Consider the following 111,778-nt stretch of genomic DNA (forward strand, 5'->3'; position numbering starts at 1 on the left):
ATCACTCAGTGAGAGAGCTTCCTCAATTGACCGCTGACCGCACGCAACCGATGATCCGAGCAAGCCGGAACTGAACGTCGTTCCCTCCTCTTCGGTGAACGAGACAACGTCGATGGGACGCTCGGGGCTGCGGTCAGCGTCCTGCATGGCACGAACGCTTTCGAGGGCTGCGTACACCCCCAATGGCCCGTCAAAGATTCCACCCTCGGGTACCGAATCGAGATGGCTCCCAGATGCGACAGGAGCACCGCTTGCTCCCTCAGGCACCCATCTTCCGACGATGTTTCCGACGCTATCGATACGAATCGATAACCCAGCGTCGTCTAACCGCTCAAGGAAGTATTCGCGTGCTTTTTGGTTTGCGTCGCTTCCGGTGAGGACGGTTCGTCCGTGACCATCGCCATCAAGTGTGCCAAACGTGGCGGTCGTCTCGATATCCGTCCGAAGCCGGTCAGTAGAAATATCCATGTGTAATGATCCCGAGACGAGCGGTATATTGTGCGCGGATCGCACCACTTCGCTCTTCGGTTACGGTGTGATGACAGCTCTGCCCTCAATCTCGCGGTGTTCGAGTTTCTCTGCGACGGTGTTGATCTCATCGAGCGAGTAGCGCGAAGTGTGGAGTTCGACGTCTCCCTGCTCGACGAGCGCAACGAGTTCCTGCAGTTCGGTGTATTTCCCGACGAGCGTTCCGCGGTAGGCGAATTCTCCGTTGACGAACGCTTGTGAAGGCTCGTGAACATGCCCACCATATCCGACGATGTGATGGTCACCACCGGGGGCAAGGACATCGGGGGCGACGGCTGTCGTTTCATCACTGCCGACGAAATCGAGCACCTGTTCTGCTCCCACGCCATCGGTCAACGATTCGATCTCGGCGGCGAGATCATCTGTTGTGGAGTTGATCGTGTGGTCTGTCCCGAGGCGCTCAGCCAGATCGAGTGCTTCGTCTTTGATGTCGACTGCAACGAGCGTGGCGGCGGACATGGCCGAAAGACATTGCAGCCCAATATGACCGAGTCCACCGATCCCAATGACGATGGCATACGACCCAGGGACGAGTTCGGTTGCTGCCTTCTTTGCGGCGTGATAAGCCGTGATCCCAGCATCGGCGTGCGGTGCGATATCGACCGGATCAACACCGTCTGGAAGGGTGATCACCGCACGCTCGTTGGTGAGCAGATACTCTGCGAAGCCGCCATCGGTGTTCAACCCCGGGAAGGCGACGTTTTCGCAGTACATATCCTCACCCATTCGACAGGCCCTGCACACCCCGCAGGTTCGAACAGGGTGACAGATAACCTGATCTCCCTCAGAGACCATCGTCACGCTGTCGCCGACCTCAGCAACGGTTCCGCTGTTCTCGTGTCCGAGCGTCATCGGTAGGTCTTGGGGCATATACTCCGTCCACATTCCTTCGATGACGTGATTGTCTGTCTGACACCAGCCCGCCCCCTCAATCTCGATTACGACCTCGTCAGGAGCGGTCGCCGCAGGGCGGTCGAGCTCGTCGATACTGAGCGCAGTGCTCATGTCGTCCGTGTACTCGTGGAGACGCGCTGCTTGCATGATAGCATATACCAATTAGAACGAGTAAAAGGTATTGTCTCTCTGAATACTAATGCACTCGCCGAAAGTCATTTGTTATCGCACCACACACTAGTGTGCGTATGTACCGACACGAGGGAGAGGACGTGTTTGTCATCGATTCGCACATACACCTGTGGGACGCGAGCGAAGAGAACATCGTCCACGAGGGAGGCGAACAGTTCATCCAGTGCTTTTACGATTACCACACGGCGTTCACGCCGGAAGAGCACCAGTGGGATCTCGAAACGTACCGAAAGTACGGCTCAGAGAAGATGGTCGAGGATCTGTTCCGTGATGGATACGTTGATATGGGGATTTTCCAGCCCACGTATCTCACAGACTTCTACGAGGACGGATTCAACACGACGGATCAGAACGCTGAACTCGCCACTGAGTATCCAGAGCGGTTCATCCTCAACGGGCAGTTCGATCCTCGTGACGGCGAGGAGGGGCTGGAAGAACTGGAGCGAATGAAAGAGGAATACGGAATTCAGGGAGTGAAACTCTACACGGCAGAGTGGCGTGGCGACTCGAAAGGCTGGCGGCTCGATTCGCCCGAAGCGTTCGAGTATCTGGAAAAGTGCAAGGAGCTCGGGATTACGAACATCCACCCACACAAGGGACCGACGATTCGACCGCTCAATCGTGATGCGTTCGATGTGGCCGATGTGGACGACGCCGCGACGTCATTCCCAGAGCTGAACTTTATCGTCGAGCACGTCGGATTGCCTCGGCTGGACGACTTCTGTTTCATCGCTGCACAAGAACCGAACGTGTACGGTGGGCTTGCGGTTGCTGCGCCGTTCGCGCAGAATCGCCCGCGGAAGTTCGGTGAGATCATGGGTGAGCTGCTGTTCTGGCTCGGCGAGGACCGGGTGCTGTTCGGGTCGGACTACGCGCTCTGGGAACCCGACTGGCTCGTTCCCACCGTGATGAACGCCGAACTCACACAGGAACAGCGTGATGAGTTCGGTGTCGCTCTCACGACCGATGTTAAAAAGAAGATCATGGGTGAGAATGCTGCGCGCCTCTACGACATCGATATCGAAGAGCGAAAAGAAACACTTCAGAACGACGCTATCAGTGAACGGTTCGATCTCGGTGAGGGGGCTGTTGCAGACTGATGTCCCAGAGCGTATCAAGCGGCGAGCGCGCGGTGCTCGACCGACTCGACCGTGTTACGGATCCCGAACTCGATCGATCGATTGTCGAGTTGGACTACATCGACGAGCTTCGCGTCGATTCGTCCGTCTTCGTCCAGTTCAAGCTCCCGACCGCGTGGTGTTCACCGGCGTTCGCGTGGATGATGGCGACCGACATCCGCGAGGAAGTGCAAGAGGTGTCAGATGTCGATCGCGTCACCGTCAAGCTCGTCGATCACATGCATGCAGCGGAGATCACCCGTGGCGTAAACGAAGAACGCCCGTTCGAGGCCGTGTTCGAAGACGCTACTGAGGGCGTCGAAGCAGCGCGCGCGATGCTCGATTCGAAAGCCCGACTCGCCCGCCAGTACCACGCTGTCAACACACTGCTCGATGCGGGTCTCGAACCGACACAAATCGTCGCACTCACCCGGAATGACATCGCGTTCGACGACGCAGCCGAACGAGCAGCGATTTCAGTCGCTGACGGACTCACCATCTACGCCCCTCTCGCGCCGCTCGCAGAGTACGTCGAGAAAGCCCGCGAAACGGGCGTTCTGTCCGCTCCCGACGAGCGTCTGTTCGTCACCGCTGACGGAGAACCGATCGCACCCGAGGCGTTCGATCGGGTCCACCACCGTACCCGAGCAGCCAAGACGAACATGGCGGGACAAGGAGCAGTCTGTGATGCGCTGCACAACGCACGATACGGGGAAAGTGAGTGAAACAGGAGTGCGGAGACGAACAGCTGCACGCCGTAGATATATCAGACCCACAACTGTTAGATAATATTCAGATTTGTGTATCCCCGAACAAGTTCACTTCCACTTGATCGAGCAGCCACGCGCTGGCCGGAACTCCTGTTCGACGGTTTCTCCCGCGAGGACTGTGTCGATAATGGCGCGCATCTCGAATCCCGGTTCGCCCGACGGTTCGTCATCGGGATTCGCCGCGTCATCGAGTCGGCCGTGATAGGCGAGCCGGAAGGCATCATCCTCGTTCGAGAACAAGAACGGATCGGGGGTACACGCCGCATCGTACGCACGAGCAACGTCTTGGCTCTCATCGCGGAGATACGCATCGTACTCGATGACATCGTCTGCGAGTTCGGCCATTCGTTCGAACGAGTCCTCCGGATACGTTGTTGCGTCGTTCGAGTTGATTCCGACGACTGCGACCGCTTCGTAATCAGAGGCAATTCCGTTCAGTGCGTCTATTTTCGCCTTTGCATACGGGCAGTGGTTGCACGTGAATACGACGAGCACCGCGTCGTATTCACGAAAATCCGCGAGCGAATACTGCTCACCGTCGGTCCCAGGAAGGTCGAAATCCGGTGCAACGTCGCCCTGTTCAAGCTCTTGTGTGGATTTTTCGAGTGCCATATCGGGACGATGGATCCAAGCGACATGTATATTCGTATAAAGTAGGTTATAGAATCAGAACGAATTCGATGGTTCGGACGTCTCTAGTACAGACACACGAAAGCGCTGCAGCCTGAACCCCTGAACAGCCACAGCAGGATTTCAGCAGCGACGACTAGTCAGCGACGGCAAACTCTTCGTCCGCAGAGACTGATTCGTCGCGGATTTCAATGTTCTTGAGGCGGAGGCGCTCGCGCATCATTCCGGGAGTGATGCCCACGTATCGAGCTGCCTGTTCAAGCGTCAAGGTTTTCGCCTGGTACAACGATATTGCCGTTGCGACCACGTCCTGGCGCATACTCTTTCATGCATCCTATTGCCCTATAAGCATATCGTGAGATAATATGTCATTATATTCGTGTCGTGCGAGTGTGTTTCATTGTGTAGCAAGGTTTTTTGCTGGCGTCATCGGGTATCTGACATGGACGCACGAGCCGAACTGATCGATCTCCTGCGTGAGAACGCTCGATACTCGGTAGAAGATCTCGCTCGTCTCAGCGGGCTCGAAGAAAGTGCTGTCGAAGAAACCATCGCTGCGCTCGAACGTGACGGTGTTCTGTGCGGATACCAAGCCGTCGTTGACTGGCGTCGAGTCGAGTCAGAGAGCGTCCGGGCGTTCGTCGAGCTCAACGTGGCGCTCGATCGAGAGACGAGCTACGAGGATATTGCGCGACGACTCGCAAAGTTCGACGAGATCCAATCACTCAGGCTCGTAAGTGGAGATTACGACTTCGCACTCGATGTTGAAGCCGACTCGATGGGGGCGGTCTCGCGGTTCGTTAGCGAGCGGGTGGCCCCCGTCCCCGAGGTCACCCAAACGGTCACCCACTACATCATGGAGAGCTACAAGGAACGCGGGATCGAGTTCGACGACGGGTACGACGACGATCGCCTGTCAGTCACGCCATGACGGGCCCCTCGATCGCAGAGCGCGTGCGAGAAGTTCCACCGTCGGGCATTCGTCGGTTCTTCGAACTCGCAGAGGAGATGGATGATGTCATCTCACTCGGCGTCGGTGAACCAGATTTCACCGCTCCGTGGCGAGCCCGTGAGAAGGCGATCGAATCGCTCGAATTAGGTCAAACCTCATACACCGCTAACCGGGGGATGAAAGCGCTCCGTGAAGCCATCGCCTCACACGTCGAAAAGTGGGATCTCACGTATGATCCTGACGACGAGATTCTCGTCACAGCGGGCGCGAGCGAGGCACTCGATCTAACATTCCGTGCGCTCGTCGACCCGGGAGATGTTGTTGCCGTCGTACAGCCCTCCTACGTGTCGTACATTCCAGACGTTATGTTCGCCGGTGGTACAGCGCTTCCCGTACCGACACGAGCAGAGGACGATTTCGTCCTCACACCAGAGGCACTGGCTGATGCGGGAGCCGATCGAGCTGACATGCTCGTGCTGTGTTATCCGAATAATCCGACCGGTGCGACAATGACGCGCGATGAACTCGCTCGCGTGGCCGAGTTCGCGTGCGAACACGACCTTACGGTGATCTCAGACGAGATCTACGCCGATCTCACCTACACTCGGAGCCATACCTCGATTGCGAGCTTCGATGGAATGCGCGATCGTACGATCGTCTACAACGGATTCTCGAAGGCGTACGCAATGACTGGTCTCCGACTCGGGTACGCGCTCGGGCCGAGCAACGTCATCGGGGCAATGAATCGCATCCACCAGTACACGATGTTATCCGCGCCGACGACTCCCCAGTACGCTGCCATCGAAGCGCTCGAATCGTGTGACGAGTCGGTCGAAGAGATGCGCACACAGTACGACCGCCGACGGAAGTTCGTCCTCTCGCGGTTCGAAGATATGGGCATCGATTGTTTCGAGGCGACCGGCGCGTTCTACGTCTTCCCTGAGTGTCCGTGGGAGGACGCGAGTGCGTTCGCCGAAGCACTCCTCGAAGCTGAAAAAGTCGCTATGGTTCCCGGTAGCGCCTTCGGAGAATGCGGAGCGGGCCACCTCCGCGTCTCGTACGCAACGGGGCTGTCTGATCTTCGCACTGCGATGGACCGATTGGAACGATTCCTCGACTGATCGACGCGTCTATCTCCATCAGCTAGGACTTCTATACAGACCAGCAGTGTTTAATGAATATATTCTTCTTTCAGGGAGGTTTTAAATATCAGTGTGGAGCTAAACCATAGCACGATGAACGAAAAAGAAACGTTAGAGGACGTTAGTCATACACCGCCAAACGGAGAATCCGTCGACCGAGTTTGGAAGCGCGGACAGGAAGAGAACCAGTAACCTCCTTTTTGCGGATTCAGGCACGATTGCTCGGCTCATTAGAGAGTGATACGTCTATTCTCTCCTCGCTAGTGTGAATAATATTACAACCCATTAGAACCATATTTACAATCCATTAGAACTACCTAACAATATGAATATAACCCCCGATCGATACGACGCGATCGTTGTTGGTGTCGGCGGCATGGGTAGTGCGACTGTTTACCGACTCGCTGAACGGGGGCTCGATGTGCTTGGGATCGAGCGGTTCGACGTACCGCACACGCACGGGTCGAGCCACGGAAGTACCCGTATCGTTCGTCTTACACAGCCTGAAGATCCCTCGTACGTTCCATTGGCGAGAGCGGCCTACGACAATTGGGCAGAACTCGAACGACAGACTGGCCGCACGCTCATTACGAGGACAGGCTCGATCCACGCTAGTGCTCCTGAAGCCGAATTGTTCACGGACGCCCGTCAGTCGGTCGAAACGCACGGCATCGAACACGAGATACTCACCGGCGCGACGGTGAACGAACGCTTCCCCGGATACGATCTTCCATCAGAGTATCGGGCAGTCTATCAGCCCGACGGTGGTTTCGTCGACTGTGAGCAGGCAGTAATCGCCCACGTCGAGGCGGCACACGAAGCAGGAGCGACCGTCCGGGCGCGAGAACGCGTCCTCGATTGGCGTGAGACTAGAAATGGCGTACGGTTGAAAACAGACAAAGGCGTCTACGAGGCCGACGACGTGGTGTTCACGACGGGGGCATGGACGGGCGACATTCTTCCCGAGATTGCTCACGAACTCACACCCGTGCGGCGGATTATGGCGTGGTTCCAACCAAAAAAGCCGGATTGGTTCCAACCGGAGACGCTCCCTGTGTTCAGCCTCGCTGGCGAACGAGGCAACGGATACGGCTTCCCGGTCCACGACGTTCCGGGATTCAAGTTCGGGCGCGAACCAGCCCTTCCAAACGCCGTAGATCCGGACGAGATGCCACCGGAGCCGACAGCAGCCGAGGAAGAACTTCACCGTGAATTTGCCGATGCGTACTTTCCAGACGGAGGTGGGCCAACACTGCGACTGCGCACCTGTGTGTACACGGCGTCTACGGACGGACACTTCGTCCTCGGCTCGCATCCAAACCGTGACGGTGTCCACGTCGCTGCCGGTTTCACCGGCCACGGCTTCAAGTTCACCGCCGTTATCGGCGATGTGTTGGCCGATTTCGTCGTCAATGGCACCACCGACCACACCATTGAGCTCCATCGGATCGAGCGGTTACTCAACGCGAACGAGTAGTACCGCTTTCAATGAAATATCGGTAGACTATTATAGAGGGAGTAGACAGAGTATTATCCGAGCATTTCGGCTCGTCATTTGAATGTTGGGAATGAGCACCAACCAACACACAAACCCGTCGAAAAAGAGTACGAAGGAGACGAAGCAGATACAGTTGAACGGACAGGCCTGTCAGATCATCGAGATCGGACGAGATAGCACGTCGGTATTCACTCAGGGAGAGAGCTACCAGCTTTATGTGTACCACATTCTCGTTGACTCGGAGGACGATTTTTACTCTGGCTTCGAGAACGGCCACATCAAAATTGATGTTGGCAACGGATATCGGAAATTCCCTGTTGATCGGATCCTCCGCATCGAAGACTACCCATTGATGATGGAAGGACGACGAACGAGCATCACAGAATGGGTTGTCGCCGTTGGTGAGCGCGCGTTGGCATCAAAGGCGGTGTGGGACGACCTGCCGGAAGAAATCGAACACGAATTACAGTACCGCTGTCGGCCGTCGGCGTTCATCGATAACCGGGGTAGATAGTGGTATCGATTTTCCGGCTTGTTTTGTAAGCTATTTGTCCCCGGCCGCTAAATGGACTCGGTATGCAGAGGTGCACGGTCGAACGAATCGAAGACTGGTCCTCCCGTCAGTTCACGGAGGGTGATGTCAAACTGCATGATCTTGCCAGCTCAGGATTCAGCGGCGCTGTACATGCGAACGCATGGATATTAATGTGTAATGGACGCAGCGTCGGTGTTTTCGACGGTTCCGTCGAGGAGATCACCACCGGTGGGACGATTTACGTCAGTCCCGAACCGATCCTTCCGGTGCTCTTATCTATGATGGAACAAGAACCGACACAGAATACGCGCTATGACACCGATACGACGCCAATTGACGAAGCGAGGAGCGCGCTCGAAAACTGGGATCGGGACCGAGACTACATTGGATACCTCGAATTGACCACGGATACCGACGAATACTACGTTGTTTATGGAGATGCCGGGACGACGAGTATCGCGTTTGTTGGTCCGGAGAAACGGATACTGATGGGTGAACAAGCCGACGACATGGGTGATACGATCTCCGGTGAGTACACCGTTTCGGTCGTTCCAATCGATCCCGTCGATGTCACAAATTCAGAATCAACAACACAACAAGTGCCGAGCGGACTTCCTCCGGGCAAGGAGAGCGTTGATGTCCACACCAACAGAGGCACTGACGCAAATGATTCTAAACCGGAATTGATTGCGGACGGGTCGAACGAGAGTGTCGAGCATCTCCGAAGCCGCATCGCCGCACTTGAACGCGAACGCGACGCACTCCAAACGGAGCGGGACGATCTGCTTGCCGAACGAGATCGCCTCGAAGCAAGAATCAGCGAGCTGAAAAAACGAATCAAAGAGCTGGAATCGACAGCAGCTTCGACCTCAACCTCACCGTCAGATTCAGCATCAGCATCAACATCAGATTCGACGTCAGCGTCCGACGACAGTAATGAGATGTCTGTGGATGATGCCCTCTCGGGGACATCGCTGTTCGTTCGCTATCACACGCAAAATCATTCGACGCTTACTGATGCGTATCACGGTGATGCAACTCCTGAGGAAGTGAACGAGAACCTCATTCTGGAACACTACACGACGTTTGACGCCGAAAACACCGTTGTTGATGGTACTCCGTTCGATCAGTTCCTCACAGAATCCTTCGAATATGCAGTTGTCTCGTGGATTGTTCGTGATCTTCTCTATGACATCTACGACGCGGGGTACGAGGACGATCTCGCTGATCTCTATGATTACATCCCCGACATTGACCGGGCTGCTCTTCACGCACATAACACTACTGATGACGGTGTTCCCGTCTCCTTCGATGTGGTGTGCTTCGACCAGCGTGGCGATCCGCTCATCGTGGTCCAAATCGACGATTCACGGGAACCAACGACTGCACGTGAGACTGAAACACTGCTTGATGATGCGAGCGCAGCTGCTGACCAATGGCCACTCACAGCAGCGCTGCTCGTTACGACCAGTTACTTCGAAGCAAGCGCACTCGATACGGCGGCAGATGCCACGACCGGTGGCGGTGGATTGTTCAGTAGCGGCAATCGTTCGAGTTACGTCCGACTATCGAGAAAACACGGATTCCACCTCTGCCTTGTCGAGGCGCGTCAGCGTCAGTTCCACGTCGCTGCGCCGAAACTGTGATTCAGTTTTCTACCTCTGCTACTTCGTCGATTTTCATCGCTTCGAGTTTCGATATAATCTCATCAACCTTCCCGTCGAGATCACTGACGAACTCGTCAGTCTGCTCGGTGGTGATCGCACCCTGACTCGACGGTTCAATCAAATCTTCTTCTTCGAGAACGCGAAGCGAATACCGAACCTTATGGTGAGGATACCCAGTTTCGTTGGACATCTTCACGATACCGATCGGTTCGTTTCCGATAACCATCTTCAGCACCTGTAAGTGCCGTTCTAGCATGTCGACTTCCTTCTCCAGTCGATCTATCATGGCAATTGTTAACTTGTGTTTGGACCTTTTAAATGTTGCTGTCTTCTCGAAAAAGCTAGCTGTCTGTGGATTATCCATGCGACAGCTTAACGCTTGTGGCTGATGGCCGAAGAGTACCAGATACTACCGATAACGACTCTGTGTGGTCGTAGACTGTGATTAATCTCCATTATTCATCAAAAATATTACTGATATACCGTGATTTCATTTGACCAGTCGTCGTTTCTATTACTTCTGTAAAGAGTTCAGTATATGGCCATGGGCTGGTGGTTCACGTGGTCTCAAGAGCAGAGTACGGTGTATCAGGCTGTCCAAGCCGTACTCGTCGTCCGCCGAAGAGACCCGATCGCACGGCGGGCATCTCGTGGCCCTCGTCTGCGACAGTGATGGATCAGTTCGGTTTACGGAGAGATGCTTCTTGATCTGAGCGTCAATCGGTGCACGGTTCGCTTCGAACGGTTTCTACGTTCTTTCCAGAGCGTTCGAGTCGAACACGCCACATCAGACGCAGGTATCGAAATCTGTTTAGCGCGGTGGGAGGAACGTCAGCGTATGACTGTAACCATCGTCGGCTCACAATTAGGCGACGAGGGGAAGGGTGGTATCGTCGATCTGTACGGCGGTTCCGTCGATATTGTTGTTCGCTATCAGGGCGGAGACAACGCGGGCCACACTGTCGTCCACGACGGTGAGACGTACAAACTCTCTCTCGTTCCCAGCGGTGCCGTCCGTGGAAAGGTAGGTGTTCTCGGTAACGGCTGTGTTGTTAACCCGAAAACGCTGTTCGAAGAGATCGACACGCTCCGTGAACGCGGCCTTGAGCCGGACGTTCGTGTCGCAGCGCGTGCACACGTTATTTTCCCGTATCACCGGGTCCTCGACGGGATCGAGGAGGAGGCAAAAGAGGATCTCGCGGCAGGCACGACCGGACGAGGAATCGGACCGACCTACGAGGATAAGGCGGGACGTCGTGGAATCCGCGTCGGTGATCTCCTCGACAGTGAGGTGCTCCGGAAGCGGCTCGAATACGTTGTTCCCCAGAAACGGGCGCTTGCGACGGAGGTGTACGGACTCGATCCCGGCGAAGCGTTCGATATCGACCATCTTTATGACACCTACCATACGTTCGCACAGCGGCTCGCTGCAGAAAATATGGTCGTCAACTGCGGCGAATTTCTCTCCTCACAGCTCGACGCCGATGCGAACATCATGCTGGAAGGCGCACAGGGAACATCTATCGACATCGATCACGGAATCTATCCGTACGTCACCTCTTCGAATACGACAGCCGGTGGTGCAGCAACAGGGACCGGTCTCGGACCATCAGTTGTCGGACGAGGAGAGGTCGTTGGCATCGTAAAAGCGTATCTCTCTCGTGTTGGCACCGGTCCACTTCCGACCGAACTCGGGCGCGTCGAAGGACAGACACCCGCCGATGGTGGTAATCCCGAAGCGGACGACATCGCAACGTACATTCGGGACGCTGGAGGCGAGTACGGCACTGTTACAGGTCGACCACGCCGCGTCGGCTGGCTCGATATGCCCATGCTCCGACACGCGGCACGTGCGAACGGCTTCACTGGCCTTGCTGTGAATCACCTCGATGCACTTGCAGGACTGGACGAGCTCAAGGTCGGTCACGCGTACGAACTCGACGGCGAAGAACTGCTCTCGCTGCCGACGACGACCGAACGGTGGGGTGAGTGTGAAGCGATTGAGCGGACGTTCGACGGCTGGTCTGACACCGATTGGAACGCTGTCGCCGAAGAAGGCTACGACGCACTTCCCGGAGCTGCACAGACGTACCTCAATTACATCAGCGAGGAACTATCGACGCCGATATACGCGATCGGTGTTGGACCGGGACGTGACCAGACGATTGTCCTCGAAGCGCCGTTTTGAACGGCCCACGGGAACCAAAACCACAATTTGAAGCTGCGACCGAGGCCAACCAGACCCGGCACATTTTTGCGTCGATACACCAAGGAGAGATGTATGAAAGAGACACTAATGGACATCCTTTGCTGCCCACTCGATAAACAGGAATTAGAATTGAAAGAAATTAGAGAAGACGATGGGGAAGTTCTAGAAGGACAGCTGACTTGTACCGAATGTGGCACGGAATACCCCATTAATGATGGTATCCCAAATCTTCTCCCACCTGACATGCGCGAGTGAAATTCCTGAACCTGTACTTTTTTGCTCTCCCCTACGCTTAAGTAATCTGTGCAGGAAACACTCACCGTTGACGTCAACCCGGACGGGATGCACACGCTTACCGTTCCCGAGCGCTTTGGGGCCGAAGGAGCGTTCGATGTTGTCCTGAAGAACCACGGTGAGCCGACGCATGTGTATCTCAATCTCGACGACGATCTTTCCGATGCAGCAACGCTTGAGGCAACTAATTACTACGTCGAACAGGGGGAAACACTCCCAATCCCGATCACGACCTCATCAAATACAGAAATCAGTGGTGATCTGACGGTTGCAACCGCCTACGGTAGTGAGAAACGATTTGTCTCAGTGACCATCGAGCCGAGCGAACAAGGCCAACACACCAAAAATATTAGCGCATCGGTAGCATCGAATCGCACAATACGGTCTCCTCAGTCAACGATAAAAGCAACGTCGTCTCCCTCATCTCGGTCAATACCTCCCTCGCCGTCCCGGTCCACGCCAGCATCCATCGACGAGCGTATCATCCATCGTACGCTTCCCGCATTCGTATTCGGCATCGTCGCTATCATTCTCGCGTTCTCGTCCCTGCTCGTCTCTGGTGCGTCCCGAATCCTGCTCGGTGCACTCGCACTGCTCGCTGGGATTATTTTAGTGGTGTATCTCGCCGTTGTCTAACAGACTTATTCATGAGTCAGGATCGGTTGCATCAGTGGTGACACCGCAGAGCTGTCCATTCTCGTCGAATCGTTTTGCTCTGAGATATCGGGCTCGATATCGGTTTGCCCCATCCTTCATGTCGGCTTCACGGATATCATCGGTACGACCGTCCGAGACGGCATCGATGAGGTCCTCTATCTGAGCTTTTTCGCTCGGGGTGAGTTCGAACGTGTATTCGCGTGTTTCCTCGCGTTCGAGACGGGTCCACTTGCGCGCGGCAGCGATTACAAGTGAACACGGCTCGCGGCATGGGAACGCTCCATCGCCTCGAGGGACATCGAGTGGTGAGTCCTCACTCTCATCCCACTGTCGTCGTTTGAGACACTGCGAATCGACACAACACGCCGTTGCGAGCCATTCGACAGCTTCTGGATCAAGTTCGTCGATGATGTCGTAGATGCCAGTCTGTCGCTCTGCAGTCTCGCGCCAGTGTGAGATGTCGAGTTCGTCTTGTCGTTCGAGATACCAATTTTGGACCGTCGCTGGGTAGATGAAGTCGATCGTCTGGAGCACTTCTGTTCCAGTGAGATCGGTGAACTGCCATCCTGTCTGAAGCGTTGGAGCAGTCTTGAGCGGACGATAGTGACCGTCATCGTCGTACTTTGCAATCTGGCGAGCATCGAGTGGGTCGGTGTGCTCGTTGAGCGCTGTGTGTTCCCGATCCGCCACATTACACAACGAGTACTGCCGTTGACCTGTTTCGCTAATGGTCGTCGTGACGCTGATCTCTCCCCACGCGCGCTCGATACCGTTGTCCAGTGCTTCGTACCGGTCACGCACATCGTTCTCCGCCGCTCGTTCGAGCCACCGGAGGAATGCCCACTCATCCTCGGTTAGATCCGACTGTGTCCAGTAGTACCAGTTGGTGACGTAGGCAGCGTTGCTCTTTGCAACTGCCATGAGTTCGTCAGTTTCAAGTGGTCCGTGGGATGCCTCGGGTGTAGTTACGGTGTAGGTCCCAGAGTTATCGTCACGCGTAACGACGAGACCATCGAAGGAAACACCACCCTCATCGCTGGCTGCCTCCCGAAGCGTCACGACCTGCGTGTTGGTCACGATTACATTCACACTCGTGTCCTCACTTCCGTTTTCGTCGCTGTCTTCATGCTCGCTCACACTAACCACCCATCCGTTACCTTCATTCGTCTATTCGGTGAGAAGCGGTGCCGTCTCATGGTTTGTTCTCGTCCTCGATTAGTTTGACATCCATGGTCGATTGTTGGTAAAGGCGTATTCAATCGCTCTGGACCACACAGACACGGGACAGAAACTCACGCGGTCACGACACCGCCGGTCAGTTCCTTAACTCGCTCAATCGCGCTCTCGATGTCGGCACCAGCGTCGTTCGCCCGTTCAAGAATGACGTCAGCAAGCAGTGGTTCCGTGCCGACTGCCCCCGAGTACCAGATGCGTGTTCCATCGACCGTTCCCGGGACAGAATACGTGCCGGTCTCGTCCGTGAGTCCCATATCCGCGGGAATGTCCTCCTGTGTGTGAAAGCCGTCCGCGACGAACAGCGGAACAACGACAACATCGTCACTCTCGAAGTGGTCGGTGACGTCGTCGACCTCCGGGGATTCATCCATGAACAGCGCTTGCACCTCGTCGAACCGACCTTGTTCGCGGATACAGTTGGCGTGGTAATGGATCGCTTTCGCGCTGTTTGCGTTGCGCTCGGTCCCGTGACCAACGACCGCTAGCCCGAAGCCCGATCCGACAGCCGGATCATCGGTCACACTCTGTGCGCGTTGGATGATGACATCAGCCATCGAGTCGTGTGTGCCAACCGGACCACAGTAGTGGACAGTTTTACCCACGTCTCGTGCTTCGAGCGTCGCGTGATCTGCGCTCGTTCCGTCGGAGTCCCAGTCGGCAACGTTCCAGCCTTCGAGACGCAGTTCGCGCGGAATGACCTGTTCGGTGAAATACCCCTCACTGATGAACAGCGGGACGACAAACACCTCCGTGGCCTCGACCGTCCGGAGCACCTCACGAAACGAGGGCTCTTCCTTCCAGAACGCCTCGCGCACTTCATCGAACGCACCCGATTCTCGAATGGTGTCGGCGTGCGCGAACGTCGGCGTGCTCGAATCCGGGTTCAGATGCGAGCCGTGAGCGACGATGACTAACGCCTGAGACATACGCTGGCTATGTTCGGATGGCGGTTATCGTCTTCGTTATTGTCGTGAGAGACAGTTCCACAGCTCCGACGGCTTGAAACGTTCCCCTGTGGTATCGCCACGTAATGACGATTCGTGTGTCGAACACACTGACGGGCGAACGCGAGGAGTTCGAGCCGAACGGAGACAACGTCCTCCTCTATGTCTGTGGTCTCACCACATCGGATCCCGTTCATCTTGGTCACGCGCGGCTTTGGGTACACGCCGACGTGGTCCATCGCTGGCTCGAATACCGAGGCTACGACGTTCGCCACGTAGAGAACTTTACAGACGTAAACGAGAAGATTGTCGCCCGTGTTGGCGAAGGAGGTGATTCAGAAGCAGCAGTTGCTCGCTCGTACATCGAGCGAACTATCGACGATATGCGCTCTCTCAACCTGAAGCGAGCTGAGGTCTATCCTCGCGTGAGCCAACACGTCCCCGAAATCATCGACCTCATCGAGACGCTGATTGAGCGCGGATACGCCTACGAATCGAACGGATCGGTCTACTTCGATACGACACAGTTTGAGGAATACGGAAAGCTCTCGAACCAGTCGATCGAGGATCTCGAAGCACAAGGTCCCGAGGACGAGCAGTCAGAAAAACGCAATTCGACCGATTTCGCGCTCTGGAAGGCTGGCGGTGTCACCCCCGAAGAAGTCGAAACACATCGTCACGAGGGATCGGCCGCGGCTGAAGCGGCGGCGGAGACCAGTCTCACGTGGGACTCACCATGGGAAGAGGGCCGACCGGGGTGGCATATCGAATGCTCGGCCATGTCGATGGCCCATCTCGACGAGACGATTGACATTCATATGGGCGGGCAGGATCTCGTGTTCCCGCACCACGAGAACGAGATCGCCCAGAGCGAGGCGGCGACCGGCGCGCAGTTTGCGCGCTACTGGCTTCACGTCCGACTGCTCGAAATCGGCGATGAGAAGATGAGTTCGAGCCTCGGGAATTTCTCGACAGTCAGTGATGCTGTCGACTCAGTCGGCGCAAACAGTGTCCGAACGTTTCTCATCTCGACATCCTACAACAGTCGGCAAGCATTCTCTGAGGAGGCTCTGTATGAGGCAACCGAGCGCTGGGACCGGTTAGAACGGTCCTACGAGCGTGCAGTCGAGGCACTCGACAGTCCCGACGCATCGACAACCGTTGCGGACGACGATCTCCGGGACGCTGTGATCGACGCCCGAACGGCGTTCGAGAACGCGATGGACGAGGACTTCAACACGCGCGAAGCGATCGCTGCGCTGCTTGACATCGCTGCTGCCGTCAATCGCCACACGGACAGCGAAGAGTACGATTACGTCGGGCTCAAAGAAGCAATCGAAGCGTTCGAATCCCTCGGTGGTGATGCGCTCGGATTCACATTCGAAGAGAGCGGGGATGGAACAGTCACGCTTGCCGAAGAAGCGGTCGAACTCGTCCTCAATCTCCGCGAAGAGGAACGAGAAAAGGGGAACTACGAACAGGCTGATACACTCCGCGACGCACTCTCTGATATCGGTGTCGAAATCGAAGACACTGACGACGGACCCACCTACCGGTTGCCGTAGAGGACACTCAGTCAGCAGTCCGTCACCGAATCGGCGGCCGATATCCGCATCGTTCCGTTAGTTCAGGTTGGTGCGTAGAACACCCATCCCTCAGCAGGCACTGCTATCTGCACCGAGCCGTCGCCTGCGACACTAACATCACCAGCGTTGCCGCTGTGATCGTGCAGCGTCGTGTTAGCCCATGAGGTAGTAACCGATGCGCTTTGCTGGCTGCTGCTGTTGTTCAATCCGACGAGCAAATTGCTGTCTCGTTCGTAGACCACGAGGTTGCTGTCCGTGTACCGCCAGTACGTTTCTCCGCCAGAGAGGTTCTTGCGAACCCAAATCATGTTGTTGATCGTGTCGTTGTCGAGGAGCCAGTCCGGATAGATATTGTACAGGATTGGATAGCCCTCTGAGGTCAGGATGTGTGCGTGTGCGAGTTCGTACTGGCTCGGACCGTCCTGATCGTGGTTGTCGACGAATGGCCACGCGTGAAATGGATCTTGTGCCCTGACGCCCGCCCCCTGAAGCTTGCTCATATCGCCGCCGCTGAAGACGTCCGATATTGTGTAAAACAACGGGTAATCGAACGCGTTCATTCCTGTGTCGATGTACGCTTGTACGTACGAGACACCCCCGTCGTACACCTCCCCGACACGCTCTAAACCGAACTCGTCGGCCCACTGGTTTGCGTAGTCCTGGAAGAACCAGTGGGGCATGTGCTTGGCTGCGTCGTATCGGTAGCCGTCTGCTCCGAAATCCGATATTTTCTTCATGTAGTTGTACAGCTCGCCTCGGACGTAGCTGGATTCCTGTTCGAGATCCGGAAGTCCGAGAAGCTCGCCGTTTTTGACTTCGTGTTCGTCGTTCCAGTCGTCGATCTGGCCACAGCAGTGATGGAAATCAGGATTGCTGAACGCCGGAAAGTCGTATCCCCTCCCGTCTGCCATGTGGTTCATCACGCAATCGAGATAGACCTCGATTCCGTGACTGTGTGCCGTATCGATGAGTGTTTGCAGCTCCGATGCAGTGCCGAACGCACTGTTGAAATCGCGAAAATCAACCGGCTGATATCCTAACGGTGGGTCGTTGCGTCCGCCCTGATCCGCCCACGTCAACCGACTCTTCTGGGGTGCCTGAATCCAGATGATATCGTACCCCCTGTCTGCGACTGTTGGAAGGTTGTTCGTGATCGTGCCCCACGTCTCGTGGAAATACTGGAGTGCAACGGGTTCACCTGGTGCAGCTCGTGCTGAATCTGCTACCGATGGTGTCAAGCCGACAGTCCCGAGGACACCGAGTCCTTTCAGCAATCGCCGACGTGAAAATTCCCCCGTTCGTTTCGGGTCGATACTATTTTGATTTGCGGTATTGCCAGCCACAATTATTGTATGAAGATATTATTCATCATAAATCTTTCTCTCGGAGACACATGTTGTTCTTTGCACGATCGACCACAAACTATTAGCACAACCAGCGGTATGCATGCGGTAACCGAAATGAACAGAGAGGAAGGTTTCTCTCTCGGTGCGTCGGCTGGGTCGATCAAAGCAACACAATATCCCGAAACGCGATAGACAGCCCACTTCCGGCGTCAGAGTACTGCCTTTACACTAGCATCGGACTCCCGGTGCCCCTTGAACTCAGTCACGACTCACGATCATGGATTCTCGATACTCGATCACGATACCGTCCCGAACCACGCTTGCAACGTTACTACTCGTCGCTCTCGTCATGACGACTGGTTGTCTCGGATTCATCACGGGTGATGGTCCACTGTCGGTCGAATCGGAGCCCGTTGCCGTGAGCAATAGCACGGTTTCAGAGGCGAATTACGAAGTAGTTCGTGATAAGACAATCACCGTGGATGCCTCAGTCTCTGTTGCTGATCAGGAACGAACCGTCGAAGCAAAGAGCCACTTTCGCGAATACGGGCGAGATTTCGACATTCTCAGTTCCGATATGACTGCGGCTCGTTTCGTAGCACTCTCGACACCCAAAGCGGAAGTCGCCGGTGAGCCGCTCAATCCAATTGGAGATCGTTCTAACGATCAGCTCGTCAATCGGCTACTACAGTCGTACGATGGCATCAAGTCCGTCGAATTCGTCAAAAATAGATCTGTCACGTCACTCGGCGAAGAGCGCACGGTCGCTACGTACGAAGCGACAGCACAGGTTACACAAGACGTGGAAATCCCCGTTACCTTACACACTGCGACGTTCGCTCACAAAGATGACTACATCACAATCCTTGCCCTGTACCCGAAGCAGCTAGACGAGCAGCCAAATATTGATACGTTCCTCGAAGAACTCGAACATCCGGTATAAGTATCACTACACTGATTTATCTGTTCTTCACGACCGAGAGCGAGAGCAAGAGCAGTATTCAGGTGACCGCGTGTAATCTTCTGTCTCCGATTGTAGCTACCAGGCGCTGCAGTAAACAAGCAGGCTGAATCCGCTGGCTCGCCGTTTCCCTCCGCGACGGTGATACCCCCCGACTGAGAGAAATTCTAGAGGGAATTTCGAATGATTCACCATAAATATTCGAGAACTGATTTAATTGAAGGATAAGTATCGATTTCTTGTGTAAGAGCGCTGCTAAACATGACAGAGGACATCAAAAGTAGCCAGAAATCAGAAAGAAAAGCAGCCGAAACGTCGTTTTTTAGCCGACGGACCGTACTAGCGGAGATAGCCACGGTTGGTGTTGGTGCCGTTGGCGTTGCGAACATCTCGACAGTAGGGTCGGCACGTGCGAAGAGCGATGACTCGGTTATGTGTAGCACCACAGATAGTTCGGGCACAAAAGCGACGAAAGCGACCTACTCCGTCCGGATCGAGAACGTCTCGACTGCGATGACACTCGAAACGACCGCAGTGGATGACGAACTGAAAGAACAACCCGTTCCGCTCTCTCCTGGTGCGTTTGCAGTACACAATGGAAAAGCTCCGATCTTCACGTCGGACGAGCCAGAACGCGATAACGGTCTCGAAGAGATTGCCGAAGACGGTATACCGACACGACTCGCCAAATGGCTGGCCGAACAGAACGGCGTCTCACAGTCTGGTGCGTTCACCACGCCTGTCGGGATGGATGCATCTGCACCTGCACCTGCTCCGCTGACGCCCGGTAGCGCGTACGAGTTTGAATTTGAGGCCAAATCAGGGGACAGGCTCTCGTTTGTGACAATGTTCGTGCCCTCGAACGATCTGTTCTACAGTCCAGACGAGATGGGCATCGATCTGTTCACGAGTGGTGAACCGATCGACGGCGATGTGACAGATCGGATCGGGTTGTGGGACGCTGGAACTGAGATCAACGAAGAGCCTGGCGTCGGGGGGCATCAGCCACAGCGCCAGCGTGGTCCAGGGATCGATCTCGTCGAACGCGAGTCTATCGTCCCGATCAGCGAGGTCAACGGCTACACCTACCCGGACGCCACCGATGTCCTCAATGTGACCGTGTCGCCGCACAATGGGTGAATTCGAACGCGATCCGCTCGCTCGACAGACGATCTCCCGAGCAGATGATTGTGACCACAACCGGACAAATGCAAAAAAACAGCAAAGTAGACTTATACAGTCAGTCACGAATGGGTACATAGTGCAGGGATGGAAAAGGTACTGTGGTATCTCATCGCAGGGACTCGTGGCGGGGAGAATCGCGCTCGCATTATTCGCGCGCTCGCCGGACGGCCGTTCAACGCCAACCAGCTTGCATCCCGACTTGAACTCGAGTACAACACAATTCGCTATCACCTCGATATGCTGATTGACCACGGTATCTTAGAAACGGGAGGCGACGACTACGGTAAGCTCTACTTTTTCACCGATCAGTTCGAGCACCACTACGAGGAGTTCGAACGTGTTGTCGAACGAATGGACTTCGAAACCGATCCCGTGGGATGGGGGGAACCAGAACCCACAGAGCAAGAGGATTGAGATTAATGGCACAGATGAGTACCCTGATGCTGGTCGCCACCATGTTGAGCGTGGTGAACATCGTCCTGTTGGCTGCTCTCACGTTTATTTGGGGGCGAAACTACCGGACGTTCAGAACACCGCTGATACTTGGACTGCTGATCTTCGGTGCGGTGTTGCTCATCGAGAACGTTGCCGCCGTCTATTTCTTCTTCAGCACGAAGATGCTCTACTCCGGTGATCCCGGCATTGACAGCGCAGTAACCATTCTCAGGGCGCTCCAAACCGTTGCGCTCGTGTCGTTGACGTACGTCACGACGCGGTGAGGGATCTCGATACGTTGTAGATTACAAATTACACAACAATATCGTGGAATATTTGAAATAGAAATTGATCGACAACTGGGTCGAGAACAGTGTGATCCACAATTTCAATTTTCTGGCATCCCTGCGAGGTAGAAGACAATCGCAACACCTGTAGCGGCCCCCATAGCGTGCGTTGCTGAGTTGACGGGATTAATCCCCGGTAAAGCAAGACCGGCGAGCGTCCCGACACTGACCCCAACCAACCAGACAAGAAGCGCATACTGGCTCGTTGAGAAGCTCCGTATCCAGTTATCGATACTCTTGTAGGCTGACTTGATCTTCATAGCATCCCTAAGAAATTCTCTCGGAAATAGTAACCCGAAATTTATCACAGTCTGAATTTTTGAATTGTTTTACATAGCCACCATCCTGAAGTTGCACCGGTACGACACTGTACGAGGTAGGGAAGAGTTATCCACTGGCCGGTGCGGAGAAAGCGACAGTTCACATTTCCAAATTGTCATACGTATCCACCAACTATCAGCGGTCCCATCAGCACTCCCATGAGATGCGCGCGTTGTGCGCCGAACCGTGCGGGAACGAGTCCAACGACAGTGCTTGCGGCGAAGACCCCGACACCGAGCAGCCCAGCGAAAAGATACGAGACGACGCACAACAGCGCGAAAACACAGATCGAGAGCTTCGTGTACCCGACGGATCCGATGACACTGAGATACGCATCCCCGATCAGGAGTACGAATGAAAAGCCAGCAACGGCGGCAAATCCGACGGCGACGAGCAAGATCGGTAAATCGAGTGGAACGTTTGCTCGTTCGAGTGCAACCAGCACGCCAGTTCTCGGTGAACCCAGAGCAACCAAAGCGAAGAGAGCGAAAACAGTGTTTGCGGTGTTGACACCGCTGGTGGCGACAATAAATCCACGGCCACCGTACCGACCGGGAACGGCGACCAGTGCGAGCGTCGCTGCAATCGCACTCGACACGCCGGGGATGTATCCGACAACTGCGCCACAGACCGTTCCGATCGTACCAAGTCCACCAACGATCCGACGAGAGAGCGTTATTTCGTCTCCAACCTGTTCGGGAACACCATTTCCCCCCATGGCTTCAAGGAGGACAGGGGCTCCGAACAACCCAGTGAAGAGCGGTGTAAGCATACTACCGACGTCGAGCGGCGCCTGCACCGAGAGATCAAGTGTCAGGAGACCGAGTCCGGTGCTCGACGCGAACGCAACAACACCACCGACCCGCCCACGCTGGGTCGATTCCGTCCAGATCAACAGCAACGCTGCTGAGCCGAGAACGATCGAGAGATGAGCACTGATCGTAGGATATACGGTCACCATCGCCTCTGTGACGGGAATCGAAAGTGGCACGGCAAGGACAATCGCGAGTCCACTTCCAAGCGCGGATAGTCGGAGCGCCTCGCCACCGCGTCCCTCAAGGACGAGGCGATGACCAGGCAGTGCGCTCGCAGCCATCGCCGGATCGGGTACACCGAGTGCGAGTGCGGGAATAATGTCGAGAAATGTATGGACGACACCGGCAGCGAGCATCGCCGAACCAACGAGCGTCGGTGGACCAGGAATCGAGGGAGCAACCGCAGCCAGCACGAACGCCATGTTGTTCGCGTGAATCCCCGGAATGAGACCACTCACAGTACCGAGTACGACACCAGCAAGCACGAACGCGAACACCGCTACCGTCCGATCGGGGGCGAATACGACGTGAGCACTGAATGCCATCACGTACGGGTGGATGCGGTATCTAACCTAAACCTTCGTAGAACTACTATAATTCAATTGATGCTATTTCCCACCATACCAAGTGGTACTGGTGATGTTCAATAAAATCGGAAAATCGTAGTCGTCGCGTTCCAGCTCCGATTAACCGAACAGCTGACCGAGACCCTCACCGTCTGCCTCGTCGTCCTCTTCGTCTTCTTCTTCGGCTTCAGCTTCTTCGGCTTCGTCTTCTTCTTCGACTTCCTCAGTCTCGTCTGCTGGCTCTGCGGCCGCACCGCCTGCCCCTCCCGCGGGAACAGCAGCCGCCTGCTCGACGGCTTCCTCGATGTCAACATCGTCGAGTGCGGCGATGAGTGCCTTCACACGAGATTCTTCGATGTCAGCACCAGCGGTCTCAAGAACGCTGGTAACGTTGTCTTCAGTGATCTCTTCGTCCGTTTCGTTCAGGATGAGTGCTGCGTAAATGTACTCCATGATATTTCGTTTGGTTTAGCTTTGGTTTGTGATTCGATCAATTCCATTATCCGAACATCGCGCCGAGACCCTCGGCGCCATCGTCGTCGTCATCGTCATCGTCGACGTCTTCGGTCTCGGTTTCCTGTTCGTCTACCGAGTCATCGTCATCGTCGGACGATTCGGATTCAGTGGGCGCAGGCGCTACTTCGACGCCGCGCAACTCTTCCGGCAGTGCCTCGTCGTCGTCGATGACCGCTGCAAGCGCGCGCATTTGCGCGTCGGCCTTGCTGACGAGATCGTCTGCGATATCGGGGCTTTCGATTGCTGCGAACAGACCGAGACTGCGAGCCTCGGTGCTCGCCTTCGAGAGCAACCCGTCGGCGGTTTGCGTCGTCGGGTAGACAGCGTTGATCGAGAGATTCCGTCCGGCAGCCGCGGCGGACTGGATGTCCGTCCGGTACTGCTCGATATCGATGGCGAGCTCTTCTGGGTCGAAGAATACGCCTTCGGAATAGACACCACGAAGGTCGAGTCCGACCTCCTTTGGCTCGATTCCGAGTTCGCTCAACACGTTGGCGAGCTGTGCGTCCACTTCCTCGCCAGCATCAAGCACTTGAGAATCTTCGAGAACACGGATCGAGCCGTCCTCGATGCGCGCGTTCGCGCCGACCTGCTGTAGCTCTCCCACGAAAGGACCGGGATCGATTCCCGTATCTCCCTCAGCGATAACGATTTCGTTCGGTGCGACCTCGCCTGGATTGATTGGTGCAGGCGTTTTCGATGCTTCGAGTTCCTTGTACAGACCGAACGGATTGTCATCCGTTCCGATAATGCCGATCTGACCGGTCACGAGGTCAGTTAGCTCATCGAGCCCACCTTCTGCGTTTTCGAGCGAGCGGGCAATGAGCGTATTTCGGCTCACGCGGAGTTCAGCATTGCCGTGTAGATCACGACGCATCTCCTGTAGCTGCTTGCTCGGGATGCCCGCGATATTCACGATACCGACGCTCTCGTACTGCTCTAAAAGCTCTACGAGTGCATCGACCTCCTCGCGTTTCCACTCGGGAATGACCTCAGTCTTGCGTTCGAGATCAGTTCCGGCAGACATCTTAGACGACCTCCATCGTTGGGCCCATCGTTGTCTTTACGTAGATCGAGTCGATGTTGAGCGGCCCCTTTTCCAGATTGGCCTCAAGACGACGGATGATGACATCGATGTTGTCGGCGATATCCTCAGCCGACATCTCGGCCGAGCCGACGCGAGTGTGAAACGTACGCCGTTCGCCGCTTCGAAGCTGCACAGTGTTTTTCATCCTGTTAACAACTTCGACAACATCATCATCGGGCTGTAGGGGTGTCGGCATCTTGCCCCGCGGACCGAGTACGGTCCCGAGGTAACGACCGATGTCCTGCATCATACCCGCTTCTGCGACGAAGAAGTCCGTCTCGCTTGCGAGATCCTTCGCAGCGTTGTTGTCGTCACCGAGGTCCGACAGCGCGTCACTGTCGAGTACCTCGTCGGCAACTTCTTCTGCGCGAAGGGCTGTCTCACCCTCGGCGAATACGACGATACGTGTGTCTTGCCCCGTTCCGCTCGGAAGGACGATGCCTTCATCGACGCGGTTATTAGGGTCATTGAGATCCAAATCGCGCAGGTTGATGGCGATATCGACCGTCTCGGAGAAATTCCGTGGCGGTGCCTCATCAAGTGCGCGAGAGACTATATCCTCTATTTCCTGATTTGCCATTGTTCACCTCCGTAGTACGCCAGTGGCTGCTACGGCGTGAAACAGGCGCTAAACCTGCCTCGTCTCTACTCACTAGCATCACAAACTTAAGCACGTCGAAGTAGCGTCCTCAGTACCACCAATGTCTCTCTGAACCTCAACAATCGGACGCCCCCGATCGTGATCATGATCATGATAATGACCGTGACCAGCAATGATTCTCATCTCGCAGAAGCGCCGACAGTAGGAACGCTAGTCTCGTCCCTCTCTCCGTTTCTCAGCGCTGGAATGCGAACGCTCGACTCGAAATGGGGGCTACGCTGCTGTCTCGAAATAGTCGTCGTAGTCGCCCGCGTCAATGCGCTCTTTGAACGTTCGAGCGTTCTCACCTTCGACAGTGACGCCAAGTGAAACACACGTGCCTGCGACCTCTTTTGCTGCGTTCTTGGTGTCATAAGCGAGAAGATCAGATTGTTTCTGCTCTGCGACCTGTTTTAGTTGGTCGATAGACATATCTGCGACAAACTCTGTATTCGGCCGACCACTTCCGGTCTCGAAACCGAGTTCGTCTTTAATGAGTGCCGCCGTTGGCGGGACACCCACTTCAATCTCGAAGCTTCCGTCGTCCTCATAGGAGATGGTGACGGGGACTTCTGTGCCGTCGAACGCAGCTGTCTGTTCATTGATAGCGTTGACGACCGCCTGCACATCTACCGGTGTCGGGCCGAGTTCAGGCCCAAGCGGCGAACCAGGAGTAGCCTGTCCGCCAGAGACGAGTACCTCAATCGTTCCAGCCATATCCTGAATCACCGCCTTCGTCGGTTTAAGCGTTATCGTATCGACCGTAGCGAGTGTGCTGGTCCCACGATCGACCGACCGGGACGCTGTCAAAGCGTTTGATTGTCTCTGGATGGATTCGACACTGGCGGAGAGTATATTTTATCTGATAATAACTTAGCAACGTGTACGTACAATAAGATAGGCGAGCGGGAAAATCCGATTCACGCAACTGTCACGCCGTGTCGCGTGAGCCAATTGCTCGCCTCTTTGATTTCGACGGGGCTCCCAATAATGCGGGTTTTCGTCTCTTCTTCGACGAACGAGAGCATGAATTCTCGTTTCAGATCCGCTCGGAGACCGGCCAACGCTTCCGTGGGCAAGATGATCTGTGTACTGTCGCGGAATCTATCTATGTTTATCATATTCTCGTCCCACCAACATTTTTTGAATACTACAACACACATCCTCCAAGTATGTATTCATCACGGGGTGTTTTAGTCACCTGTACGATGATTCTGTTGCCTTCAAGGTGAATCTTTCGAAAAATACTCGATCTAATCTAGGTGTGATTCTGTGTGTGTATTTCTCCAACCTTATTAATAGATGACATCACTAGTATGGATTTGTATAGTAAAAATACATCGAAGAAAGTCGGCTGAGACATTCGTGTTCCACTTTTCTGATCGATACTGCTTCGTTCGAGAGGACGTCATCGCATGATTCATCGGTCTTCGTTTTGTCACAGAGTCTGTTCGTCGAGTACGTCAGTAGTACCATCACGACAGCCACAGACAATAATCTGATAGTGAGTGACGCGGGTCGCTTTCAACGGACACTTTTTTCGTCACCCATCTCCGACGAGCATCCAATGGGTCTTGAGGAGGAAATCGATGAGATTGAAGAAGAGATAGCCAGTACTCCGTACAACAAGTCTACTGAGGCCCACATCGGTCGCTTGAAAGCAAAGCTCGCACAGAAAAAAGAAACACTTGAAAACCGTTCATCAGCGGGAGGTGGTCAGGGGTATGCGGTCGAGAAAACTGGGGATGCGACGGTAGCACTCGTCGGATTTCCGAGTGTTGGAAAGTCAACGCTCCTCAATGCACTGACGAATGCAGAGAGCGAGACCGCTGCGTACGAGTTCACAACGCTGGATGTCAATCCTGGAATACTCGAATACAACGGAGCGAACATTCAGTTGCTCGACGTTCCCGGGCTCATCGAGGGGGCAGCGGGTGGGCGTGGCGGTGGCAGAGAAGTGCTCTCGGTTGTTCGAACTGCTGATGTCGTGCTGTTCGTTCTGTCGGTGTTCGAGATCGAACAGTACGAGCGTCTGCGTGAGGAGCTATACCACAACAAGATCCGGCTCGACACGCGGCCACCGAGCATGAACGTCACAAAAAAGCACAAAGGTGGAATTAAAGTGACCACCAACGGTGATGTTGGACTCGAAGATGCGACGATCGCAGAGGTCCTCAGAGAACACGGCTACGTGAACGCGGATGTGACGATCCGCGAGCCCATCAGTGTTGATCAGCTCATCGATGGGCTGATGCACAACCGAATTTATCTTCCATCGATTGTCACTGTCAACAAAGCCGACCTCATCGACCATGACTATCTCGAAACCGTAAACGAACAGCTGCGCGAGCACGACATCGACCCTGAGCAGGCCGTGTTCATCAGTGCTCATGAGGAGAAAGGACTGGAGAGCCTGAAGGAATCGATTCAGAACGCGATCGGACTCATCCGCATTTACATGGACAAGCCCGGCCGGGGCGTCGACTACGAGGAGCCGCTCATTCTCCGAGAGGGTGACACCGTCGAAGACGCCTGCAAGAAACTTGGTGGCGATTTCCGCGAGCGATTCCGCTTTGCACGGGTCACTGGACCGAGTGCGAAACACGACGAACAACAAGTCGGGTTGGATCACGAGCTCGCGGACGAAGACGTGCTCCGGCTCACCGTCCGTCGATGAGCACGACGGCGAAACGACGATTACTGATCGTTTTGCTCCTCGGTCTCATTCCGTGGACAGTCGTGACGGTATCCGGAACCGTGACGCTCGTCCTCCCATTCGGGTTGATTGACGCACAATCGTGGCGTCTCCTCACACTGCCCGAGTATCTCCGTCTTTCTGGTGGGCGGGTCGCGCCGTTTATCGAAGCGTGGCCGCTCAGCGTGTTCCTGTACGCCGGAACGCTCGTGAGCGCCATCGGTGGCGTGTTCGGACGTGAGGATCCCCGGCTGACGGGAGGATTTCTAGCGCTTACCGCCGTCGGACAGCTCCCATTCGTTTTCGGACTCTCGCAACGATTTGGCTACACAGCGATTCCTGTTGGAATCGTTCTGATGCTCGCCGCCGCGTGGTGGTGCTACTGGCCGATGGTGCGAGCATCGTCAGGATAAGTGGACGTATCGCGTTGCGTTTCTTTGGCGTCTAAAAACGTGATCTTCACAGATACTCGAAGCGCTGCGTATTCGCTTCAAAACCCAACCGTTCGTGTGCCCAATCGAACGGATTCTCGTCGCGGTGTTCCATCAGGAACTCCACGATCGAATCCCCGACGTTCTCTCCGTAGAGAGATGGACCATCGGACATGCGTTGACGGATTGAATCGGATTCGTATACATGAGTCAGCAGATCGTACATGGCCTCACCGGACGTCGGTGGTACAAGCAGATTCGTCTGTGCATCGAACACCGTCTCTGGACGATCGGTGTTGTATCGCACGGTGAGACAGAAAGTCTCATCAATGTGGTTTAGCTCCTCTTGCATACTCCCAGAGTCCGTCAACTCAGCGAAGCACTGCCCGGACCGTAGGAACTCATACACGTGAGCGTGCTTTTGCCAAAGCGGTGTGAACAAGAAGTTCTCACGATCGTCGGCAAGACCGACGAGTCGATCACGGAGACCGTAGTTTTCGAGCGCAGCTCGAGTTGCCGTGAGTTCGACGAATGCGACGTTGTATCCAGTTTTCACGAGGCGAACAACACAGTCGATGATGGAACGAAACCGGTCGGGGAGTAAGTTCGCTCGACGGTGAATGTCAACCCGAATCCAGTCGTCCCGAGCCTCCAACACTGGAAAGACATCAAATACCGATTCGGACAGATTCTCATCAGCCTTCATAGCGATCGTATCGACCACGGAATTTCCGACGACCGGTATTCGAGTACGGCCGGCAACCTCAGCAGGATAGCCTTCACGAACGAGATGCTCACGATTCAGTTCAGTTGGTGCAAACTGGTAGAGAGAGGCTGCAGATCCAATGAACGTGTCGTACTGTTCGGGAAACGGTTCGGTCCGATTAAGCGACCACTTACCCTCCCACTGATCGTCGATAAACGCTGCTGGGTCGGCTTCGTTTGTGAACGATGGAGACATTCCACGGAGGCCTGCCTCATTGTGTGCGACAAGCTGGTTTGTTGCGAACATCCATGCCTGGGGAACGATACCCGCAGCAAGCGTATCACCGTGGACGATCGGCATGACCGTTGTGTCTGGGTAAACATCAGATATATGGTTTGAAAACTCCTTGATCAGCGCTATCAATTCGGCTGCCTTCTGAGAGAGATCCCCCCGGATACCGAGATCGACTGCGATGCGTTCATCGAGTCCATACTCGGTTAATCCGTGCCCCAAAAGATCATCGTGATGTTGACCAGTATGAAGAACAAAACACGGAACTCCTCGACGCTGGGCGGCCATGACAATGGGCGCCTGTTTGTAAAAATCCGGCTTGGTGGCAGTTACAACAGCCAAAACGGTGTCTCCAGCTTCCATTTGATGCGCGAGTCTGTTATCATATATCTGAATATTGTCCATATATTGATACCATGATCTGCTGGTTAGTAAATACCGATTTTGGACGCTGATCCGAGAGAACGCCTGTAGTCCATCGCAGCACGGAATTCAAAACAACGCGGCTATTCATCGAGTCGTTCCCTGTGCTGCCGAGCAATCTTTTTACCTTCTCCACTAGTGCCAACTGGTATGAACGCCGTACTCGATCACGTGATGATGCGCGTTGAGGATTTGGAAGCCGCCCTCGATTGGTATCAGACCCACTTCGACTACGAGGAGACGGGTCGGTGGGAGGCTGATACGTTCACCAACGTGTTTCTCGCTCCCGAGGATCGACACGAGGACAGCGCGCAGTTGGAACTGACGTACAACCACGACGGGCGCTCGTACGAGATGGGTGATGCGTGGGGACACATCGCTGTACGCGTCGACGACGTGTACGATGCCTACGAGGAGTTGATGGATGCTGGTGTCGAGGACTACCGCGATCCCGACTCCTGTGGTGGGCGGTACGCCTTCGTGAAAGATCCCGACGGCCACGAGATCGAGATCGTCCAACGCGACCACGGTGCACGCTGGAGTCTCGATCACACGATGGTCCGCGTTGAAGACGCTGACGCTACAATTGGGTGGTACGCCCGCAAGCTGGAGTACGATCTGGTCCGTCGCTCCGAGATGGACGACTTCGCGCTGTACTTCATGAAACCTGATGCGGCCGAGGAAGCGATGTCGATGGAGCTGACATACAACTACGACGGACGTTCATACGAGATAGGCGACGCGTGGGGACACGTCGCGGTCCGCACAGACGACCTCGATGAAGCATGGGACACACTCATGGACCGTCGCGCCGAGGACTACCGTGACCCCGAGAGCTGCGACAACCGCTATGCGTTCACGAAAACGAACGACGGACACGAAATAGAGGTCGTCAAACGCTAATTCAGTCCCGCGAGCCGATCGAGAGCGTACATGATCCGAAGCATCGAGGCGCTTCCGTCGCGGCCAAACACGAGTTCGTCGGTGTTCAAAACGTGCTCTGAAACGACCCGCGAGGCGTGTTCTGGCGCGGCAGCGATCCCACAATCGTTTGCTTCGACCCACTCCATGACCCGGAGATCGCTCTTTGAATCACCCATCACGAGCGCAAATGGATCGTCGATACCGAGCACGTCGAAGGCTGTCTGTACCCCGGCAACTTTATCGAGCTCTAAGCTTCCCATCTCCGCCGCATCGCCTTTGTAGTAGGCGATATCGATGCGCTCGAAGATGGACTCGATCACCGTTGGAATCTCTTCGAGATCAGTCTCAGGCACTCCTCCGTGCCGTTCGAGCACGCCGCAGATCTCAGGGTCGGCGTCAGCGTAGTACGCACGCGCCATGTCGCTGTCAGCACCGTCAATCGCTCCGGCAAGCAGATCGATCAGGTGACACAGCGCGTCGTCGATGATCTCGACAGCGTTGTCGCTCCCGGTCTGGAAATTCGGCTTGAGCGTGATATTGAACTCATTCCCCTGAAGATGACAACCACGCGTGATCGGTTCGGCTGCCTCAGAAAGCACGCGCGATCGAACGTCATCGAAGATAGCCCGTATCTCGCTGTCGAGGTCGTCGTAGAGGAGGGTCTTGGTTGATTCACCGTAGCCGGGAGTGAATACACCGTTGCCGGCCTCGTAGACGATACTCAGCGTCCCCGAATGGACCAGCTCGTTACCCAACCCTTGCGTTATGAACCCCTTGACGTTCTCTAGGGTCTGACCAGTGCAGATAACGATCGGTATCCCTTCCTCGTGTAAGCACGTCAGAAGATACAGCGTTTCACGAGGGATTTCGTTGTCCGTCCGTCCCGCCGAACGAAGCGTTTCATCAACATCGAGAACGAGGACGTTCACCGCCCGACCATATTTGGTGTTGAGATCGAGAGCCGTAAACGCCTCATCACGGGAAGCGTGGGCAGCGATGTCGGCAAACGTCTCCCCAGCCGGAAACGCCCGTCGGATGTCAGCGCGTCGCTGATCAAGTTCGTCACTGGTCTCCTGCCAGAGTTCAAGCGCAACGCGCGAGCCAAGTGCCGGAAAGAGACCGACAACCGTCTGGTACTCACGGAGCGTTTCGGCATCGAACTCGTCGTACAATCTGTAGAGACTGTTGTATCGATTCATGGTAGGTATTCACATCAGTGCGTGGTAAGTCCACCTCACCCCCACATTCACACGTACATTCACGTTCACGTTTACGTTCATACTCACTCACCCGAACGGTGTCGTATCGATGTGGATTTCGTGGGCTTCGATATCTTCGAGTGCGGCGACGCGGCCGCCGACGGTGACCGATCCGGTGTCGGTGTCGATGGTGAGCGTAGCGACCTCACCAGTCGGTTCCACTGCAACGTTTGTGATGCGACCAGTGACGTCCCGGTCGTCACCAGTTTCGACATCACGTCCTTTGACTTTCACGTAAAACTCTCTGTCCAATTCACGGATATCCTTCAGGCAACGACGGATAGACGCGTATCGTCGGGGGAACGGACGGTCGTGGCCGTCCGTTGCGAGTGGGGTGGCTGTCGTCCACAGCACCGTATTGAAGAATCCGGAGACGAGAAAGCCGAGTGCAGAGCGATTGAAGATGACTCCATAATGTTCTGTATCGCTCGTGAGTGCGTCCTGTGTTGCATACACCGACCGTGTCCCGTCTGCGACGGCCATCACTGGCGTCGTGATACCGCGCCGCGCCCGTACGATCGTCGAGATGTTCGTGTAATCGTACTCTTCCGGGGAAGGTGCCGCAGAAGCGGGCGTCACGAGCAACTCAACGGCGGTTCCGGCGTCACACACCGCCGCCAACTGCTCCTCAAAGCGGGAAAGCAGTTCCGGTGTGAGCGAGAGCACGAGTTCGTATTCTGCACTGTCGATGACGGCCTCGAAGTACCGGAGAATACTTGGTCTCGATTTGACAAGGGAGACAGCCTCCGTTTCCCGGGAAGGGGTCGTATACCGATCGGCTAGCCCCGTGATCATCTCATCGAGCGATGATTGAATCTGTGGGAATATCCCCTCGGGATCGAGTGCGACGACTCGCATCGGGCGAGATTCACGAAGCTCAACGACGCCCCGATCGCTCAGTTTCCGCACTGTATCGTAGACGCGCGGTTGTGGAATGGACGTACGGTCTGCGATCTCACTCGCCGTCAGCTCACCGTGATCAAGCACAGCGAGATACGCTTCGATCTCATACTCACCGAAATCGAACCGGTCTCCAACTTGCTCCATCTGACGCCGAAGATCGTCCGTATTCATTATGAAAGGATTTCAGACCAGCAGATAAAATATTTACTGAGTTCCGAAGTAATCTATCAGTTAATCGAGAGTCGATAGCAGAAGCGACGATTCAACCGTCCTACCCACCGATTATACAGCCAACAGCATCACTCTGTCGGTCGCTGATTAACAGAGACAGGTGGGTTTAAACGGCAGCTCACATCCACACGGTGCTCCCACAACAGAACCAGCAAACAAAAATGTTTACTGTGACATGAGTAGTAGAACTGGAACGAAGTGAATCACGAGACCGATGAACGATGAGATAGACGTGCTTACGATCGGGGAGACGATGGTGCTGTTGAACCCACACGAGTCGGGTCCAATGCGCCACGTCGTCGACTTTCGAAAACGGATTGGCGGGGCAGAGAGCAATATGGCGGTCGGTCTCGCACGCTTGGATCACGACGCAGCGTGGATAAGCCGTCTCGGTTCGGATCCACACGGTCAGTACGTACGGGATACGATTCGCGGTGCGGGGGTCGATACACAGTACGTCACGTTCGACGCCGAAGCACCCACAGGACTGATGTTCAAGGAACGCCGCGAACTCGCAGAGAGTCGCGTCTACTACTATCGGGACGACTCCGCAGCGAGTCGAATGGCTCCCGACGATCTCCCCGATGAAGCCCTCGCTAACGCACGCTATCTCCACCTGACGGGGATTACTCCCGCGCTGAGCGAATCCTGTCGAGAGCTGGTCTTTGATGCGACGCGACGAGCACAAGAGCACGGCGTCACCGTCTCGCTCGACCCGAATCTCAGGTTCAAGCTCTGGGACGAGACGATGATGCGCGAGACGCTCCTTTCACTCGTCGAAGAGTGCGACGTCGTTCTCCCTGGTATCGAAGAGGGTGCGGTGCTGCTCGGGACGGACGATCCCGAACGCATCGCAACGGAGTTTCGGGCCCTCGGTGCGGACGAAGTTGTCGTGAAGCTCGGGGCTGACGGTGCGTTCGTCGCGAGTGATGCCGTCGCAGAAACCGTTACTGGCTACGAGGTCGAGCGCGTCGTCGATCCCGTTGGCGCGGGCGATGGGTTCGCTGCCGGATATCTCTCCGGACGGCTTGAGGGACTCGATCCCGTTCGTGCGACCGACCGAGCGAACGCGGTGGGTGCGCTTGCAACGACCGTCACGGGAGATATCGAAGGCCTCCCCACGCGCTCTGAGCTAGCGCAGTTTACAGGTGACCAAGACGAACAAATCCGATAACAACAGATCATTGTCTGTCCGTTTGGCCGTCAAATCGATTCGGCGAACGCAACTCTGACGTCCGTATCTCCGTGAACGACCGCAGCGACCAGCTCGTGATCATCCATACTGGCACAGTCGACGTCTGAGCTGTTGTTTCGGTCCGATGTACACTAACAGAGAATAGATACGGCTGGTATCCACCATTTACGACGTAGTCCTGCCAGCACAACATCTTTAGCCATTAGTTACCTATTGACACGATTGTACAGGCAACCGAACGATACTGCGACAAAGACACCCATGGCAGACAAACCGCACCAAAACCTAGCGATTATCGGTCACGTCGATCACGGGAAAAGTACGCTCGTCGGTCGATTGCTGTTCGAGACGGGGAGCGTCCCCGAGCACGTCATCGAGCAGTATCGTGAAGAAGCAGAAGAGAAGGGCAAAGGCGGCTTCGAGTTCGCCTACGTGATGGATAATCTCGCCGAAGAACGCGAGCGCGGGCTCACGATTGACATCGCCCACCAAGAGTTCGACACGGACGAGTATTATTTCACGATCGTGGACACGCCGGGTCACCGCGACTTCGTGAAGAACATGATCACCGGCGCGAGCCAAGCCGACAACGCTGTGCTCGTCGTCGCGGCTGATGACGGCGTCCAGCCTCAGACACAAGAGCACGTCTTCCTCTCGCGAACCCTCGGCATCGGCGAACTCATCATCGCCGTCAACAAAATGGACCTCGTCGATTACGACGAGGATCGATTCGAAGAAGTGAGAGACGAAGTGGAACAGCTCCTCGGACGGGTTCGGTTCTCTGCTGCAGATACGAGTTTCATTCCGATCTCGGCGTTCGAGGGCGACAACATTTCGGACCGCTCGGACGAGACCTCGTGGTACGATGGACCGACGCTGTTGGATGCACTCAACGACCTGCCGGAGGTCGAGCCACCGACCGACGCGCCGCTGCGCGTCCCCATCCAAGACGTCTACACCATCTCAGGCATCGGCACTGTCCCCGTCGGACGCGTCGAAACTGGTGTCCTCGAAGTCAACACCACGGTTTCATTCCAGCCAAGTGACGCTGCAGGCGAGGTCAAGTCGGTCGAAATGCACCACGAAGAGGTGCCACGGGCTAATCCGGGCGACAACGTTGGATTCAACGTCCGCGGCATCGGCAAGGACGACATCCGTCGCGGTGACGTCTGTGGCCCAGCTGAGGAGCCACCGACGGTCGCCGAAACCTTCCAAGCGCAGGTCGTCGTGATGCAGCACCCGAGCGTCATCACCGCCGGCTACACCCCTGTCTTCCACGCACACACCGCACAGGTCGCGTGTACCATCGAATCGATCGATACCAAACTCGACCCCGCAAGCGGTGATGTCAAAGAAGAAAATCCCGACTTCATCAAAAGCGGCGACGCTGCTGTCGTCACCATCCGTCCGCAGAAACCGCTCTCGATCGAACCATCCTCGGAAATCCCCGAACTCGGGAGCTTCGCCATCCGCGACATGGGCCAGACCATCGCCGCCGGCAAAGTCCTCAGTGTCACAGAAAAATAAGTGTGAATTACCACCCGTAATACGATATGGTTTGGTACAACAGATACTGTCGGTCAGTGGCTATGCCAGCTCTGACGCGATGCGTTTTTGAAGGTCAGTCGTCACTACTTCGTTCAATCATGGGGTTATGATTCTGCATTTGGAAAATAAACGATGAGTAACAGAACTATAGTGTATCCGAACTGACCGAGGGTTTACCGTCTACAAAGGCGTATCTTTGTCTGCGTGATTCGAATGATGTTAACAATCAAACACGACCGTGAAACGCTCACAGGACAGACCACGGGACATCGACAGGGAGGACTGTGAGATGACAGCTGATATCGTAATCGCGCAGATGGGTGGGTCGTTCATCAACGCTCTCTTCGTGTTTGTCGTCAGCCTGCTCATTGGTGCTGTCGGAATCTACGCTGGGGCACGGCTGCTGATCGACCGAGACACTGGTTTCAGACGAGCGATCGTGACAGCGTTCGTCGGAGCGATCATCTGGGCGTTGGTTGCTCTCTTTGTCGGATGGATCCCCATCATCGGACCGCTCCTCACGCTCGTTGTGTGGATTGGCTTCATCAACTGGCAGTATCCCGGCGGTTGGGGGACCGCTGTAGGGATCGGATTCGTCGCGTGGATCGTCACGTTCGCCATCCTCTATGTACTCAGTCTGCTCGGTTTCGTCGGATTGGGTGCTATCGGCGTCCCGTAATCAAATCAGCAAGGGAACAATCGTAGTACGAGAATTCGGTCAACGATCGAGTGGTGTTCGTTGATCGCTCTCCGAGTCGATAGCCATTTTTATTCGGGATCGCGTTCCTGCGGACGTGCGCGTTCTCAACCACCTCGAACTCGAATCTCATCTCGATCGGAGCGGTATCGGAACGTCTGTCAGCCATCAGCGCGCGGCACTCGCTAAGACGGACGTTTCGGTCTGTACGTCCCTGTGGAACGGTGAGACGCCCGTTCGGGCGATCGAAAACGCGCTCGGAGGCAGACTCGATACTAGTCAGCCCAGCCACAGTAATGGTGATCTTTTCGCTTCGATCGACCTCGCACACTGTAACATGATTGGGCCCTCATCGGTTGCTATTGCTCAGTATGCCCATCGTCAAGACATTCCGCTGATTCTCCACGCACACGTCACTCGTGAGGACTTCGCCGAGAGCTTTCGTGGATCGAGCGCCGTCGGGAAGCCCCTCGAACGGTATCTTCGGTGGTTCTACTCGCAAGCAGATCTCGTGCTCTGTCCGAGCCAATACACAAAACAAGTCCTCGAATCCTATCCGATCGATGCACCGATTCGGCCGATCACGAACGGAATCGATATCGACTCACTCTCCGGGTTCGAATCCCTCCGTGAGGAGTACCGGACACGATTCGATCTCGACGGAACGGTTGTATTCGCTGTCGGAAGCGTTTTCGAACGCAAGGGACTGACGACGTTCTGTGAGCTCGCACAAGCAACGGACTACGAATTCGCGTGGTTCGGGACGTACGACACCGGACCACAGGCCTCCTCAACCGTCCGACGGTGGACGAAGCATCCACCAGAGAACGTAACGTTCACCGGTTGGATCGACGATAAACGCGGCGCGTTCGCTGCCGGCGATATCTACTTATTTCCGTCGAAAGTAGAGAATCAGGGACTCGTTGTTCTCGAAGCGATGGCGTGTGGGAAAGCCGTCATCCTTCGAGACATCCCGGTCTTCGAGGAGTACTACACGCATGGCGAGGATTGCCTCATGTGCGCGACGATGGACGAATTCGAGGACGCACTCGCAGAACTCGCATCGAACCCAGAGCTCCGCGAGCGACTGGGCGAGAACGCTCGCGAGACAGCTGCCACCCACAGCCTCGACCGAGTGGCGGACAAGCTGGTAGATGCGTACCAGAAAGTCACAACCGTTTAACCATCCCCACGTTTCAAAACGATCAGATGCGCTCGACGGTCGCTGCGTTCACGGACACATATCTCCCAACGGTTAACGGAGTGACATATACAGTCAAGACGTGGCGGGACCGCTGGGAGTCCCGGGGGGGACGGATGGATATTGTCTATCCCCGGAGTGAGCATACACCTGCAGCGGGTGAATATCCCGTCACGAGTGCTCCATTTCCCTTCTACAACGGATTTCGAATCGGATTCCCGCGAATTCCCGACGCCGTCAGCGATGTCGACATCGTTCACGCACACACTCCATTCGGGCTTGGTGTTGGCGGTCTCCGGTTGGCGAACAAGAAGACAGAAAAACCACTCGTCGTATCCTACCACACACCGACTGAGGAGTATGCTGCATATCTCACCGAACGGTCAATAGCGAGGTATGTCGTCCACGTATCGACGGCCTACGAAAATTGGTATCTCAACCACGCCGATCACATCATCACACCGAGCGAAAACACGCGCGACCGACTCACAGACCGCGTCAATCCACCGATCTCGGTCGTTCCAAACGGAATCGACGTCGAACGATTCACACCGACCGACACCGACGAGTTCCGCGATCGGTTTGACCTTCCCGACGGTCCGCTCGTCGGCTACACTGGCCGTCACGGCTACGAAAAGCGGTTGTGTGACATCCTCGATGCGACGGCAGGACTGGACGTGACGGTCGTCTTCGCGGGTGACGGCCCAGCGCGTTCGAGGCTCGAAGCACGCGCAGAGACGACGAACGTTGACGTTCAGTTCCTCGGATTTCTCGACCGCGAAGATCTTCCAGCCTTTTATTCCGTGCTCGATGTGTTCGCGTTCCCGAGTCCCGTCGAAACGCAAGGTCTCGTCGCGCTCGAAGCGAATGCCTGCGGAACGCCCGTTGTTGGTGTCGAGCAAGGAGCACTGGCCGATACGATCATCGATGGGCAGACCGGGTATCACTTCCCTCCATGTGACATCGACGAATTCCGGACGGCCATTTTGCGCGCCCTCGAAAAGCGCAAATCACTCAGCTCCTCTTGTCTCGACCGTCGTGGGGATATCAGCGTCGAACAGTCGGTCGATCAGCTTGAAGCGGTCTACGAACGCGTCGTGTAAGAAAACGGCGCACTCCAATCATGAGGGCGAGTGTTTTTATTCTCTTCCTCCAAAGGAAGGGCCATGGCCCGGAGTTCATCCGCTCCTGATCGCGTTCTCGGATCCCCGTGCAAAGCGTACGGAAGACGTCGTTGTACTGCGGATCGCTGGTGAGCGCTACGCACTCTCGCTCGACGTTGCTCGTAGCTTACACGTCGATCTTCACGACGCACTGACCGAACGACAGTCGTTTGTCCACACGGCCAGTGTCCGACACGTCGATGGGCGGTACGTAATCGAACGCCGACGAGCCGCCTCAAGCGGTAATCAAATCGCGTTCGATTCTCTCGAAGCTGTGCAGGACTGCTTCGACGATCTGCCAGACACGTTCGGTGCGGCTGACGTCGAGTATGAGGGAATCACTGGCTCTCGACGACACTTGCTCGTTCGTCACTTCGCCGAATCAGCCGAGTTCACGTGCGAACTGATCTGTGAAAATCCGCTACGAGCGAAAAAATAACAACGACAATCCAACAGTAGCGGAGACGAACCAACAATCGTCCGAGCAGTGACCACGGAATCATCACCCGGCGGTGGATATTCACTTGATAGTGGTGTACTCAGATTCCTCGTTGAGTGCGAGATTCGTTGCGATTTCTGCGTTTCGAACGGCATACTGTGCAGTTTGTTGGAGGCTCACGAGCACCTCCCGCATCCGAAGAAGATCGCGGTTGGGCATCTCGTCGATGTCGTTGAGGATTTCCTTTTCGCGGTCTTTGATTTCAGTGAAGAGCCGTCTAACATCGAGAGCCATCTCGTAATCGCGGTTGACGGCACACAGGACACCTTTCTCAGTGATTTCGTTCACCTGATCGGTGTATTCACGGATACGCCGCATCGTCGTAGTATCCACTTCGAGCATGTGACCCTCGGCATCAAGTGCGATTTCGGCGATATCTTCTGCGTTGTCCGCGGTTAGTTCGAGATTTTTCGCGATCGATCGATACCCGATGAGCGCGAAGCCGTCGTCGAGTTCGAGCGCTTGCGTCAGATTCGGATTCTGGTAAGCGGTGAAAATGAGACGGAGCAGAAGGACGAAAATCTTGTTTGCTTGTCGCTCGCGGTTCAGTGCCCGCTGTGCGAGATCGGGATTTCCGTGAGCAAGTGACCTGATGGCTTCGTCGCGCATGGTTCGGCCAGTCGATTCGAGCCGTTCGATCAGGTCGGCAAGGGTGAAGTCCTCTGGATCGACTGAACAACGAATCGTGATACGCTCTGGCGTTTCCTCAATGACGCCAAGCCCCATGAGCTGCGTTTCGGCGTTGTAGACGGCGTTGATCGTCTCACTCTCCAATGTTTCGTTCTCTTCGGTCTCGACTTGGATGATCCGGCGACCAAGAACATACTGTGCAAGAATAGCACGTTCGACAGCGTCTGCAGCGAGATTCTCCGAGTGGATAATAGCCTCCGATTCTTCCTGCTGGACGGATTCGGGCATCACCGCCAGCATTCCTTTTCCACCCATGCGCAGAGAGACTTCATCGCCCTTATTGACGTCGTACTCCTTTGCCCATTCTGCGGGCAACGTCATCGCTAATGTGGACGGTCCCAAGCGCTGGACCTTTCGCGTCTCCATATCGTACATCCTCTCTCCACGACCTTAAGGATGTCTCAATGTCAGAGAATACCTCATAGAGTTTTATACTAAAGGAAGGTACATATTCATATATATTACCGATACTAATTCACACGATTCGAAGAAGTCGGTGTTCGAACCGACCAACACGAACCTTCTGCCAGCCGCGTAGCGAGCTTTCGAGATCAGGGTCGTCGATATCGACGCGAAGCTCGCCAATCTCGTCGAGCTTTGCGTTCGAGGCGACAACGACAAGCTCGGATTGGCGAAGCACCGCAGGGGACAGCTGCTGGTTACCGCGTCCAAAAATAAAGCCTTGACCACCGATCGGCGAAACGACGACGACGTTCCGATCACCCAGCGCGGCGAGAATGTCCGACTCGCTTCCATCCCACACGAGTATCTCACCAGCAGGAGATCCTACTCCCTCATCGGAGTCCGATGTTGGTGACACATCTGAATCAGTGCGCCATACGTCGACTCCCAGCGGTGAGCCTTCGAATCCGAGTTGCTGTTTGATCGCTCCGAGTGTACTGCCCGGACCGAGGACGTACGTCGTCCCCGGTTCCACATCGCTTGCAAACCCTGCAGCGAGGGTCTCGACGCTTCCACCACTGAGCTGTTTGTTCGATTGGACTGCTTCGGCAACAGGGACGTTCACGACTGCTTTGAGTTCAGACTGAACCGATCCCTCGCGGTATGCCGCTTCGTCGATGTCGTTCACCTCGCGTCGTTCGGTGCGTTCGTAGGTCGCGGCGATCCGTCCTGCCGCACGAGGTGTTACCGCAAACACCGACGAATAGATCTTCACACCAGCAGGCACCCCGAGTATCGGGGTGTCGCGCTCTGCTCGGGAGATCGTCTCTGCGACGTCGGCTGCCGTACCGTCGCCACCGACAAACACCACGAGATCGACATCGTGTTCGAGAAACGCCTCGACGGCTCTCTGTGTGTCTTCGGCAGTCGTCTCTGCTGGTGTCTCGTGGACGACGGTCGGAGCTGAATCGAAATCGGCACTGCGGACTTCGTCTTCACCCATGATGCCCCCAACAGTCACAATGTGGACGTCGGATGCGTGTGTCGAGAGCGATTCGAGGGCTGCTCGGGCCCGATGGGGCGCTCGTGGTTCGGCACCCCGCGAGCGAGCTTCTTCGACGCTATCGTCGGTTCCTTTCAATCCGACGCGCCCACCCATACCCGCAATCGGATTCACGACGACACCGATTTTTCTCACACACTCACGTACTATCGGACGAATGAAAAGCGATCCGAACCAGACCGCTTTATGCTCCCGACGACGAACCCCTGAACATGTACGTCCTACTTCAGACAATGGCCCAGCCAGAGCTCGTCAATATTGCAGGCTACATCCTCTTTTTCGGTGGCCTCGCACTGATCGCCGTTTGGGTATCGCACCTTACGCAGTAGCACTAGCCACACACGCAGAGTGACGCAATAGAGGCCCTGCCTCGGTGATGTTCTTGTTGGATGTCGCAGAACACAGTAGTGGCGTGGGCTTTTGAGAGATGTATAACAGAACAGCAATCGGAATAGACTCGAAAAGAACCATACCATATCATACCATACAGAGATGGCACGTCTCGATTCCCACCACCTCGACGCTGTCCGGTTGCTCTACACGACACTCAAGGGAACGTCAGTGAGTTGGGCACTGACTGGAAGCACGAGCCTTGCGTTACAGGACCTGCCACTTGCTCCCAACGACATTGACGTTCAAACAACTGGAGAGGGAGCGTACTCGATCGAAGAACAATTCACGGAATGTATGGTTGAGCCAGTATCGTTCGTATCATCGGAGCAGATTCGGTCTCACTTTGGAAAGCTCGTATTGGAAGACACGCTCGTTGAAATCATGGGAGCTGTCCAGAAGCGCCGTGAGGATGGAACGTGGACATCACCAGTTGCTATCGCCGAACACCGCGACATCATCTCGGTCGAAGGGATGCAAATACCAGTATTATCACTCCAATACGAGGCACAGGCGTATGATCAACTAGGACGAAACGAACGCGCCGATGTCATTAGAAAACACCGTTGACACTCTGCACCGATAGAATAAATGGTTCATTCAGCCAACAACCGCTAGAGCACGTCTGTGGAGTCATCACACGACAGCAGTAGCACCAATTTCCATATAAGCCGGTGAGAGACGTCGTTATTCCTCGTTATGTATTCACGAGAGATTCGATAGCACCTGTTCACTGTCTGCGATCGTGGCGAACTCATCTCGGAGGTGAGCGAGTGCTGCCTGATGATTATCATCCGCAGCGATCGCAGTTCCGTTGGGAGCCACTCGATCGAACGTTGCGGTTGCATCGGAAACGACAATCGCGTGAAAGCCGAGATTTTCCGCCATGCGTGTAGTCGTCGAGACACAGTGATCCGTCGTCAGGCCTGCGATGATGAGCGTCTCGTACTCGTGTTCGTGCAGCCACGATTCGAGTTCCGTGCCGATGAACGCGCTGTTGACCTGCTTTACAAAGACAGCCTCATCATTTTTCGGTGCTAGCTCTGGTTTGAAAGCAAACCCTGGTTGCTCACCCTTGAGCGGAGACGATTCCTCTTGTGAATCGTGGCGGACGTGGACAACCGGGCGTTTTGTTTCTCGCCACGTCTCAAGGAGGTCTCTGGCCCGGTGTTCTGCATACGGGTTGTTGCGCTTTCCCCACGATCGATCATCGAATCCTCGTTGGAAGTCGACGAGGAGAAGCACCGAATTGGTGGGAAGCGTCGATCTCATTGTCCTTGTCCGATGCTGACCGAGCTTTTTGGGTGCTCACGAGTGACTCGAAGTGGACATTTCGGTGGTGCTTGCTCGGAATCTTCCGGAAGCAAGTACTGGTGCCACTCCCGGTCGCCTTCGATCCCCCAATCGCCGAGGTTCGCGTGCGGGCAGACCCCATCATACGCTTCTAACCGGTCTTGGATGACCGTTCGAGCAGTTTGGCCCGCGTCGGTATCGGCGGTCACGCCGTGGAAGACGCCCCGTGGCTGGAAGGTCACTTCGAGACCAACCGAACAGTAGCGGCTCATTCGCTCCTCGTAAAATGGGGCACGCGACGTTGGAAACATGGGCTCACCGCCGAAACAGAACTCCCAGTGTGGGGTATCCGGATCTGTCGGGATGTCGGTGGGCCACGGTTCCGGATCGTGGATGTGAAGAAACTGGAGAATGTGCCAGAGGGCTTCGTGATAGTCGGCTTCAGTAGCTGTCCGCGTCGATGGTTTGAAGAAGACGGTGAGTGGCGCTCGCTCGCTATATTCTTCGTAGATATCGAGATACTCGATGATGGTTTCTCCGAGTGCAAAGAGCGCGTCTTTGTCGGTGAGCGACGCACAGAAGGTGTACAGCGCTGTGCCGTTTCGTTCGGTGTCGATGCCAAAGTAACACGGAAAAGGAGTTCCGTTTCGGTCTCCCAACACAGTCTCACGGAAGTTCTCGTAGTGGGCGATCCCCCACTCGGGCAGTTTCTCGGACGCGACCCGGTGTCGGACGGTTTCTTGATCCATCAAGGCGTGAACGGCGGGTTCGTTCATGCGCTTGGTTGAACACCAGACTAGCTATGTCTTTTTGGGATCGTTCGAAAGATGGACAGATGGCACATTCGGCGCGGTCGTAGACCGTTCACTCAGGCCGTTGTGACGCGTTCTATGAACCACTCTGTTGCTGCTTCCACGACGGATGCGTCCGTTCCGCTGATCTTCACCCGGACGAGTTCACCGGGATAGCTTCCCACAGCCACGTCGAATCGCGCTCTGAGTTCCTCGAATCGATCGAGCAGCGCGCTCTCTGGTTCGTCGACTGCCACTGTCGTGACGTGCTCGATAGTTCCTGAAAATTCGTCTTCGATTCGCTCGAACATCGCTTTCATCTCTGCTGGCACACCGGGAAGAACGTACGTTGAGCTGATGATGCAGCCCGGTGCAACGCCCGCGTCGTTGTGGAGCGGTTGTGCACCGGCAGGAATCTCCGCGGTTCCGTCGGTGAGGTCCTCTCGTGCGTATCCACCGTGTGTTTCGAGCCACGCTAGCGCCTCGTCGTTTTGTTCGAGTGTCCGTCCGAATGCGGCTGCGATGCCCTCCATCGTCAGGTCGTCGTGCGTCGGCCCGAGACCACCGGTGACGACAACCGCATCGTACTCGGCGTGGTATTCGTTGACGACGCGGGCGATGTCAGCAACGCGGTCAGGAACAGTCGTGATTCGCTCGATGTCGACCCCACGGGCCACGAGCTGTTCGGCAAGCCACGTAGCGTTCGTATTGACCGTCTCACCGGCGAGAAGTTCATCACCGACCGTGACGAGGGCGACCTGCATGAGATCCTGTATGACGGGGTCGGCTAAAAGTTCCCCCTTACGGCTGCTCGTCCTGGGTATCGATATCGAATCCGATGTTCTTCCGTATTCGTTCGAGCTTGCGAATCTGCATGAGGTAATAGCCTGCCCCAATGAGTCCACCGACAGCTAGTATTCCAGCGATACCACCGAAAATGAAGAGATCTTGGTTGAGGTAGTAGCGGACCGAGAGGCTGTCCGATTCGACCGACCGCCACGTGACGTGAACACGACCATCGACCGATTCAGTTTTGTAGTTATTGGGCTGGACACTGCCGAGAAGCGGCATGGAAACGTCCATACCCGATGGCAGGATGACCTCGTAGGATGGGCCGTCGAGTTCCCCCGAGTCTAAGAACACCGGCATGGTAATCGACCGACTCTGCTTATCCGCGACGAAAGCGACTTTGCCGTCTGGTTTTGGGACGTGGATCGTCGTACGCTTGGACGATTTATCGATATAGAACGACTTTTTCTCGCTGGGGGTGATCTCAGACTCATTCGGATAGCGATACGTCACAGCGCTCAGATCGAGAGATCGCTCCTGACCAAGTGAGTCGTGAGTGTATACATCGAGCTGTCGCTGATTGACTTTGTACACCGACTGATACTGGTCAGCGTTGAGTGTGAGTGTGGCGTCTGCATCGGTATCCCAGTTGAACTGTACGTTCTTTTTTTCCTTCTCCCCGCCACCGAAATCCATCCCAGTCATGGATGTGCAGCCAGCACTGACGGTCAACAGCACGAGGCAACCGACGATAGCGAGTAGGCGTTTCATGGAATTACACAGAGCAACTCTGACGGGAGATGTTGCCCGATAGCAGAGAGGATTCCAGGCGGATCAGTAGTCTCATGACAAACGATGCTCTGTTCGAGAAGCCCGAGTCGCTCGACAGTGACAATGTCTTGGGCGTGCCCCGCCCGGTTCACTGTGGCACGCACTTCCGCCCGTGTTGCGCTGTTTACGTTCACGCGACCGGTTCCGCGCGTCCATTCGTACAGACGATCGCGCTCTTCGTCAGCCAACCGAGGCTGCTCTCCGTAGACGAATCGGAGCGGGAGGTGCTGAACCAGCCCAAACCGCGTTCTGATCTGTTTTGGCGTTCCTGCTCCCAATCCGAGACGGTCGCTCGGAATGCGAATGTGCTTGTCCGTTCCAGCGTCGAGCGTGAGTCCCTCATCGTCCCACGCTTCGAGCGTTCCGACGTATTCGGTTCCTTCCTCGAACGTGGGCGTGATTGAACCCCACCGCTCGCGGAGAACGTTGCGCGCGACGACCGCGTCGGGGCCGTCGATTGTGACCGAGGGAAACCCATCCTCACGCAGACCGATCGTCCACTCGACATCAATTTCACCGAGATCGTTCTCGATGAGCGAACCCAGCGAGTCGATCGTGCGCTTTTGAGCAGTCCCTTCGACGTAGATTTTGGTTGCGAGAACGACCATTAGGCTTCCACATTTAGTTCAGCACGGAGTTTGTCGATGCGATCGTCCATCGCTTCGACGAGGACATCGTTACTCATCGGTTCTAGTTCGGCACCACATTGGGGGCATTCGAAGCCAAATTCGATTGCTTCCTCGAATTCGAACCGAATCGATTCCTCGGGGCAAAGGTAGAACTCGTGGTCAGTTTCGTACTCTCGGCGGTCTTCGAGCGCGTCAAGGAGACGGTACATCTCCTCTTCGAGCTGCTCAGGAACGTTCTCGTAATGGAACGTCCAGAGATAGGTAAGCCAGCCTGAGTCCTCATCGCGGAGCCGACGGTAGCTCGCGAGATCGTTCTCGTACAAAATAAACAGCGCCCGACGAACGTCATTAAGTTCGAGACCGAGATCCTCCGCGAGTTCTTCATCGGTTACTTCGCCGTCCGGCGGCGCAGCAGCAACCGGCATACCCGTCGGACCGACGAGTTCGTGGAGATACTTCTGAATGACGGGGTCGTTCAATAACTCCTCGAAGGCCATTAGGATGATATGTGCCGCTGATTCGGGTAAATCTTCCGCTCCATCGGTCGGGTCCGAAAACCACAACAACTGTGTAATCAATCGTCAACTCATCCGTTCAATGATGCAATCACGGTGTGTCGATGATCCAGATCACAGACGGAGTTCCCGGAGCACGGAGCAATCAAACGCCCCGAGCCGAGATCATAATGAGAGCAGCTGCCGGGAACGCGTGTGCTTTAGTGGCCATTGAATGGCCACGCCCCGTCCCGTCTCGGCACACGAACGGATATGTCACCAGCACCCGGCACCCAGTGCTTGCAACGAAAGCCACCTGTACGTGCTGCTTGCTCAATCATGTCGTTATTGTTGTGTCAATGAATTATCCGGGTATCCGGCTCGGTTTCGGGCAGTTTCGCGCTCGAGTTGTGTGAGTCGATACTGTTGTAGCTCGTCTTCGAGCGGTCCTAACTGTTGACGACGTTGCTGGTGTTCGTCGAGGAAATCTGCGATTTTTTCTGCGGCGATATCCTTGAGCTCACCGCTCAACAGCGACCCATTCCGGTACTCGCTGGCAAGTTGCTCCATCCGCTCGTTGTTCCCTTCGAAAAAATAATACAGAAGCTGATACGACACGTCAACTGCTGGGTCGCCGCCCTGTTTTCGGTGCGCTTCAACGCTCGATTGCCCACCGGAGTACGCGTGCGTTCTGATTTTTTCGAAGACAGTCTCACGATCGTCAGAGAGGAGGATACTGGGCGCTTCGTCCGAGGAACTCATCTTACCCGGGCCACCAAGACTCGGGAGGAACTTCGAGAGCAGGGCACCGGGCTTGTCCACGTCGTACCGTTGTTTGGCCGCAACGTCCCGACAGACACGAACGTGGGGATCTTGATCGATTCCGATCGGAACGAGCGTCGGATGACGGCCCCGGACAAGCTGTGGCAAGAGCAGATGGGTGGCTTGAACGGCGGGATAGAACGAGAGACCGACGTTCTCCGGGTCGCCGTAAGTCGCATCGACGGTCGATTGGGTTATCTCCCGAGCGAAGGCGACGGCGAGCGGGTAGATTACATCAGCGTCTGCAGTGTCCACAACAATACGGGTGCGATCGGGATCAAACCCGATGGCGAGAAGATCGAGCAGGTTCTCACGGGACCTGTCGCTTATCGTTTCGATCGATACGTCTTTGAGAAATGATTTCTCGTCGTCAGAGAACGGGATATAAACGAGTGCTCCGGTTTGATCTTGGAGATGTTTGGCGAAATATAGCGGGACAACGTGACCGATATGGAGCGGTCCGGAGGGACCACGCCCAGTAACGATGGAGTGGGTGCTGCCCTCGCTCACGGCATCGAGAAACGGCTCGACGTCGCGTTCTGCGTAGAATACGCTTCGCTCTACGAGCGGATGAACCGGGTCCGGGAACGCAGCAATCTGTTCTTCGGTGAGGGCATCGGCTCCGAACCGATCGAGCAGTCGATCGTAGTCAATGTCGCCTTCGACAGCATAGGGCGTTACGGTGAAGTCGTCTTCTTCTGGCATTGTCTGTTGATGAGTGGAGGTGCTGGTGATTGTGGTCGTGATCGTGTGGAGCAGGGACCATTATACGAATCAAATCGAAAAAGCGAGTGAGCACCGCGGTCGGTCCGAGCGAGAGATATTCGTCCAACCCGACCGCGATACTAGTCACTTCCCGTCGTCACTGCCATCGCCAACGCCAGCAATCGATGTCACGGGAAGTGACCATTATGAGCAAATTGGAGACGGCGAGTACTTAGATCCATCGTCGCACGCGACTTTGCTTGGGACGATGGTCATGCGAAGACGACAGGATATTATAGAATCCAGCAGAAGCAGAATCAATGGTTGCCTTGGACTTTTTGGCGGTCGTCCTGATCGCGTCGATCGCCAGTCTGTTCATGGCGTGGACGATCGGCGCTGGATCCAGTGGTTCTACCCCATTTGCTCCGGCAGCCGGGGCGAACGTTATCTCGGTGATGCGGGCGGGCTTTCTCGTCGGACTGCTTGGATTTGCTGGAGCAGTCTTTCAAGGGGCAAACGTCGCTGGAACCGTCGGTACAGGACTGATCTACGGAGTGACCTTGACACCCGGTGCAGTTGCCACAGGACTGTTCATGGCAGCATTACTCGTCTCAATCGGCATTTTTACGGGCTATCCGATCCCGACTGGCTTCACCGCAACGGGGGCTGTTATTGGCGTTGGGATCGCACTCGGCGGCTTACCCGCGTGGGGGACGTATAAGCAAATTGGTGCGATGTGGGTGCTCGTTCCGTTCGTTGGGAGTGGAGTCGCGTACGCAACGGCCCGGTTCCTTCGCCACGAAGACATCCCAGAGCGGATGAGCGTGCCGGCACTCGGTGGCATCGTCGGAGCGATCATCGCCAACATGTCGTTTGTGTTCCTCAGCGGACAGTCTATTGCCGTTGCAGGTGCGAACTGGCTCCCGCTCTCAGATGCTGTCGGCATCATGGTCGCCCAAATCGGGATTACGCTCGTGGTGGCTTTCATCGCAACGCTACTGCTTGCGTGGGATATGGCCAAGGACGAAGACCGGGGACTGAGCCACTTTCTACTCGTCCTCGGTGGGCTTGTCGCGTTCTCTGCAGGGGCAAGTCAGGTCGGTCTTGCGGTCGGTCCGTTGATACCGTTGCTCGATGATCTTCCGATCACGCTGTTGGCGCTACTCGTCGGAGGCGGACTCGGCCTGCTTGCTGGTTCCTGGATGGGTGCCCCCCGGATGATCAAAGCGCTCTCACAAGATTACTCATCGCTCGGTCCCCGACGGTCGATCGCTGCACTCGTTCCTTCTTTCGCACTCGCACAGACAGCGGTGTTCTTTGGGATCCCAGTCTCGTTCAACGAGATCATCCTCAGCGCAATCGTTGGGAGTGGCTACGCGGCTGGTGGGAGTAGCAGCGTAAGCCAAGAGAAGATGCTCAATACGGTGTTTGCGTGGATCATCTCTCTCACGATCGCAACAGTTGGCAGCTACGGTGTCTACGCCGCGATTAGAGCCATACTATAGAGCATCGAGACCGAATCTCTGTCGTCTCCGTCACCGTGTGTCACGTGTGTTGTCTGGGCCTTCGAGGGGGGAACAGCGTCACATCGCCGCCGAACGTGTTGAACAGCACGTCACAGTCCTCACACGCATACTGATACCCCGCTCGCCACGTCTGCTTGATTTGTGTCGACTGCTTACAGACCGGACAGACTGACGTGTGTTGCTCCATGGACAATGAACATCGGCTCGCTCATTGAACACACCGCATGTATACTCAAGGACGGTATATACGATCTATTCGCCGTCCAGCGATCTCGGACAGCACAGTATATCCGTCATTCATACGGCTCAAACTGCTCTCCGACTGAGAGCAGCGCTTCCCGGCTGGAAATCCTCCGACACTGGATCGAACAGCCAACGAGAGGAGAGGACAGATCGAGCGGCTGAAACAGAACGTGATGAAACAGAACGAGTGCGGTCCAGGAATCAAGGGGCGTTGTGGCTGAATTCCTTACCAAGCAATTCGCTCAGAGGTTGTACAGCTCGCTGTACTTTTCTTCGACGTAGTCGAGGAAGTAATCGGCAGTGTAGTCTTCGCCGGTCGCTTCACGCACTAGATCGGGGGTGGTGTAGCGTTGGCCGTGTTGGTGGACGTTCTCGGTGAGCCAATCGTGAAGCGCGTCGAACTCGCCAGATCGTATCTGGTCTTCGATGTCGGGAATGTCCTCGGTTGCCGCTGCGAACAGCTGTGCAGCCAGCACGCTTCCGAGCGAGTAAGTGGGGAAATACCCGAAGCTGGCGTGTGACCAGTGGATGTCCTGAAGACAGCCAGTGCTGTCGGTTTCGGGACGAACACCGAGATACTCCTCCATCTTGTCGTTCCAGACCTGTGGAACCTCCGCTACGTCGAGTTCGCCGTCGATGAGTTGACGTTCGATTTCGAACCGGAGGATGATGTGCATGTGGTAGGTCAGTTCGTCCGCCTCAACCCGGATCAGATTGTCGTCGTAGACCTGATTCGCGGCTTCGTACGCTTCACGAGCGGTCACGTCGCTCGTCTGTGGGAAATGCTCTGTCATCGTTGGAAGGAACTGTTCCCAGAACGGTTGTGAACGGCCGACGTGGTTCTCCCACAGCCGAGATTGAGACTCGTGAACAGAGAGATTGCGAGAGCTACCGAGTGGTGTACCGTAGTGTTCGCGCGGGAGTCCGAGTGTGTACGTTGCGTGACCGAACTCGTGGACCGTCGATGTGAACGCGTCGATCGGATCAGCCTCGTTGAACCGAGTCGTCACCCGAGCGTCGAACTGTGAGCCGAGTGAGAATGGGTGCGGTGCAACGTCGAGTCGGCCGTGTTCCCACGGGTAGCCGAGTCGGTCGAGCACCGCTCGACACAGCTCTTCCTGCGTCTCGGAGTCATACGTCCCAGAGAAGGCGTCGGTCGAGAGAGCCGCTCCGTCTGCCTTGTTTCCAATGTTCTCGATGAGCGGGACGAGACGGTCACGGAGCCGTTCGAGAACGCGCTCTGCGGTTTCTAAATCCAGATACGGCTCGTAATCGGCGAACAACACAGCATACGGATCGGCGTCGGGATCGATGTGCTCTGCATACTCTCGCTTGAGTTCGACGAGATGAGAGAGCGTCGGGGCGAACGTCTCGAAGTCGTCGTTTGCTTTCGCCTCTTTCCAGACAGGGAGCGCTTCGCTCGTCGTCTGTGAAATTTCCTCGACAAGCTCCGCTGGGACCCGATTAGCACGCTCGTACTGTCTCCGGACCTCTCGAACGACTGCCGATTGCTCTTCGCTCAGGTCCATCGTATCGAGTGACGAGAGGTAGTCGTCGGTCTCCTCACCCGTCAGCAGGTCGTGATGGAGCGTCGAGAGCGTCGACATCTGCTGTGAGCGCGCAGGCGTGCCCCCTTCGGGCATCATCACCTGTTGATCCCAACTGAGTATTCCGTTCGCATAATTGATGTTCGAAAGACGGCGCACGTGATCGACGAATTCATCGTAGACAGATTGCTGATCAGTTGCCATACCGGTGGCAGGAACCCGAGGGCTATCAATCCACGCCTACACGCTCTATGACCGATCGATAAATCCGGTAACACCGATCGAGAACGGGCAGGGAGACGCTCTCATTTTCGGTGTGGGCCTCTCCAGGCTCGGCTGCCCCACAGACGACACACGTCGTTCCTTCCTGTGCGAGCCACCCTGCATCAGTCGCGTGGGGTTTCGTAACGAACGCTGGTTCTGATGATTCAGGCTGTGCGTCTGCCGCAGCGTCGAGGACCGACTGTGCGAACGCATCGTCATCGCATGCCATCGGTGGAAGATCTTGGTCGATCTCCCATTCTACAGCCCCATTGGCTGTCGCTGCTTCGATGTCGCACCGTTCGCCGGGAACCGTTCGTTCGTCGATGGTGATTTCACACGACTCGGGAACGACGTTCCACGCGCTTCCGCCTTCGATTCCTGTAACGCAGATGCTCCCGCGGAGTTCGTGGTCGAGCACCGTCGCTTCGGGAGGAACGAGAGCGCGGAGCACATCAAGTGCATCCGCCGCACGGTAGACAGCGTTCTCCCCGCTCTCTGGTTCACTCGCGTGCGCTGCCTGACCACGAGCACGGACGGTACTCGCACGACGGCCTTTGTGCGCGACAGCGACATCGGTCACCCCATCGGCCGAGTAGCCAGTCGATCCTTCACCGATGACCGCATACTCGGGTGCAAATCCATCCTCGATGGCGTTGCGGACACCAACTCCGCCTTGCTCTTCGCCGCGAAAGCTGGCAACGGTGCAGGACGCGTCGGTGTCACGAAACGCATACATGGCGGCCGCAAGGGAACCCTTCATGTCAGCGCTCCCCCGGCCGTACAGCCGACCGTCCCGCTCTTCGAGAACGTACGTCTCGCCGTCTTGCTGTGAGTCGGCGGGCGGGACGACATCGTGGTGACCGACCAACGCAAGTGTATCCCTGTTCCCGGCACTCAATTCATTCCCTCGTCGAGCAATTACCCCAGCCTTGGTGTGCTCGACAGTCGCATCTGTTTCACGACGGAACCACTCGGCGATGAATTCGCCCGCTTTGTCTTCATCTTCGTGACTGGGAATCGAAACGAGCTTGCGCGTGAGTTCGGCGACAGTTGTGGTCACGAGCTGATCACCTCAAACGAACACCTCCAGAGACAAACCGATTGTTCGGACGTGAACCGCGTACAGCAGCCATGGTCCGACCGAAGACGCGCAGCGTGAAATATTGTTTGACGTTGATAGTCAAGAAATCGCAGTTAGCGTGAGAAGCAGAGCAGCGACGGCGGAGTTTCGGTTATGACTCGCTACTCGAATTGAATTCGCTGAAATTGAGAGTCGCAGTCCTTGTCCGAATTTCTTTCCCGTCGAGATGACAAACAGCGTCCAACTGTGAGTCAAAGTCCCCGTTCTCATTCGTATCGTGATACACCTTGACGTGGACTTTATGCGATCCCGATAGCTCCGAGTTTAGCCGGAGTGTGCTTCCGTCGGCGACAACAGCCTCATCCGTGGTGACGTGGTTAACACCGAGAATGGTGTCGTTCTCGTAAGCAACGAAGAAGACACTCATGTTCGCTGGCAGTCCGTATCCGAGCCGAAGTGTGTCTGGAGACCAAGTTTGCGTTCGGTTCGTGTCATTAAGCCTCCAATAGCTCACTGACACATTTTCGCACTCCATCGAATTCCCGACCGATGAAGAGATCGCCTCATTTTTCGATTGATCGACTGGAGCGAATCCCTGACACCCGCTAAAAATGCTCGATAGAACGACAATAGCGAGAAGAAGACGATTCCTCATGAGTGATACGGCGAACGTAGCGAGCGGCGCGGCAAATACTTTGTCCCATCTGGTGATGGCCAAGCGCATCCGTAGAGGAAGAGTACGCATGCGCCCTTCTCGTGCGTGCTGTCACAGCTGATAGAAGATACAGAACAAACAACGGGCTCCATATAGTTATACAATTCGACAATATCGCGGGTAAACACCCTTATAGCCCAGCGCGGTCCTAACGGAGGTATGAATGTCGTTCCGGACACGAGCGTGGTCATTGATGGCCGCGTGTCCGAACGTATCGAGTCGGAGTCTGGAGAACAGCGAGATAGTGTTGGTGACATCGATTTCACCGAAGCCGAAATCTACATACCGGAGACGGTCGTCGGCGAGTTGGAATCACAGGCCAACGTCGGTCGCTCGATCGGGTGGCGCGGGCTTGATGAGTTAAAGCGCCTCGCTGACCTCGACAGGGACGGATCTATCACTGTTAATTACGTCGGTCGGCGAGCGACGGACGAGGAGATTGGGCGTGCTGCTCGTGGTGAGATCGACGCCATCATCCGCGATGTGGCCGAAGAATACGACGCAACGCTCGTGACGAGCGATATCGTTCAGAGCGAGATTGCAGAGGCCAAAGGCATCGATACGCTCTATCTCGAACCATACGAAACCACCGTTGGAGCGCTCGGTATCGAGTCGTACTTCGATGAAACAACACTGAGTGTTCACTTAAAATCGGGCGTCAAGCCGATGGCAAAGCGTGGTGATGTCACGGAGGTAATCTACGAACCAGTCGGAGAAACGCCGCTCGATGACGAGGCACTCCGAGAATACAGTACCGAAATTCGTAACGCCGCACAAACGTCCGACGAAGGATTCACCGAGCTCTCGGAACAGGGAATGACTATCATCCAGTTCCGTAATTACCGCATCGCAATCGCGGAGCCGCCGTTCTCTGATGGGATCGAGATCACCGCTGTTCGGCCGCTCGTCAAGACTGAGATGGAGGATTACGAGTACGCCGACGAGTTGAAAGAGCGCCTCCTCGACCGCCAGCGTGGTGTTCTCATCGCCGGATCACCCGGCGCAGGTAAATCAACTCTCGCACAAGCAGTCGCAGAGTTCCTCTCAGAGAGCGATTACTCCGTGAAGACGATGGAAAAGCCGCGGGATTTGCAGGTCGGCCCAGAGATCACCCAGTACACAGAGCTCGGTGGACAGATGGACAAGACGGCAGACTCGTTGCTCATGGTCCGTCCTGACTACACCATCTACGACGAAGTGAGAAAGACCAGTGATTTCCGCACGTTCGCAGATATGCGTCTCGCTGGTGTCGGTATGGTTGGTGTCGTCCACGCTACTCGGGCCATCGATGCGCTCCAGCGGCTCGTTGGGCGAGTCGAGCTCGGGCTAATACCACAGGTCGTCGACACTGTCGCCTACGTCGACGCGGGTGACGTGGACACAGTCTATGATGTCTCCACCCAAGTCAAAGTGCCCGAGGGACTGATGGAAGAAGATCTCGCTCGACCCGTTATCGTCGTTCGAGATTACGAGACCGAGCGACCCGTCTACGAGATGTACACGTTCAATCGGCAGGTCGTCACCGTTCCAGTCGACGAGAGCGAACGCCGAGAATCAGGCGTCGGTCGAATCGCCAAGCAGGAAATCGAACGCGAGATCCGCTCTGTCGCTCGGGGACACGTGCAGGTCGAACTACAAGGACAAAATCGAGCCGTCGTCTACGTCGAAGACGACGATATCTCGTATGTCATCGGCAAGGGCGGTGGTCGCATCTCACAGATCGAAAACCGGCTCGGCATCGATATCGATGTCCGATCACTTGATGATCAACCGCAGAGCCACGCGAGCGGAGAGACAACCAGCGAGACGACATCACAGAAAGACGTTGTTACCCCCGAAATTACCTCCAGGCATGTCGTCATCCCGCTTGAAGACCACGCTGGCGAGACCGTCGAGGTACAAGCTGACGGCGAATATCTGTTCACAGCCACGGTGAGCCGGGGCGGCGAAGTGCAGGTATCACGCGGCAGCGCCATCGCAGAAGAACTAGAGCGCGCTATTGACGATCGACGCGAAATCACGATCATGTCTGCCTAATCTGTCTGAGTTCGTGTGTGTTGTGTTACATTATCAGAACCTAATGAAGAGAGATTCCGGCTGACACCGACGGCTAAGCACACCGATGGATGTGATCCCCATCGAGCGTAGCGTTCATCAAACAGAAACTACGGGTACCAACCGACAGACCTCAAATCACGGGAGCTGTCCGAACGCTGTCGAGATATTCTCTGGCGTATCAAACAACGCGTTCCAAAGAGCGAAGACGAGGAGACAGAATAGAATGGGATGAAAAAAACGGTTATTCGACAGATGATTCGTACGACGAGTGCGGTTGTCCTGCTTCTTCGACCACGGTGTCTTCAAGTTCGATCGGGCAGTCGACTCGGAGTGCGATGGCGATACCATCACTCGGGCGGGCGTCGAACGTTCTCGTACGTCGTTCACCGTCGCGGTACTGTTCGGCGTTTATTTTCGCGTAGAACGTTCCGCCGGCGAGGTCGTCGATGCGGACGCTATCGATGGCCGCCCCGAACTCCGTAACCATATCCACGAGAAGATCCTGTGTGAGTGGACGATCGAACGACTCGCCGTTGAGTGCCAGCCGTATCGACTGCGCTTGATCGGGGCTGATAAAGATCGGAACGATCTGATCGTTCGCGTCAAGCAGCACGACAGGGACCTCTTGCCCACCTTCAAACATACTCACGCCGATCCCATGGACGGTGGCGGTCTGTACCATACCCTAGTATTCGGCAAGCAGGTATGAAAAACTACCCCGGAAGAGAGAGCGCTATCCACGTTGAATCCTCGAAAATCGGTCAACACTTCGGTTTGTTCGAAAAAGGCCACAACTGTTTTAATGTTTGTTACCAAAGCTCACAGTATGGGGATGTACATGTCGCTCGTCAAGGTGAACGAAGCGCGTATTCAGAACGTTCAGAAGTTAGCGACGATTTGGGGAGACATCCAAAACGAGATTCAGAACCACGACGGTGAACTGTTCGATTCGTACGCGATTCTTGGTGAATATGATTTTCTCGTCTTGTTTGAAGCCCAAGACCGCTACCACGCGTTCCAAATCGCACTGATTATCGAACGTCGCGGACTCGACATGCAGACGATGGAGATCATCCCGTCGGATCAGTTTGGACGACTCGTCGAAGACATTTGATCAATTTTTTTGCTTCTGTATCAGTGACGGTTCAATAGTGCTGTCGGACGATGATCATCGGCTGAGATGTGTCGACACCATCGTTACAAAATCGCTCGCTACAACCGCTCTGTGTTCGTGAAATAAAATCGCCGCGTGAACGCGCTGTTTTTGCCATTGGCTCTCCGAAGAGAGATATGAAACAGCTCGAAGCTCAAAAATCGCGCAAACGAGCGCTCCTTGCGGTGTTGCCGTTTCTGTTCTTGGGGCTTGCCGACGTGTACTTTCTGTTAGAGTGGGGACTCAATCCACTCTGGGGAGTCATGATTCTCCCGCCGATCCTATTTATCTCGGCGCTCGCGTGGATTGCCTTCAAAAGTGGATTTGTTTGATATTTTATAATAGAGATTATGCTCGTTGATTATATCATCCAACTAACGCTAGACTAGGCAGCAGTAAGATATGAAAACGCCGGAGGAGAGATTTGAACTCCCGAGTCCGTGAGGACAGCAGATTTCGAATCTGCCGCCTTGGCCAGGCTAGGCTACTCCGGCACACTACCATCTATTCCGTCCTCCACTTAGTCGGTTTCGGTTCTGGTTGCTGTGTCGGTCAGTTTTGCAGACAATAGCGGTGTTACTCACCTTGCTCAAAATAAAACATCTCCGGCAACCGCGGCTCAAGTTCTTGTTGTGTAAACAGCTGCACTTCCCGCTGCTGCTGTCCCAATTGCACCGATGAGGCAGGGAACGAAGTAATTACTAAAACTGACCGGTGCAGCAACGTTGGCTGTGATCAAAATGAAAGCAACAATAAAGAACAAGAGATGCCCGCCAGCCGTCGAAGCAGCCGCTGTCGCGTACACCTGTGACGGTGGTTCTCCAGAGAGGACAGAGCCGGTCTGGAGTCCCGCGATCACTCCTAAGACAGGACCGAACAGAACGAGTGTGATGATTGCAGGTTCGAAGATGCCCCGGACATCCGGGGAGCCAACCACTGCATAGCCAGCGATACCAACTCCAAAACCAGTGACGAAAAAGAGTGCAAGTACCGACTTGATCTGTCGTACCGTACTCTCTTTTTTGAAAATCTCACCGATCTCATCGTATGACCTGATCTCGTCGTGGTGTCGCTGTGGCTGTACGTCGGGAATCGCGGTTTTTTCCGATTGACTGCCCCTGTTATCTGACTCTCCGTCCAACTCCGAGGAGGCAGATTGTGCGTTCGATCGATTGTTGGTGTCGAATTCGTTAGTGGGCATCCATAGCGAATTCCTCACACATTGGATTCAAACTATCGATATGATTGTAAAGTCACAATCATTGAATAAGAGAAGAAGAAAGCGATTAGCTCAGCAGTGACGTCATTAAAAGACACAAAAAACTGTTGTTTGGAACGACGTGTCGTGTCCTTTCAGGGATACTCAGTGATGGTGAGCGAGTATCCGCCGCTACCGCTGTAGGAATCAGCGAGTATGTGCAGCGGCGTCGAACTGTCGGGATTGTCGATGGTGATCGACTCTTGGCTGTTGCTCGACCACGAGCGGTGGGTGTAGCTCGAAGTGGATGGACAAGTTCCAGTTCCTTCGTTCACGAAGAGGTCGAAGTCAGCACTCGATGGGCCATCGAGTTCGACGACAACCTGACTCGGTGCGCTCGACTCCCACGACCACTCCCAACAATCGCTGTCTGCAGAGCTTGACAGCGAATCAGAGAGAGTCTCTGTATACGGATCACCGCCACCACCACCGCCGTCTCCAGGTTGGGTGGTAACAGCGTTACCAGCATCGACGCGGCCACTGCCCTGCTCATCGCTCGGGAGACCAATATCAGCAGCAGTGTTCTTGAGATGGCTCCGGAGTTCGCTGTTCGTGAGATCCCATTTGGCAAGCGTGAGTCCAGCGACACCGGCCACCACTGGTGTCGCCATCGAGGTTCCCGAAATTGTATTGTAGCCGTCGTCGGTCCACGACGAGAGAACGTCCGTTCCCGGCGCTGCGAGTTCGACCGAGCTACCATACTGGGAATACGATGCAAGTGATCCGTCGGAATCGAGTGCCGAGACCGCCACACACTCGCTGTATGCCGCTGGGTACGAGACACCCTGGGTGCCTGAATTGCCTGCCGCGGCGACCACGAGCGCGCCATTGCTAGTGGCGTAGGAGACCGCATTTTTCATCGTTTGGGTGTAGCCACCGCCACCCAACGAGAGATTGATCACGTCTGCGCCTTGGTCGGCGGCCCACTCGATTCCGTCTGCAATGTCGCTGGTCGACCCACTGCCAGCCTCGCTTAGCACGCGACCAGAGAGAATCGTCGAGTTACCGATCCCTGTCACCCCGGTACCGTTGTCGACACCTGCGGCCGCAATGCCCGCGACGTGCGTCCCGTGATACTCTTCGGACATGCTGTCCGGATACGGATCGCTATCGTCATCAACGAAGTCATAGCCTGGATCACTGGCCATGTTCCCCGAAAGATCCGGGTGATCGTACTTCACGCCTTGATCAATCACAGCGATGGTCACGCCAGCATCACCTAAGGTGTCATCCCACGCGGTGGCGGCATTCACCATCTGATCAGCGTACTGATCGCCGTACTGAGGGTCGTTTGGCTGATACTGTGTGTGATACGTCGCGTTCGGCTCGACGTATTTGACTGGGCCACGACTCTTTACAGCCTGTGCTAGGGACGTTTGTGCCTGTGTGCTAGCCTGATCGGGCAGTTCGACAGCAGCGTATCCCAGATTGTCGTTCTCGTGAACAACGCGTGCCCCGCTCGGAAGATGCGGTGTGACCGCCGTGCGCGTACCACTCGCCGTCGAGCTCACACCAACCAACAACTCGTTTGTCTTCGGTCCCGGTGTGCGCCCGGGTACCGCTGATGCGAACCCAGTGAGCCCTGCAAGCCCCGCGAGTCCGCTCAATTGTAAAAATGTCCGTCGGTCTAAGGTGTCATTTCCTCGCATACCCGAACCAACAGATGGATTAATAACACATAAATCTATTCATATTTAATATAATATATTATTTAAATACATTAGATTGCAAGTATGATTTAGTAGTAGTTGATCCAATTCGAATGATTTTGGTGAACATTGGCATCGATAGTTTTTGATTTGTGATAAAACAGTAGTTAACCGACAACCGCAATACATTATTATTTCTAAAGATATAAAAGAGATAAGCCCATTAGAAGGTTATCGGAGACACCAAAATCATCGTGTTATCACAAAGATCGAAATCGGCCTGTTTTTTACCTCGGTTTACCAACGTGAGCAAGAGGGACCAGCGATAATGTCGGCGCAGTTCAAATTGGAAGTGGGGGAGTTGTGAGCATGCTCGGATTGGACGTACTCGTCGTCCTTATACTTGCACTCGGTGTCATCGCTCAGGTACTATCTAGTCGATTCGAAGTCCCGAGTGTTCTCTTTTTACTCATCACGGGAATCATCGTTGGACCAGAGGGACTAGGACTGGTCGCAGTCGATTCGTTCGGTGAGTCTCGGACGACGATTATCGGACTCAGTGTAGCGATCATCATGTTCGAGGCGGCGTTCCATCTCAAAATAGAGAAGTTTCGAGAGGCCCCAAAGACGACGTTTCGACTCGTTACCACCGGTGCAGTGATTGCCCTTGTCGGGACTGCCATCGCCGTCCGTGTGTTTCTCGATGCGTCGTGGCAGGTGGCGTTTCTCATCGGAGCACTGCTGGTAGCAACGGGACCGACGGTCATCACCCCCATTTTGAACACGGTTCGATTACGCGATCGGGTTGGTGCAGCACTTGAGACAGAAGGAGTAACGAACGATGTTACCGCGTCTATACTCGCAGTCGCGGTGTTTCATTTCATCATCGCACCAGACACCAACATCAACACCATCTTCAGTTCGTTCATCAAACGGCTCGGTACGGGCGTCCTCATCGGACTGGTCGTTGCGGTGCTGGTTTGGTATCTTCTGGAACACGTCGAATTCGCTTCGGGCGACGCATCACAAGAAGCCCGCTTGCTCACGCTGGCCGGTGCTCTCGTCGCGTTTACTACTGCAAACGCAATACCGGAAGCAGAAGAGGCAGGGATCGCAGCAGCCGTGACTGCTGGGATTATTCTGGGTAACGTAAATCTATCCTACGAGGAAGAAATCGAGGCGTTCAAGGGCGATTTATCGCTGATCGTCCTCTCGTTCGTCTTCATCGTCCTGGGAACGCTGATTCAGTTCGATGCGTTGTTCTCGGCCGGATTCGGTGGTCTCGCGGTCGTGGTCGCAGTCGTTGCCGTGATTCGACCGCTCATTGTGCTTTCTGCAACATACGGAACGCAGATAACCAAGCGAGAACGGATCTGGATGTCTGCAGTGGCACCGCGCGGAATCATTCCCGCCAGTGTTGCGACGCTGTTCGCGCTCGAACTACGGGCCCACGGCATGGCCGACGCCGCGACGCTGCTCGCGGGAACCGTGTTCCTCGTTATCCTCATTACTATTGTCTTCCAAGGAGGACTAGCCAGACACCTCGCGGAATACCTGAATGTGATACCTATGCGTGCAATCATCGTGGGCGGCGGCCGGGTTGGCCGCGCGCTTGCAGAACGTTTGGATGATCGAGGCGAGAACGTCGTTATTATCGATAACGATAACGAATCAATTGAAGCTGCCCGTGCGATGGGATTCACCGTACAGCGCGGTGACGCGACGGATTTGGAAGTGTTGCGCGATGCGGGCGCGGAACACGCAAAGATCGTTGCAGCAGCGGCTGGAGACGACGACGTGAATCTGCTCGTTGCACAACTTGCAAGAACGTCCTTTGGAATCGACACCATCATCGCCCGATCGAATAACCGTTCGAACGTCGATGCCTTCGAAGAACTCGGTGTCCGTACCATTTCCACCGGCCTCTCAGTCGCGTGGGCGATGGACAACGCCATCGAACGACCCGCGCTCTCACACTGGATGAACGAACTCGGGCGAAGCGGAGACGTACAAGAAGTAGAAATCACTAGCGACAAGCTGGTCGGAAAACAAATCCAAGATATCGGAGATGAACTTCCGAACGGCTGTATCATCGGTCTCGTGAGCCGAGATGGAGACAACGTCGTCCCGACATCGAATTTCGAACTCGAAAAAGGCGACCATCTCACGATTATCGGCCGAAAAGAAGCAGTCCGAGACGCAATCTCGCTTTGTCATCCAGAACGCGTCCGAGCGTGAGCCTCGAATAAGAACCTAAGTTCAAATTCGAATCCAAGTATTTTCACATTTAATGGTGTGATCACGTTCCGACTGCTTTCTGTATCGGTACGTCTAACTAGCGGGGAAGATGTGTGAATAGAGACACGAGGAAAGCCATGGAGACCAACACAGACACCACGGGAACAGAGGGAGCGGACATCGATATCGACGAAGGCGGTGCAGTGTGTGAACAGATCGTCGATGCAGTCGGTTCAGGCGTTGTTTGCGAGCGAACGTTCGTCGAGCGAGTTTTGCTCGGTATCCTCGCACGTGGACACATTCTGTTAGAGGATGTTCCGGGAACAGGAAAGACGCTCACTGCTCGTTCAATCGCCACTGCGCTTGGGCTATCGTTCTCGCGGATTCAATTCACACCAGATCTCCTTCCGAGCGACGTGACAGGGACGTTCATCTATAACGAAGAGCAACAGGAGTTCGAATTCTCCTCGGGCCCGATCTTTGCTAGTGTCGTCCTTGCAGACGAGATAAATCGTGCACCGCCCAAAACGCAGAGCGCGCTCCTTGAGGCAATGGAAGAACGACAGGTGACGGTCGATGGCGAGACGCATCAGCTGCCAGAGCCGTTTTTCGTTATTGCGACGCAGAATCCGATCGAGATGGAGGGTACCTTCGAGCTACCCGAGGCACAGATCGACCGCTTTACTGTCAAAACGAGCATGGGGTATCCCGATCTCGATGGAGAGATTGAACTCCTCCGTCGGCGGGCGAATCGCACCGAACGTAGCCCGAGCGTAGAACAGGTACTCACGTCCAAAGAGGTAGATACGATCCGCTCTCTTCCAGAAGCAGTCCGTGTAGACGACGATCTCGTCCAGTATATCGCCGCCATCGCACGTGAAACACGGAACGATCACCGCGTTTCTGTCGGTGTCAGCCCACGAGGGACACAGCAATTGTTCGAAACCGCACGAGCACAGGCAGTCATTGAGGGACGAGAATACGTCACACCAGATGATATCAAACAGATCGCCGACTCCGTCCTCTCACATCGTCTCGTCCTAACGACAGACGCACACGTCAACGGTGTACAAAAGGATAGCGTTCTCGCAGACGTATTGGACGAGATACCCGTTCCCACCGTGTGAGAGATCACATCGATTGGTCTCTCAAACAACGTATCAAGCGAGTAGCTCACCAATCAGAGAGTAGCGTTTAATACGACGTGATCCGAGCCAGTGTGGTTGATCTCGATTCCATCGAATCCAGTAAGATGCTCTCGTAAATCGAGTTCGCGGTGATGAACCATCGTGAGCCGTCCGTTGGGAGCGAGAACGGCACGAGCACCAGCAAAGAGTTCAGAGAGGACACCCGTTCCAGCGTGCGTCGGCGGGTTACAAAGGATTCTATCGACGGATCGTGGAATTGCGCTATCCTCAACGCAGTCAGCAGTGACGACGGTTCCCACCACTCCAGACGCCCGAAGGCTGCGTTTTGCACACGCAGTTGCGAGGCAATCGTCATCACTCAGCCAGACATCACAATCCGCAACACTGGCCGCATACACCCCAAATGCCCCGTATCCACAGCAGAGATCCAAAACGCGCTCGTGATCTTTGATCTCGTTTTCGATTGTTTCTAGAAGGAGTCGAGAGCCGCTATCGAGTGCGTTTGCGGCGAACAAGCCCGGAACGGAAAGGAGAGTGAGATCAATTCCGTTCACAGTCGCGTGAATTCGTCGTGGAGTGACGTAGGTCTGCGGATCGGAGACGTGTCCACGAGCTTCGAGAAGCTGATACTCACCTCGTTCAGAAACTAGAGTGACATCGGCCGCAATCTCGCTGAGACACGCCTCGTATCGAGTGAGGCCAGTCTGCTTCGACGCGGCGAGATACAGACAACCGTTCGGTCGAAGCACAGATAGCGCATTGGCGATCCGCTGTTTCCCGATCGAGAGCGGCGTGTACTGCCTGGGCGCATACGCGACTGAATCAAACGCACGCTCGTGTGTCGTGAGATCAGATGATAGTGAAACTGACGCGCCAGCATCGTTTTCCCGGCTGTTGTGCGCACACAGCTGTGCTGCTCGTGCACTCGATTCTGTCATCTCGACCGAATCTGCCTGTTCGGAAAGAACAGTTCCGACGACGCCGTAGTTCGCCTCCAGACAGAGGAAATGGCCGAGCGGAACGTCCCAGAGAGCATCCAGCAATAATAACTCTGCCTCCCGAAACGACTGCTTTGAAACAACACCATCGGCAGTCCGAAATCGATATTCAGAACGGGCACTGGACACCCGCGATGCGAGCGTCAGTTCATAGGGCGCTCGCTTCATCGTCCCCACCGAACCGAATTATTCACCCAGTAGCGACAGTCCAGACAGTAACGACAGTAGCGATGACAGCGACAGTCGTCGTGCCAGCAATGGTTGCGGTGGCTGCGATAGTGACGAGAGTGGTGGTTGTTCGATACGAGAGATTCGAGACGGTTGGTCGGACGTGGTGTAGTATTGCGCATCGACGTGGAATCGGCGGCTCATAGCCTGACGGTCGAAAATCGGAGCCATTCCACACGCTGCGCTCGTACGAATTGTGAGAGAGAACCGATGAAAACGGCCCACGCACTACGCACAGCGTGCAGAGCCAAGTGCCAGAAAGCGAAACGTCCCGACAACCACGGATTCAATCGTGTTGTCGAACCGTACACAGTTGGCGAGCCGGCCGAACCTGTTTCGCTCTGCGTAATGCTCGTGTAGCGACACTACACCAGCACGCAGAATGACGAGGTCGACCTGAAGGTCTTGTTCAACGTATATCCCGTTATACAGGTAAGTGATTTAAATCCACGGTATGATTTGGAATCAATCTCCGAAAGATGAAGCACACGACACCACGTGCGATCCTGCGTCAAACTCGCATACGTTCAATCAGGAAATATTAGTCGACCGATGTTCCCCTTATCGTAAACAGAATCAATGCCACATATTTTCGCTCTAATTCGTCTCGTTCTCGGTACCGACGATATTCTGATGATAGTCGTCAGCTTGAATTGAACTTCGGTAGCTCGCTGTTTGACTGCGAAGACAGCGTGCGTCTCCAGCGATGACTAAAACACTACTGCGCTATGTTGCCGTTGACAATGTCTCCAACTCGTTTTGGATCGAACAGCGTCACGTCTTTGAACACATCAGGGTAGACTTGTTTTGCGGCTCGTCGTGTCAGCACGAGATTCGTGATCGGACCTTGATAGAGGGGACCGCCTCGGTACACCTTGTCGTTCTTGACAGCTTGGAGTTGGCTCGCCACCTGATGTTCTTTCATGAATTTGACGATGGTGTTCTCGAACTCCGTTTTCGTCTGACTTTCGTGTCCACGGAAGAGCAGCACCTCTGGATCGACTTTCAAAAGCGTCTCGTAATCGACGTGTCCGCGCGCAGTGTGGAAATTTTTCACGTTTGACGCCGCGAGCGCATCGCGTACGCCGAGATCCCGCCACTGTTTGAAGCTCGTCCCCTTGTCAATGATGTATGGTGAGAATTCCTTGGGTTCGTTGCCAGAGGCCCAAAAGAGCGCAACACTCGGGCGCTCTTTCTTCGGTGGGAGGTTAGACTTGATCTTCTGCTGAAGTTCCTCGTCGAGTTTCTTAAACGCTGAATAGCGCTGTTCTTCCTGAAACATCTTCGAAAGTTTCTCGAAGGCCTCATACAGCGTGTAGTAGGGGTAGTCGTGCCATTTGTACCCCTGCGAGAAAATACTGTTTCCGAAGAACGGACCGACGTTCTTCGTGATCCCGTCGATGTCATTGCGATCCATACCTTTGAATCGATTGAGAATGAAGTTCGGATCCATCACGTGGACGTCGGCCGCGGTCTTGTAGAACACCTCCTTGCTGATACCGTCGGTATAGAGGTCAATCATGTTGCTCTTATCGACAGAGACACCGGGAATCTCGTCGTAGAGTTGGGTGTGATACCGATCGGTGAGCCATACTCCCTCTGGTGGTTTCTGGCCGAGAGCAATACCCATATCAGCCCAACTACCGTTGTTTGCGAGCCACGTCTCCGGTACGCCATCGAAGGAAACCTCACCCATCGGTTCGATGGACACCGTATACGAACCACTCGACGAACCATCAGTCGACTGAGAGCTACCAGACCCGTCAGTTGTCTTTGATCCGTTTTCCGATCCATCTGAACCATTCATCTGATCTAAACACCCGGCGAGGAACGTGCTGCCGACCGCCGCGGTTACACCAACGCGCAAAAATCCTCGACGAGAGGTATTTGAGTCCGTCATCGCTATTTAGGCTGACCTAAAGGTTCAAAACGGCTTCGATTTTGGCTCGCCAAAACCGAATGTTTGATGAAGCTATTATTTTATGTAGGTATTCAGGTATGGGATGAGCTGCTTCTCACCTGTGTCTGTGGTCAGTAAACCATCGTCTCCCGTACGCTGACGATCAGTGTTGATATTCATCGCAGTAGGGATGTCACACAATTTCTGAAACACGCAATAGCCACAGAAAAAATGAGATAAAACAGTACGGTCAGTCCTCGAACGCCGAACCGGCGTGTCTCGGTTCGTCGCCCGAACGAGCGATGAGATTTTCGCGTCCGACGCTGATTTTGCTGATCAGACCATCCTCTTCCATCCGCGAGAGCAGTCGACTCACCTTCGATTTCGACCATCCGGTTTGCGAGACGATCTCCGATTGATGCAATCGGCCGCCGCTTTCATCGAGCAGTTGCTGGATACGGTCCTCGTCAGTGAGTGGCTCACGATTGACGACTGTTGTTTCAGTGGCTTCGCCGTCGGAGTTCACATTTTTGATTGGCGTCGGATTCGAGACAGTAGGCGGTATCTCGCTTTCGACCTGATGTGTCGATTCCGGAGTGTTGCGACGCTGCCACAAGTATCTCCCACCGATGCCGATAGCGAGAAATGCACCAATAATAGTAACCGCTGTCTCCATCGGATACTCCATCGGGGAGAACAAGAAGAGTTTCTGTCCGTTTGGATCCGTCCCTGCTTTTATTTCGTCGGCGTCATTGACGCCATCCCCGTCTGTATCCACTTTGTCCGGTCTGGTATGGTACTGATTCCGTTCCTCACCATCAGTGAGTCCATCACCATCTGTGTCCGGGACATTCGGATGAGTCGGCCCATTCACCTCGACATCGTCGTTAAGTCCATCGCTATCGGAATCGACGTCGTTGGGGTCTGTTCCCCATATGTTTACTTCTTTTTGATCCGGAATACCATCATCGTCAGAGTGTTTCGTCGTTGGATCTGATCCGTGCTCCTTCAACTCTGCTTTATCGAGTAGCCCATCATTGTCACTGTCTGCTTTGTGTGGCTTAGTCCCGTGGACGTTCACTTCAACTCGATCGTTCAGTCCGTCTTTGTCGGTGTCTATTTCGTTTGGGCTAGAGTCGTATTTGTTGACCTCGATCCCGTCACTCAATCCGTCTCCATCAGTATCCGACTTATTTGGGAGCGCAGTTGGTAATTTCAACTCTTCACCATCACTCAGTCCATCACCGTCTGTGTCATCGTTTCTGGGTTCGATCCCTTCACGAATTTCCACTCGGTTGCTGGCACCATCGCCATCGTAATCACCGTTTTCGCCCAGAATGTTCACTTGCTTGCTCGATGTTGTGATGGGTTCGTCGCTTGCGTTGGTGTCACGGACGACAAGAGAGACGGTTTGCCGACCACTCATGTTCTCTGGCCACTCGGACTTCTCGAAGTTCACAGTCTCCGATTGGCTGGCATTCACACCGACCACCTTGCACTCTATCTCGCGTTCATCGACCGCATCCCCCATCACAAGGCAAGCTTGATATGCGCCCGGGTCTCCCTCGACAGTCGCCTCAACAGAGTATGATTGCCAGCCCGTAACATACGTTATATCTTCTTCTGTTTCGAGGACGCTGTCACCTGTGAGCGTGTATTCATCGACCGACATATCGACTTGTGCTGCGCTCACAATGCCGGCACTCAAAACGAGCATACACGCGAGCATGACCAGGTACACTCTTGACCCGGAAAGCGGGTATCCCGACATTCTGTTACCAATATCGTAACACACACTGCCACCACACATAGACCTTTTCTGTTCTTTGCGCGCTTTTCAGGCAAGGAATACTCGTTCTGAAACTGTATGAAACGGTCCGAAACGGTTGTGAACAGTGTCGTCAAATGGGGTTACGACCCGACTTCGAGCCGACGTCCAGTTCGTTGCGGAAGTTCCGCATTGTCGATAGCGTCTTTAACGCACTCGATATCGTACTCGGTGCGGTGTTCCTCGACCGTCCGGTCGTCAAGTTCGATGACAGCGAATGCCGCACGCGGATCGTTGTCACGGGGTTGTCCGACACTTCCAGGATTGACAACGAGCGTATCGCCGACCATCGCGTGATGCTGGACATGAGTGTGGCCCAGAATCAGCACGTCTTCCGCATTCTCGGTGAGGTATGGCTCGAGCGACGGAAACCGTGCTGGCCAGACGTACTGACCCCGGTCTGACGGATGGCTATGGATCACTCGGACACGCCCCTCAAACAGCGATCTCGATTCGGGGAGCGTTCGAAGCCATTCACGCTGCTCCTCGCTAAGACGATCAGCCGCATAGCGCAGTCCTTCGTAGGCCATCTCGTTCGAGCGATACTGTTCTGGCGCATCGATCGCTCGGTCGTGATTGCCCTGTACACACGGGATCGAATCACGAACCGCTTCGACGCACTCGGAGGGCTGTGGATTGTAGCCGATCACGTCGCCCGCACAAACGAGATACTCGACATTCGGCATCGCATCCATTACGGCATCAAGCGCGACCCGATTCGCGTGGATGTCAGAAATGACACCGAGGCGCATATTGGGTATGAGAGCGGTCACTCCTTCAACGTTTTGCGGTGCTAGCCGGAGCATCCTTACTGCTGGAGTGAAAGTAACCACCGTGTGAACAGAGATCAGATTGCGCCGCTTGCCCTTGCACTTCTCGCTGTGTTGGCGCTCGGAGCAGCCGCTGCAACGCTCAACTCCGTGAACCAAGACAGCAACCGGGGAACGAGCGAAGATATCGGCGCAGGGGGTGATGGATCGACGTTCGATCTCGGGTCACCGTCGCTCAACACGTCCACAACAGCGTCTTCGCCACAGACTGGGGTCCTTCAACTGCTGTTCGCTGTGCTTCTGCTGATTGGGCTCGTTGGGCTCGCGATTATGATCTATCAACGCGATTGGCGATCATTACTCCCGGCTATCGCTATGATAGTGGTTTTGTCGGTGCTCCTCATCGGGCTGTACTACGCTCTCCAGTCGTTCACGACACCGTCGTCACAGAACGGACTCATCGGTAGCGAACGATCCGTTCCAAGCGGTGTGACCGGAGGTGCGGAGAAAGCCGTCGATCCAGTAGTGAGCGAACCGTCGATCCTGCTGTTTGGACTTCTCGCGGTTGCGATCATCGTCGCCCTGACTCTTCTTGTCCGTTCAACGGGTGATAGTCCACTTTCGAATACCCCGTTGACTGCTGGCGATGAGTCTACGTCCGACGACTCGGAAACGGCAGAATCCGCTGCTATTGGGGAAGTTGCAGGGCAAGTAGCGGACAGAATCGAAACCGACGCCTCGCTTTCGAACGCGATCTATCGCGCTTGGCAGGAAATGACAGAGCAACTCGATCTGCAGAGCGAGTCTAGCACCCCCGGCGAATTCGCTTCCGCTGCCGTCGCCGCCGGAATGGCGCGCGATGATGTCGAGGAACTAACGACGCTCTTCGAAGCAACCCGGTATGGAAACGTTGACGTTAGCGAGGAACGCGAACAGCGAGCACTGGCAGCCCTCCGCCGAATCGAACGAGAATATACAGAAAAATAATAACATCACTCATACGGATAATACAGACAGTACCATGAATCGCCTCTTTCTCGCTTCGGGAGTTATCGCTGCTCTCTTCGGTGTCATCGTGATTGCTGATCCGAGTGTGCTGGCCCGCATCGGAATTTCGTTCCCGTCCGTGCTCGTCGTCGTCATCGGAGGGATAGCGATTATAGAATCGGTTCGTGCCGGATACAGCCGTTTCACTCGTTCCATCACCAATCCGAACGTTCCAGATCCAGAATGCAGATCGGTCGCGTCCGTTCTCGGTACCGAGTTAGACACCCAACTCACGGACGTTACGCGCCGTACTCGGGCAGGTGGGGTCCGAGACAGAAAGCGGATACGCGAGCGGCTAACCGAGACTGCGATCGAAATTCTCGTTCGCTACGACGGTGATTCACCCGAGCGTGCGCGTGAACGGCTGCAGGATGGTTCGTGGACAGCGGACCCGGTTGCGGCGGCCTTCTTCGCCTCTGTCGATGCGTTTCACCTGCCGCTCACCGACCGGCTCCGGATGACAGTGATCCGCGAGGCTGCATTCTCACAGCAAGCACGCCGGGCAATCACCGCGCTCGCAGATCGAACTGAACCAGGCAGGACGGTGAGCAATGAGCGGTGAGCGTCGTCGGACTGATCGGTGGCGCGGTGTGAACGCCGTCGCGCTCGTCGTAAGTGGTGCTGGCATTCTCGCCAACCAACCGGGGCTTGTCCTCGCGGGCGTCATCGGCATCGCCTTCGCTGCCGTCTCACGCGCAGGCATGCCTCCGACCATCGACCTCTCTGTTGATCGGCAGCTTTCTGATCGATCACCGGACTCCGGGGAGGTTGTCCGTGTCACCGTACGAGTGGAAAACACGGGGAACTCCCTGCTCTCAGATCTCCGATTCATCGATGGCGTTCCGCCAGCACTCACGGTCGAAAGCGGATCGCCACGGCTTGGAACCGCACTCAAACCGGGAAAAGCCGCGGAGTTCGAGTACGCTGTTCGGGCGTCTCGTGGCGTGCATCAGTTCACTCCGTCGTTAGCCATCGCACGGGACGCAAGCGGCACGGCAGAGCGACGGCTCGAAGTAAGCGACCAGAGCACGATCACCTGCGTCCCCTCGCTTTCGACGATGCAACCAGTATCGCTTCCGCTGTCGGCACAGACAACCGGAAGCGCCGGTCGAGTTGTAACCGACGACGGAGGGAGCGGTGTCGTGTTTCACACCGTTCGAGAGTATCGTCACGGCGATCCGCTGAACCGAATCGACTGGAATCGGGCCGCGCGAACCGGCGAGTTCAGCACCATCGAGTTTCAACGCGAACGATCCGCAACAGTCGTGATTCTCATCGATGCGCGCGAATCGGCATACACCGCCCTCGCTTCCGATGACTCACCCGTGATCGAGCGCTCGATTACGGCCGCAGGCGCACTGTTTGATGGGTTTCTTGCTTCCGACGACCGAGTCGGTGTTGCTGGGCTCTCACCAACCGACTGCTGGCTCGCTCCCGGGAGTGGAAACACCCACAGAGCACGGGCGGAAACCCTCCTTGCAACACACGAAGCACTCTCACCAACCGCTCCTGATGAGCCGTTTTTCAAGATGATGAAGCTGCGTCGCCTCCGCCGTCTACTGCCAACTGATGCACAAGTCGTGTTCTGCACACCACTGTCCGACGCCTACGCCACAATCGTCGCTCGCCGACTGAACGCCCACGGACATCACGTGACGGTTCTCAGTCCCGATCCAACTGCCCAGCGCACAGAACAAGTGGATGAAACTGAAGCGATGGGCCAGACGGACCGAACAGCCGGCCAGACCCTCGGACGAATCGATCGGTCGCTTCGGTGTTCGTCGCTGCGGGACGATGGCATTCGCGTTGTCGATTGGGGCACAGAGCCGCTCCAAACTGCTATCGATGGGGCAGCACAACGGTGGTCGGCGTGACAGCAACGGCGATCGAGACGCGTCCCACGCGGCTCGGCATCGGTCTCACGGGCTTGTTCGCTATCGTGGCTGTGCTCGCAACCGTGATCCCACTCGCACTCATTCCAAATCTGATCGGAACGCTCCTCGTCGTTGCCGGCACCGTTCGTGGGACGAGAGCCATCGTAACGGTCGGCGCGGGGGGACTCGTGATCGGCGTCATCGTCGCTGGGCTCGCGGGAGTTGAACCCGAACCGCTGTTGATTGCGACGGCTGCGGCCGTCCTCGCGTGGGACGCCGGAATGCAGGCAATTGACCTCGGAGAGACGCTCGGTCGGACGGCAGATACCTCGCGTGCGCTCGTCGTCCACGTCGCAGCCAGCACGATAACCGCTGCCGTCATCGCTGGACTCGGATACGCCGTCTATCGCATCGTCGGCAGCGGTCAACCTGTTACGGCACTCGTGTTGTTGCTCTTCGGTGCGATCGTTCTCAGTGCCGCGTTTAGGGGCTGAGAACTCGTGTTCGACGGATTCCAGAAGCTCCCACTTAGCGTGCAATACGCGACAACACTGTTGCTTCGATCTTCTGGAGATGTTCACCAACTGTTGCAACACTAAGCTCCATCGCTTCGGCGATATCGTTGATGACGGCGTTTCGCGGAACTTCGTAGTAGCCCAGTTCGACAGCTGTGCTCAAAATCTCGCGCTGGCGTTCAGTCAACAACGAGCCGAGACGACGATGTTCGGGCCGATATTCGCCCATCTGTTCGAGTTCGATCGACACAATCTCCGATGCTGTGGTGAGAGCCTGACGCAAGGGTTCGTGCGCTCCGATACACGTCATCCGAATGCGGTTGTCGGTCAGAAATTCGATCGGCATATCAATAATGATCTCGGCTTCGTGGAAGATCGGGAGAAAGGACTTCAGAGGCTCTTGCACCACACAATGAATGTACGCGAGTCCATCTCCGTGCTCGGGAACATCGTACTGAAGCACGTTCGGGGCCCTGTCACAGCGTTCCCTTAGGCGATCGAGATCGCCACGGAACTGAGACAGCATGACGATCGTCCCGTCTGAGAGGACATTGAAGTGATACAGACACTCGCGAATCACGCCCGGTTCAGCCACAGAAGGCGCATCCGGAGAGGTGGGTGCCTCTTCTACGTCCACGACGACGGTCATATATCTCATAGATAGGCTCTGGAATGCATGCCAGCACGTACTGACTGGACGGGGGCAGGTATAGTATGTTTCTCGTTCCCGCTATAAAATCCCGAGACGGGCCCACTTGCGATGAGCCGTCTCGGTCAGTATTGCAATTACAAATCCGCTCGCTTGGAAGAGCCTCCCTCCGAATCGTCGTCGAATGCTTTCACCACATTGGCTCTCGTTTCCTCGTTTTTTACTCCCACCTCGGTGGTGAATGGACTTTCCGCGAGCGTTACGAGCGCTCGTTCGGTCTTCTCGTAGATGCGGTCGATCGATTTCTCTACTTCCTCGTGTGAGACGTCACGGGTAGCAGCGATTTCCTCTGTCGATAGTCCGTCTGCGAGCAGCTCTGCAACAACGCGCTCGCCGTGGCTGAGAATAGAGTTGGGATTGGAGTCGCTCATGGGCAATCCACAGTCGGTCAGTCCTTGAGCCTACCGACGAACACGTCGGCGCTCTGTTGTCGGTCCAAACGATCGTTACTCGATTTCGATCTTCCGGACGAACGAGAGCATTCTGATGTTGTTGATGAGATCACCGGGGAGTGTCGCGTCGGTGATGATCGAGAGCGTTGGTTCGTCTGTGAATTCGGGATCCTCACTAACGGTCTGTCGAATCGAGATGTCCTGCTCGGCGATGAGATTCGTCACGGTTGCGACGATACCGGGGGCGTCGGCGTCGATCACGTACACAGTCAGGACAGTGAGATCGAGCACTGGCGCGAGCGCTTTCAACGAGGGCACAGCAGAGATGTTCTGGAAGATTCGCCGCAGATTCTCGTCTTCGAGGATCGCATCGGTCGTCGCGTCGACCACTCGACGGTCGACATCGATCTCGCGGGCAATCCCCGTGTTCGGGATCTCGATGCCGCCCGACACGACGCGGCCCTCATCGTTCACGGAGAAGCCCCGTTCGAGCAACAGTCGAATGACAGCCTGCTGGCTCGGGCTGTTCTCGAACTTTCCCATAATCTCATCGAACATGCTCAAAGCTCTCCCTTCGTGCTCGGCGTGTCCGTCCGCCGCTCGTCGAGTCGCGTCGCATCATCGAGTGAGCGACCGAGGCATTTGAACAGCGACTCGATCTCGTGATGAGCGTTCTCGCCTTCGACACTCGCGTGCAGCGTCAACCCACCGTTCATCGCGAGCGAGCGAGCAAAATGACTAGCCATCTGACTCGTCATCTCCCCAACCTGAGATTGAGAGAACGATCCCTCGAACTGGAACAACGGACGGCCACTCACATCGAGAACGACGCTTGCGACGGCCTCGTCCAATGGAATGCGCCGGTCGGAGAAGCGAACGATTCCCCGCTTATCACCAAGTGCCTCCTCCAGTGCCTCCCCGAGCGTGATGGCAACATCCTCAATAGTGTGATGATCGTCGACATCGAGATCACCATCACAGCGGACAGTGAGGTCAAACAGTCCGTGTTTGGCAAACGATTCGAGCATGTGATCGAAAAATCCAATGCCGGTGTCGATGGTCGTCTCACCGTCGCCATCGATACCGAGCGTCACCTCGACTTCCGTCTCCGCGGTCGCTCGCGTGACGGCGGCGTTCCGGTCGCTCATATCATCTACTTTTTGTGCTCGTACAAGCCGGTTGCGCTCCACCAGTTTGCGTAATCAAACGACAGCGCGATACAGAACAGACCAGTGCGTCTGCACTCGACTGGACTATACTACAAGAGTGAAAGTTGGATTGAAGAAAGGTGAAAGAGAGTGGGGTATGCTGTTGATGGGCCGGCGCAGATTCGAACTGCGGTTACGGCCACCCGAAGGCCGAAGGATACCAAGCTACCCCACCGGCCCGTACCACAGAATGAGAGCAGCGTAGTGTTAACGGTTCCGGGTTCGATCGATCTTCTGAGTATACTCAGTACGCTGTGTAGCCCGCTGTGTCGAGGTAGTTTTGCACAACAGTGATCGCATGATCTGCGTGCAGGCGTTCGGGTCCAAGTCGGACACGAGTTGTGGCGGTGTTCTCCAACAGCTCGGTCTCGGCACTCGTGAAATCATTGTGATCAGAGAGGACGAACACCGGATCGTCCGGTGGTTCTGTCTCTCTGATCGGCTGTCCGTCTTCGTGCAGTTCGATCACGGTACCCTCTTTGGCTGCGTTTGCGAACGTCTCCTCGGTTCCCAGTCGGGAGAGATAGACACCAGGAGAAGTCTCTGTTTCCATATGCCCAATCGCATTCTCACGCTGTTCGAGCGCATTGCGAACGAGAGCGGCCGTGCTCCGTTCGTCAGGATTCAACCGTCGGAGTTCTTGACCCTCAAAACGGATCGTGAACGTATCGGCAAGCACGAGCCGACAGCGCACATCCGTCCGAATCGCGTGTGAGAGGAAGAACGCAGAGTTGACACACCGGCAAAGCACGTCTAATCGCCCTGCTCCACCCGCGATATCGTCGAGCGAGAAAGTCGCAGCCGTCGGGGCATCGTGCCCGAGAACGATGAACTGTCGCATGAGATATCTGATCTGGCACACCAACAGTGATACGTCCGTCGGGACAGCACTACTGTAAGAAACGGGCGAGAGATGTGTCACAACATGAATTCAGATGGACGCAGTGAAGGGGGAAAGTGTGGCTGTATGATACCGGTGGCGGGCATTCGTACTATCGAGTATCAAACGATCCCGATCGGGAAATCTCCTCGAAACCACCGATCGACGAAAGCTACTTTGCAAGCGAACGAATCGCCGATCGATACTGTGAGTACGGCTGTGCTCCGATGATTGTCTTCGACTTTTTCGTCTTTCGATTGTAGATGTAGAACGCGGGCGTCCCACGGATCGACGCCTGATTCGCCGCAGTAGTCTCGTTGCTGACCTGCCGTTCAAATTGTTTGCGGTGGGCATCGATGTTCGATTTGACTTTGTTTACGTCGATGCCGACACGCTCTGTGATATCGAGAAGCTTTGATCGCTCAGCCCACCCGCTTCCTTTCGATCCCTGCTGTTTGAAGACAGCGTGATGCCAATCCCAGTAGTGGTTCGGATTATCACCCGCCACCGTCGTCCAGACTGCTTTCGCTAGCACCGCCGCAGGCCACGAGTTCTTCCCGATGTTTGGTAGCTCGAGAAACGCAAACCGAGCAAGTCCATCCTTGACCTCGTTTTTGGCGAGTTTCGGATGGATTTTGAGAGCAAATCGCTGACAGAACGGACAGAGATAATCGCTCCAATAGAGAACCATAACGGGAGCTTCATCGAATCCCATCACCGGACTCGCCGCAAGATCGACGCCGAACTTTGCAGTTCCCGACACCGAATCGAGAAACGGGAACTGTAATGACGGGGTTGGTGTCGGCGTCGGTGTCGGCGTGGGAGTTGGCGTCGGTGTCGACGTCGGAGTGGGAGTCAGGGTCGACGTATCTGTTGTTGTTGCTGTTCCGGTTGGTGTTGCTGTCGTGGTGGATGTCGACGTCTGGAGAGTTTGTGTTGACGAATTGTTCTCTGTTACTGTTGCGGTTGATGGAGGCATCCGCGGTCGACGTGGTGTCGCGTTTGTCAAGAGAGAACGGTCCGGGGTCGCATTCGACGTGTTCGTCGTATTTGTTTGCGCTGTGGTATTGACAGCATCTGTACTCTTCCCAGTCGAGTTTTCTTGTTCCGGTTGTCCGAGACAACCAGCAACCGTACCGATGAGAGCAAGTGTCGTACTCTGAAGAAGTGAACGTCGCGTTGTGTTTGAGTTACGTATTGGCATAGTCCCTGACAACATCAAACGGTCGTTGAGGCGATCACTTGCCACGAACCGTTGACTGGATGCCTGTCATAACAAGAGTGCCAGTAATAGATGTTATGTCTGACATTGTGACAAATATCAGACAACAATTCATTATACACGAGTTCCGATCTCTGTGTATCAAAAGTACAGTGACAGATCGAGTATGGGAAACGATTCGAGAACACTATCGTGAGGCGGTGAACATTAGCCCTCTGTTTCGCGGAGTCGTGTTCGAATGGTGTCTTCGACCGATTGCGCCGGTCGCCAACCGAGGCCGTCGGCGGCATCCGTGGTGTCAACGGTAAACGTATCGACGAGCGTCTCGGCACTCCGAGGATTTTCGACCACGTCAAGATCGACATCGATCCCCCGTTCTTCGTGGGCGATCGTCTTGACGAGTTCGGCGACTTCCATCACGCTCAGGTCTTCATCTGTTCCGATCTCGTAGCGCTCGACACCGGTAATGCCGTCACTCAGTTGCTGTACGAGGCGCTCTGCGCTCAGTATGTATACTTGGGCTACGTCAGTAACGTGGACGTAGTTTCGCGCTTGCGTCCCGGGGGCATAGACTGTGATCGGATCACGCGCGAGGGCACGATTCAGGAAGAAGTTGATGACCGTTCCTTTCGAGACAGTCGTTCCGTCGATTGTGTGCTCACCGTACACGTTCGAAATCATAAACAGATGAGCGGGAAATGCTCCTTCTGCGAACGTTTCGATAGCGCGTTCTCCGAGTACCTTCGACCGGCCGTACCAGTTCAATGGAGCGCGTGGGAGGTCTGTGGTTATCGGGAACACCGTCGGATCACCGAGAACAGCCATGCTGAACGGGAACGCGAGTGCAGCACCAGACGCTCGACACCACCACGCAACGTTGTTCGTCCCCTGCACGTTCACATCGTGTGCCAAATCGGGGTTCGTATCACAGTCGTCGACACCGCTGACAGCCGCGAGGTGAAGAACGACATCAGCACCATCGAGGGCAGCCGCTAACTCCTCGCGGTGACGAATATCGACGTGTTCGATATCGATATCACCCACGCGACGGACCTGCCCTCGATAGAAGTTATCGAGCGCGGTGACCCGCCACTCCGGATGTGTTTTCTGTAGCTGGTCGACGACACGACTGCCGATGTACCCCGCCGCTCCTGTGACGGCGATGTGTGGTGTGCTGTTACTCATGTGTTCTCGGATGGTTACCGTAATCACTGAACTTCGCTGCGAGATCCCGAACACCCTCGCGGAGCGTCCATTTGGTCTCAAAACCCGTTTCCTCGAGTCGATCGAAATTAACGTGGTAGGACGGGCCGGGATGCTCGTCTCTGAGATACGTCATATCGACGGAGGCGACTTCCTCGCTGACGAGCGTGGCAATCTCACTGATCCGATAGTTTTCTGCTTCGTCTCCAATGTTGTAGATTGGATGATCCCACGATTCGGGCTGGGTTGCGGCATGAGCGTACGCCCGCGCAGCGTCATGGACGTGGATGAACGGTCGCCAGTTCGAGCCATCGCCGTAGACGGTCAGCGGCCGCCCTGTTAGCGCCCGGAAGACGAACTGGTTCACGACGAGATTGAACCGGATTCCCGGTGCTGCGCCGTAGTTCGTCGCCAGACGCAGCGCTGTTCGATCGAATCCGAACCGCTCGCCAGCACTGCGGAGTAAGTGCTCGGCTTCGAGTTTCGACGCTGCGTACGGGTTGATTGGATCGGGGTCGATCGTCTCATCGAGATCTGGGTTCGTTGCTCGTCCGTAGAGATTGCACGAGGATGCGAGCACGACGTTTTCGACAGCGAGCTTGCCCGCTGCAGTGATGACGTTCTCCGTCCCTGTGAGGTTTGTCTCGAACGTCTCCTCGCGGTGATCGTGCGTGCTTGCCGCGCCAGTGATCGCCGCGAGATGAATCACGGTGTCACACCCGCGCATCGCGTTCTCGACGTCGCCGTACTCGCGCACGTCACCGCGGACGAACGCGATCGAGTCAGTAACCGAACCCATCAGTGCTCGTGGCGATCCGCTCGAGAGATCGTCCATAACAACGACGCGCTCGATACGATCGTCCGAATCGAGCAGCGGGACGAGCACGCTCCCGATGTACCCGCACCCACCGGTGACGAAGACGGTGTCGCTCATTACTCCTCCAGAACGTCCGGAAGGAAGCGATCTTCGTGTGCCACGATCGTATCTCTGTGTGCTGTCAGCGTTTCCAAGATGTCACGCATCCCACTCTCGAAGGTCTGGCGCTGTTCGCCGATAAGGTCCATGTACCGGTCATTTTCGATCTCCATCGCGTGCTCTTCGTCCTCTTCGCGGGGATTTTCGACGTGGGTCACGTCTACATCGAGCCCGAACTCCGCCCCGACGTCAGCGATCGTCTCCGCCATCTCGACGATGCTGATGGGTCTCGTGACCTGATTGTACACGGTGTGTTCAGCTGACTGTCCGGAAACGACGAGTTGGGCCAGTCCTTCTACAGCGTCTTCGAGGCTGACGAACGGCTTTCGCTGCTCTCCTTTTCCGTACACGGTGAGAGGATATCCTGCGATCGCCTGCGCGCAAAACCGGTGTGCGACCACACCGAAATAGTAGTCGAAATCGAACCGGGTTCGAAGTCGTTCGTCTGCGCGTGTTTCTTCGGTCTCGGTTCCGTAGGTGATCGCGGTTCGAACGTCACTGATCGGTATCCCGAACTGTCGGTGTGCGAGCCGTAAGTTGGCCGCGTCGTGGGATTTCGTCAGGTGATACCAGCTCCCGGCCATCGCGGGAAACGGGACCGCATCGCGGTGGCCCTCGTGTTCCATGACAGCACCACCCTCCGGGATGGGGAACTCAGGCGCGCCGTAGACCCCCGTCGTAGTGGTCTCGACGAAGTGGGTGTCGGCCATATCGTGCTCGTGCAGCCCCCAGACAAGGTTGCGCGTTGCCTGCATGTTGTTGTGCTGGGTGTAGTTCGCCCGCTCGCCGTTGAGTTGCGAATACGGTGCGGACGGCTGTGCCGCCGTATGAACGATGGCGCGTGGCTCGTGGACGGTGAGCAGCTGGTCGACGAATCCTCGGTCGGTGAGGTCGCCCTCGACGAACGAGAGATTCGAGAGACCGTGGACATTCCGCGCCGCTGTGAGTCGTTCGTCCATTGCCGCGACCGGAGCCGCACTCTTCGATCCGATCGACTCGACCCACTCGCGCCGAGCGAAATTATCGACAAGGATGCACCGTTCGTCCGTTCTACTCGCAATACGAAGCCCAGTGGGCCACCCGATATACCCGTCGCCGCCTGTGATAATGATCGCCATTAGTTACTCACTGAGCGAGTAACTCCCGTCCAGTACTAAGTACTTTTTGCCTCGTTCTTGTTGACTAATGGATCTACCGGCAAAACAATCCGTGTGTTGGCGCCAGAGAGATCGAACCGCATCTACACGGCGTCTTCAGGGAAATGAAAAGAAGAAAAAGAGCGTCAATAGCCTAAAACGTGGTTAATTCCCCGTGGATGATACGATCGGTGATGCCAGTCACATTCGCTAGTTCGTCGTCGATGATAGCGGCGACGTCGTCCTCAATCGTGTCCAACGGAACGTCAGATTCGGTGACGATCGCGGCGTCAGCGACGTGCGGATGGTCGATCGGCTGTCCGATTTGCGAGAGCAGTCGGATACGAATCTGCCGGATACCACTCACTTCACGGACCACGCGCTGTGCGATCTCCGTCGAGAGGAGGTTGTAGATCTTGCCGATGTGATTGACCGGGTTTTTCCCGCTTGTCGCCTCCATACTCATCGATCGGTTGGGAGTGATAAGCCCGTTCGCACGGTTGCCACGGCCGACCGAGCCGTCGTCACCCTGCTCTGCGCTGGTACCGGTCGTCGTGAGATAGATCGCACCTTCGTCGTAGTCGTCGGCGGTGTTGACGTGGACTGTCACCGACCGATCAGTATACTCCATTGCGAGATCGTGGACGTACTCACGGACATCACGAACGGATTGCCGGTAGTCGTCCATGCTGTCGACGTATGAATCGACCATCGCAACGGCGACAGTGACGTCAATATGATCGTCCTCACGCTTTCCCATCACCTTGATGTCGGCACCAATCTCGGGATGGGTGGCTGCGTACTCTCCGTTCAGACGGTGTTCTGTCGATCGCACGATCTGTTCGGTCTCCGTGAGGGGAGCGTGCCCGACGCCGAAACTCGTGTCGTTGGCCATTGGAACCATCCGCCCAGAGTCACCGAACACTTCCTGAAGGTCACCGCTTCCTTCCCCGAATTCCACGTCGATGACGATGTCGGTGCCAAGGCTGAGTTCCGGAATGTGCTCGGTAAGATACTCACGAGCGGCCCGCAGCGCGATGGGCTCGGTCGGGATCTTCGTTCCTTCGTACTCTCTTGTCGCCCGACCAACGATGAGGAGATAGATCGGAGCAGTCACTTCACCCCCACCGAACGCGGGGGCGGCCGACCCGGCGACGAGCTGCGTTTCGTCAGTGTTGTAGTGAAGCACCCGTCCGACACGCTCGATATACTCTCGGGCGAGCGCCTCTGAAACGTGCTCTGCAATCCCATCACAGATAGAATCGGGATGGCCAATCCCTTTCCGTTCGACGATCTCTACGGTCTGATCCTCGACGGCGTGACCGACCATCGGCTCGACCTGAATATTCCGGTTGCTCATTTCCACGCTCTTAGCCTGGATTCGTTCTATAACTTACGGAAAAGTTCACGCCAAAATTGATTACCTTTAGTTATCGTTAATCAGGAGATCGAGATACGAGGTTCTGATCTGTTCGTCGGGATCGAGTCCCAACGCGCGGAGGATCGAAAACGCTCCTTCGCGTGCCGTATCGAAATCAGCGTTCGTGTGATCGGCTTCGACTTCAGTTTCGACTTCGACGAATTCCCCGAGATTGGAGACGGTATCCAGTGTCACAGTGTATCCATCGAGCGCGTACCGTTCCCTGCTTTTTTCGACGACAGCCGCCGGTGAGAATCCAAGATGATCGAGGATTTCTTCCATCGTTTCGCGGCTTTCGACTTCGGTTTCGGACTCCGTGCGGGTTTTCGAGGCATCATCGACGAGCGGACCTTTGTACGTGAGTTGGGTGACAGGATCCGGTGCTGACGATGATTCATTCGATTCGGTCTCCGCTCTAATACGAAGCGCCTCGTCGGTTTCAGCGAAGGTTCGATGAGGTGCGTCGTAGTAGGTATCGACCTGATCGACCGTCGAGAGCTGTGTTGCATCCAGCTCGGCGAGCTTGGACCGAACAGCATCGTGGTCGGTTTTAACTTTTACTTCGAGCTCGTACATGTCATTAGAAGATTCACACGAACCAAAGCGGCTTACATTCTCTTGTTTTTTGAGTATGTACGCGTTCATTTCTATGCATGATAGTTGAGCACACCCCGTCAACGGAAACGTGACGGTTAAGGGCGTATCGAGAGACGTGTTGTGTATGACTGGAGAACCAGAAGAGACCAACACGACGGGTAACGACGCTGATGAAGAGCCAGTGTCGGAAGACGCGGCCGAAGCGGCCGCCGAGCAGGCAGATGAGGGAGAACTGCAAGAAGACGATTTTATTCAGATTGCCTACACTGCTCGCACGGTAGACGAAGACGCGCTGGTCGATACGACCGACGAGGAAGTGGCAGAAGAAGAAGGTGTCGCGGAAGAAGGCACCTTCGAGCCGCGCGTCATCGTTCTCGGCTCCGGGCACATCTTCGAGGAGGTCGAAGAAGACATCATGACGAAAGATGTCGGCGACAGCGGAACGGTTGTTGTCCCTGCTAGCGAGGCGTTCGGAGAGTACAACCAAGAGGAAGTACGCACCGTCAGCGCGGACAAGATTCCCGAAGACGACCGCTATCCCGGTGCGCAGGTCCAAATCGAGAATGAACAGGGCTACCTCGAAACCATCATCGGCGGGCGCGCCCGCGTCGATTTCAATCACCCGCTTGCCGGTGAGGATATCGAATACGAGTACGAGATTGTCGATCACGTCGAAGACAAACTCGAACGCGCGAACGGCCTCATGAACATGTTCTTCGATATTGATCTCGAGATGGAGATCAAAACCGACGAGGTCGAAGAAGAACAGCTCGTCGAAGCCGAAGCCGAAGACGGTGAGGAAGAGGAAGACGAAGAGCCTGAATACGAGACGGTGACCGTCGAAAAGGAGACGCTGTACATCGAATCGACGCCGCAACTCTCGATGAACCAGCAGTGGCTCTTCCAGAAACAACAGGTCGCCCAGCAGATCATTGATCAGGTTGGGATCGACCGTGTCATCGTGCAGGAGATCCTCGACGATCCGATGGGCGGTATGGGAATGCCCGGTATGATGGGCGGCGGCGCCGGTGGAGCCGACATCGAGGACGCGCTCGAAGAGGCAGACATCGATGCTGAAGAAGTTCTCGACGAGATCGACGAGGAAGTCGAAGACGTTGACGAAGAAGTCGATCAGAACGCAGCAGAATAACAGACCAACCCCCGTCGTTGGGGTGGGTTGTTAAACAAATCTCGTGGAACGCTACAACCAGCCGTCGCGTAGTAGCAGCTCTCCATTCAGCACGCTTGCGCCCGCAGCACCGCGGATCGTATTGTGCGCGAGGCAGTTGTACTGAACACCGTTCGACGTCTCACGAAGTCCACCAGCAGTGACGGCCATGCCGTTTCCGTGCAGTCGGTCGAGGCGAGGTTGTGGACGATCGGGTTCCTCGAAGACGTGGATGAGTGGATCGGGCGAACTGTGGAGATCAAGCGATTCGTACGAGCGCATCGCTGCCGCAGCGTCTTCGGTCGTGATCTCATCGCGGGTCTCCACCCAGACGTTTTCGAGGTGTCCGTCGATCGTGGGGATGCGGTTGCACGATGCTGCGACGTCTGCTTCGTGCCAGTTGATCTCCCGGCCGTCGAATGCACCGAGGAGTTTGCACGCTTCTGCCTCCATTTTCTGCTCTTCGCCACCGATGTGTGGGATGGCGTTGTCGATGATTTCCATCGAAGAGACACCGGAGTAGCCCGCGCCCGAGACCGCTTGAAGCGTCGAGACGTGTATTTGTTCGATTCCGAATGAATCGAGCGCTGCGAGCGTCGGAACCATCGTGATCGTTGAGCAGTTCGGATTTTTCACGAGCGCTCCATCCCAGCCGCGTTCCTCGCGTTGGACTTCCAGTACGTCGAGATGCCCAGCGTTCACTTCGGGAATAGTGAGGGGAACGTCGGGCGCGGTCCGATCGTTAGAAGAGTTCGAGGAAACGACGTAGCCCGCCTCACAGAGTTCCGGTTCGACGCGCTTGCCAACGTCGGATGGGAGCGAAGAAAAGAGGAGATCGATGTCGTCCGGGATGTCATCCGGGTCAGTTCGTCGGACGGTCATCTCAGCGATTGTTTCTGGAATCGGAGCGTCGATGCGCCATTTTGCGACATCGCGGTAGGGGTGGCCCGCGCTCGCATCGCTCGCAGTGAGCGTTACCAGTTCGAAATCGGGGTGTGGTTCGAGGAGCTGAATGAGTCGCTGACCGACGGCACCAGTTGCACCGAGAATTCCTGCAGTGACAGTCATTGTCGAAGGTCGGCAACGGGACACAAAAACGGTTGTGGTCCATGCAACCATATCCGCCCATTAATGAACATATACGAACATACATATCCTGCGCACCCGTCGGTGATGGTAGTCGTGCAGTAGCCGTGAGACGTTGTAAACAGTCCATCTCGGTCGTGAGCTATCGATCGCGCTCGAATTCACGTTCGTGGCTATTCGAATGAGTGTCATGATTGCGTTCGCTGTCTTCAGTTTCGAGCAGCGTCTCGACGCGACGTTCGAACGCCTCGTCATCGAGTTCTCCACGTGCATACCGCTCTTTGAGTACAGAGAGTGAGTCCGTCCTGTCAGTCTGTGTGTCGTGCGCAGCGACTGTGGGGAGGAGTTCCTCATCAATGATGAACAGTAACGGCACGAGTAGCAACCACCCCACGATGAACACGCTGGCCCCCACTTTAGCACCCACAAACAGGACAGCTAAGATGCCGAGTGGCAGCGTCACAACCGCGACTATCATTCCGAGCGATTGCAAGCGGTCGTCTGCCACGACTAACTATCGTACTATACGAAACGGTTTCTTATCATGTATTACCATTTTCGTTAGAAATATGGTAGAAATTTACGAGAGGAACGGTCGAGACCACGTCAAACCGAGAGTATTCACGGAATATCTTTTCGGGTGAACCAGAGCTGACTGATGAGGACAAGCACGAGTGTCCCAGCGAGCAACACGCCAGCGCTCGTTACGTCGTATTCGCTGTGAATGAGAACGGCGTTCGGATCGAGATACCGCATCGGCGCAATGTTTCCGAGCCATTCGTAATCGGTGCCAGTAACCAACGATTCGACGAGGAAGAGACCGAACAGCCCGCCGAGCACGCCGCGCTGAGCGATCGAAGCGCGGTTGACGAAGACAGACACGAGGAGTCCAATCGCGCCACAGCACAGGAGATACGGGATCGAAAGCAGATGGATAACCATCAGGTTGACGGCATCGACAGGGTAGCCAACGAGATCGGCACTCACGTAGACCACGACGGGAACGACAGCGTTGATGACGACGAGGGGAACGAACAACGACGCGAACTTCTCCGCGACGAGGCGCGCACGCAAAATCGGGAGCGACAGCAAGAGATCCATCCGTCCACGATCGACATCGTCTGAGAGTAATCCCGCACCGGAGTACGCAAAATAGAGACCGACCAGTAAGATCCACCCGGTCGTGTAGAGTTCGACCGCGAGAAATCCCTCGATAGACGCGAGCGTCTGGAGATTGAACGCCTCGGCCATCGCCGCCGGGTACGAAGCCGTGAGCTGCTCAATCTGTTCGGGGTCTAAGTTTTCGGTGAAAGAGGGATACATCGCGACGAATAGAGCAGCGACGAGCGAAAGGAGGACCGTTAGTCCACTAGTGCTCTTTGCGCGTTTGCGTGCCTCGTAAGCGGTCAGCTCAAACATCGTCTCCTCCGTAGAACCGCATGAAGACGTCATCGAGTGGCGCTTCCTCGATATCAAATTCACGAAGCGTGTGCCGTCCGACAGCATCCACGAGATCGTTAACGTTCCCAGTAAACGTAAACGAAACCTCGGTCTCGCTGCCGCTCTGAACCGAGCGAAACGCGAGTTCGTCTGCGTGTCCGTTGATCTCGTGCTCGCTGTCACTATCACTCATCCCACCTGCGGTGGAGACAGCCCTGATTTCGAGATCGTGAACGCCGTCGAATTCGAACGCAGATTCGTCGACCTCGCCAATGATACGAAGATGGACGACTTTTCCGCTCCGGTGGAGGAGTGCTTCGATCGACTCCGTCGTGACGAGCTGTCCATCGCGCAGGATCGCTACCCGATCACAGAGCCTGCGGACTTCGCTCAGCACGTGTGATGAGAAAAACACGGTTACACCGCGGCGCTGTTCCGCTCGGATGAAATCGTTGAAGCGTTGCTGTACGAGCGGATCCAGACCCGAGGTCGGTTCGTCCATGATGACGAGGGTTGGATCGTGCATGAACGCCTGAACGATAGCGAGCTTCTGGACGTTCCCGGTCGAATACTCGCGCACAGGACGACCAACGGGCGGATCGAATCGTTCTAACAGTTCTTCGCGCCGTTCAGCACCCTTCACGCGAGCGTGGAGATCTAGGATCTCGCTCCCAGTTACGCTCTCATCGAACGCTGGCGTTGCCGGGAGATATCCGATGTCAGCTTTGGCGCTGCGAAGATCACGTTCATTGCGCGTATCGCAGCCGAGAACGGTCGCCGTCCCCGTTGTTGGAGACTGGAAACCAAGGAGCGTCCGTATCGTCGTCGTTTTTCCCGCCCCATTCGGCCCGAGAAAGCCGAAGACCTCGCCCTCTTCAACGGAGAACGTAAGCGAGTCGATCCCAGTCACACTCCCGTATTCCTTCGTCAGGCCGCTCACCTCAATCGCTGCCATGCACCAACTCGATTCTATGACTGTATATCTTTTCTGGTCAGGCACTTATGAACGAGAACTGTTTTGGTTATAAGGTCATGAATGAAAAATGAAGTATGCACGGATTCAGCGACGAGGAGCGAGAACGCATCCGAGAGCAGCTCATCGAGACGGGGCGAGAGTTGCTCCTCACCTACGGGCCGGGCAAGACCACTGTTTCGGACATCACCGAGCCGATCGGGATTGCAAAGAGCACATTCTATCGATTTTTCGACTCTAAGTCTGCTCTGTATCTCCAGATATTCCGGCGAGAGATGGAAGAGTTCGGCGAAACCGTACAGCAAGAGCTGGCGACGGTGGATGATCCACGAGAGGGGCTTGAGCGGCTCTTCAGGTGTTACGCCGAGTTTGCAGAAGAGAATCAGCTCGTACAGCAGACGGTCATTCAGGGCAACTACCAAGAGACCTTTCGTAGTGTCGATCCGGAGAAATTGGAGACAGTACAGCAGGAAGGACCCGTTGAGCTCCTACCACTCATCGAAGATCTCCGAGCACGCAGCAATGGACCACTCGCGGAGGTCGATCCGAGCACAGTGCTCGGTTTAATGGGTGGATCAGTCGGTCTCATGGCCCTCCACAGAGACGAGTTCGACGAGTACGAATCGGGGTACTACAAGCAAGTACAGGACGTGCTCATCACGTCGCTCGCGCGAGGACTCACTGAGTGACGTAGATTAGATCGGATGGAAGGAATGTGGTCCTGCGTGTCGTGACTCGCGTTATGATGCGGTAAGAACAGCGTTATTCAGGCGTGACGCCCTTTTTTCGTGTAATGTACCCAGCGATTCGATTGCGGACTTCCTTCGATTCGATGTTCGTCAACTCTGTGACGAGGTCCTTGTTGCGATCGAAATCATCGTTGAACGCGTCCGAATAGCGCTCCAATAGCACTGTCGCCGTTTTCTTGACGTAGGCGGGTTTGATGGCCATACGGACAAATTCCCGACGACGAGGCTAAAAGGATTCGTTTCGCTCTCTGGCGCAGAGACCGAATGCGATCGATCGATCACTGCCACTCGATGAGCTCTTCGAATCGGGTCCACGCCGTCTGTTCGCGCTCGCTTCCGCAACGATCGACTACGCGTTCGAAGTACGCGATTCGTTCTCGAAGTTGATCAGTGTCGTATTCAGGAACGTCGAGCCGTGAAGCAGCGATTGTCGCCTCGACGACCGCATAGTATCCACGATTGGTGGTCGGAACGACGCGTCGTTCGACGCTCGATTCGATGGGCGAAAGCTCCCACTGCTCCCACTCCGTCTCTCCGTTCGCACCCGCGTCGACCGACTCAACCGAGACGCGGACCCACGCATCAGCCGTATCGAGAATCGGGGTGTCTTCCTCGCGGATCGAGCAGGCTGCCTCGACAAAATCGAGCGGATCGCGGGTGAACTGGAGATACCCCTCGCCGCGTGCGTGGAAGTTCCGCCACGTCCGCGTGCGTCCCCACGTTCGTGCGGTGACACGATGCGCTTTCTGTTCGTGTTCGGAGAACAGTCCGAGGGCAGCGACGTTCCACCGATCGTTTGGTCCGTGTGTCGTGACGATTGACTCGGTGACGCCAGACAGCTCAATCGGCCACGGGTCCTCGTGTGCACTCATACCGACAGCCCCCGTTCGAGCGCGATGAACAGCGCTGCTGCGGTCAGATCGGCCGTTGTTCCGGGATTGATGTCTCGCCGAATGAACTCCTCGGCAAGCGCAGCTGGGTCGATCGCACCTGCGCGAGCTTTGTCTGCTCGCTCGCTCACCTCGGTCGCCGTCGCCTCGTCGTGTTGTTTCACGATGAATGTGTCCGGCTTCGCTGCAAGTAGCCGAATGAAAGCGTCTGCAGCCCGTTCGGAGACGGGTCCGTCGTTCTTCTCGATCCAATCAGCGGCCGCAAACGACCGATCGAAATCCTGTGTCCACTCGCGCGCAACACCGTCGATCTCGGCGCTTTGCTCCATCACGTCGAAGAGTGTGAGTTCGCGCTCGCGGAGCGTCGGTTCCGCACGCGATCCCAGTCTGACATCGAGTGCGTCCATCCCAGAAGGAGGGTCGTTGACAGCGACATCAACGTGCTCGAACGCACGGTAGAAATCACAGGCGTCGTCCACCGTTGTCGAGCGAGCAATCTCGCTCGCGGTCTCGGCGGAGAAATCATCGTGTGCGCTTGCAGCGCGAACGAGCGGGACGAGCAGCAACAACGCACCGAACTGAGTGTTCCCGGCGGACTGTTCGGCCATTCCGACGACACTCCGCTCGAATGCGCGGCCGACGGCCGCCCCGTTCTGTGCGAGAATCAGCCCGGGGATGCTCCCGACAGCTCCAGCCATGAAATGCTCGAATCGAAGGTCGTCGTACTCTCTGTGTCGATCGACGTTTCCCGGCTTCGGCGTCCCGGTTACTTCGAGCAAGAGCGCGAGCTCTGCGTTCTGGGCCGGCGACCTCACGCTGTTCCCTCGCATCCGCACTCGTTTTCATTCTCGCTCTCGCTTTGACTTCCGTTTTGGAACCACTCTGTTGTCGCCTCACGAACGCGTTCGAGAATTCGGGGATCGTCGCTCGGTCGGCCGACGCTCACTGCGTCTGCACCGTACATGAGATACTCACGAACTGTCTCGCGCCCTCGGACGCCGTTGTTGGCGATGATGAACGCATCACTCGTCTCGGCGATCGTTCGAATGATCGACTCCGAATCCATCGCATCCACGTGAATGATGCTCGCTCCCGCCTCGCTCATCCGACGAACGGTTTCCGGGAGATCAACGTTTGCAACCTCCGCGCGAACTTTTACGCTTGTGGTCGCTCCTGTCTCGCTTGCAGCACGGACGGACGCACAGAGCCGATCGGTGTCTGCTAAGAGCGTCTCGCCCGCTCCTGCCGCGCATAGTTCGTCCTGTCGGCAGTGGGCGTTGATCTCGATGATCGCGTCGTGCTCACGACAGACCGCTGCAGCCCTTCGGATCGGCTCGATCGTCGTACTCCGCACGTTGAACCCAGTGGCGAGTGGCGTCTCCTCAAGTGCCGATAGCTCCCGGTCGATGAACGCGATCGGATCGGCCGGAAGAAACTCCTCGCGCTCGCGGGCAACGAGTGCTCGCGCTGCCGCTCGCGTGGGACCGTCGACCGCGATTCCGCCCAGAAACGCACAGCCCGCGTACTCGCTCGCCCGGCGCGCCCACGCGGCGTCCGATGCACCGCTCAGACTCGCTAAGGCGACACGAGGGGTGAAATCAACGCGGGGATGAGACCGAACAGGAACGTGACTATGACCCATCAGGCACCTCCATCAGCCACGGTTTCCAATCGTTCGCTCGCACGGTCAAGCGCCTCGCGGACTGCGCGCGCGACACGCTCTGCGTCCGTTGGAGAGTCCAGTGTCGTGTCCGTTCGCACGACTGGTCGGTCGAGGTCAGTCGGGTCGTCGGTATCGAGAACGAACGCGTCGGCGAACGGATACGCTTTGGCCACACCCGCAGTACTCGCTTCGAATCCCATTGCGCGCATGAGCGTTGCCGCCGGACCCGAGAAGACGCGGTCGCCGATGAACGGAGAGACAGCGACGACGGGCGTCTCGAACAACGCGCGTTCGAAGCGCTCCATCGAAAGCATCGGTCCGATGCTCGTCACTGGATTTGATGGGCCAATAACGACTGGACGATCGAGCGCAGCGAGCACCCTATTGGTCGGCGTCGCCTGTTCTGCACCCCGAAATTCCACGTTTTCAACGGTACATTCGCCGTCACGTGCAACCCAAAACTCCTGAAAGTGCATCGGTCCCTCGGGCGTGTGAATGATTGACGTCACTGGATCGTCGCTCATCGGTAGCAGAGTTCGCTCCAGATCGAAGGCGTCAGCGAGGATTTGTGTCGCTTCGGTCAGCGTGCGACCCTCATCGAGCAGGCTCGTCCGGGTCACGTGGACAGCGCGGTCACGGTCGCCAATGAACATGAACTCCGCGACGCCCGAAAACCGTCGCCAGCTGGCGATCTCACGCCCCGCTGTCTGCTCATCAGGAGGAAGATAACGCGGGCCAGGATCGATACCTGCACTGTCAGCAAGCCGGTGGAGTTCGTCGTGCGTGCTGCTCTCGTCCGAATCGATCCCCCACCACGTCTCCTGGTCGAGGACGCCACCATCCAGAAAGAGGACGGTGTCGAGATCGGGCGAAACGAGCACGCCACCGAGTTCGATGTCGTCGCCGGTATTCCCCACGACGACCGTCTCCGAGGGAGGAAACACCGCGCTGCTCCCGGCGAGGAGTTTCGGCGTGCCCGTCCCGCCGGCAAGGAACGTCGTCATACTCCCATCCGAGAGGTGAATGCGGTTAAGTGCTTGTGCTCATCGCAACAGCGCGAAGCAACGCAGAGCGAAGCAAAGCGGGGCGAAGCGGATCGAACTGCGTCACGGAGGGAATACGAGCACGTTGGACGAGGAGAGTGATGTTCGCCGTCACGGATCTTTTATCGTATCACACCAAATCATCCCTAATGATCACGATCAAGGACAGCGTCCACGACCACATTGAAGTCGAGGGCGTCGCCGCTGCGCTGATCGACACGCCACCGGTCCAGCGTCTGCGTCGGATCGGGCAGCTCGGGACTGTCAACCTCGTGTATCCGTCGGCGAATCACACACGGTTCGAACACAGTCTTGGTGTCTACCACATCGCGAATCAGGCGCTCTCGAAGCTCGGGATCGATGGCCAGAACGCAGACCGAATCCGCGCCGCTGCGCTGCTCCACGACGTCGGCCACGGGCCGTACAGTCACAACACCGAGGATCTCATCCACCGACAGACGGGGAAATATCACGACGAGGTGCACGACATTTTAGAGCGCGAAGCGATGGCGACAGTGCTCGATGACCACGATATTGATCCGTCTGCTGTTGCTGACCTCATCGCCGGTAAGGGACGACTCGGCCAACTCATCTCGGGCGAACTCGATGTCGATCGGATGGATTACCTCGTTCGTGATGCACACCACACCGGCGTTCCGTACGGAACGATCGACCACGAGCGATTCGTTCGGGAGCTTCGGTTCATCGACGGCGAGCTCGTTCTCGCAGCGGGGAATATCCAGACAGCAGAAAGTCTGCTACTCGCACGGGCGCTGATGAATCCAGCTGTCTACAATCATCCCGTCGCCCGAATCGGGAAAGCGATGCTCCGACAGGCAGCCGAGCAACTTCTTCGGTCTGCTGCAACGGACGCCGAAACGCTGCGACGAATGGACGATCACGATCTCATCGCCGCGCTCAGGTCGTGTGAACAGACTGTTGAATACGCGCGCCGTCTCGACGACCGTGATCTCTACAAACGCGCGGTGTGGGTGGAGTTCGAGGACGTCCCAGAGGAGTTGCCCAAGATGAACCACGAACGAATACAGGAGCTGACACGATCGGTGGCTGATACGGCTGATATCGACGAAGATGACGTTATTTTCGACGTTCCGGCTGGACCGTCGATGCCCGAATCAACGAGCCGCGTCGTCGTTAACGATGAAATTCGGCGGCTTGCGAACAGTTCGACGCTGGTCCGTGCGCTGATGACTGCCCAGCGAGACCGGTGGCGATTCGGTGTGTACACCCCGCAAGAATCGATCGACAGTGTCGGGCACGCAACCGAGCGTGTCCTCGGTCTCGATCTCGATGCGCGCGTCAGTGACCGAGTGGGACGACCCGCGACGCTCGATGAGTTCACCGGAGGGAGACAAACGTGACGCAAGAGTTCACCGGCACGATCCTCCGTGGACGAGAGTTCGACCCGATCGAGGGCCGTATCGTCGTCGAGGACGGGACGATAGCGGCGGTCGAGGAAACGAGCGAGGCGGATTCGACAGATCTCATTCTTCCTGCGTTCGTCAACGCACACACGCATCTCGGTGACTCGATTGCAAAAGAAGCAGGCGCGGGACTCACGCTCGATGAACTGGTCGCCCCACCAGATGGTCTCAAACACCGTCTCCTCAGAGTTGCGAGCGATGAAGAGTTGACAGCGGCAATGGAGCGCTCGCTCCGATACATGCAACAAGGCGGTACCGGAGCGTTCATCGAATTCCGTGAAGGAGGCGTTCCGGGCGTTCGGGCGCTTTCGCGGGCGGTAGAGGGACTCGACATCGAGTCCGTCGTTTTCGGACGTGAGTCGATTGCAGCGATGGAAGAAAGCGATGGATTTGGGGCAAGCGGTGCACGCGACAGCGAGTTCGGTCGTGAGCGAGAAGCGACCCGAAAAGCAGGAAAGCTGTTTGCCATTCACGCTGGCGAGCGAGACGCTGCGGACATCGATCCTGCGCTTTCGCTCGCTCCCGACATGCTCGTTCACATGGTGTACGCCGAATCAGATCACCTCGCACGCCTCGAAACGACACAAACGCCGGTCGTGGTCTGTCCCCGATCGAATCTCGTAACCGGTGTTGGACTCCCGCCTGTCCGGAAATTGCTCGATCATACTTCCGTGGCGCTCGGCACGGACAATGTGATGTTGAACAGCCCCTCGATGTTCCGAGAAATGGAGTTCGTCTCTAAACTCACGGAGGTGAGCGCACGCGAAACACTTCGAATGGCGACGATTGCAGGAGCAGACGCTGTTGGGCTGAACTGCGGTCTCATCGAAGAAGGACGCGACGCTCGATTGCTCATTCTCGACGGCGGGAACAACAACCTCGCTGGCGCTCGAAACCCGGTCCGGGCGGTGGTACGCAGGGCAGGTGTGAGCGATGTAAAAGAAGTTATCATGTAACAACCAAACAATTCGCTGCTCGGTTGTGGCTATTGAATAGCCGCGTAACCACGTCCGTTTAAGCCCGTTGGAACGTGTACGTTTGTATGGTCAATTTGTTTCTTCTTGTCGGCCTCGGTGTTGTCGTCTTCGTCGGATTTAACATCGGAGGCTCGAACACGGGCGTTGCATTCGGTCCAGCCGTCGGCTCGAAGTCGGTCTCGAAGAGCGGAGCAGCGGTGATGATGACGGTCTGCTTTTTCGTCGGCGGAGCGACGGTTGGACGGAACGTCGTTGCGACGATGGGTGGAAAGATCGTTCCTTCGAGCTACTTTACGCTCACCGCGAGCATCGTCGTGCTCTTTTTTATTGGATTCGCGCTGTTTCTCGCCAATGTAGTTGGCGTGCCCGCTTCGACATCGATGACCGGCGTCGGCTCAATCGCCGGGCTCGGACTGGCAACGGGTGCGCTCGATTGGGCCGTCATGGGCCGAATCGTCGCTTGGTGGATCGTCTCACCCGTCATCGCCTTTTGGGTGAGCGGCGTCATCGGTCGATATTTCTACCCGCAGTTGGCCCGATGGTTCGCTGTTACCCAGACGGAAGGTCGGTTACTCAAGCTCGATCATTCTGGACCAGTCCCTCGGCCCGCGCTTGGTGAAAACACCACGCAGAGAGAAGCCGTTGGGACGCTCGTGGTGATCGCTGTTGCCTGCTATACGGCGTTCAGTGCGGGCGCATCGAACATGGCGAACGCGATTGCGCCGCTCGTCGGCAGCGAGATGATCTCGATAAACAGTGGCATCTTGATCGCTGGAGCAGCAGTCGGACTGGGTGCGTTCACGATCGCCCGGCGCACGATCGACACGATGGGAAACGACCTCACTGATATGCCGTTGCTCGCAGCACTGGTCGTTGCGGTCGTTAGCTCGACGCTCGTTACGGGACTCTCGTGGCTCGGCGTACCCGTGAGCGTCGTCATCATCTCGACAATGAGTATTGTTGGTCTCGGCTGGGGACGCGCAACCAGAACGGTCACGATCTCCGATACGATTCACGGCGAGTCACCGGAGGTGTCGGTTGGGGCGCTCGCAGCCGACGGACCCGGTCCGACCGTGGGCGACAGCACTTCCGCTCCGGAAGCGACTGATCCAAAACCGATCGGTGATGAGAAAGCGAGAGATCTTCCCTCGGCGGCGGATCTCTTCAAACCGGGAGCAAGCGCACGCGTCATCGCCATGCAGAATCTCGTCCCGGCGCTCGCAACGCTCGCATCATTCCTGCTCTTTCGGTTCGTTCCCTCATTATAAACAAAGAGGAGAGGAGAGGAGTGCCCAGCGCAGTCATTCTCTGTCTCGTCAATCGATCCGTTCGGACGTTTGTTGATGTTGGCGCGCGAGCTCGACGTAATGATCACCAGCGTAGGCCCACGGTGAGTCTTCGACTTCGTCGCGGACTGTTGCTGGTGTACCGACGGCGATCGTTTTGGGTGGGATCTGCGTCTCCTCGGTGACGACGCTGCCAGCAGCGACGATGCTGCGTTCACCGACGTGTGCCCCATCGAGCACTGTTGCGCTCATACCGACCGTCGCGCGCTCACCGACGGTTGCCGCGTGAACGATCGCCGTGTGGCCGATCGTGGCGTACGGGCCGATTTCACAGCCCTCGTGGCAGACGGCGTTGTCCTGTACGTTTGCACCCTCACGGACGACGATAGCGCCCGAGTCACCACGCAGTGTCGTCTGTGGCCAGACGCTCGCATCCTTCTCGATCGTTACGTCCCCGATCACGACTGCGGTCTCGTCAACGTAAGCAGATTCGTGCACGGTCGGCGTCGTCCCGTCAAACGAACGGAGTACCATACCCGTTCGGGGACGAGCACGAGCATAAAACCATCCGCTGACATCTATCACGACAATAGATCACCTCAGCTCGTCACGATTCACTCTCGTACGAGCCGCTACTGATTTCCATTTTCGTAAAGCGACACAACTGACAAGTTCATTCACAGCGCTCTCCTGGTATGGAAGACGTATTTGACACACAGCCGATCATCGGGATGGTTCATCTCGAACCGCTACCGGGGGCACCGCGTTTCGATGGAGATCGGGAGTTCATCCGCGAACGGGCTGTACGGGATGCTCGTGCGCTAATGGCGGGCGGCGTCGATGGTGTGATCGTCGAGAACTTCGGCGACGCCCCCTTTTATTCGGACGACGTTCCGAAACACCTCGTCGCTGAGATGACGCGTCTCGTCAGAGATGTCCGCGAGGCTGTCACAGTCCCAGTCGGGGTGAACGTCCTCCGAAACGACGCACGTGCTGCACTTTCGATCGCTGCTGGCACGGGAGCATCCTTCATTCGTGTGAACGTTCACTCGGGTGCGAGAGTGACCGATCAGGGACTCATCGAAGGACAGGCCCACGAAACGCTCCGACTGCGGGATCGGTTGGACGCAGATGTTCGCATCCTCGCGGACGTCGCAGTCAAACACAGCGAACCGATCGGCAGTGAAAATGTCGAACAAGAAACGCGCGATGCCGTCGAACGAGGGCTTGCAGACGCCGTTGTTGTCTCTGGAGCCGGAACCGGTCGTGCGGTGGACCGAGAGCGACTCGAAACCGTCACGCGTGTCACCGACGATCTCGGCGTGCCAGCGTACATCGGCAGCGGTATGACCCACGAAACCGCGTCCGAATTGCTCTCGATGGCCGACGGTGCGATTGTTGGCTCGGCGCTGAAAGCGGATGGCAAGACGAATAATCCTGTTTCCGAATCGCGCGTCAAATCACTCGTCGAATCGACGAAATAAGGACGATCGTCGATCGAATCCAGCCAGCTTATTACGAACGGTGCGCAATTTTTGCCGAGAAATGACCACACACCGGGAACCGTTGTCGTCGGTCCTCGACACCGTTGGGGAAACGCCGCTCGTCGCCGTGCATGACACACCGGCAGACGTTGCTGTTTATGCTAAGCTGGAATCATTCAACCCCGGTGCGAGCGTCAAAGATCGTATTGGTGCCTACATGGCAGAACAGTTGCTCGAACGGGGCGAGATCGAGCCCGGAGGGACGATCATCGAACCAACGGCTGGCAACACGGGCATCGGGTTCGCAATCGCGGCCCAACAGCTTGGACTCAATTCAATCTTCGTCGTTCCAGAGCGATTCAGCCGTGAGAAACAACAGCTCATGCGCGCGCTCGGCGCAGAAGTCGTGAATACGCCCACGGAAGACGAGATGCAGGGTGCAGTCGAGCACGCACACGAACTCTCTTCGGAAATCGAGAACAGCGTCGTTCCACAGCAGTTCTCGAACCCACTCAATACGGAAACGCATTATGCGACCACAGGACCTGAGATCTACGACGCCCTCGATGGTGAGGTGGGCGCTGTCGTCGCTGGCTGTGGAACCGCGGGAACGCTCATGGGAATCGGCCGCTATGCCCGCGAACGACATTCCGAGACGTACATTGGAGCTGTCGAGCCAGAAGGCTCAGTGTATGGACGCTTTCTCGACCGAGAGCCTGAACACGGCGAGTACAAAACGGAAGGCATCGGAACGAGCGACCCGGCGACGAACGAACTGTTCGAACCGGAACTCGTCGATGACATCATCCAAGTGAGCGACCGAGACGCGCACAACGAATTGAAACGACTCGCCCGCGAGGAGGGCCAGCTCGTCGCATCGAGCGCAGGAGCAGCAAGCGTTGCCGCCCGACAGGTCGCAGACCGGATCAGCGATGGGACGCTTGCGGTTCCGTACTCGACTGTTGTGACCGTGTTCCCCGATTCGAGTGAACGGTACCTCTCGAAAGGAATTTACGAGTCGTTCGAAGAGTGGGACGGGTGAGAGAGGACGTAGTATAGCGTTCGTTTTGAAATGACTGAACTAGTTCACTCCCAGAGTGATGCGATTCGGTCATCAATATTCGCCAGCGTCCGTGTCAACATATCCGCAGAATAGATGTCTTTGACAGGATCATCGACAACATCCGTCCCGTCTGCGTCGGGTGGCCGATGAAAATGAGCGTACGATGCGTGTGGATTGGGATGTCGATCCCATCGGCACTGCCAAACCGTCCCATCGGCGTTCTTTTCCCTGTAGTGAAAGTTGTACTCGTCGTTCTCGTACCACTGGATTTCGAGCGATGCCGATAAAATAATCTGCGGATAGCGATCGTCATCAAGGTCAAGAATGAGCGTCGTCAGCGCGTCATTCTTGCGTACTCCGTTGATTTGGTCGATGAGAGGATGAGTTCGGACCCGTTCATGAAACATTTCAAGGACAGCAGTATCGATTGGGCCGGGGGGTGTCCGTTTGTCCATCACGCGGAAAGTCTGTCGTGCTGACGTCGTTGTGCGATTCGAATCGCATCGTGATAGACACCGGTGTCGCGTCGAATCGATGCCCACTCGTTAACGGTCTCCCATCGTTCATGAACCATCTCGTGTTCGACATCCTCTGGAAATGGTACGGCATCAGGTGTCGACACTTCGTATTTCTCTTGAAACTCGGTATCCGCTGCTTCTAATGACTGCAGTCGGTCGAGTAGCTCCTCATCCGTGTGCTTGGTTGCGAGTTCGTTCGCCCGACGCCAGCGGAAATACTCGTCGTTGCGAGCGTACCGTGTGTGTTGTCCAGTCCACGTTCGTGCGACTCCGAGATCAGCGAGTTCCTTCAGGTGCTTTCGCGCAGCGTTTGGAGAGCACTCGGCCCGCTCTGCAATCTGAGCGACAGGCGTTGGTTCATGGATACCAACGATGACATCCTTGATTCGTTGACGGGTATCGCGTGTTTCGACCCACTGCTCGCGTTGACGCTCGATCGCCTCATCAGATGGCGTTGGACCGAACTCGACCATACGCAATTTTATGCGCTAATAGCTAATATATCTTCGTTCATCAATCGTCGTTCAGAGACATCTGGAAGCCGTACTACATATACAAATACTTTGATGTGAGATATCGTCGGACTGTCCCCCGGATCGGTGATATGTCTGATCGATTTTAATAAATTCAGGGAACTACGTAGTCTTCAAGCCAGAGAGAAACACAGTACGGTGTATTTACAAGTTAGAAAGAAGGAATGATTTCTTCGCTGGTGAGCTAATAGATTTGTTCGCATTTCATGCGTACGGCTGTACTGATCTGGGTCACTGTTTATCCCCGGTATAATTAAGTTCTACACTACTATTGATCACAGATAATGGAAGAAAGACGGCTTTCATATCAGGATCGTGAAAACGGTATTGCAACACTAATTTTGTTCGAAAACGAGGAAATCATTGAACGTTTTCACAGAGATGCTGAGGAATTGCCAGATGGGGCAACAATAGGGGACCAATATCAACCAGAAATCAGGGACGGTGAACTCGTCGCAATGCATTATGACGAAGAGCTTACTGAGAAGAAACGAAAGGAGATCGAAGACACGATTCAGCGGCACCAAGAGGAACGGTTAGAAGAGGACTGAGGGATGTCCGATGAGCCGCTGGCTAATGGACGACGGGAGATTTACACACTGAATGTTGGACAGGCGGATGCACATGCAATTATCACGGAGGACGGTACACTCAATCTGGTTGATGCAGATGAAGCAGCAGTCGGTAACGAACTCGATACTGTCTTAGCCGGACGATCAACGCCAGAGACGGAGACAGGAAAAACCCCAATCGACACGTTCGTCATAACGCATTTTCATGACGACCATACAGGAGGGATCGGAGCATTATACGATCACGGCTATGAGATACAGCACGTCGTTGAGCCTGACGCAAATCGATATGAACTACGTGATCCAGATACCGAAAAACCAGAGAAGGGTGTGAGTCCGTTTGTTCTGGACACATATGAACGTGAATTAGAACAGCATGATCCAAAAACCGTTAGACAGGTCTCGGAAGGCGATTCCCTCTCATCAGACGTGGACAGCCAGATCTTAGCACCACCCGACGAATCAGGCACGATCACATTTACCAGTCCAGAAACAGGGAGGAAAAATACCCTCAAGCCAACCGGTGCGAACGCAAACAGCATCGCACTCAAAGCAAAGGGCAACCAGTCGGTGTTGTTCGTAGGAGATGTTGAGGATACCGGTGGACTCAATGGCGAGAGTCTGGTGGTACACCAGCATGATCGCGGAAAAAGTGACGTTTCTCTTGGTGCCGACACTCTCATCCTGTCTCATCACGGTTCAGATAACGCGACCAGCGAGGAGTTCCTCGATCGAGTCGATCCAGATATAACAGTGATTTCGAGTGGCCTACACAATAAACACACAAGTACGAACGAGCACGACGCCCATCCCCACGATGCGACACTCAAGCGTCTGAATGATCAAGAGATCGATGTCTACTGGACGGCAGGCCATGGAACACTCCGGACCGATCTGGATTCGGAGACTGCCCGACCAGAACCAACGACTGACCTCGAAACAACCAACGCGGCTGATCTGGCCGCGCTGAAGTACTACTGCCGGGAACACGACGTCTCACCGGAACAGATAGTGGCACTCACCCCAGACCACTTGCCTGAAGAAACGCCTGACTGGATAGCTGAGTCCGCACCGATGATGGTCGAGACGACCGAGGAGATCGTGGATGCAGCGATTGCGAACGGCGAAACGGTCGAAGATGTTCGGTACACGCTCACAGCAACGCCGGACGCGCACGCTCACCTCAAGAAGAGCGTACAAGCCGATCGAGACGAACACGTCACGACCAGAAAAGACGTAAAACGGAACCGAGAGGCGTATTTCAGCGCGAAACGGGCAGAAGACGCCTACGAGCGACTCCCACTGCACACGCGACTCCGGGCGAACCTTCCCAACCGATTCGGTGGGATCGACCATCCACTGAAAGGCGTGCCAGCTTCTGAAGAGATCGATGGTGTGCGTGACGTGAGAGAGCTCCCACGGGCTGTCAAAAAGCCGGCGGCAGCCGAACTGCGCGCCCGTGAGGGATTTGCAATGGGGGATATCGTCACCGCTGAAAAAGCCACAGACAACGCTGTTGAGGCGTCAACAACGGCCGATACACTACAAGAGAACCTCCTGGAGACGCCAGGCGCGCACAAGGATTTCCTCTACGCGATCGAGACACCCAATGCCCACACTGCACACGAAATCGATCACGATCTCTCTGAGACACTCGACCATGCGAATGAGCGCGAGCGAACGAACGAGCAAACCCGTCGAGACTCGCAACTGAGCCTATAATTTTCGTCGATATATCGCCACACGTGGACATGAGATTCGAATCCAGCGTCCGAGATGTTTGAGGAATCCATCCGCTTACAAATATTTTCGATAGATAATATCATCGAACGATTTTCCCGCAGCAGTGACGCGTGTTCGATCGATTTCGATGAATCCGTTCGATTCGTAGAATCGATGGGCCGCTTTCTGGAGACTCGTCGTCAGCAAAACCAGTGCTGTGTAACCGCGATTGTGGGCGCGTCGTTGGAGTTCGTCGAGAATCTGCTGACCGTAGCCCGAGCGTTGCTGTTCGGGAACAACGTGTATGCGTTTGAGTTCGACGGTTCCGTCAGCAATGGAGTCGAGATACTCGCTAACGAGTCCTCCGACGGGACGAAATGCCCCGATTGCGACGATCTCGCTGTCCACTTCTCCGACGAGAAACTCCCCACCAGAATCGAGGTACTCCTCCTCGATCGGAGCGGTGGACTCGTGGGGGACCTCCTCGAAATAAGCGCCAGTATCACGGAGCGCTGCTTCCATGACTGCATCTACTCGGGGTCGATCGTCGGAAGCGTACTGTCGAAGTGAGAGACGCTCGGTCATCTACCGAGTTGTACGCTCTGACCCGTAATCTTGCTTTTCGAACAGCCATTGCGCACAGTAGTTTTCTCAGAACTATTCAATGAGATCGACAGTGGCAGATACGGCAGACGGTTGTGAGCATCTCCCCGTTGTCAAAACGAAGCCACAGATGCATCATACCCCCACAGTCGTTTTACTGCAACGAGGAGAGTACTGCTAGCATGAAAATAGCCATTCTATCCGATACGCACATTCCTGACCAAGCACAGCGAATCCCCGATGAGTTCCGCGAGCAGATTCGGGACGCCGACCACGTCATCCACGCTGGTGATTTCGGTTCGAACGAGACGCTCGTCGACGTGCAGGAACTCGCCTCGGATCTAACTGCCGTTCATGGAAACGCAGACCCCAACGACATTGATCTGCCGTCAGTGGCGTCGACCGAGATCGGTGGGGTGACGTTCGTTGTCATTCATGGCGTCGTCAACCCTGTGGAAAGAGCCGTTTGGAGTTCTGAAGGAGTTGTCTTCGACCAGGATGATTGGTTGAACGCTGTCACGGATACCACACGCACGCGAGCTGACGAGCCCATGATCGGGATCGGCGGCCATACACACGAGGTCGAGGACACGGTTTACGACGGTGTTCGAGTCTTGAATCCAGGATCAGCCACTGGAGCTGGCCCGGCCGAAGGATCGACGATGATGACCGTCGAAGTTGTCAATGAGGATCTCAGCGTTACTCTCCACGAGATGTGATGACGGAGGCTGACGAACAGTCCTGAACGCTGTACTCTCGATCACGCATTCGATCGCCGGACGAGAATACCACGAAAAAGAGGAGGCAAACGTGACAGAATCGTTCACTTTGCAGGTCCTGTGCGATCAGGAACGGCAAGAGTCACACGGACCGACCGTGTGATACGGGCATGGACAACGAATCAGAGGAGCGAATCGAGACGCGCGCGATCCACGCGGGACAGCAACCAGACTCCGAGACGGGTGCGGTCATGACACCGATCTACGCGAACTCCACGTACGTACAGGATGGTCCGGGCGATCACCGAGGATACGAGTACTCCCGGACCGGAAATCCGACGCGAACGGATCTCGAAGCGAATCTTGCGAGTCTCGAGAGTGGCGCACACGGACGTGTGTTTTCGAGCGGGATGGCCGCGATCAACACGGTACTCAACTTGTGTGAGGCGGGTGATCACGTCGTCACTAGCAACGACGTGTACGGCGGGACCCACCGCTTGTTCACACAAGTGTTCGAGCAGTACGATCTTTCGTTCGACTTCGTCGATATGACCGACATCGACAGCGTTTCGGATGCCATGCGACCCGAAACGGAACTCGTCTGGGTCGAAACGCCGACGAACCCGCTGATGCGGGTGATCGATATCGCAGCGATGGCAGAGATTGCCCACGAGTACGATGCGCTGTGTGCGGTCGATAATACGTTCGCAACGCCGTATCTCCAGCGACCGCTCGATCACGGCGCTGATATTGTTTGTCATTCGCTGACGAAGTATCTCGGTGGCCATTCGGATGTGGTCGGCGGCGCGCTGATTACCGACGACGCAGCATTAGACGAACGCATCGGATTTTATCAGAACAGTGTCGGTGCAACAGCAGACCCGTTTGGCTGCTTTCTCGTGTTGCGGGGAACGAAAACGCTTCCCGTGCGAATGGATCGTCACTGCGAGAACGCACACATTCTTGCGGCGTGGCTCGACGACCATTCCGCCGTTGAACGCGTCTACTACCCGGGACTCGACTCCCATCCGAGCCACCAGATCGCGGCGGCACAGATGGATGACTTCGGCGGAATGTTCAGCTTCGAACTCGATGCCACGCTCGAAGAGGCAGGGTCAGTCGTCTCGAACACTGACGTCTTCACGCTCGCCGAAAGCCTTGGAGGTGTCGAGAGTCTCATCGAACAACCGGCGGCGATGACACATCAGTCCATCCCGAGAGAAGAACGCATCGCGGCTGGACTGACCGACGGTCTGATTCGCGTGAGTGTCGGAATCGAGCACGTCGAGGATCTTCAGGCAGATCTAAGCAGGGCAATCGATGCTATACTCCAGTGAGAACAGGCAAACGTATCACCGAGAAAGAAGGGGAAGCTGATAACGACAGACCACATACGTCTCTTCAATGAAACGTCGGACGTATATTGTTGGAGCAGCGAGTATTGGATTATCGATACCAATCGTCGGAGAAAGTGGTCGGGAGAGAAAGGACGGTCATATCAGGAATAGGAACAAAAACGAGAATGAGATGCAGGCCATTCGCAACGGTCGGGCCGCGAGTACTGATCCAGAGCCAGCATACACGCTCTTGGATGGAACAAAGTACGAGACGGAGGTGTACGTTATCGACGCACCTGAATCCGGACCGACCGGCGTTGTCATTGGTGGCATGCATGGTGATGAACGATCCGGCTATCACGCGGCAGCAGCAGTCTCGCGCTGGCAGTTCGACGCTGGTCGAGTCGTTGTCCTCCCACAGGCGAATCAACCAGCCATCAAAGCAAAAACGCGCCACGGTGTCGGCGGCGATCTCAATCGGAAGTTTCCACCCGGCGACGAACCGACGACGACGCTTGCACAAGCCATCTGGAACGACGTCGTTTTGCGATCCGAGCCCGACTTCCTCCTCGACCTCCACCGCTCGAAAGGGATCTACAGATTTCACGAGAGTTTCGTTGGGCAAGCGATCTACCCTACTGATGTCGGTGACGCGCCCTCGAACGCCGTCGACACGATAGCGTCCTTGAACGCAGATGTCGTTCCGTGGTACATGCCGTATCACGATTTCAAACGAGGAAACGTCATGCACGGCACCAGTCCGCTACTCGCACACAAGGCCGGTGGTGATTTGCAGGTGCCGGCGTACATCGTCGAAACAACGACATTTCTCACCGATCTCGATACACGTACCCGATGGACGAAGCGAGCCGCCGAAAAACTGCTCTCGCTACACGGGATCAATCGAGCCACCGAAACGGAGCGTAACAAATGACGTTAACACTAACAGATCTTCGACGAATCTTCGCTGGACGGAGCGTTATCGCCGTGTTTGCGATACTCGTTGGCCCGATCGTCGCCGGGGCACTCGATACCGATCTCATGACACCGCTTGCACTCCCGGGATACATCGCACTCTCACTCGGGAGTTCGATCGGGAGCTATCTCTTTCCGAACCTCGCACTCTGGGTGTTCTGGGCACCCTTCCTCTTCGGAAGTTACCTCATCTCGATCGTCACAGCCGGGCTGTACCGGACCGTTCGAAGCTTCTAGCCGGAGCCAATACTCGAAGCCCTGCCGGTGGCGGCGGGTTTTTACGGAAGCCAGTTGTGTTTCCGACACGTCATGAAAAAAGTAGGATTATCCGACGTTCAGAACGTCCCGAACCCATTGCAAGTTCACGACGTCCGAAAGCCGATCTCAATGGTGCTCGGGACAACTGATTTCGCGATGAACTACTTCGAACTCGACACCGGTGATTCGTTTTCCGGCGGCATCCACACCCACCACGATCAGGAGGAGGTGTTTTTCATCATGGAAGGGACGGCAACGTTTGAGGTGGGCCGTGACGGTAACGAGGTTGAGGTGGGCCCTCAGGAGGCGATCCGCTTTGCTCCGGGTGAGTACCAGTGTGGCCACAACCGAAACGAAGAACTCCTCGCTGGACTGGCACTCGGTGCACCCGGGGCGATGCACGATTGGGACGCGCTCGAATCGATCGTCTACTGCCCAGAATGCGAAGAAGAGACTTCCCATGGAGTTGCACTCGAAAGCGGACAGTTCGATCTCACCTGCAACGAGTGCGAGTACGAACACTAATCGCTGAATTGCAGTCCTTATACCAACAAAACGAATTCTAACTCTAACGCTGAATTTGCCAGCTATCTCGATCACAGTACGAGATCACACAGAGCGGGCAACAGCGTCGGTCAGTCGTTTGGATTCAAAAGAGTGCTTCGCTCTCTTCGAGAATCCGGGCCGGTCCGCCGACACTCCAAACACGTGTCGGTGCGTGTTTACCGACGGCATTTTCGACCGTCGTGACGTGTTCTTCTGTCGTGTTGACGTAGACGCTCGCACCCGTATCAGTCGAGAAGAATACAGGGATGCCGTCGTTCCGAAGATCTCGGACTGTCTCGAAGATGGAGAGCGTGGAGGGCTGCCAGTATACCCACCCCGCCGGACCAGTCATCGTCGTCGCGGCAAGCGAGAGTGAATCGTGTTCGGTGCGTTCGAACACGGCATCGAAATCGCCGCGTCGAAGTGCATCGCGCATGGATGCGATCTGACCGTGGATGTGCGCCAACCGAGCCTCGAACATGTGGCTGTCTGCGGCCTCTTTGTGCGCTTCCTCAGTTTCTTTGTACGCTGGAACCTCGCATGCGATGACCCGAAGTTTGTCATCAAGCTCGGTTTCGATCCGTTCTGAGCGACAGTCCTCGTCGTTCAGTCCCGTTCGGAGATGGGAGAATCCACCCGTGACTGCCCGCGCCGCAGACGATGAGCCGCGACGGGCGACGGTCGAAATTTCGGGACGAGTCATATCCAACCCGGCAGCTTCACAGAGTGCCATCGCGGCGGCAGCGAATCCGGACGACGACGAACCGAAGCCGATGTTTGTTGGGAATGAGCTCTCACTCTCGAAACGAACGGGATCCTCACGGTCTGCGAGCGAACGCACGTGATCGATGACGTTTTCGACGCGTTCTGCGGCGCGACCCGACACGTCTTCGCCATCGATAACGATGCGGTCACCGTCGAGCGAGGAGTCGAACTCGGCGGTCGTGGTCGAATTGCTCGGAGCTGTACAAACACTGATGGAATCGTGATACGGGAGCCGCAGCTCCGGATCTCGCATTCCGTGATATTTGATCAGTCCCTGAATCGGATGCGCCCGAGCAGTTGCCTTCATACTCATACCACTCAGGCGTTCCACCGAGGGCTTAACTCGTTCGACTCGAATGGACGACGCTACACAGCAACTCGCGCATAGAGGGTTATAGTAACTCGTGGATAACCGGGAGATATATTCTTCATTGACAGCGACAATAGATCTAGATCTCCAATTGTGATTCAATAAATATCATCAGAGAAACTTTATAGTTCCAGAATCTCACATAGTGGACATGATTGGCCTTACTCGCCGCGAAGTACTTCGCGGTGGTGCTCTTGCGAGCACTGCTGTGCTCGCCGGCTGTAATGATTCTATGAATACTGCGTCGATTACAGATTCATCCGACGCGATGTCGGAGCGTAGAGCGCTCGATTACATTCGACCGTGTTCGGCACAGATTACAGAACAGTTCAATCCCGATGACGACGCTCATATCGACATCGGACCCCTGACGTTCGCCAACGTACTCGATTATCTCCCGACGATCGACGTTGCATCAGGAGGCAAGAGCGTGAAAGCCCGGCTCATCATCGATCCAGGAACCGGCGTAACGCTCACGGTTCCGGAAGCAGAGCGTGAGCACGTTGCGCTGGATTACAACCAGACGAACTGGTACACCAACGGCACTCCTCTCGACACTGCTCAACAGACTGTCCGATTCGAAGCGTGTGAGTCCGATACACCGAGGCAGTACAACGGTGGAATTGTCGTCACCAGCTCCCGGTGCGTGACGCTCGAAGTGGGAATCGATGGAGAGACGTCCCCTCGAAAAGCGGTCCTCCCCGTTGGAACCAAGTGTGAGAGCTGAACCACACGTTCAACGGGCGAGCCCAAAGTGTACTAGATAACGACATACAGAGAGAGTTCACTAATCTCTCAGCTATGTGAATTGAGATGGAATTTATATAGAAATGGAATAGAGGCTTATCCATGACCACGGACACCTTTGTTCCATGGAAAGATTATGTCAATGCTCTTGGGCTCGGCGTGATGTCGATGCTTACTGTCGGGTTGGTATTCGTATACACCCCACTGCCAACGATCTTGCCACAATCGATCATCGAAAACGGACCATTCATCGTTGGAAGCGCGTTTTTTGTCGCCTATGTGATGGCGTACTCGGATCGAAACTTCTGAGTCTCACGCGCTTTGTCGTCCAAGATCGATTAAACATATCACGCGGATTATTGCTGATATATAGTTTTCTGACGTTCGGTTGCACGCTATTCTCACAGAACAAATCAGACTGACTGAAATCGCCGTTTTTGCATGCCATTCGTACCCGAAACCCGTATTGAGACACCACACCCGAACTGCAAACATTGCCGTAACTCTTGGTTATAACTTCATCCAGATATATGAGTCACAAACATGGGAACTGACGAGCGGCGCACGCGCGGATTCGGGACGCGTTGTGTCCACGCCGGGCAAGAGTCGGACCCGGAAACCGGAGCGGCTGCACCGCCTTTGTATCAAACGTCCTCGTACAGCTTCGACGACGCTTCGCACGCGGCTGATCTGTACGCGCTTGAGGCTGAGGGGGACGTTTACTCGCGGATAAGCAATCCGACGAACCGAATGCTCGAACAACGGCTCGCGGATCTCGAAGGCGGTGTCGGTGCGCTCACGACAGGTTCAGGAATGGCTGCACTCGACGCCGCGACGTTTGTGCTCGCAGAAGTGGGTGACAACATCGTCTCTGCGTCGTCCATTTACGGTGGGACGCACGCCTATTTCAGCCACACTGCGAAACGCCGCGGTATCGAGGCACGATTTGTTGACACGCTGAAGTACGAGCAGTACGCCGACGCGATCGATGAGAACACGGCGTACGTTCACCTCGAAACGATCGGGAACCCATCGCTTGTGACGCCCGATATCAGTCGTATCGCAGAGATCGCTCACGAACACGGTGTTCCACTGCTCGTCGACAATACGTTCGCAACGCCTGCGCTCTGTCGGCCAATCGAGCATGGAGCAGACCTCGTCTGGGAATCCACGACAAAATGGATTCACGGCTCGGGGACGACCATCGGTGGCGTGCTCGTCGATGGCGGTCGCTTCCCGTGGGGCGACTATCCGGAGAAATACCCAGAAATCGGCGGTGAGAATCCCGCGTTCCACGGGCTCAACTTCACGGAGCGCTACGGCGAGCGCGCGTTCACGCATGCAGCACGCCAGCGGGCGCTGCGGAGTCTCGGCGACCAGCAGTCGCCGTTCGATGGGTGGGTCACGATGCAAGGTCTGGAGACGCTTGCACTCCGGATGGAACGCCATTGTGAGAACGCACGTACGGTTGCGACGTTCCTCGAAGATCATCCGTCAGTCGCGTGGGTCACCTATCCTGGACTCGCTTCCCACGAGACGCACGACAATGCTCGTCGGTATCTCGACGGCGGCTTCGGCGGAATGATCGCGTTCGGGTTGGAGGGAGGCTACGAAGCCGGAAAGCGTCTGTGCGAGTCTGTTGATCTCGCGCAGTTCTTGGCGAACGTCGGCGACGCGAAGACGCTTGTTATCCACCCAGCGAGCACGACGCACGCACAGCTTTCGCCGGACGAACAGCGCGCTAGCGGCGTGACACCCGATCTGGTCCGCTTATCGGTTGGTATCGAAGATGCAGAGGACATCATCGCAGATCTCGACGGAGCAATATGACCGAGACGGTCGCGCTGGGCGAGTTCCAGTTCGAATGTGGTGAGTCAATCCCGAACCTCGAACTCGCCTACGAAACGTACGGTGAGTTCACTGGTGACAACGCGGTCCTCGTCTGTCACGCACTCACTGGAAGTGCCCACGTCGCCGGTGGGCGGACGACCGAGACCAGTGGACAAGCCCGCGCGTGGTGGGACGACATCGTCGGCTCCGGAAAGGCGATCGACACCACTGACTACTACGTTATCTGCGCGAACGTTCCCGGCTCCTGTTATGGCTCCTCGGGACCCGCCACGAAAGGCCCAGATGGTGAGCCGTACGGCACTGACTTCCCGGCAGTCACGGTCGCCGATTGGACGCGCGCCCAACGGCTGCTGCTCGATGAACTCGGAATTCCACACCTGTACGCTGTCGTCGGTGGGAGTGTCGGTGGGATGAATGCGCTGGACTGGGCGAAACGACACCCCGATCACACAGAGCGTGTCATCGCTATTGCGGCAGCTGCCCGGCTCGATCCACAGTGTCTCGCTCTCAATAGCATCGCCCGTCGGTCGATCACGTCTGATCCAGACTGGCAGGGCGGAGACTACTACGGCACAGACAAGAAGCCAACAAACGGCCTCTCAATTGCGAGACAGATTGGCCACGTGATGTATCTCTCGAAGGAGTCGATGAACGGAAAGTTCGGTCGTCGGGCAGCTGGTCGGGACGCGGTCCGTGATACGTTCCCAGTCGATCCTGCTGCCGGGTTTTTCCCGTATCGTGACGTAGAGTCCTATCTCGACTATCAGGCAGAACGGTTCGTCGAACGGTTCGACGCCAACAGTTACCTGTATCTGACACGGGCGATGGATAACTACGATCTCGCAGCTGGCCACGAATCCGATGCAGACTCCCTCGCGGCGTTCGACGGAGAGACGCTCTGTGTGTCGTTCACAGGCGACTGGCATTTCACCGTCGAGGAATCAGAAACCGTTGCAGAAGCGTTTCGTGCGACGAACACGGATGTTGCCCACCACGTCATTGAATCCGATCACGGGCACGATGCCTTCCTCGTCGAACCGGAGAAAGTCGGACCACCGGTCTCCGATTTCCTTGCAGATGGGGTGCGCGGGACGGCAGTAACGGATACTGCACCCGAAACGGACGACGGTCAGGCGTTTGCACCCGTGCACACGAGCCTGTTTAGCTAGTTAGAACAAAACGCTACTCACGCCACAGCACGAGCGTGCCGATGCCAACGACGATCGCGAGCAGATACGCTGGTCGTTCACTCGCAACCGAGAGCATGAGCGTTGGTTCGAGAGTCGTGCTGGCTGTATCCGATGTGACTGTGTTTTGGAGTACGACGAGAAGATAGCCAGCGGAAACTGCAGCCATTGTGACACCGGCCGTCGGCAGCGGGTTATCGTTGATCCACTGCAGCGCTCTCGTGATCGCACGACGCGGCAGAGAAATCATCCGTGAAAGCATAGCGCCCATTCGACACCCCCAAAAATAAGTGTGCGTCAGACGCTCAGTATGTCGCGCGCAGTGAGTAGCTCTTGGAGTTCCGCCATCGATGAGACGGTTACATCACAAGCAGGTTCGACCGCTGGCTTCGGTTCGTATCCGATCGCACTGGATGCAAATTCGAGCATCGGCAGGTCGTTCGCCCCGTCACCGACCGCGATTGTATCGCCAGTGATGTCCAGTTCGCGGACGAGATCATCCAATGCGTCGTCTTTTGTGCCCTCAATAAGAGGCCCCTCGACGGTTCCCGTGAGTTCACCATTTTCGACCGGCAACCGATTAGCGACAATCGTATCGACGGTGACATTTTCGCGTTCGAGCGCGCGCTCGACACCACGCTCGAAGCCGCCGGTGAGAATTGCGACGTGGACGCCAGCGTCGCGGAGTGCAGTGATGAGGTCCGCGCTTCCCTCCCGCAAATACACCGCATCGAACGCCTGCTGTGCATCCGCCACTGAAAGCCCTTCGAGAAGTGCCGCCCGCTCGCGCAGGCTGGTGGCGTAATCGATCTCGTCGTTCATCGCTCGTTCAGTGATCGCAGCCATCTCGTCGGCGACCGACCGCTGTTCGCCCAACAAGACGGTCATCTCTGAATCGGAGAGTGTCCCATCGAAGTCGAATGCGACGATGCTCATACCGCGAACTCTCGCTACTAAGTAAAAACCAAACCGGAACCGAGTTCGGAATAGCAGTGTCTCAGAACAGTCCGTTATCAACCCGTATCGTTATTCAGAGCGCTTGGACTGCAACCGGTATCTATCCGTCTGAGGGCAATATTCGCCACGCTTACGAATGGAGAAAGCGTTATCCCCGCACCGACGGAGACCGAATCATGAAAGTACTTGTTACGGATCCAATCGCGGATGCGGGGTTGGAGCGGCTCGACGAAGCGGGCTTTATCGTAGAAACGGCATACGATATCGAGGGTGAGGCGCTTCGGAGCGCTATCCAAGACGCCGTTGGGCTCGTCGTCCGTTCGGGAACCGAAGTGACGGCTGACCTCCTCGCGGCCGCACCGGAGCTCGTTATCGTTGGTCGTGCGGGAATCGGTGTCGACAACATCGATATCGATGCCGCGACCGAGCACGGCGTGATCGTCGCTAACGCTCCTGAAGGGAACGTCCGCGCCGCCGCAGAGCATACGGTTGCCATGGCGTTCGCTACTGCGCGCTCCATTCCGCAGGCACACAGCCGCCTGAAATCTGGTGAGTGGGCAAAAGGAGAGTATCTTGGGACTGAACTCAACAATAAGACGCTCGGAATTGTCGGGCTCGGTCGCGTCGGTCAAGAGGTCGCACGGCGTCTCAACTCCCTTGGGATGGACCTCCTCGCGTACGACCCGTACATCGGCGCGGACCGCGCTGCGGCTCTTGGCGCGGAGCTTGCAGAACTCGATACTGTCCTCGAGCGAGCTGACATTGCAACGGTTCACACCCCACTTACTCCCGAAACTGAAGGACTCATCAGTGAGCCAGAGCTTGCGAAACTTGAGGGAGGATATCTCATCAACTGTGCTCGCGGCGGTATCATCGATGAAAGCGCACTTGCAGAAGCCGTTGCAGATGGTACCCTCAACGGTGCGGCGCTC

The 111,778-nt window shown here is 55.8% G+C and carries 121 protein-coding genes and 2 tRNA genes (2 of these 123 cut by a window edge); 55 read left to right on the plus strand and 68 right to left on the minus strand.

Annotation, left to right across the window (positions count from 1 at the left end; translation table 11 throughout):
• Both MW898_RS13710 and MW898_RS13715 read right to left on the minus strand, forming a co-directional pair.
• On the minus strand, positions 1 to 468 hold the beginning of the coding sequence (locus tag MW898_RS13710; RefSeq protein ID WP_248908217.1) for a M20 family metallo-hydrolase. The gene continues 771 nt to the left of window position 1, outside the view; only the first 468 of its 1,239 coding nucleotides appear in the window; the start codon lies at positions 466 to 468; its stop codon lies off the left edge, out of view.
• A 60-nt stretch (positions 469 to 528) separates the two neighbouring features.
• The gene (locus MW898_RS13715) at positions 529 to 1,569 is read right to left on the minus strand and encodes an NAD(P)-dependent alcohol dehydrogenase (protein ID WP_248908218.1); all 1,041 of its coding nucleotides are present in this window, start codon (positions 1,567 to 1,569) and stop codon (positions 529 to 531) included.
• Between the two features lie 101 nt (positions 1,570 to 1,670).
• Between MW898_RS13715 and MW898_RS13720 the strand changes: the two genes are divergently transcribed.
• Together MW898_RS13720 and MW898_RS13725 are read left to right on the plus strand one after the other, a co-directional pair.
• Positions 1,671 to 2,714 (plus strand): amidohydrolase family protein, encoded by a 1,044-nt coding sequence (locus MW898_RS13720; RefSeq protein ID WP_248908219.1) that lies wholly within the window; start codon positions 1,671 to 1,673, stop codon positions 2,712 to 2,714.
• Complete coding sequence (locus MW898_RS13725; protein WP_248908220.1) at positions 2,714 to 3,457, plus strand: iron-sulfur cluster assembly protein; 744 nt, start codon at positions 2,714 to 2,716, stop codon at positions 3,455 to 3,457. Before MW898_RS13720 ends, MW898_RS13725 begins: the two co-directional genes overlap by 1 nt.
• 93 nt (positions 3,458 to 3,550) lie before the next feature.
• Here the strand turns inward: MW898_RS13725 and MW898_RS13730 are convergent, their stop codons facing one another.
• The gene (locus tag MW898_RS13730; RefSeq protein WP_248908221.1) at positions 3,551 to 4,114 is read right to left on the minus strand and encodes a thioredoxin family protein; all 564 of its coding nucleotides are present in this window, start codon (positions 4,112 to 4,114) and stop codon (positions 3,551 to 3,553) included.
• 154 nt (positions 4,115 to 4,268) lie between these two features.
• Positions 4,269 to 4,451, minus strand: coding sequence for a DUF7317 family protein (locus MW898_RS13735; protein ID WP_248908222.1), 183 nt, complete (start codon positions 4,449 to 4,451; stop codon positions 4,269 to 4,271).
• Positions 4,452 to 4,574: 123 nt separating this feature from the next.
• Here MW898_RS13735 and MW898_RS13740 point away from each other — a divergent pair, with 123 nt between their 5' ends.
• The 6 genes from MW898_RS13740 to MW898_RS13760 all read left to right on the plus strand — a co-directional run bounded on the left by MW898_RS13740 (position 4,575) and on the right by MW898_RS13760 (position 9,905).
• Positions 4,575 to 5,063, plus strand: a complete 489-nt coding sequence (locus tag MW898_RS13740; protein WP_248908223.1) for an Lrp/AsnC family transcriptional regulator — start codon at positions 4,575 to 4,577, stop codon at positions 5,061 to 5,063.
• Entirely contained in the window at positions 5,060 to 6,205 is a 1,146-nt protein-coding gene (locus tag MW898_RS13745; protein WP_248908224.1) for a pyridoxal phosphate-dependent aminotransferase, read from the plus strand. The genes MW898_RS13740 and MW898_RS13745 overlap by 4 nt, the downstream gene beginning before the upstream one ends.
• A gap of 114 nt (positions 6,206 to 6,319) precedes the next feature.
• Positions 6,320 to 6,418, plus strand: a complete 99-nt coding sequence (locus MW898_RS26565) for a DUF7989 family protein (RefSeq protein ID WP_465261755.1) — start codon at positions 6,320 to 6,322, stop codon at positions 6,416 to 6,418.
• 133 nt (positions 6,419 to 6,551) lie between these two features.
• Positions 6,552 to 7,703, plus strand: coding sequence for an N-methyl-L-tryptophan oxidase (gene solA / locus MW898_RS13750; RefSeq protein WP_248908225.1), 1,152 nt, complete (start codon positions 6,552 to 6,554; stop codon positions 7,701 to 7,703).
• A gap of 91 nt (positions 7,704 to 7,794) precedes the next feature.
• Entirely contained in the window at positions 7,795 to 8,238 is a 444-nt protein-coding gene (locus MW898_RS13755) for a hypothetical protein (RefSeq protein WP_248908226.1), read from the plus strand.
• A 62-nt stretch (positions 8,239 to 8,300) separates the two neighbouring features.
• Positions 8,301 to 9,905 (plus strand): DUF7527 domain-containing protein, encoded by a 1,605-nt coding sequence (locus tag MW898_RS13760; RefSeq protein WP_248908227.1) that lies wholly within the window; start codon positions 8,301 to 8,303, stop codon positions 9,903 to 9,905.
• Between the two features lies 1 nt (position 9,906).
• Here MW898_RS13760 and MW898_RS13765 read toward each other — a convergent pair whose 3' ends face one another.
• The gene (locus MW898_RS13765) at positions 9,907 to 10,212 is read right to left on the minus strand and encodes a hypothetical protein (RefSeq protein ID WP_248908228.1); all 306 of its coding nucleotides are present in this window, start codon (positions 10,210 to 10,212) and stop codon (positions 9,907 to 9,909) included.
• 552 nt (positions 10,213 to 10,764) lie between these two features.
• On the opposite strand from MW898_RS13765, the gene MW898_RS13770 reads away from it, so the two are divergent.
• The 3 genes from MW898_RS13770 to MW898_RS13780 all read left to right on the plus strand — a co-directional run bounded on the left by MW898_RS13770 (position 10,765) and on the right by MW898_RS13780 (position 13,065).
• Positions 10,765 to 12,114: an adenylosuccinate synthase gene (locus tag MW898_RS13770; RefSeq protein WP_248908229.1), complete on the plus strand. Its 1,350-nt coding sequence runs from the start codon at positions 10,765 to 10,767 to the stop codon at positions 12,112 to 12,114.
• A gap of 93 nt (positions 12,115 to 12,207) precedes the next feature.
• Positions 12,208 to 12,390 carry a methytransferase partner Trm112 gene (locus tag MW898_RS13775; RefSeq protein ID WP_248908230.1) on the plus strand — a complete coding sequence of 61 codons (183 nt, stop codon included), beginning with the start codon at positions 12,208 to 12,210 and terminating at the stop codon, positions 12,388 to 12,390.
• 48 nt (positions 12,391 to 12,438) lie between these two features.
• Positions 12,439 to 13,065, plus strand: a complete 627-nt coding sequence (locus MW898_RS13780; RefSeq protein WP_248908231.1) for a DUF7524 family protein — start codon at positions 12,439 to 12,441, stop codon at positions 13,063 to 13,065.
• A gap of 9 nt (positions 13,066 to 13,074) precedes the next feature.
• Here MW898_RS13780 and MW898_RS13785 read toward each other — a convergent pair whose 3' ends face one another.
• Both MW898_RS13785 and MW898_RS13790 read right to left on the minus strand, forming a co-directional pair.
• Positions 13,075 to 14,163 carry a DR2241 family protein gene (locus tag MW898_RS13785; protein WP_248909771.1) on the minus strand — a complete coding sequence of 363 codons (1,089 nt, stop codon included), beginning with the start codon at positions 14,161 to 14,163 and terminating at the stop codon, positions 13,075 to 13,077.
• Between the two features lie 215 nt (positions 14,164 to 14,378).
• Positions 14,379 to 15,248, minus strand: coding sequence for a CbiX/SirB N-terminal domain-containing protein (locus MW898_RS13790; protein ID WP_248908232.1), 870 nt, complete (start codon positions 15,246 to 15,248; stop codon positions 14,379 to 14,381).
• 104 nt (positions 15,249 to 15,352) lie between these two features.
• On the opposite strand from MW898_RS13790, the gene cysS reads away from it, so the two are divergent.
• Complete coding sequence (cysS, locus tag MW898_RS13795; RefSeq protein WP_248908233.1) at positions 15,353 to 16,831, plus strand: cysteine--tRNA ligase; 1,479 nt, start codon at positions 15,353 to 15,355, stop codon at positions 16,829 to 16,831.
• 62 nt (positions 16,832 to 16,893) lie between these two features.
• Here the strand turns inward: cysS and MW898_RS13800 are convergent, their stop codons facing one another.
• Positions 16,894 to 18,195, minus strand: coding sequence for an alpha-amylase domain-containing protein (locus MW898_RS13800; protein WP_248908234.1), 1,302 nt, complete (start codon positions 18,193 to 18,195; stop codon positions 16,894 to 16,896).
• 280 nt (positions 18,196 to 18,475) lie between these two features.
• Between MW898_RS13800 and MW898_RS13805 the strand changes: the two genes are divergently transcribed.
• The 4 genes from MW898_RS13805 to MW898_RS13820 all read left to right on the plus strand — a co-directional run bounded on the left by MW898_RS13805 (position 18,476) and on the right by MW898_RS13820 (position 21,063).
• The gene (locus tag MW898_RS13805; protein ID WP_248908235.1) at positions 18,476 to 19,141 is read left to right on the plus strand and encodes a DUF6517 family protein; all 666 of its coding nucleotides are present in this window, start codon (positions 18,476 to 18,478) and stop codon (positions 19,139 to 19,141) included.
• Between the two features lie 279 nt (positions 19,142 to 19,420).
• Positions 19,421 to 20,299 (plus strand): spondin domain-containing protein, encoded by an 879-nt coding sequence (locus MW898_RS13810; protein ID WP_248908236.1) that lies wholly within the window; start codon positions 19,421 to 19,423, stop codon positions 20,297 to 20,299.
• A gap of 129 nt (positions 20,300 to 20,428) precedes the next feature.
• Positions 20,429 to 20,758 carry an ArsR/SmtB family transcription factor gene (locus MW898_RS13815; protein WP_248908237.1) on the plus strand — a complete coding sequence of 110 codons (330 nt, stop codon included), beginning with the start codon at positions 20,429 to 20,431 and terminating at the stop codon, positions 20,756 to 20,758.
• Positions 20,759 to 20,772: 14 nt separating this feature from the next.
• Positions 20,773 to 21,063 (plus strand): DUF8036 family membrane protein, encoded by a 291-nt coding sequence (locus MW898_RS13820; protein WP_248909772.1) that lies wholly within the window; start codon positions 20,773 to 20,775, stop codon positions 21,061 to 21,063.
• Between the two features lie 104 nt (positions 21,064 to 21,167).
• Here MW898_RS13820 and MW898_RS13825 read toward each other — a convergent pair whose 3' ends face one another.
• The 7 genes from MW898_RS13825 to MW898_RS13855 all read right to left on the minus strand — a co-directional run bounded on the left by MW898_RS13825 (position 21,168) and on the right by MW898_RS13855 (position 26,192).
• Positions 21,168 to 21,386, minus strand: a complete 219-nt coding sequence (locus tag MW898_RS13825) for a hypothetical protein (RefSeq protein ID WP_248908238.1) — start codon at positions 21,384 to 21,386, stop codon at positions 21,168 to 21,170.
• Positions 21,387 to 21,562: 176 nt separating this feature from the next.
• Entirely contained in the window at positions 21,563 to 22,807 is a 1,245-nt protein-coding gene (locus tag MW898_RS13830) for a tripartite tricarboxylate transporter permease (protein ID WP_248908239.1), read from the minus strand.
• Between the two features lie 141 nt (positions 22,808 to 22,948).
• Positions 22,949 to 23,281: a 50S ribosomal protein P1 gene (rpl12p, locus tag MW898_RS13835; protein WP_248908240.1), complete on the minus strand. Its 333-nt coding sequence runs from the start codon at positions 23,279 to 23,281 to the stop codon at positions 22,949 to 22,951.
• 46 nt (positions 23,282 to 23,327) lie between these two features.
• Positions 23,328 to 24,371, minus strand: a complete 1,044-nt coding sequence (locus MW898_RS13840; protein WP_248908241.1) for a 50S ribosomal protein L10 — start codon at positions 24,369 to 24,371, stop codon at positions 23,328 to 23,330.
• A gap of 1 nt (position 24,372) precedes the next feature.
• Entirely contained in the window at positions 24,373 to 25,011 is a 639-nt protein-coding gene (locus tag MW898_RS13845) for a 50S ribosomal protein L1 (RefSeq protein ID WP_248908242.1), read from the minus strand.
• A 294-nt stretch (positions 25,012 to 25,305) separates the two neighbouring features.
• The gene (locus MW898_RS13850) at positions 25,306 to 25,788 is read right to left on the minus strand and encodes a 50S ribosomal protein L11 (protein ID WP_248909773.1); all 483 of its coding nucleotides are present in this window, start codon (positions 25,786 to 25,788) and stop codon (positions 25,306 to 25,308) included.
• Between the two features lie 203 nt (positions 25,789 to 25,991).
• Positions 25,992 to 26,192 carry a VNG_1110C family protein gene (locus MW898_RS13855; protein WP_248908243.1) on the minus strand — a complete coding sequence of 67 codons (201 nt, stop codon included), beginning with the start codon at positions 26,190 to 26,192 and terminating at the stop codon, positions 25,992 to 25,994.
• 446 nt (positions 26,193 to 26,638) lie between these two features.
• On the opposite strand from MW898_RS13855, the gene MW898_RS13860 reads away from it, so the two are divergent.
• Positions 26,639 to 27,748, plus strand: coding sequence for an OBG GTPase family GTP-binding protein (locus tag MW898_RS13860; protein ID WP_248909774.1), 1,110 nt, complete (start codon positions 26,639 to 26,641; stop codon positions 27,746 to 27,748).
• Positions 27,745 to 28,179 carry a TIGR04206 family protein gene (locus MW898_RS13865; RefSeq protein WP_248908244.1) on the plus strand — a complete coding sequence of 145 codons (435 nt, stop codon included), beginning with the start codon at positions 27,745 to 27,747 and terminating at the stop codon, positions 28,177 to 28,179. The genes MW898_RS13860 and MW898_RS13865 overlap by 4 nt, the downstream gene beginning before the upstream one ends.
• 46 nt (positions 28,180 to 28,225) lie before the next feature.
• Here the strand turns inward: MW898_RS13865 and MW898_RS13870 are convergent, their stop codons facing one another.
• Positions 28,226 to 29,599 (minus strand): UDP-N-acetylglucosamine 2-epimerase, encoded by a 1,374-nt coding sequence (locus MW898_RS13870; protein ID WP_248908245.1) that lies wholly within the window; start codon positions 29,597 to 29,599, stop codon positions 28,226 to 28,228.
• A 168-nt stretch (positions 29,600 to 29,767) separates the two neighbouring features.
• Between MW898_RS13870 and MW898_RS13875 the strand changes: the two genes are divergently transcribed.
• Positions 29,768 to 30,520: a VOC family protein gene (locus MW898_RS13875; protein ID WP_248908246.1), complete on the plus strand. Its 753-nt coding sequence runs from the start codon at positions 29,768 to 29,770 to the stop codon at positions 30,518 to 30,520.
• On the opposite strand, the gene MW898_RS13880 is transcribed toward MW898_RS13875, so the two are convergent.
• Complete coding sequence (locus MW898_RS13880) at positions 30,517 to 31,740, minus strand: HAD family hydrolase (RefSeq protein WP_248908248.1); 1,224 nt, start codon at positions 31,738 to 31,740, stop codon at positions 30,517 to 30,519. The genes MW898_RS13875 and MW898_RS13880 overlap by 4 nt on opposite strands.
• A gap of 87 nt (positions 31,741 to 31,827) precedes the next feature.
• Entirely contained in the window at positions 31,828 to 32,874 is a 1,047-nt protein-coding gene (trmB, locus tag MW898_RS13885) for an HTH-type sugar sensing transcriptional regulator TrmB (RefSeq protein ID WP_248908249.1), read from the minus strand.
• Between the two features lie 274 nt (positions 32,875 to 33,148).
• Here trmB and MW898_RS13890 point away from each other — a divergent pair, with 274 nt between their 5' ends.
• From MW898_RS13890 to MW898_RS13915, 6 genes are all read left to right on the plus strand, one after another.
• Positions 33,149 to 34,108, plus strand: coding sequence for a sugar kinase (locus MW898_RS13890; RefSeq protein ID WP_248908250.1), 960 nt, complete (start codon positions 33,149 to 33,151; stop codon positions 34,106 to 34,108).
• 282 nt (positions 34,109 to 34,390) lie between these two features.
• Positions 34,391 to 35,656: a translation elongation factor EF-1 subunit alpha gene (tuf, locus tag MW898_RS13895; protein WP_248908251.1), complete on the plus strand. Its 1,266-nt coding sequence runs from the start codon at positions 34,391 to 34,393 to the stop codon at positions 35,654 to 35,656.
• Positions 35,657 to 35,966: 310 nt separating this feature from the next.
• On the plus strand, positions 35,967 to 36,356 hold the full coding sequence (locus MW898_RS13900; RefSeq protein WP_248908252.1) for a hypothetical protein: 390 nt from the start codon (positions 35,967 to 35,969) through the stop codon (positions 36,354 to 36,356).
• A gap of 115 nt (positions 36,357 to 36,471) precedes the next feature.
• The gene (locus MW898_RS13905; RefSeq protein WP_248908254.1) at positions 36,472 to 37,557 is read left to right on the plus strand and encodes a glycosyltransferase family 4 protein; all 1,086 of its coding nucleotides are present in this window, start codon (positions 36,472 to 36,474) and stop codon (positions 37,555 to 37,557) included.
• Positions 37,558 to 37,583: 26 nt separating this feature from the next.
• Entirely contained in the window at positions 37,584 to 38,678 is a 1,095-nt protein-coding gene (locus MW898_RS13910; RefSeq protein ID WP_248908257.1) for a glycosyltransferase, read from the plus strand.
• Positions 38,650 to 39,177 carry a DUF7528 family protein gene (locus MW898_RS13915; protein ID WP_248908259.1) on the plus strand — a complete coding sequence of 176 codons (528 nt, stop codon included), beginning with the start codon at positions 38,650 to 38,652 and terminating at the stop codon, positions 39,175 to 39,177. The genes MW898_RS13910 and MW898_RS13915 overlap by 29 nt, the downstream gene beginning before the upstream one ends.
• Positions 39,178 to 39,258: 81 nt before the next feature.
• Here MW898_RS13915 and MW898_RS13920 read toward each other — a convergent pair whose 3' ends face one another.
• Positions 39,259 to 40,293 (minus strand): phosphate signaling complex PhoU family protein, encoded by a 1,035-nt coding sequence (locus MW898_RS13920; protein WP_248908261.1) that lies wholly within the window; start codon positions 40,291 to 40,293, stop codon positions 39,259 to 39,261.
• A gap of 109 nt (positions 40,294 to 40,402) precedes the next feature.
• Positions 40,403 to 41,527 carry an ATP-NAD kinase family protein gene (locus MW898_RS13925; protein WP_248908266.1) on the minus strand — a complete coding sequence of 375 codons (1,125 nt, stop codon included), beginning with the start codon at positions 41,525 to 41,527 and terminating at the stop codon, positions 40,403 to 40,405.
• Positions 41,528 to 41,884: 357 nt separating this feature from the next.
• Between MW898_RS13925 and MW898_RS13930 the strand changes: the two genes are divergently transcribed.
• Complete coding sequence (locus MW898_RS13930; protein ID WP_248908267.1) at positions 41,885 to 42,352, plus strand: nucleotidyltransferase domain-containing protein; 468 nt, start codon at positions 41,885 to 41,887, stop codon at positions 42,350 to 42,352.
• Positions 42,353 to 42,487: 135 nt separating this feature from the next.
• Here the strand turns inward: MW898_RS13930 and MW898_RS13935 are convergent, their stop codons facing one another.
• The 7 genes from MW898_RS13935 to MW898_RS13965 all read right to left on the minus strand — a co-directional run bounded on the left by MW898_RS13935 (position 42,488) and on the right by MW898_RS13965 (position 48,136).
• Positions 42,488 to 43,054 (minus strand): cysteine hydrolase family protein, encoded by a 567-nt coding sequence (locus MW898_RS13935; RefSeq protein WP_248908270.1) that lies wholly within the window; start codon positions 43,052 to 43,054, stop codon positions 42,488 to 42,490.
• On the minus strand, positions 43,051 to 43,851 hold the full coding sequence (locus MW898_RS13940; protein ID WP_248908272.1) for a YqcI/YcgG family protein: 801 nt from the start codon (positions 43,849 to 43,851) through the stop codon (positions 43,051 to 43,053). The genes MW898_RS13935 and MW898_RS13940 overlap by 4 nt, the downstream gene beginning before the upstream one ends.
• A 92-nt stretch (positions 43,852 to 43,943) precedes the next feature.
• A complete protein-coding gene (locus MW898_RS13945) occupies positions 43,944 to 44,630 on the minus strand; it encodes a competence/damage-inducible protein A (protein ID WP_248908273.1) in 687 nt (228 codons plus the stop codon).
• A gap of 37 nt (positions 44,631 to 44,667) precedes the next feature.
• Positions 44,668 to 45,426: a DUF5803 family protein gene (locus MW898_RS13950; RefSeq protein ID WP_248908275.1), complete on the minus strand. Its 759-nt coding sequence runs from the start codon at positions 45,424 to 45,426 to the stop codon at positions 44,668 to 44,670.
• The gene (locus MW898_RS13955) at positions 45,423 to 46,094 is read right to left on the minus strand and encodes a DUF2110 family protein (protein ID WP_248908276.1); all 672 of its coding nucleotides are present in this window, start codon (positions 46,092 to 46,094) and stop codon (positions 45,423 to 45,425) included. Before MW898_RS13955 ends, MW898_RS13950 begins: the two co-directional genes overlap by 4 nt.
• Entirely contained in the window at positions 46,094 to 46,612 is a 519-nt protein-coding gene (locus MW898_RS13960; RefSeq protein ID WP_248908278.1) for a transcription factor, read from the minus strand. Before MW898_RS13960 ends, MW898_RS13955 begins: the two co-directional genes overlap by 1 nt.
• A 342-nt stretch (positions 46,613 to 46,954) precedes the next feature.
• On the minus strand, positions 46,955 to 48,136 hold the full coding sequence (locus MW898_RS13965) for a tryptophan--tRNA ligase (RefSeq protein WP_248908279.1): 1,182 nt from the start codon (positions 48,134 to 48,136) through the stop codon (positions 46,955 to 46,957).
• Positions 48,137 to 48,456: 320 nt separating this feature from the next.
• On the opposite strand from MW898_RS13965, the gene MW898_RS13970 reads away from it, so the two are divergent.
• Positions 48,457 to 49,641 carry an inorganic phosphate transporter gene (locus tag MW898_RS13970; RefSeq protein ID WP_248908281.1) on the plus strand — a complete coding sequence of 395 codons (1,185 nt, stop codon included), beginning with the start codon at positions 48,457 to 48,459 and terminating at the stop codon, positions 49,639 to 49,641.
• Between the two features lie 40 nt (positions 49,642 to 49,681).
• On the opposite strand, the gene MW898_RS13975 is transcribed toward MW898_RS13970, so the two are convergent.
• The 4 genes from MW898_RS13975 to MW898_RS13990 form a co-directional block, all read right to left on the minus strand.
• Positions 49,682 to 49,849: a hypothetical protein gene (locus MW898_RS13975; protein ID WP_248908283.1), complete on the minus strand. Its 168-nt coding sequence runs from the start codon at positions 49,847 to 49,849 to the stop codon at positions 49,682 to 49,684.
• Positions 49,850 to 50,147: 298 nt separating this feature from the next.
• Positions 50,148 to 51,656 carry a carboxypeptidase M32 gene (locus MW898_RS13980; protein WP_248908285.1) on the minus strand — a complete coding sequence of 503 codons (1,509 nt, stop codon included), beginning with the start codon at positions 51,654 to 51,656 and terminating at the stop codon, positions 50,148 to 50,150.
• 25 nt (positions 51,657 to 51,681) lie between these two features.
• Positions 51,682 to 52,776: a M20 family metallopeptidase gene (locus MW898_RS13985; RefSeq protein WP_248908286.1), complete on the minus strand. Its 1,095-nt coding sequence runs from the start codon at positions 52,774 to 52,776 to the stop codon at positions 51,682 to 51,684.
• Between the two features lie 172 nt (positions 52,777 to 52,948).
• Complete coding sequence (locus MW898_RS13990) at positions 52,949 to 53,542, minus strand: hypothetical protein (protein WP_248908287.1); 594 nt, start codon at positions 53,540 to 53,542, stop codon at positions 52,949 to 52,951.
• A 129-nt stretch (positions 53,543 to 53,671) separates the two neighbouring features.
• Between MW898_RS13990 and MW898_RS13995 the strand changes: the two genes are divergently transcribed.
• Positions 53,672 to 55,549 carry a PINc/VapC family ATPase gene (locus MW898_RS13995; RefSeq protein WP_248908288.1) on the plus strand — a complete coding sequence of 626 codons (1,878 nt, stop codon included), beginning with the start codon at positions 53,672 to 53,674 and terminating at the stop codon, positions 55,547 to 55,549.
• Between the two features lie 262 nt (positions 55,550 to 55,811).
• On the opposite strand, the gene MW898_RS14000 is transcribed toward MW898_RS13995, so the two are convergent.
• Positions 55,812 to 56,252: a bifunctional nuclease family protein gene (locus MW898_RS14000; RefSeq protein ID WP_248908289.1), complete on the minus strand. Its 441-nt coding sequence runs from the start codon at positions 56,250 to 56,252 to the stop codon at positions 55,812 to 55,814.
• 144 nt (positions 56,253 to 56,396) lie between these two features.
• Here MW898_RS14000 and MW898_RS14005 point away from each other — a divergent pair, with 144 nt between their 5' ends.
• Together MW898_RS14005 and MW898_RS14010 are read left to right on the plus strand one after the other, a co-directional pair.
• Positions 56,397 to 56,684: a GYD domain-containing protein gene (locus tag MW898_RS14005; protein WP_248908292.1), complete on the plus strand. Its 288-nt coding sequence runs from the start codon at positions 56,397 to 56,399 to the stop codon at positions 56,682 to 56,684.
• 176 nt (positions 56,685 to 56,860) lie between these two features.
• Positions 56,861 to 57,055, plus strand: a complete 195-nt coding sequence (locus tag MW898_RS14010) for a DUF8142 family protein (RefSeq protein ID WP_248908296.1) — start codon at positions 56,861 to 56,863, stop codon at positions 57,053 to 57,055.
• A 77-nt stretch (positions 57,056 to 57,132) separates the two neighbouring features.
• Here the strand turns inward: MW898_RS14010 and MW898_RS14015 are convergent.
• The 3 genes from MW898_RS14015 to MW898_RS14025 all read right to left on the minus strand — a co-directional run bounded on the left by MW898_RS14015 (position 57,133) and on the right by MW898_RS14025 (position 59,630).
• Positions 57,133 to 57,217, minus strand: a tRNA-Ser gene (locus tag MW898_RS14015).
• A 125-nt stretch (positions 57,218 to 57,342) separates the two neighbouring features.
• Positions 57,343 to 57,924: a hypothetical protein gene (locus tag MW898_RS14020; protein ID WP_248908298.1), complete on the minus strand. Its 582-nt coding sequence runs from the start codon at positions 57,922 to 57,924 to the stop codon at positions 57,343 to 57,345.
• A gap of 152 nt (positions 57,925 to 58,076) precedes the next feature.
• Positions 58,077 to 59,630 carry a S8 family peptidase gene (locus tag MW898_RS14025; protein WP_248908300.1) on the minus strand — a complete coding sequence of 518 codons (1,554 nt, stop codon included), beginning with the start codon at positions 59,628 to 59,630 and terminating at the stop codon, positions 58,077 to 58,079.
• A 369-nt stretch (positions 59,631 to 59,999) separates the two neighbouring features.
• Here MW898_RS14025 and MW898_RS14030 point away from each other — a divergent pair, with 369 nt between their 5' ends.
• A complete protein-coding gene (locus MW898_RS14030; RefSeq protein ID WP_248908303.1) occupies positions 60,000 to 61,868 on the plus strand; it encodes a cation:proton antiporter domain-containing protein in 1,869 nt (622 codons plus the stop codon).
• Positions 61,869 to 62,047: 179 nt separating this feature from the next.
• Positions 62,048 to 62,995 (plus strand): AAA family ATPase, encoded by a 948-nt coding sequence (locus MW898_RS14035; RefSeq protein ID WP_368409196.1) that lies wholly within the window; start codon positions 62,048 to 62,050, stop codon positions 62,993 to 62,995.
• 53 nt (positions 62,996 to 63,048) lie between these two features.
• On the opposite strand, the gene MW898_RS14040 is transcribed toward MW898_RS14035, so the two are convergent.
• The 5 genes from MW898_RS14040 to MW898_RS14060 form a co-directional block, all read right to left on the minus strand.
• Complete coding sequence (locus MW898_RS14040; RefSeq protein ID WP_248908307.1) at positions 63,049 to 64,182, minus strand: methyltransferase; 1,134 nt, start codon at positions 64,180 to 64,182, stop codon at positions 63,049 to 63,051.
• Between the two features lie 22 nt (positions 64,183 to 64,204).
• Positions 64,205 to 64,471 (minus strand): hypothetical protein, encoded by a 267-nt coding sequence (locus MW898_RS14045; protein WP_248908309.1) that lies wholly within the window; start codon positions 64,469 to 64,471, stop codon positions 64,205 to 64,207.
• Positions 64,472 to 64,960: 489 nt separating this feature from the next.
• Positions 64,961 to 66,142, minus strand: a complete 1,182-nt coding sequence (locus tag MW898_RS14050) for an ABC transporter substrate-binding protein (RefSeq protein ID WP_248908311.1) — start codon at positions 66,140 to 66,142, stop codon at positions 64,961 to 64,963.
• Positions 66,143 to 66,392: 250 nt separating this feature from the next.
• A complete protein-coding gene (locus MW898_RS14055; RefSeq protein ID WP_248908313.1) occupies positions 66,393 to 67,871 on the minus strand; it encodes a helix-turn-helix transcriptional regulator in 1,479 nt (492 codons plus the stop codon).
• Positions 67,872 to 68,053: 182 nt separating this feature from the next.
• Entirely contained in the window at positions 68,054 to 68,722 is a 669-nt protein-coding gene (locus MW898_RS14060) for a metallophosphoesterase family protein (protein ID WP_248908315.1), read from the minus strand.
• An 84-nt stretch (positions 68,723 to 68,806) separates the two neighbouring features.
• On the opposite strand from MW898_RS14060, the gene MW898_RS14065 reads away from it, so the two are divergent.
• Genes MW898_RS14065 through MW898_RS14080 form a run of 4 tightly spaced genes read left to right on the plus strand, consistent with a single transcriptional unit; the run spans position 68,807 to position 72,155 of the window.
• Entirely contained in the window at positions 68,807 to 69,727 is a 921-nt protein-coding gene (locus MW898_RS14065; RefSeq protein WP_248908317.1) for a DUF4129 domain-containing protein, read from the plus strand.
• A 34-nt stretch (positions 69,728 to 69,761) separates the two neighbouring features.
• The gene (locus MW898_RS14070) at positions 69,762 to 70,349 is read left to right on the plus strand and encodes a DUF7269 family protein (RefSeq protein ID WP_248908319.1); all 588 of its coding nucleotides are present in this window, start codon (positions 69,762 to 69,764) and stop codon (positions 70,347 to 70,349) included.
• Entirely contained in the window at positions 70,339 to 71,661 is a 1,323-nt protein-coding gene (locus MW898_RS14075) for a DUF58 domain-containing protein (protein WP_248908321.1), read from the plus strand. The genes MW898_RS14070 and MW898_RS14075 overlap by 11 nt, the downstream gene beginning before the upstream one ends.
• On the plus strand, positions 71,658 to 72,155 hold the full coding sequence (locus MW898_RS14080; protein WP_248908323.1) for a DUF7519 family protein: 498 nt from the start codon (positions 71,658 to 71,660) through the stop codon (positions 72,153 to 72,155). Before MW898_RS14075 ends, MW898_RS14080 begins: the two co-directional genes overlap by 4 nt.
• Before the next feature lie 34 nt (positions 72,156 to 72,189).
• On the opposite strand, the gene MW898_RS14085 is transcribed toward MW898_RS14080, so the two are convergent.
• The 12 genes from MW898_RS14085 to cyaB all read right to left on the minus strand — a co-directional run bounded on the left by MW898_RS14085 (position 72,190) and on the right by cyaB (position 81,898).
• Positions 72,190 to 72,825, minus strand: coding sequence for a helix-turn-helix domain-containing protein (locus tag MW898_RS14085; protein WP_248908325.1), 636 nt, complete (start codon positions 72,823 to 72,825; stop codon positions 72,190 to 72,192).
• Between the two features lie 137 nt (positions 72,826 to 72,962).
• Positions 72,963 to 73,256 (minus strand): helix-turn-helix transcriptional regulator, encoded by a 294-nt coding sequence (locus tag MW898_RS14090; protein ID WP_248908326.1) that lies wholly within the window; start codon positions 73,254 to 73,256, stop codon positions 72,963 to 72,965.
• A gap of 75 nt (positions 73,257 to 73,331) precedes the next feature.
• A complete protein-coding gene (trpY, locus tag MW898_RS14095) occupies positions 73,332 to 73,835 on the minus strand; it encodes a TrpY family transcription regulator (protein ID WP_248908327.1) in 504 nt (167 codons plus the stop codon).
• Positions 73,836 to 73,837: 2 nt separating this feature from the next.
• Positions 73,838 to 74,425, minus strand: a complete 588-nt coding sequence (gene hisB / locus MW898_RS14100) for an imidazoleglycerol-phosphate dehydratase HisB (protein WP_248908329.1) — start codon at positions 74,423 to 74,425, stop codon at positions 73,838 to 73,840.
• 167 nt (positions 74,426 to 74,592) lie between these two features.
• Positions 74,593 to 74,665, minus strand: a tRNA-Pro gene (locus MW898_RS14105).
• A gap of 64 nt (positions 74,666 to 74,729) precedes the next feature.
• Positions 74,730 to 75,326 carry a tRNA (pseudouridine(54)-N(1))-methyltransferase TrmY gene (gene trmY / locus MW898_RS14110; protein WP_248908338.1) on the minus strand — a complete coding sequence of 199 codons (597 nt, stop codon included), beginning with the start codon at positions 75,324 to 75,326 and terminating at the stop codon, positions 74,730 to 74,732.
• A 211-nt stretch (positions 75,327 to 75,537) separates the two neighbouring features.
• The gene (locus MW898_RS14115) at positions 75,538 to 76,569 is read right to left on the minus strand and encodes a DsbA family protein (RefSeq protein ID WP_248908340.1); all 1,032 of its coding nucleotides are present in this window, start codon (positions 76,567 to 76,569) and stop codon (positions 75,538 to 75,540) included.
• A 225-nt stretch (positions 76,570 to 76,794) separates the two neighbouring features.
• Positions 76,795 to 77,772: an NAD-dependent epimerase/dehydratase family protein gene (locus tag MW898_RS14120; protein ID WP_248908343.1), complete on the minus strand. Its 978-nt coding sequence runs from the start codon at positions 77,770 to 77,772 to the stop codon at positions 76,795 to 76,797.
• Positions 77,765 to 78,724, minus strand: coding sequence for an NAD-dependent epimerase/dehydratase family protein (locus MW898_RS14125; RefSeq protein WP_248908345.1), 960 nt, complete (start codon positions 78,722 to 78,724; stop codon positions 77,765 to 77,767). The genes MW898_RS14120 and MW898_RS14125 overlap by 8 nt, the downstream gene beginning before the upstream one ends.
• Entirely contained in the window at positions 78,724 to 79,884 is a 1,161-nt protein-coding gene (locus MW898_RS14130; RefSeq protein ID WP_248908351.1) for an NAD-dependent epimerase/dehydratase family protein, read from the minus strand. The genes MW898_RS14125 and MW898_RS14130 overlap by 1 nt, the downstream gene beginning before the upstream one ends.
• A gap of 172 nt (positions 79,885 to 80,056) precedes the next feature.
• Positions 80,057 to 81,262 (minus strand): methionine adenosyltransferase, encoded by a 1,206-nt coding sequence (locus MW898_RS14135; protein WP_248908354.1) that lies wholly within the window; start codon positions 81,260 to 81,262, stop codon positions 80,057 to 80,059.
• A gap of 66 nt (positions 81,263 to 81,328) precedes the next feature.
• Complete coding sequence (cyaB, locus tag MW898_RS14140) at positions 81,329 to 81,898, minus strand: class IV adenylate cyclase (protein ID WP_248908362.1); 570 nt, start codon at positions 81,896 to 81,898, stop codon at positions 81,329 to 81,331.
• A 145-nt stretch (positions 81,899 to 82,043) separates the two neighbouring features.
• On the opposite strand from cyaB, the gene MW898_RS14145 reads away from it, so the two are divergent.
• Positions 82,044 to 83,069 (plus strand): FKBP-type peptidyl-prolyl cis-trans isomerase, encoded by a 1,026-nt coding sequence (locus tag MW898_RS14145; protein WP_248908365.1) that lies wholly within the window; start codon positions 82,044 to 82,046, stop codon positions 83,067 to 83,069.
• Positions 83,070 to 83,120: 51 nt separating this feature from the next.
• Here the strand turns inward: MW898_RS14145 and asd are convergent, their stop codons facing one another.
• From asd to MW898_RS14165, 4 genes are all read right to left on the minus strand, one after another.
• On the minus strand, positions 83,121 to 84,155 hold the full coding sequence (asd, locus tag MW898_RS14150) for an aspartate-semialdehyde dehydrogenase (RefSeq protein ID WP_248908367.1): 1,035 nt from the start codon (positions 84,153 to 84,155) through the stop codon (positions 83,121 to 83,123).
• A 160-nt stretch (positions 84,156 to 84,315) separates the two neighbouring features.
• Positions 84,316 to 84,681: an SHOCT domain-containing protein gene (locus MW898_RS14155; RefSeq protein ID WP_248908368.1), complete on the minus strand. Its 366-nt coding sequence runs from the start codon at positions 84,679 to 84,681 to the stop codon at positions 84,316 to 84,318.
• A 113-nt stretch (positions 84,682 to 84,794) separates the two neighbouring features.
• Positions 84,795 to 85,592, minus strand: a complete 798-nt coding sequence (locus MW898_RS14160) for an ABC transporter permease subunit (protein WP_248908369.1) — start codon at positions 85,590 to 85,592, stop codon at positions 84,795 to 84,797.
• Positions 85,585 to 86,568 (minus strand): ABC transporter ATP-binding protein, encoded by a 984-nt coding sequence (locus tag MW898_RS14165; RefSeq protein WP_248908370.1) that lies wholly within the window; start codon positions 86,566 to 86,568, stop codon positions 85,585 to 85,587. The genes MW898_RS14160 and MW898_RS14165 overlap by 8 nt, the downstream gene beginning before the upstream one ends.
• Before the next feature lie 95 nt (positions 86,569 to 86,663).
• Between MW898_RS14165 and MW898_RS14170 the strand changes: the two genes are divergently transcribed.
• Positions 86,664 to 87,275 (plus strand): TetR/AcrR family transcriptional regulator, encoded by a 612-nt coding sequence (locus MW898_RS14170; protein ID WP_248908372.1) that lies wholly within the window; start codon positions 86,664 to 86,666, stop codon positions 87,273 to 87,275.
• Positions 87,276 to 87,348: 73 nt separating this feature from the next.
• Here the strand turns inward: MW898_RS14170 and MW898_RS14175 are convergent, their stop codons facing one another.
• The 5 genes from MW898_RS14175 to cofD all read right to left on the minus strand — a co-directional run bounded on the left by MW898_RS14175 (position 87,349) and on the right by cofD (position 90,892).
• Positions 87,349 to 87,537, minus strand: a complete 189-nt coding sequence (locus MW898_RS14175) for a 30S ribosomal protein S17e (RefSeq protein ID WP_248908374.1) — start codon at positions 87,535 to 87,537, stop codon at positions 87,349 to 87,351.
• 76 nt (positions 87,538 to 87,613) lie between these two features.
• Positions 87,614 to 88,207, minus strand: a complete 594-nt coding sequence (locus MW898_RS14180; protein WP_248908375.1) for a DUF447 domain-containing protein — start codon at positions 88,205 to 88,207, stop codon at positions 87,614 to 87,616.
• Positions 88,204 to 89,040, minus strand: coding sequence for a triphosphoribosyl-dephospho-CoA synthase (locus MW898_RS14185; RefSeq protein ID WP_248908377.1), 837 nt, complete (start codon positions 89,038 to 89,040; stop codon positions 88,204 to 88,206). The genes MW898_RS14180 and MW898_RS14185 overlap by 4 nt, the downstream gene beginning before the upstream one ends.
• Positions 89,037 to 89,867: a tRNA-dihydrouridine synthase gene (locus tag MW898_RS14190; RefSeq protein ID WP_248908379.1), complete on the minus strand. Its 831-nt coding sequence runs from the start codon at positions 89,865 to 89,867 to the stop codon at positions 89,037 to 89,039. Before MW898_RS14190 ends, MW898_RS14185 begins: the two co-directional genes overlap by 4 nt.
• Positions 89,867 to 90,892: a 2-phospho-L-lactate transferase gene (gene cofD, locus MW898_RS14195; RefSeq protein ID WP_248908381.1), complete on the minus strand. Its 1,026-nt coding sequence runs from the start codon at positions 90,890 to 90,892 to the stop codon at positions 89,867 to 89,869. The genes MW898_RS14190 and cofD overlap by 1 nt, the downstream gene beginning before the upstream one ends.
• 188 nt (positions 90,893 to 91,080) lie before the next feature.
• Here cofD and MW898_RS14200 point away from each other — a divergent pair, with 188 nt between their 5' ends.
• The 3 genes from MW898_RS14200 to MW898_RS14210 all read left to right on the plus strand — a co-directional run bounded on the left by MW898_RS14200 (position 91,081) and on the right by MW898_RS14210 (position 94,621).
• A complete protein-coding gene (locus tag MW898_RS14200) occupies positions 91,081 to 92,313 on the plus strand; it encodes an HD domain-containing protein (RefSeq protein ID WP_248908383.1) in 1,233 nt (410 codons plus the stop codon).
• Entirely contained in the window at positions 92,310 to 93,332 is a 1,023-nt protein-coding gene (locus MW898_RS14205; RefSeq protein ID WP_248908386.1) for an amidohydrolase family protein, read from the plus strand. Before MW898_RS14200 ends, MW898_RS14205 begins: the two co-directional genes overlap by 4 nt.
• An 86-nt stretch (positions 93,333 to 93,418) precedes the next feature.
• Positions 93,419 to 94,621, plus strand: coding sequence for an inorganic phosphate transporter (locus MW898_RS14210; RefSeq protein WP_248908388.1), 1,203 nt, complete (start codon positions 93,419 to 93,421; stop codon positions 94,619 to 94,621).
• 48 nt (positions 94,622 to 94,669) lie between these two features.
• On the opposite strand, the gene MW898_RS14215 is transcribed toward MW898_RS14210, so the two are convergent.
• Entirely contained in the window at positions 94,670 to 95,173 is a 504-nt protein-coding gene (locus tag MW898_RS14215) for a gamma carbonic anhydrase family protein (RefSeq protein WP_248908389.1), read from the minus strand.
• Between the two features lie 161 nt (positions 95,174 to 95,334).
• Here MW898_RS14215 and MW898_RS14220 point away from each other — a divergent pair, with 161 nt between their 5' ends.
• Entirely contained in the window at positions 95,335 to 96,123 is a 789-nt protein-coding gene (locus tag MW898_RS14220) for a BtpA/SgcQ family protein (RefSeq protein ID WP_248908392.1), read from the plus strand.
• Between the two features lie 61 nt (positions 96,124 to 96,184).
• The gene (locus MW898_RS14225; protein WP_248908393.1) at positions 96,185 to 97,165 is read left to right on the plus strand and encodes a PLP-dependent cysteine synthase family protein; all 981 of its coding nucleotides are present in this window, start codon (positions 96,185 to 96,187) and stop codon (positions 97,163 to 97,165) included.
• Between the two features lie 44 nt (positions 97,166 to 97,209).
• On the opposite strand, the gene MW898_RS14230 is transcribed toward MW898_RS14225, so the two are convergent.
• Both MW898_RS14230 and MW898_RS14235 read right to left on the minus strand, forming a co-directional pair.
• Complete coding sequence (locus MW898_RS14230) at positions 97,210 to 97,641, minus strand: toxin-antitoxin system TumE family protein (protein ID WP_248908394.1); 432 nt, start codon at positions 97,639 to 97,641, stop codon at positions 97,210 to 97,212.
• The gene (locus MW898_RS14235) at positions 97,641 to 98,177 is read right to left on the minus strand and encodes a winged helix-turn-helix domain-containing protein (protein ID WP_248908396.1); all 537 of its coding nucleotides are present in this window, start codon (positions 98,175 to 98,177) and stop codon (positions 97,641 to 97,643) included. Before MW898_RS14235 ends, MW898_RS14230 begins: the two co-directional genes overlap by 1 nt.
• Before the next feature lie 344 nt (positions 98,178 to 98,521).
• Between MW898_RS14235 and MW898_RS14240 the strand changes: the two genes are divergently transcribed.
• On the plus strand, positions 98,522 to 98,788 hold the full coding sequence (locus tag MW898_RS14240) for a hypothetical protein (RefSeq protein ID WP_248908397.1): 267 nt from the start codon (positions 98,522 to 98,524) through the stop codon (positions 98,786 to 98,788).
• Positions 98,789 to 98,791: 3 nt separating this feature from the next.
• Positions 98,792 to 100,531, plus strand: a complete 1,740-nt coding sequence (locus MW898_RS14245) for a ComEC/Rec2 family competence protein (protein WP_248908406.1) — start codon at positions 98,792 to 98,794, stop codon at positions 100,529 to 100,531.
• A 75-nt stretch (positions 100,532 to 100,606) separates the two neighbouring features.
• Here MW898_RS14245 and MW898_RS14250 read toward each other — a convergent pair whose 3' ends face one another.
• Positions 100,607 to 101,116, minus strand: coding sequence for a GNAT family N-acetyltransferase (locus MW898_RS14250; RefSeq protein WP_248908409.1), 510 nt, complete (start codon positions 101,114 to 101,116; stop codon positions 100,607 to 100,609).
• A 200-nt stretch (positions 101,117 to 101,316) separates the two neighbouring features.
• Between MW898_RS14250 and MW898_RS14255 the strand changes: the two genes are divergently transcribed.
• From MW898_RS14255 to MW898_RS14275, 5 genes are all read left to right on the plus strand, one after another.
• A complete protein-coding gene (locus MW898_RS14255; protein ID WP_248908410.1) occupies positions 101,317 to 101,853 on the plus strand; it encodes a metallophosphoesterase family protein in 537 nt (178 codons plus the stop codon).
• A gap of 170 nt (positions 101,854 to 102,023) precedes the next feature.
• Positions 102,024 to 103,190: a cystathionine gamma-synthase gene (locus MW898_RS14260; protein ID WP_248908412.1), complete on the plus strand. Its 1,167-nt coding sequence runs from the start codon at positions 102,024 to 102,026 to the stop codon at positions 103,188 to 103,190.
• A gap of 67 nt (positions 103,191 to 103,257) precedes the next feature.
• On the plus strand, positions 103,258 to 104,124 hold the full coding sequence (locus tag MW898_RS14265) for a succinylglutamate desuccinylase/aspartoacylase family protein (protein WP_248908414.1): 867 nt from the start codon (positions 103,258 to 103,260) through the stop codon (positions 104,122 to 104,124).
• Positions 104,121 to 104,402 (plus strand): hypothetical protein, encoded by a 282-nt coding sequence (locus MW898_RS14270; RefSeq protein ID WP_248908416.1) that lies wholly within the window; start codon positions 104,121 to 104,123, stop codon positions 104,400 to 104,402. Before MW898_RS14265 ends, MW898_RS14270 begins: the two co-directional genes overlap by 4 nt.
• A gap of 72 nt (positions 104,403 to 104,474) precedes the next feature.
• Positions 104,475 to 104,948: a cupin domain-containing protein gene (locus MW898_RS14275; protein WP_248908418.1), complete on the plus strand. Its 474-nt coding sequence runs from the start codon at positions 104,475 to 104,477 to the stop codon at positions 104,946 to 104,948.
• Between the two features lie 124 nt (positions 104,949 to 105,072).
• Here MW898_RS14275 and mvaD read toward each other — a convergent pair whose 3' ends face one another.
• The gene (gene mvaD, locus MW898_RS14280; protein ID WP_248909775.1) at positions 105,073 to 106,041 is read right to left on the minus strand and encodes a phosphomevalonate decarboxylase MvaD; all 969 of its coding nucleotides are present in this window, start codon (positions 106,039 to 106,041) and stop codon (positions 105,073 to 105,075) included.
• Positions 106,042 to 106,255: 214 nt separating this feature from the next.
• Between mvaD and MW898_RS14285 the strand changes: the two genes are divergently transcribed.
• The 4 genes from MW898_RS14285 (at position 106,256) to metX (ending at position 109,871) form a co-directional block, all read left to right on the plus strand.
• Positions 106,256 to 106,831 carry a hypothetical protein gene (locus MW898_RS14285; RefSeq protein WP_248908419.1) on the plus strand — a complete coding sequence of 192 codons (576 nt, stop codon included), beginning with the start codon at positions 106,256 to 106,258 and terminating at the stop codon, positions 106,829 to 106,831.
• A gap of 122 nt (positions 106,832 to 106,953) precedes the next feature.
• Positions 106,954 to 107,160, plus strand: coding sequence for a hypothetical protein (locus tag MW898_RS14290; protein WP_248908421.1), 207 nt, complete (start codon positions 106,954 to 106,956; stop codon positions 107,158 to 107,160).
• A 234-nt stretch (positions 107,161 to 107,394) separates the two neighbouring features.
• Positions 107,395 to 108,681, plus strand: a complete 1,287-nt coding sequence (locus MW898_RS14295; RefSeq protein ID WP_248908423.1) for an O-acetylhomoserine aminocarboxypropyltransferase/cysteine synthase family protein — start codon at positions 107,395 to 107,397, stop codon at positions 108,679 to 108,681.
• A complete protein-coding gene (metX, locus tag MW898_RS14300) occupies positions 108,678 to 109,871 on the plus strand; it encodes a homoserine O-acetyltransferase MetX (RefSeq protein ID WP_248908425.1) in 1,194 nt (397 codons plus the stop codon). Before MW898_RS14295 ends, metX begins: the two co-directional genes overlap by 4 nt.
• A gap of 13 nt (positions 109,872 to 109,884) precedes the next feature.
• Here metX and MW898_RS14305 read toward each other — a convergent pair whose 3' ends face one another.
• Positions 109,885 to 110,151 (minus strand): hypothetical protein, encoded by a 267-nt coding sequence (locus tag MW898_RS14305; protein WP_248908427.1) that lies wholly within the window; start codon positions 110,149 to 110,151, stop codon positions 109,885 to 109,887.
• Positions 110,152 to 110,186: 35 nt separating this feature from the next.
• Positions 110,187 to 110,825: a phosphoserine phosphatase SerB gene (gene serB / locus MW898_RS14310; RefSeq protein ID WP_248908429.1), complete on the minus strand. Its 639-nt coding sequence runs from the start codon at positions 110,823 to 110,825 to the stop codon at positions 110,187 to 110,189.
• A gap of 197 nt (positions 110,826 to 111,022) precedes the next feature.
• Here serB and serA point away from each other — a divergent pair, with 197 nt between their 5' ends.
• Positions 111,023 to 111,778, plus strand: the beginning of a protein-coding gene (gene serA / locus MW898_RS14315; RefSeq protein ID WP_248908435.1) for a phosphoglycerate dehydrogenase. It continues 828 nt past the right edge of the window; only the first 756 of its 1,584 coding nucleotides appear in the window; its start codon is at positions 111,023 to 111,025; the stop codon falls past the right edge of the window.

The organism is Halocatena marina, assembly GCF_023276375.1.
Lineage (GTDB): Archaea > Halobacteriota > Halobacteria > Halobacteriales > Haloarculaceae > Halocatena > Halocatena marina.

What these genes read in the sequence shown, in the direction of transcription:
- MW898_RS13715 (WP_248908218.1), bottom strand. Translation starts at nt 1,569, where the DNA reads ATGCAAGCAGCGCGTCTCCACGAGTACACGGACGACATGAGCACTGCG.
- MW898_RS13720 (WP_248908219.1), top strand. Translation starts at nt 1,671, where the DNA reads ATGTACCGACACGAGGGAGAGGACGTGTTTGTCATCGATTCGCACATA.
- MW898_RS13725 (WP_248908220.1), top strand. Translation starts at nt 2,714, where the DNA reads ATGTCCCAGAGCGTATCAAGCGGCGAGCGCGCGGTGCTCGACCGACTC.
- MW898_RS13730 (WP_248908221.1), bottom strand. Translation starts at nt 4,114, where the DNA reads ATGGCACTCGAAAAATCCACACAAGAGCTTGAACAGGGCGACGTTGCA.
- MW898_RS13735 (WP_248908222.1), bottom strand. Translation starts at nt 4,451, where the DNA reads ATGCGCCAGGACGTGGTCGCAACGGCAATATCGTTGTACCAGGCGAAA.
- MW898_RS13740 (WP_248908223.1), top strand. Translation starts at nt 4,575, where the DNA reads ATGGACGCACGAGCCGAACTGATCGATCTCCTGCGTGAGAACGCTCGA.
- MW898_RS13745 (WP_248908224.1), top strand. Translation starts at nt 5,060, where the DNA reads ATGACGGGCCCCTCGATCGCAGAGCGCGTGCGAGAAGTTCCACCGTCG.
- MW898_RS26565 (WP_465261755.1), top strand. Translation starts at nt 6,320, where the DNA reads ATGAACGAAAAAGAAACGTTAGAGGACGTTAGTCATACACCGCCAAAC.
- solA (WP_248908225.1), top strand. Translation starts at nt 6,552, where the DNA reads ATGAATATAACCCCCGATCGATACGACGCGATCGTTGTTGGTGTCGGC.
- MW898_RS13755 (WP_248908226.1), top strand. Translation starts at nt 7,795, where the DNA reads ATGAGCACCAACCAACACACAAACCCGTCGAAAAAGAGTACGAAGGAG.
- MW898_RS13760 (WP_248908227.1), top strand. Translation starts at nt 8,301, where the DNA reads ATGCAGAGGTGCACGGTCGAACGAATCGAAGACTGGTCCTCCCGTCAG.
- MW898_RS13765 (WP_248908228.1), bottom strand. Translation starts at nt 10,212, where the DNA reads ATGATAGATCGACTGGAGAAGGAAGTCGACATGCTAGAACGGCACTTA.
- MW898_RS13770 (WP_248908229.1), top strand. Translation starts at nt 10,765, where the DNA reads ATGACTGTAACCATCGTCGGCTCACAATTAGGCGACGAGGGGAAGGGT.
- MW898_RS13775 (WP_248908230.1), top strand. Translation starts at nt 12,208, where the DNA reads ATGAAAGAGACACTAATGGACATCCTTTGCTGCCCACTCGATAAACAG.
- MW898_RS13790 (WP_248908232.1), bottom strand. Translation starts at nt 15,248, where the DNA reads ATGTCTCAGGCGTTAGTCATCGTCGCTCACGGCTCGCATCTGAACCCG.
- cysS (WP_248908233.1), top strand. Translation starts at nt 15,353, where the DNA reads ATGACGATTCGTGTGTCGAACACACTGACGGGCGAACGCGAGGAGTTC.
- MW898_RS13805 (WP_248908235.1), top strand. Translation starts at nt 18,476, where the DNA reads ATGGATTCTCGATACTCGATCACGATACCGTCCCGAACCACGCTTGCA.
- MW898_RS13810 (WP_248908236.1), top strand. Translation starts at nt 19,421, where the DNA reads ATGACAGAGGACATCAAAAGTAGCCAGAAATCAGAAAGAAAAGCAGCC.
- MW898_RS13815 (WP_248908237.1), top strand. Translation starts at nt 20,429, where the DNA reads ATGGAAAAGGTACTGTGGTATCTCATCGCAGGGACTCGTGGCGGGGAG.
- MW898_RS13820 (WP_248909772.1), top strand. Translation starts at nt 20,773, where the DNA reads ATGAGTACCCTGATGCTGGTCGCCACCATGTTGAGCGTGGTGAACATC.
- MW898_RS13825 (WP_248908238.1), bottom strand. Translation starts at nt 21,386, where the DNA reads ATGAAGATCAAGTCAGCCTACAAGAGTATCGATAACTGGATACGGAGC.
- MW898_RS13830 (WP_248908239.1), bottom strand. Translation starts at nt 22,807, where the DNA reads ATGGCATTCAGTGCTCACGTCGTATTCGCCCCCGATCGGACGGTAGCG.
- rpl12p (WP_248908240.1), bottom strand. Translation starts at nt 23,281, where the DNA reads ATGGAGTACATTTACGCAGCACTCATCCTGAACGAAACGGACGAAGAG.
- MW898_RS13840 (WP_248908241.1), bottom strand. Translation starts at nt 24,371, where the DNA reads ATGTCTGCCGGAACTGATCTCGAACGCAAGACTGAGGTCATTCCCGAG.
- MW898_RS13845 (WP_248908242.1), bottom strand. Translation starts at nt 25,011, where the DNA reads ATGGCAAATCAGGAAATAGAGGATATAGTCTCTCGCGCACTTGATGAG.
- MW898_RS13850 (WP_248909773.1), bottom strand. Translation starts at nt 25,788, where the DNA reads ATGGCTGGAACGATTGAGGTACTCGTCTCTGGCGGACAGGCTACTCCT.
- MW898_RS13855 (WP_248908243.1), bottom strand. Translation starts at nt 26,192, where the DNA reads ATGATAAACATAGATAGATTCCGCGACAGTACACAGATCATCTTGCCC.
- MW898_RS13860 (WP_248909774.1), top strand. Translation starts at nt 26,639, where the DNA reads ATGGGTCTTGAGGAGGAAATCGATGAGATTGAAGAAGAGATAGCCAGT.
- MW898_RS13865 (WP_248908244.1), top strand. Translation starts at nt 27,745, where the DNA reads ATGAGCACGACGGCGAAACGACGATTACTGATCGTTTTGCTCCTCGGT.
- MW898_RS13870 (WP_248908245.1), bottom strand. Translation starts at nt 29,599, where the DNA reads ATGGACAATATTCAGATATATGATAACAGACTCGCGCATCAAATGGAA.
- MW898_RS13875 (WP_248908246.1), top strand. Translation starts at nt 29,768, where the DNA reads ATGAACGCCGTACTCGATCACGTGATGATGCGCGTTGAGGATTTGGAA.
- MW898_RS13880 (WP_248908248.1), bottom strand. Translation starts at nt 31,740, where the DNA reads ATGAATCGATACAACAGTCTCTACAGATTGTACGACGAGTTCGATGCC.
- trmB (WP_248908249.1), bottom strand. Translation starts at nt 32,874, where the DNA reads ATGAATACGGACGATCTTCGGCGTCAGATGGAGCAAGTTGGAGACCGG.
- MW898_RS13890 (WP_248908250.1), top strand. Translation starts at nt 33,149, where the DNA reads ATGAACGATGAGATAGACGTGCTTACGATCGGGGAGACGATGGTGCTG.
- tuf (WP_248908251.1), top strand. Translation starts at nt 34,391, where the DNA reads ATGGCAGACAAACCGCACCAAAACCTAGCGATTATCGGTCACGTCGAT.
- MW898_RS13900 (WP_248908252.1), top strand. Translation starts at nt 35,967, where the DNA reads ATGACAGCTGATATCGTAATCGCGCAGATGGGTGGGTCGTTCATCAAC.
- MW898_RS13910 (WP_248908257.1), top strand. Translation starts at nt 37,584, where the DNA reads ATGCGCTCGACGGTCGCTGCGTTCACGGACACATATCTCCCAACGGTT.
- MW898_RS13920 (WP_248908261.1), bottom strand. Translation starts at nt 40,293, where the DNA reads ATGGAGACGCGAAAGGTCCAGCGCTTGGGACCGTCCACATTAGCGATG.
- MW898_RS13930 (WP_248908267.1), top strand. Translation starts at nt 41,885, where the DNA reads ATGGCACGTCTCGATTCCCACCACCTCGACGCTGTCCGGTTGCTCTAC.
- MW898_RS13935 (WP_248908270.1), bottom strand. Translation starts at nt 43,054, where the DNA reads ATGAGATCGACGCTTCCCACCAATTCGGTGCTTCTCCTCGTCGACTTC.
- MW898_RS13940 (WP_248908272.1), bottom strand. Translation starts at nt 43,851, where the DNA reads ATGAACGAACCCGCCGTTCACGCCTTGATGGATCAAGAAACCGTCCGA.
- MW898_RS13945 (WP_248908273.1), bottom strand. Translation starts at nt 44,630, where the DNA reads ATGCAGGTCGCCCTCGTCACGGTCGGTGATGAACTTCTCGCCGGTGAG.
- MW898_RS13950 (WP_248908275.1), bottom strand. Translation starts at nt 45,426, where the DNA reads ATGAAACGCCTACTCGCTATCGTCGGTTGCCTCGTGCTGTTGACCGTC.
- MW898_RS13955 (WP_248908276.1), bottom strand. Translation starts at nt 46,094, where the DNA reads ATGGTCGTTCTCGCAACCAAAATCTACGTCGAAGGGACTGCTCAAAAG.
- MW898_RS13960 (WP_248908278.1), bottom strand. Translation starts at nt 46,612, where the DNA reads ATGGCCTTCGAGGAGTTATTGAACGACCCCGTCATTCAGAAGTATCTC.
- MW898_RS13965 (WP_248908279.1), bottom strand. Translation starts at nt 48,136, where the DNA reads ATGCCAGAAGAAGACGACTTCACCGTAACGCCCTATGCTGTCGAAGGC.
- MW898_RS13970 (WP_248908281.1), top strand. Translation starts at nt 48,457, where the DNA reads ATGGTTGCCTTGGACTTTTTGGCGGTCGTCCTGATCGCGTCGATCGCC.
- MW898_RS13975 (WP_248908283.1), bottom strand. Translation starts at nt 49,849, where the DNA reads ATGGAGCAACACACGTCAGTCTGTCCGGTCTGTAAGCAGTCGACACAA.
- MW898_RS13980 (WP_248908285.1), bottom strand. Translation starts at nt 51,656, where the DNA reads ATGGCAACTGATCAGCAATCTGTCTACGATGAATTCGTCGATCACGTG.
- MW898_RS13990 (WP_248908287.1), bottom strand. Translation starts at nt 53,542, where the DNA reads ATGCGTACTCTTCCTCTACGGATGCGCTTGGCCATCACCAGATGGGAC.
- MW898_RS13995 (WP_248908288.1), top strand. Translation starts at nt 53,672, where the DNA reads ATGAATGTCGTTCCGGACACGAGCGTGGTCATTGATGGCCGCGTGTCC.
- MW898_RS14000 (WP_248908289.1), bottom strand. Translation starts at nt 56,252, where the DNA reads ATGGTACAGACCGCCACCGTCCATGGGATCGGCGTGAGTATGTTTGAA.
- MW898_RS14005 (WP_248908292.1), top strand. Translation starts at nt 56,397, where the DNA reads ATGGGGATGTACATGTCGCTCGTCAAGGTGAACGAAGCGCGTATTCAG.
- MW898_RS14010 (WP_248908296.1), top strand. Translation starts at nt 56,861, where the DNA reads ATGAAACAGCTCGAAGCTCAAAAATCGCGCAAACGAGCGCTCCTTGCG.
- MW898_RS14020 (WP_248908298.1), bottom strand. Translation starts at nt 57,924, where the DNA reads ATGCCCACTAACGAATTCGACACCAACAATCGATCGAACGCACAATCT.
- MW898_RS14025 (WP_248908300.1), bottom strand. Translation starts at nt 59,630, where the DNA reads ATGCGAGGAAATGACACCTTAGACCGACGGACATTTTTACAATTGAGC.
- MW898_RS14030 (WP_248908303.1), top strand. Translation starts at nt 60,000, where the DNA reads ATGCTCGGATTGGACGTACTCGTCGTCCTTATACTTGCACTCGGTGTC.
- MW898_RS14040 (WP_248908307.1), bottom strand. Translation starts at nt 64,182, where the DNA reads ATGAAGCGAGCGCCCTATGAACTGACGCTCGCATCGCGGGTGTCCAGT.
- MW898_RS14050 (WP_248908311.1), bottom strand. Translation starts at nt 66,142, where the DNA reads ATGACGGACTCAAATACCTCTCGTCGAGGATTTTTGCGCGTTGGTGTA.
- MW898_RS14055 (WP_248908313.1), bottom strand. Translation starts at nt 67,871, where the DNA reads ATGCTCGCGTGTATGCTCGTTTTGAGTGCCGGCATTGTGAGCGCAGCA.
- MW898_RS14060 (WP_248908315.1), bottom strand. Translation starts at nt 68,722, where the DNA reads ATGCGCCTCGGTGTCATTTCTGACATCCACGCGAATCGGGTCGCGCTT.
- MW898_RS14070 (WP_248908319.1), top strand. Translation starts at nt 69,762, where the DNA reads ATGAATCGCCTCTTTCTCGCTTCGGGAGTTATCGCTGCTCTCTTCGGT.
- MW898_RS14075 (WP_248908321.1), top strand. Translation starts at nt 70,339, where the DNA reads ATGAGCGGTGAGCGTCGTCGGACTGATCGGTGGCGCGGTGTGAACGCC.
- MW898_RS14085 (WP_248908325.1), bottom strand. Translation starts at nt 72,825, where the DNA reads ATGACCGTCGTCGTGGACGTAGAAGAGGCACCCACCTCTCCGGATGCG.
- MW898_RS14090 (WP_248908326.1), bottom strand. Translation starts at nt 73,256, where the DNA reads ATGAGCGACTCCAATCCCAACTCTATTCTCAGCCACGGCGAGCGCGTT.
- trpY (WP_248908327.1), bottom strand. Translation starts at nt 73,835, where the DNA reads ATGTTCGATGAGATTATGGGAAAGTTCGAGAACAGCCCGAGCCAGCAG.
- hisB (WP_248908329.1), bottom strand. Translation starts at nt 74,425, where the DNA reads ATGAGCGACCGGAACGCCGCCGTCACGCGAGCGACCGCGGAGACGGAA.
- trmY (WP_248908338.1), bottom strand. Translation starts at nt 75,326, where the DNA reads ATGCGACAGTTCATCGTTCTCGGGCACGATGCCCCGACGGCTGCGACT.
- MW898_RS14115 (WP_248908340.1), bottom strand. Translation starts at nt 76,569, where the DNA reads ATGCCAATACGTAACTCAAACACAACGCGACGTTCACTTCTTCAGAGT.
- MW898_RS14120 (WP_248908343.1), bottom strand. Translation starts at nt 77,772, where the DNA reads ATGAGTAACAGCACACCACACATCGCCGTCACAGGAGCGGCGGGGTAC.
- MW898_RS14125 (WP_248908345.1), bottom strand. Translation starts at nt 78,724, where the DNA reads ATGAGCGACACCGTCTTCGTCACCGGTGGGTGCGGGTACATCGGGAGC.
- MW898_RS14130 (WP_248908351.1), bottom strand. Translation starts at nt 79,884, where the DNA reads ATGGCGATCATTATCACAGGCGGCGACGGGTATATCGGGTGGCCCACT.
- MW898_RS14135 (WP_248908354.1), bottom strand. Translation starts at nt 81,262, where the DNA reads ATGAGCAACCGGAATATTCAGGTCGAGCCGATGGTCGGTCACGCCGTC.
- cyaB (WP_248908362.1), bottom strand. Translation starts at nt 81,898, where the DNA reads ATGTACGAGCTCGAAGTAAAAGTTAAAACCGACCACGATGCTGTTCGG.
- MW898_RS14145 (WP_248908365.1), top strand. Translation starts at nt 82,044, where the DNA reads ATGACTGGAGAACCAGAAGAGACCAACACGACGGGTAACGACGCTGAT.
- asd (WP_248908367.1), bottom strand. Translation starts at nt 84,155, where the DNA reads ATGACTGTCACTGCAGGAATTCTCGGTGCAACTGGTGCCGTCGGTCAG.
- MW898_RS14160 (WP_248908369.1), bottom strand. Translation starts at nt 85,592, where the DNA reads ATGTTTGAGCTGACCGCTTACGAGGCACGCAAACGCGCAAAGAGCACT.
- MW898_RS14165 (WP_248908370.1), bottom strand. Translation starts at nt 86,568, where the DNA reads ATGGCAGCGATTGAGGTGAGCGGCCTGACGAAGGAATACGGGAGTGTG.
- MW898_RS14170 (WP_248908372.1), top strand. Translation starts at nt 86,664, where the DNA reads ATGCACGGATTCAGCGACGAGGAGCGAGAACGCATCCGAGAGCAGCTC.
- MW898_RS14175 (WP_248908374.1), bottom strand. Translation starts at nt 87,537, where the DNA reads ATGGCCATCAAACCCGCCTACGTCAAGAAAACGGCGACAGTGCTATTG.
- MW898_RS14180 (WP_248908375.1), bottom strand. Translation starts at nt 88,207, where the DNA reads ATGAGTGCACACGAGGACCCGTGGCCGATTGAGCTGTCTGGCGTCACC.
- MW898_RS14190 (WP_248908379.1), bottom strand. Translation starts at nt 89,867, where the DNA reads ATGGGTCATAGTCACGTTCCTGTTCGGTCTCATCCCCGCGTTGATTTC.
- cofD (WP_248908381.1), bottom strand. Translation starts at nt 90,892, where the DNA reads ATGACGACGTTCCTTGCCGGCGGGACGGGCACGCCGAAACTCCTCGCC.
- MW898_RS14200 (WP_248908383.1), top strand. Translation starts at nt 91,081, where the DNA reads ATGATCACGATCAAGGACAGCGTCCACGACCACATTGAAGTCGAGGGC.
- MW898_RS14210 (WP_248908388.1), top strand. Translation starts at nt 93,419, where the DNA reads ATGGTCAATTTGTTTCTTCTTGTCGGCCTCGGTGTTGTCGTCTTCGTC.
- MW898_RS14215 (WP_248908389.1), bottom strand. Translation starts at nt 95,173, where the DNA reads ATGGTACTCCGTTCGTTTGACGGGACGACGCCGACCGTGCACGAATCT.
- MW898_RS14220 (WP_248908392.1), top strand. Translation starts at nt 95,335, where the DNA reads ATGGAAGACGTATTTGACACACAGCCGATCATCGGGATGGTTCATCTC.
- MW898_RS14225 (WP_248908393.1), top strand. Translation starts at nt 96,185, where the DNA reads ATGACCACACACCGGGAACCGTTGTCGTCGGTCCTCGACACCGTTGGG.
- MW898_RS14230 (WP_248908394.1), bottom strand. Translation starts at nt 97,641, where the DNA reads ATGGACAAACGGACACCCCCCGGCCCAATCGATACTGCTGTCCTTGAA.
- MW898_RS14235 (WP_248908396.1), bottom strand. Translation starts at nt 98,177, where the DNA reads ATGGTCGAGTTCGGTCCAACGCCATCTGATGAGGCGATCGAGCGTCAA.
- MW898_RS14240 (WP_248908397.1), top strand. Translation starts at nt 98,522, where the DNA reads ATGGAAGAAAGACGGCTTTCATATCAGGATCGTGAAAACGGTATTGCA.
- MW898_RS14245 (WP_248908406.1), top strand. Translation starts at nt 98,792, where the DNA reads ATGTCCGATGAGCCGCTGGCTAATGGACGACGGGAGATTTACACACTG.
- MW898_RS14250 (WP_248908409.1), bottom strand. Translation starts at nt 101,116, where the DNA reads ATGACCGAGCGTCTCTCACTTCGACAGTACGCTTCCGACGATCGACCC.
- MW898_RS14255 (WP_248908410.1), top strand. Translation starts at nt 101,317, where the DNA reads ATGAAAATAGCCATTCTATCCGATACGCACATTCCTGACCAAGCACAG.
- MW898_RS14260 (WP_248908412.1), top strand. Translation starts at nt 102,024, where the DNA reads ATGGACAACGAATCAGAGGAGCGAATCGAGACGCGCGCGATCCACGCG.
- MW898_RS14265 (WP_248908414.1), top strand. Translation starts at nt 103,258, where the DNA reads ATGAAACGTCGGACGTATATTGTTGGAGCAGCGAGTATTGGATTATCG.
- MW898_RS14270 (WP_248908416.1), top strand. Translation starts at nt 104,121, where the DNA reads ATGACGTTAACACTAACAGATCTTCGACGAATCTTCGCTGGACGGAGC.
- MW898_RS14275 (WP_248908418.1), top strand. Translation starts at nt 104,475, where the DNA reads ATGAAAAAAGTAGGATTATCCGACGTTCAGAACGTCCCGAACCCATTG.
- mvaD (WP_248909775.1), bottom strand. Translation starts at nt 106,041, where the DNA reads ATGAAGGCAACTGCTCGGGCGCATCCGATTCAGGGACTGATCAAATAT.
- MW898_RS14285 (WP_248908419.1), top strand. Translation starts at nt 106,256, where the DNA reads ATGATTGGCCTTACTCGCCGCGAAGTACTTCGCGGTGGTGCTCTTGCG.
- MW898_RS14290 (WP_248908421.1), top strand. Translation starts at nt 106,954, where the DNA reads ATGACCACGGACACCTTTGTTCCATGGAAAGATTATGTCAATGCTCTT.
- MW898_RS14295 (WP_248908423.1), top strand. Translation starts at nt 107,395, where the DNA reads ATGGGAACTGACGAGCGGCGCACGCGCGGATTCGGGACGCGTTGTGTC.
- metX (WP_248908425.1), top strand. Translation starts at nt 108,678, where the DNA reads ATGACCGAGACGGTCGCGCTGGGCGAGTTCCAGTTCGAATGTGGTGAG.
- MW898_RS14305 (WP_248908427.1), bottom strand. Translation starts at nt 110,151, where the DNA reads ATGCTTTCACGGATGATTTCTCTGCCGCGTCGTGCGATCACGAGAGCG.
- serB (WP_248908429.1), bottom strand. Translation starts at nt 110,825, where the DNA reads ATGAGCATCGTCGCATTCGACTTCGATGGGACACTCTCCGATTCAGAG.